General features: G+C 36.0%; 114 protein-coding genes and 2 tRNA genes (2 of these 116 cut by a window edge). 39 read left to right on the top strand and 77 right to left on the bottom strand.

Features of this window, described 5'->3' with window-relative positions; translation table 11 throughout:
- The 4 genes from V8G61_RS03605 to V8G61_RS03590 form a co-directional block, all read left to right on the top strand.
- Positions 1-497: the 3' portion of an alpha/beta fold hydrolase gene (locus V8G61_RS03605; RefSeq protein WP_394874064.1), read on the top strand. Its footprint begins 352 nt before the window's first position; only the last 497 of its 849 coding nucleotides appear in the window; its start codon lies off the left edge, out of view; its stop codon occupies positions 495-497.
- 168 nt (positions 498-665) lie between these two features.
- The gene (locus tag V8G61_RS03600; protein WP_394874063.1) at positions 666-2,060 is read left to right on the top strand and encodes a short-chain fatty acid transporter; all 1,395 of its coding nucleotides are present in this window, start codon (positions 666-668) and stop codon (positions 2,058-2,060) included.
- 171 nt (positions 2,061-2,231) lie between these two features.
- On the top strand, positions 2,232-4,244 hold the full coding sequence (locus V8G61_RS03595; RefSeq protein WP_394874062.1) for a M13 family metallopeptidase: 2,013 nt from the start codon (positions 2,232-2,234) through the stop codon (positions 4,242-4,244).
- Positions 4,245-4,333: 89 nt separating this feature from the next.
- Positions 4,334-5,050: a VIT family protein gene (locus V8G61_RS03590; RefSeq protein ID WP_394874061.1), complete on the top strand. Its 717-nt coding sequence runs from the start codon at positions 4,334-4,336 to the stop codon at positions 5,048-5,050.
- Between the two features lie 190 nt (positions 5,051-5,240).
- On the opposite strand, the gene V8G61_RS03585 is transcribed toward V8G61_RS03590, so the two are convergent.
- The 7 genes from V8G61_RS03585 to V8G61_RS03555 all read right to left on the bottom strand — a co-directional run bounded on the left by V8G61_RS03585 (position 5,241) and on the right by V8G61_RS03555 (position 11,450).
- A complete protein-coding gene (locus V8G61_RS03585; RefSeq protein WP_394874060.1) occupies positions 5,241-5,441 on the bottom strand; it encodes a DUF6327 family protein in 201 nt (66 codons plus the stop codon).
- A 3-nt stretch (positions 5,442-5,444) separates the two neighbouring features.
- Positions 5,445-5,795 carry a hypothetical protein gene (locus V8G61_RS03580; protein ID WP_394874059.1) on the bottom strand — a complete coding sequence of 117 codons (351 nt, stop codon included), beginning with the start codon at positions 5,793-5,795 and terminating at the stop codon, positions 5,445-5,447.
- Positions 5,796-5,797: 2 nt separating this feature from the next.
- Positions 5,798-6,130: a YtxH domain-containing protein gene (locus tag V8G61_RS03575; RefSeq protein ID WP_394874058.1), complete on the bottom strand. Its 333-nt coding sequence runs from the start codon at positions 6,128-6,130 to the stop codon at positions 5,798-5,800.
- Between the two features lie 414 nt (positions 6,131-6,544).
- Positions 6,545-8,776, bottom strand: a complete 2,232-nt coding sequence (locus tag V8G61_RS03570) for a TonB-dependent receptor (protein WP_394874057.1) — start codon at positions 8,774-8,776, stop codon at positions 6,545-6,547.
- A 27-nt stretch (positions 8,777-8,803) separates the two neighbouring features.
- A complete protein-coding gene (locus V8G61_RS03565) occupies positions 8,804-10,120 on the bottom strand; it encodes a tetratricopeptide repeat protein (protein WP_394874056.1) in 1,317 nt (438 codons plus the stop codon).
- A 79-nt stretch (positions 10,121-10,199) separates the two neighbouring features.
- Positions 10,200-10,766 (bottom strand): DUF4331 family protein, encoded by a 567-nt coding sequence (locus V8G61_RS03560; protein ID WP_394874055.1) that lies wholly within the window; start codon positions 10,764-10,766, stop codon positions 10,200-10,202.
- 33 nt (positions 10,767-10,799) lie between these two features.
- Positions 10,800-11,450: a DUF4331 family protein gene (locus V8G61_RS03555; protein WP_394874054.1), complete on the bottom strand. Its 651-nt coding sequence runs from the start codon at positions 11,448-11,450 to the stop codon at positions 10,800-10,802.
- A 155-nt stretch (positions 11,451-11,605) separates the two neighbouring features.
- On the opposite strand from V8G61_RS03555, the gene V8G61_RS03550 reads away from it, so the two are divergent.
- The gene (locus V8G61_RS03550) at positions 11,606-12,781 is read left to right on the top strand and encodes an LETM1-related biofilm-associated protein (protein WP_394874053.1); all 1,176 of its coding nucleotides are present in this window, start codon (positions 11,606-11,608) and stop codon (positions 12,779-12,781) included.
- 18 nt (positions 12,782-12,799) lie between these two features.
- Here the strand turns inward: V8G61_RS03550 and V8G61_RS03545 are convergent, their stop codons facing one another.
- From V8G61_RS03545 to V8G61_RS03520, 6 genes are all read right to left on the bottom strand, one after another.
- On the bottom strand, positions 12,800-13,555 hold the full coding sequence (locus V8G61_RS03545) for a LytR/AlgR family response regulator transcription factor (RefSeq protein WP_394874052.1): 756 nt from the start codon (positions 13,553-13,555) through the stop codon (positions 12,800-12,802).
- A 136-nt stretch (positions 13,556-13,691) separates the two neighbouring features.
- Entirely contained in the window at positions 13,692-14,018 is a 327-nt protein-coding gene (locus V8G61_RS03540; RefSeq protein ID WP_394874051.1) for a 2TM domain-containing protein, read from the bottom strand.
- 33 nt (positions 14,019-14,051) lie between these two features.
- Positions 14,052-15,392 (bottom strand): 2TM domain-containing protein, encoded by a 1,341-nt coding sequence (locus V8G61_RS03535; protein WP_394874050.1) that lies wholly within the window; start codon positions 15,390-15,392, stop codon positions 14,052-14,054.
- A gap of 14 nt (positions 15,393-15,406) precedes the next feature.
- Complete coding sequence (locus V8G61_RS03530) at positions 15,407-16,033, bottom strand: hypothetical protein (protein WP_394874049.1); 627 nt, start codon at positions 16,031-16,033, stop codon at positions 15,407-15,409.
- A gap of 213 nt (positions 16,034-16,246) precedes the next feature.
- The gene (locus V8G61_RS03525) at positions 16,247-16,975 is read right to left on the bottom strand and encodes an energy transducer TonB (protein WP_394874048.1); all 729 of its coding nucleotides are present in this window, start codon (positions 16,973-16,975) and stop codon (positions 16,247-16,249) included.
- A gap of 142 nt (positions 16,976-17,117) precedes the next feature.
- Positions 17,118-17,591 carry an Hsp20/alpha crystallin family protein gene (locus tag V8G61_RS03520; RefSeq protein WP_394874047.1) on the bottom strand — a complete coding sequence of 158 codons (474 nt, stop codon included), beginning with the start codon at positions 17,589-17,591 and terminating at the stop codon, positions 17,118-17,120.
- 308 nt (positions 17,592-17,899) lie between these two features.
- On the opposite strand from V8G61_RS03520, the gene V8G61_RS03515 reads away from it, so the two are divergent.
- Positions 17,900-18,397, top strand: coding sequence for an RNA polymerase sigma factor (locus V8G61_RS03515; protein WP_394874046.1), 498 nt, complete (start codon positions 17,900-17,902; stop codon positions 18,395-18,397).
- Between the two features lie 4 nt (positions 18,398-18,401).
- Positions 18,402-19,037 (top strand): hypothetical protein, encoded by a 636-nt coding sequence (locus V8G61_RS03510; RefSeq protein ID WP_394874045.1) that lies wholly within the window; start codon positions 18,402-18,404, stop codon positions 19,035-19,037.
- Here V8G61_RS03510 and V8G61_RS03505 read toward each other — a convergent pair.
- The 5 genes from V8G61_RS03505 to V8G61_RS03485 form a co-directional block, all read right to left on the bottom strand.
- Complete coding sequence (locus V8G61_RS03505; protein WP_394874044.1) at positions 19,026-19,619, bottom strand: pseudouridine synthase; 594 nt, start codon at positions 19,617-19,619, stop codon at positions 19,026-19,028. The genes V8G61_RS03510 and V8G61_RS03505 overlap by 12 nt on opposite strands.
- Before the next feature lie 25 nt (positions 19,620-19,644).
- Complete coding sequence (locus V8G61_RS03500; protein WP_394874043.1) at positions 19,645-21,951, bottom strand: DNA topoisomerase 3; 2,307 nt, start codon at positions 21,949-21,951, stop codon at positions 19,645-19,647.
- 98 nt (positions 21,952-22,049) lie between these two features.
- Positions 22,050-23,252, bottom strand: coding sequence for an ATP-binding protein (locus tag V8G61_RS03495; protein ID WP_394874042.1), 1,203 nt, complete (start codon positions 23,250-23,252; stop codon positions 22,050-22,052).
- 190 nt (positions 23,253-23,442) lie between these two features.
- The gene (locus V8G61_RS03490) at positions 23,443-24,240 is read right to left on the bottom strand and encodes a lysophospholipid acyltransferase family protein (protein WP_394874041.1); all 798 of its coding nucleotides are present in this window, start codon (positions 24,238-24,240) and stop codon (positions 23,443-23,445) included.
- Positions 24,241-24,291: 51 nt separating this feature from the next.
- A complete protein-coding gene (locus tag V8G61_RS03485; RefSeq protein ID WP_394874040.1) occupies positions 24,292-24,930 on the bottom strand; it encodes an NUDIX hydrolase in 639 nt (212 codons plus the stop codon).
- A 5-nt stretch (positions 24,931-24,935) separates the two neighbouring features.
- Here V8G61_RS03485 and V8G61_RS03480 point away from each other — a divergent pair, with 5 nt between their 5' ends.
- On the top strand, positions 24,936-25,646 hold the full coding sequence (locus tag V8G61_RS03480; RefSeq protein WP_394874039.1) for a peptidylprolyl isomerase: 711 nt from the start codon (positions 24,936-24,938) through the stop codon (positions 25,644-25,646).
- Here the strand turns inward: V8G61_RS03480 and V8G61_RS03475 are convergent.
- Entirely contained in the window at positions 25,643-26,251 is a 609-nt protein-coding gene (locus V8G61_RS03475) for a trimeric intracellular cation channel family protein (RefSeq protein ID WP_394874038.1), read from the bottom strand. The two genes, V8G61_RS03480 and V8G61_RS03475, sit on opposite strands and share 4 nt — an antisense overlap.
- A gap of 232 nt (positions 26,252-26,483) precedes the next feature.
- Between V8G61_RS03475 and V8G61_RS03470 the strand changes: the two genes are divergently transcribed.
- Complete coding sequence (locus tag V8G61_RS03470; RefSeq protein WP_394874037.1) at positions 26,484-27,434, top strand: hydrogen peroxide-inducible genes activator; 951 nt, start codon at positions 26,484-26,486, stop codon at positions 27,432-27,434.
- Positions 27,435-27,462: 28 nt separating this feature from the next.
- Here V8G61_RS03470 and V8G61_RS03465 read toward each other — a convergent pair whose 3' ends face one another.
- The 3 genes from V8G61_RS03465 to V8G61_RS03455 all read right to left on the bottom strand — a co-directional run bounded on the left by V8G61_RS03465 (position 27,463) and on the right by V8G61_RS03455 (position 29,119).
- On the bottom strand, positions 27,463-27,660 hold the full coding sequence (locus V8G61_RS03465) for a hypothetical protein (protein WP_394874036.1): 198 nt from the start codon (positions 27,658-27,660) through the stop codon (positions 27,463-27,465).
- 122 nt (positions 27,661-27,782) lie between these two features.
- Positions 27,783-28,583: a TIGR00266 family protein gene (locus V8G61_RS03460; protein WP_394874035.1), complete on the bottom strand. Its 801-nt coding sequence runs from the start codon at positions 28,581-28,583 to the stop codon at positions 27,783-27,785.
- An 80-nt stretch (positions 28,584-28,663) separates the two neighbouring features.
- Positions 28,664-29,119, bottom strand: a complete 456-nt coding sequence (locus V8G61_RS03455; protein ID WP_394874034.1) for a DUF4442 domain-containing protein — start codon at positions 29,117-29,119, stop codon at positions 28,664-28,666.
- A 145-nt stretch (positions 29,120-29,264) separates the two neighbouring features.
- Between V8G61_RS03455 and V8G61_RS03450 the strand changes: the two genes are divergently transcribed.
- From V8G61_RS03450 to V8G61_RS03435, 4 genes are all read left to right on the top strand, one after another.
- A complete protein-coding gene (locus V8G61_RS03450; protein WP_394874033.1) occupies positions 29,265-29,711 on the top strand; it encodes a DUF4870 domain-containing protein in 447 nt (148 codons plus the stop codon).
- Positions 29,712-29,888: 177 nt separating this feature from the next.
- On the top strand, positions 29,889-30,230 hold the full coding sequence (locus V8G61_RS03445) for a PadR family transcriptional regulator (protein ID WP_394874032.1): 342 nt from the start codon (positions 29,889-29,891) through the stop codon (positions 30,228-30,230).
- Entirely contained in the window at positions 30,227-32,011 is a 1,785-nt protein-coding gene (locus tag V8G61_RS03440) for a PspC domain-containing protein (RefSeq protein ID WP_394874031.1), read from the top strand. The genes V8G61_RS03445 and V8G61_RS03440 overlap by 4 nt, the downstream gene beginning before the upstream one ends.
- 49 nt (positions 32,012-32,060) lie before the next feature.
- Positions 32,061-32,789, top strand: coding sequence for a head GIN domain-containing protein (locus tag V8G61_RS03435; RefSeq protein ID WP_394874030.1), 729 nt, complete (start codon positions 32,061-32,063; stop codon positions 32,787-32,789).
- Positions 32,790-32,880: 91 nt separating this feature from the next.
- Here the strand turns inward: V8G61_RS03435 and V8G61_RS03430 are convergent, their stop codons facing one another.
- The 9 genes from V8G61_RS03430 to trxB all read right to left on the bottom strand — a co-directional run bounded on the left by V8G61_RS03430 (position 32,881) and on the right by trxB (position 45,081).
- Positions 32,881-34,371, bottom strand: a complete 1,491-nt coding sequence (locus V8G61_RS03430; RefSeq protein ID WP_394874029.1) for a glycoside hydrolase family 30 beta sandwich domain-containing protein — start codon at positions 34,369-34,371, stop codon at positions 32,881-32,883.
- Positions 34,372-34,387: 16 nt separating this feature from the next.
- The gene (locus V8G61_RS03425; protein ID WP_394874028.1) at positions 34,388-35,872 is read right to left on the bottom strand and encodes a glycoside hydrolase family 30 beta sandwich domain-containing protein; all 1,485 of its coding nucleotides are present in this window, start codon (positions 35,870-35,872) and stop codon (positions 34,388-34,390) included.
- A 101-nt stretch (positions 35,873-35,973) separates the two neighbouring features.
- On the bottom strand, positions 35,974-36,849 hold the full coding sequence (locus V8G61_RS03420; protein WP_394874027.1) for a hypothetical protein: 876 nt from the start codon (positions 36,847-36,849) through the stop codon (positions 35,974-35,976).
- Between the two features lie 20 nt (positions 36,850-36,869).
- The gene (locus V8G61_RS03415; RefSeq protein ID WP_394874026.1) at positions 36,870-38,384 is read right to left on the bottom strand and encodes a RagB/SusD family nutrient uptake outer membrane protein; all 1,515 of its coding nucleotides are present in this window, start codon (positions 38,382-38,384) and stop codon (positions 36,870-36,872) included.
- A gap of 16 nt (positions 38,385-38,400) precedes the next feature.
- Positions 38,401-41,517: a SusC/RagA family TonB-linked outer membrane protein gene (locus V8G61_RS03410; RefSeq protein ID WP_394874025.1), complete on the bottom strand. Its 3,117-nt coding sequence runs from the start codon at positions 41,515-41,517 to the stop codon at positions 38,401-38,403.
- Between the two features lie 262 nt (positions 41,518-41,779).
- Positions 41,780-43,420, bottom strand: coding sequence for a DUF6377 domain-containing protein (locus V8G61_RS03405; RefSeq protein WP_394874024.1), 1,641 nt, complete (start codon positions 43,418-43,420; stop codon positions 41,780-41,782).
- A gap of 211 nt (positions 43,421-43,631) precedes the next feature.
- Positions 43,632-43,706, bottom strand: a tRNA-Pro gene (locus tag V8G61_RS03400).
- A 2-nt stretch (positions 43,707-43,708) separates the two neighbouring features.
- Positions 43,709-43,942 (bottom strand): GIY-YIG nuclease family protein, encoded by a 234-nt coding sequence (locus V8G61_RS03395; protein WP_394874023.1) that lies wholly within the window; start codon positions 43,940-43,942, stop codon positions 43,709-43,711.
- 158 nt (positions 43,943-44,100) lie between these two features.
- A complete protein-coding gene (gene trxB / locus V8G61_RS03390) occupies positions 44,101-45,081 on the bottom strand; it encodes a thioredoxin-disulfide reductase (protein WP_394874022.1) in 981 nt (326 codons plus the stop codon).
- A 160-nt stretch (positions 45,082-45,241) separates the two neighbouring features.
- On the opposite strand from trxB, the gene V8G61_RS03385 reads away from it, so the two are divergent.
- Positions 45,242-45,703, top strand: coding sequence for a hypothetical protein (locus V8G61_RS03385; RefSeq protein ID WP_394874021.1), 462 nt, complete (start codon positions 45,242-45,244; stop codon positions 45,701-45,703).
- Positions 45,704-45,712: 9 nt separating this feature from the next.
- Here V8G61_RS03385 and manA read toward each other — a convergent pair whose 3' ends face one another.
- The 15 genes from manA to nirB all read right to left on the bottom strand — a co-directional run bounded on the left by manA (position 45,713) and on the right by nirB (position 65,954).
- Entirely contained in the window at positions 45,713-46,918 is a 1,206-nt protein-coding gene (gene manA / locus V8G61_RS03380; protein ID WP_394874020.1) for a mannose-6-phosphate isomerase, class I, read from the bottom strand.
- A gap of 335 nt (positions 46,919-47,253) precedes the next feature.
- The gene (locus V8G61_RS03375; protein ID WP_394874019.1) at positions 47,254-48,513 is read right to left on the bottom strand and encodes an alginate export family protein; all 1,260 of its coding nucleotides are present in this window, start codon (positions 48,511-48,513) and stop codon (positions 47,254-47,256) included.
- Positions 48,514-48,548: 35 nt separating this feature from the next.
- Positions 48,549-49,307, bottom strand: a complete 759-nt coding sequence (locus V8G61_RS03370) for an ABC transporter ATP-binding protein (RefSeq protein WP_394874481.1) — start codon at positions 49,305-49,307, stop codon at positions 48,549-48,551.
- Positions 49,308-49,398: 91 nt separating this feature from the next.
- Positions 49,399-50,235, bottom strand: coding sequence for an ABC transporter ATP-binding protein (locus tag V8G61_RS03365; protein ID WP_394874018.1), 837 nt, complete (start codon positions 50,233-50,235; stop codon positions 49,399-49,401).
- Between the two features lie 18 nt (positions 50,236-50,253).
- Complete coding sequence (locus V8G61_RS03360) at positions 50,254-51,360, bottom strand: ABC transporter permease (RefSeq protein ID WP_394874017.1); 1,107 nt, start codon at positions 51,358-51,360, stop codon at positions 50,254-50,256.
- Positions 51,361-51,388: 28 nt separating this feature from the next.
- The gene (locus tag V8G61_RS03355) at positions 51,389-52,768 is read right to left on the bottom strand and encodes a CmpA/NrtA family ABC transporter substrate-binding protein (protein ID WP_394874016.1); all 1,380 of its coding nucleotides are present in this window, start codon (positions 52,766-52,768) and stop codon (positions 51,389-51,391) included.
- 239 nt (positions 52,769-53,007) lie between these two features.
- Positions 53,008-53,673: a Crp/Fnr family transcriptional regulator gene (locus V8G61_RS03350; protein WP_394874015.1), complete on the bottom strand. Its 666-nt coding sequence runs from the start codon at positions 53,671-53,673 to the stop codon at positions 53,008-53,010.
- Positions 53,674-53,772: 99 nt separating this feature from the next.
- Positions 53,773-55,212, bottom strand: coding sequence for a rubredoxin (locus V8G61_RS03345; RefSeq protein WP_394874014.1), 1,440 nt, complete (start codon positions 55,210-55,212; stop codon positions 53,773-53,775).
- Positions 55,213-55,231: 19 nt separating this feature from the next.
- On the bottom strand, positions 55,232-55,999 hold the full coding sequence (cobA, locus tag V8G61_RS03340) for a uroporphyrinogen-III C-methyltransferase (RefSeq protein ID WP_394874013.1): 768 nt from the start codon (positions 55,997-55,999) through the stop codon (positions 55,232-55,234).
- 43 nt (positions 56,000-56,042) lie between these two features.
- Positions 56,043-59,567 (bottom strand): molybdopterin-dependent oxidoreductase, encoded by a 3,525-nt coding sequence (locus tag V8G61_RS03335; RefSeq protein WP_394874012.1) that lies wholly within the window; start codon positions 59,565-59,567, stop codon positions 56,043-56,045.
- A 347-nt stretch (positions 59,568-59,914) separates the two neighbouring features.
- Entirely contained in the window at positions 59,915-60,571 is a 657-nt protein-coding gene (locus tag V8G61_RS03330; protein ID WP_394874011.1) for a response regulator, read from the bottom strand.
- A gap of 54 nt (positions 60,572-60,625) precedes the next feature.
- Positions 60,626-62,437, bottom strand: coding sequence for an ATP-binding protein (locus tag V8G61_RS03325; protein ID WP_394874010.1), 1,812 nt, complete (start codon positions 62,435-62,437; stop codon positions 60,626-60,628).
- Between the two features lies 1 nt (position 62,438).
- Positions 62,439-63,035 (bottom strand): DUF4202 domain-containing protein, encoded by a 597-nt coding sequence (locus V8G61_RS03320; RefSeq protein ID WP_394874009.1) that lies wholly within the window; start codon positions 63,033-63,035, stop codon positions 62,439-62,441.
- A gap of 9 nt (positions 63,036-63,044) precedes the next feature.
- On the bottom strand, positions 63,045-63,422 hold the full coding sequence (gene nirD / locus V8G61_RS03315) for a nitrite reductase small subunit NirD (protein ID WP_394874008.1): 378 nt from the start codon (positions 63,420-63,422) through the stop codon (positions 63,045-63,047).
- 18 nt (positions 63,423-63,440) lie between these two features.
- Entirely contained in the window at positions 63,441-65,954 is a 2,514-nt protein-coding gene (gene nirB, locus V8G61_RS03310; protein WP_394874007.1) for a nitrite reductase large subunit NirB, read from the bottom strand.
- 369 nt (positions 65,955-66,323) lie between these two features.
- On the opposite strand from nirB, the gene V8G61_RS03305 reads away from it, so the two are divergent.
- On the top strand, positions 66,324-67,340 hold the full coding sequence (locus V8G61_RS03305; protein ID WP_394874006.1) for a 2-hydroxyacid dehydrogenase: 1,017 nt from the start codon (positions 66,324-66,326) through the stop codon (positions 67,338-67,340).
- Between the two features lies 1 nt (position 67,341).
- On the opposite strand, the gene V8G61_RS03300 is transcribed toward V8G61_RS03305, so the two are convergent.
- The 4 genes from V8G61_RS03300 to V8G61_RS03285 all read right to left on the bottom strand — a co-directional run bounded on the left by V8G61_RS03300 (position 67,342) and on the right by V8G61_RS03285 (position 69,318).
- Positions 67,342-68,286 (bottom strand): L,D-transpeptidase, encoded by a 945-nt coding sequence (locus V8G61_RS03300; RefSeq protein ID WP_394874005.1) that lies wholly within the window; start codon positions 68,284-68,286, stop codon positions 67,342-67,344.
- A 55-nt stretch (positions 68,287-68,341) separates the two neighbouring features.
- Positions 68,342-68,518: a hypothetical protein gene (locus V8G61_RS03295; RefSeq protein ID WP_394874004.1), complete on the bottom strand. Its 177-nt coding sequence runs from the start codon at positions 68,516-68,518 to the stop codon at positions 68,342-68,344.
- A 45-nt stretch (positions 68,519-68,563) separates the two neighbouring features.
- Positions 68,564-68,827: a heavy metal transporter gene (locus tag V8G61_RS03290; RefSeq protein ID WP_394874003.1), complete on the bottom strand. Its 264-nt coding sequence runs from the start codon at positions 68,825-68,827 to the stop codon at positions 68,564-68,566.
- Between the two features lie 83 nt (positions 68,828-68,910).
- Positions 68,911-69,318, bottom strand: a complete 408-nt coding sequence (locus V8G61_RS03285; protein WP_394874002.1) for an HPP family protein — start codon at positions 69,316-69,318, stop codon at positions 68,911-68,913.
- 212 nt (positions 69,319-69,530) lie between these two features.
- Here V8G61_RS03285 and V8G61_RS03280 point away from each other — a divergent pair, with 212 nt between their 5' ends.
- Together V8G61_RS03280 and V8G61_RS03275 are read left to right on the top strand one after the other, a co-directional pair.
- On the top strand, positions 69,531-69,899 hold the full coding sequence (locus V8G61_RS03280; RefSeq protein WP_394874001.1) for a hypothetical protein: 369 nt from the start codon (positions 69,531-69,533) through the stop codon (positions 69,897-69,899).
- 5 nt (positions 69,900-69,904) lie between these two features.
- On the top strand, positions 69,905-71,608 hold the full coding sequence (locus tag V8G61_RS03275) for an ABC1 kinase family protein (protein WP_394874000.1): 1,704 nt from the start codon (positions 69,905-69,907) through the stop codon (positions 71,606-71,608).
- Positions 71,609-71,688: 80 nt separating this feature from the next.
- Here the strand turns inward: V8G61_RS03275 and V8G61_RS03270 are convergent, their stop codons facing one another.
- Positions 71,689-72,291, bottom strand: a complete 603-nt coding sequence (locus V8G61_RS03270) for a hypothetical protein (RefSeq protein ID WP_394873999.1) — start codon at positions 72,289-72,291, stop codon at positions 71,689-71,691.
- Between the two features lie 219 nt (positions 72,292-72,510).
- On the opposite strand from V8G61_RS03270, the gene V8G61_RS03265 reads away from it, so the two are divergent.
- Genes V8G61_RS03265 through V8G61_RS03255 form a run of 3 tightly spaced genes read left to right on the top strand, consistent with a single transcriptional unit; the run spans position 72,511 to position 75,061 of the window.
- Positions 72,511-73,281, top strand: a complete 771-nt coding sequence (locus tag V8G61_RS03265; RefSeq protein ID WP_394873998.1) for an MlaE family ABC transporter permease — start codon at positions 72,511-72,513, stop codon at positions 73,279-73,281.
- Positions 73,282-73,283: 2 nt separating this feature from the next.
- Entirely contained in the window at positions 73,284-74,063 is a 780-nt protein-coding gene (locus V8G61_RS03260) for an ABC transporter ATP-binding protein (RefSeq protein ID WP_394873997.1), read from the top strand.
- A gap of 11 nt (positions 74,064-74,074) precedes the next feature.
- Positions 74,075-75,061, top strand: a complete 987-nt coding sequence (locus V8G61_RS03255; protein WP_394873996.1) for an MlaD family protein — start codon at positions 74,075-74,077, stop codon at positions 75,059-75,061.
- A gap of 61 nt (positions 75,062-75,122) precedes the next feature.
- Here V8G61_RS03255 and V8G61_RS03250 read toward each other — a convergent pair whose 3' ends face one another.
- From V8G61_RS03250 to V8G61_RS03150, 21 genes are all read right to left on the bottom strand, one after another.
- Positions 75,123-75,791 (bottom strand): BON domain-containing protein, encoded by a 669-nt coding sequence (locus tag V8G61_RS03250; RefSeq protein WP_394873995.1) that lies wholly within the window; start codon positions 75,789-75,791, stop codon positions 75,123-75,125.
- A gap of 106 nt (positions 75,792-75,897) precedes the next feature.
- A complete protein-coding gene (locus V8G61_RS03245) occupies positions 75,898-76,395 on the bottom strand; it encodes a nicotinate-nucleotide adenylyltransferase (RefSeq protein WP_394873994.1) in 498 nt (165 codons plus the stop codon).
- A gap of 115 nt (positions 76,396-76,510) precedes the next feature.
- Positions 76,511-77,008, bottom strand: coding sequence for a pyridoxamine 5'-phosphate oxidase family protein (locus V8G61_RS03240; protein ID WP_394873993.1), 498 nt, complete (start codon positions 77,006-77,008; stop codon positions 76,511-76,513).
- A gap of 30 nt (positions 77,009-77,038) precedes the next feature.
- Positions 77,039-77,494, bottom strand: coding sequence for a pyridoxamine 5'-phosphate oxidase family protein (locus tag V8G61_RS03235; RefSeq protein ID WP_394873992.1), 456 nt, complete (start codon positions 77,492-77,494; stop codon positions 77,039-77,041).
- A gap of 101 nt (positions 77,495-77,595) precedes the next feature.
- Positions 77,596-78,813 carry a metallophosphoesterase gene (locus V8G61_RS03230; RefSeq protein WP_394873991.1) on the bottom strand — a complete coding sequence of 406 codons (1,218 nt, stop codon included), beginning with the start codon at positions 78,811-78,813 and terminating at the stop codon, positions 77,596-77,598.
- A gap of 12 nt (positions 78,814-78,825) precedes the next feature.
- Entirely contained in the window at positions 78,826-79,455 is a 630-nt protein-coding gene (locus V8G61_RS03225) for a hypothetical protein (protein ID WP_394873990.1), read from the bottom strand.
- Entirely contained in the window at positions 79,455-80,045 is a 591-nt protein-coding gene (locus V8G61_RS03220; protein WP_394873989.1) for a CDP-alcohol phosphatidyltransferase family protein, read from the bottom strand. Before V8G61_RS03220 ends, V8G61_RS03225 begins: the two co-directional genes overlap by 1 nt.
- A 93-nt stretch (positions 80,046-80,138) precedes the next feature.
- Positions 80,139-80,327: a DUF2892 domain-containing protein gene (locus V8G61_RS03215; protein ID WP_394873988.1), complete on the bottom strand. Its 189-nt coding sequence runs from the start codon at positions 80,325-80,327 to the stop codon at positions 80,139-80,141.
- Between the two features lie 10 nt (positions 80,328-80,337).
- Positions 80,338-80,643: a hypothetical protein gene (locus tag V8G61_RS03210; RefSeq protein WP_394873987.1), complete on the bottom strand. Its 306-nt coding sequence runs from the start codon at positions 80,641-80,643 to the stop codon at positions 80,338-80,340.
- Between the two features lie 16 nt (positions 80,644-80,659).
- The gene (locus V8G61_RS03205) at positions 80,660-83,854 is read right to left on the bottom strand and encodes an efflux RND transporter permease subunit (protein WP_394873986.1); all 3,195 of its coding nucleotides are present in this window, start codon (positions 83,852-83,854) and stop codon (positions 80,660-80,662) included.
- 54 nt (positions 83,855-83,908) lie between these two features.
- Positions 83,909-84,979: an efflux RND transporter periplasmic adaptor subunit gene (locus V8G61_RS03200; protein ID WP_394873985.1), complete on the bottom strand. Its 1,071-nt coding sequence runs from the start codon at positions 84,977-84,979 to the stop codon at positions 83,909-83,911.
- A gap of 8 nt (positions 84,980-84,987) precedes the next feature.
- A complete protein-coding gene (locus V8G61_RS03195; protein ID WP_394873984.1) occupies positions 84,988-86,298 on the bottom strand; it encodes a TolC family protein in 1,311 nt (436 codons plus the stop codon).
- Between the two features lie 127 nt (positions 86,299-86,425).
- Positions 86,426-87,325, bottom strand: a complete 900-nt coding sequence (locus V8G61_RS03190; protein ID WP_394873983.1) for a mechanosensitive ion channel family protein — start codon at positions 87,323-87,325, stop codon at positions 86,426-86,428.
- Positions 87,326-87,336: 11 nt separating this feature from the next.
- Positions 87,337-87,633, bottom strand: coding sequence for a chaperone modulator CbpM (locus tag V8G61_RS03185; RefSeq protein ID WP_394873982.1), 297 nt, complete (start codon positions 87,631-87,633; stop codon positions 87,337-87,339).
- A complete protein-coding gene (locus V8G61_RS03180; protein ID WP_394873981.1) occupies positions 87,633-88,541 on the bottom strand; it encodes a DnaJ C-terminal domain-containing protein in 909 nt (302 codons plus the stop codon). The genes V8G61_RS03185 and V8G61_RS03180 overlap by 1 nt, the downstream gene beginning before the upstream one ends.
- Positions 88,541-88,753, bottom strand: coding sequence for a hypothetical protein (locus tag V8G61_RS03175; RefSeq protein ID WP_394873980.1), 213 nt, complete (start codon positions 88,751-88,753; stop codon positions 88,541-88,543). The genes V8G61_RS03180 and V8G61_RS03175 overlap by 1 nt, the downstream gene beginning before the upstream one ends.
- A gap of 7 nt (positions 88,754-88,760) precedes the next feature.
- Positions 88,761-89,192, bottom strand: coding sequence for a hypothetical protein (locus tag V8G61_RS03170; RefSeq protein WP_394873979.1), 432 nt, complete (start codon positions 89,190-89,192; stop codon positions 88,761-88,763).
- 108 nt (positions 89,193-89,300) lie between these two features.
- Positions 89,301-90,386 carry a site-2 protease family protein gene (locus V8G61_RS03165; protein WP_394873978.1) on the bottom strand — a complete coding sequence of 362 codons (1,086 nt, stop codon included), beginning with the start codon at positions 90,384-90,386 and terminating at the stop codon, positions 89,301-89,303.
- A gap of 5 nt (positions 90,387-90,391) precedes the next feature.
- Positions 90,392-91,009 carry a WG repeat-containing protein gene (locus tag V8G61_RS03160; RefSeq protein ID WP_394873977.1) on the bottom strand — a complete coding sequence of 206 codons (618 nt, stop codon included), beginning with the start codon at positions 91,007-91,009 and terminating at the stop codon, positions 90,392-90,394.
- 80 nt (positions 91,010-91,089) lie between these two features.
- Positions 91,090-91,386: a thioredoxin gene (trxA, locus tag V8G61_RS03155; protein WP_394873976.1), complete on the bottom strand. Its 297-nt coding sequence runs from the start codon at positions 91,384-91,386 to the stop codon at positions 91,090-91,092.
- A gap of 4 nt (positions 91,387-91,390) precedes the next feature.
- Positions 91,391-91,798 (bottom strand): hypothetical protein, encoded by a 408-nt coding sequence (locus tag V8G61_RS03150; protein WP_394873975.1) that lies wholly within the window; start codon positions 91,796-91,798, stop codon positions 91,391-91,393.
- A 122-nt stretch (positions 91,799-91,920) separates the two neighbouring features.
- Between V8G61_RS03150 and V8G61_RS03145 the strand changes: the two genes are divergently transcribed.
- The 17 genes from V8G61_RS03145 to V8G61_RS03065 all read left to right on the top strand — a co-directional run bounded on the left by V8G61_RS03145 (position 91,921) and on the right by V8G61_RS03065 (position 106,842).
- Positions 91,921-93,801: a PAS domain S-box protein gene (locus V8G61_RS03145; protein WP_394873974.1), complete on the top strand. Its 1,881-nt coding sequence runs from the start codon at positions 91,921-91,923 to the stop codon at positions 93,799-93,801.
- Positions 93,798-94,856, top strand: a complete 1,059-nt coding sequence (locus tag V8G61_RS03140; RefSeq protein ID WP_394873973.1) for a response regulator — start codon at positions 93,798-93,800, stop codon at positions 94,854-94,856. Before V8G61_RS03145 ends, V8G61_RS03140 begins: the two co-directional genes overlap by 4 nt.
- Positions 94,857-94,946: 90 nt before the next feature.
- On the top strand, positions 94,947-95,792 hold the full coding sequence (locus V8G61_RS03135) for a universal stress protein (protein ID WP_394873972.1): 846 nt from the start codon (positions 94,947-94,949) through the stop codon (positions 95,790-95,792).
- Between the two features lie 9 nt (positions 95,793-95,801).
- Positions 95,802-96,188, top strand: coding sequence for a hypothetical protein (locus tag V8G61_RS03130; RefSeq protein WP_394873971.1), 387 nt, complete (start codon positions 95,802-95,804; stop codon positions 96,186-96,188).
- A 636-nt stretch (positions 96,189-96,824) separates the two neighbouring features.
- Positions 96,825-97,673: a universal stress protein gene (locus tag V8G61_RS03125; RefSeq protein ID WP_394873970.1), complete on the top strand. Its 849-nt coding sequence runs from the start codon at positions 96,825-96,827 to the stop codon at positions 97,671-97,673.
- Between the two features lie 22 nt (positions 97,674-97,695).
- A complete protein-coding gene (locus V8G61_RS03120; protein ID WP_394873969.1) occupies positions 97,696-98,538 on the top strand; it encodes a universal stress protein in 843 nt (280 codons plus the stop codon).
- An 18-nt stretch (positions 98,539-98,556) separates the two neighbouring features.
- Positions 98,557-99,387 carry a universal stress protein gene (locus V8G61_RS03115; protein WP_394873968.1) on the top strand — a complete coding sequence of 277 codons (831 nt, stop codon included), beginning with the start codon at positions 98,557-98,559 and terminating at the stop codon, positions 99,385-99,387.
- 68 nt (positions 99,388-99,455) lie between these two features.
- Positions 99,456-100,310, top strand: coding sequence for a universal stress protein (locus tag V8G61_RS03110; RefSeq protein ID WP_394873967.1), 855 nt, complete (start codon positions 99,456-99,458; stop codon positions 100,308-100,310).
- A gap of 48 nt (positions 100,311-100,358) precedes the next feature.
- Positions 100,359-101,201, top strand: coding sequence for an ATP cone domain-containing protein (locus V8G61_RS03105; RefSeq protein ID WP_394873966.1), 843 nt, complete (start codon positions 100,359-100,361; stop codon positions 101,199-101,201).
- A gap of 5 nt (positions 101,202-101,206) precedes the next feature.
- The gene (locus V8G61_RS03100; protein ID WP_394873965.1) at positions 101,207-102,580 is read left to right on the top strand and encodes an MBL fold metallo-hydrolase RNA specificity domain-containing protein; all 1,374 of its coding nucleotides are present in this window, start codon (positions 101,207-101,209) and stop codon (positions 102,578-102,580) included.
- A gap of 18 nt (positions 102,581-102,598) precedes the next feature.
- Positions 102,599-103,015, top strand: coding sequence for a hypothetical protein (locus tag V8G61_RS03095; RefSeq protein ID WP_394873964.1), 417 nt, complete (start codon positions 102,599-102,601; stop codon positions 103,013-103,015).
- A gap of 121 nt (positions 103,016-103,136) precedes the next feature.
- Positions 103,137-103,655, top strand: a complete 519-nt coding sequence (locus tag V8G61_RS03090) for an Hsp20/alpha crystallin family protein (RefSeq protein ID WP_394873963.1) — start codon at positions 103,137-103,139, stop codon at positions 103,653-103,655.
- A gap of 72 nt (positions 103,656-103,727) precedes the next feature.
- Positions 103,728-104,171, top strand: a complete 444-nt coding sequence (locus V8G61_RS03085; protein ID WP_394873962.1) for a hypothetical protein — start codon at positions 103,728-103,730, stop codon at positions 104,169-104,171.
- A 14-nt stretch (positions 104,172-104,185) separates the two neighbouring features.
- On the top strand, positions 104,186-104,854 hold the full coding sequence (locus tag V8G61_RS03080; RefSeq protein WP_394873961.1) for a hypothetical protein: 669 nt from the start codon (positions 104,186-104,188) through the stop codon (positions 104,852-104,854).
- 70 nt (positions 104,855-104,924) lie between these two features.
- Positions 104,925-105,650 carry a sulfite exporter TauE/SafE family protein gene (locus tag V8G61_RS03075; RefSeq protein ID WP_394873960.1) on the top strand — a complete coding sequence of 242 codons (726 nt, stop codon included), beginning with the start codon at positions 104,925-104,927 and terminating at the stop codon, positions 105,648-105,650.
- 127 nt (positions 105,651-105,777) lie between these two features.
- The gene (locus tag V8G61_RS03070) at positions 105,778-106,419 is read left to right on the top strand and encodes a hypothetical protein (protein ID WP_394873959.1); all 642 of its coding nucleotides are present in this window, start codon (positions 105,778-105,780) and stop codon (positions 106,417-106,419) included.
- Between the two features lie 33 nt (positions 106,420-106,452).
- On the top strand, positions 106,453-106,842 hold the full coding sequence (locus V8G61_RS03065) for a hypothetical protein (RefSeq protein WP_394873958.1): 390 nt from the start codon (positions 106,453-106,455) through the stop codon (positions 106,840-106,842).
- A gap of 107 nt (positions 106,843-106,949) precedes the next feature.
- On the opposite strand, the gene V8G61_RS03060 is transcribed toward V8G61_RS03065, so the two are convergent.
- The 5 genes from V8G61_RS03060 to V8G61_RS03040 form a co-directional block, all read right to left on the bottom strand.
- Entirely contained in the window at positions 106,950-108,311 is a 1,362-nt protein-coding gene (locus V8G61_RS03060; RefSeq protein WP_394873957.1) for a T9SS type A sorting domain-containing protein, read from the bottom strand.
- Positions 108,312-108,482: 171 nt separating this feature from the next.
- Positions 108,483-109,361, bottom strand: coding sequence for a hypothetical protein (locus tag V8G61_RS03055; protein WP_394873956.1), 879 nt, complete (start codon positions 109,359-109,361; stop codon positions 108,483-108,485).
- Between the two features lie 54 nt (positions 109,362-109,415).
- Positions 109,416-110,111, bottom strand: coding sequence for a DUF6799 domain-containing protein (locus tag V8G61_RS03050; protein WP_394873955.1), 696 nt, complete (start codon positions 110,109-110,111; stop codon positions 109,416-109,418).
- Between the two features lie 90 nt (positions 110,112-110,201).
- Positions 110,202-111,851 (bottom strand): T9SS type A sorting domain-containing protein, encoded by a 1,650-nt coding sequence (locus V8G61_RS03045; protein ID WP_394873954.1) that lies wholly within the window; start codon positions 111,849-111,851, stop codon positions 110,202-110,204.
- 187 nt (positions 111,852-112,038) lie between these two features.
- Positions 112,039-112,113, bottom strand: a tRNA-Pro gene (locus V8G61_RS03040).
- Positions 112,114-112,431: 318 nt separating this feature from the next.
- Here V8G61_RS03040 and V8G61_RS03035 point away from each other — a divergent pair.
- Both V8G61_RS03035 and V8G61_RS03030 read left to right on the top strand, forming a co-directional pair.
- A complete protein-coding gene (locus V8G61_RS03035; RefSeq protein ID WP_394873953.1) occupies positions 112,432-113,328 on the top strand; it encodes a serine hydrolase in 897 nt (298 codons plus the stop codon).
- 31 nt (positions 113,329-113,359) lie between these two features.
- Positions 113,360-115,343, top strand: the 5' portion of a protein-coding gene (locus V8G61_RS03030; RefSeq protein ID WP_394873952.1) for an NTP/NDP exchange transporter. The gene runs 830 nt beyond the window's last position; the window shows 1,984 of its 2,814 coding nt (coding positions 1-1,984); the start codon lies at positions 113,360-113,362; its stop codon lies beyond the right edge, outside the window.

Below are 115,343 nucleotides of genomic sequence, written 5' to 3'. Positions count from 1 at the left end.
TTTTAAGTTGGACGGCACTCTCTGTACCTCATATGCAATCCTTCGGAAAGGCAATGACCACCGATCCTGAGCAAAAGAAAATGAGTCAGTATATTAAAGACTTTCAACTTCCATTCTTACCCGAAATGCGAATTATGAAAAATGACCTGAAACTTTTTAAGCGCCTATGGAAATACCATTCAAAGGAAGAAACAACGTATTATTTGAAGGTTTTCAGAAACCGAAACCAGCTTACCGCAGCCCTTAACTATTACCGAGCAAATTATAAACTTTTAAAAAGTGCTAAAAAGGGCCAAATACTTGGAGAAATTGATGTCCCAACCCTCTTCATTTGGGGTAATAAAGATATAGCACTTGGTAAGGCTGGTGTTGATGGCACCCCTCAATTTATGAAAAATGACTATCAGTTTGTGGAGTTAGAAGCCGGGCACTGGTTAATCCAGACGCAATACGAAAAAATCAAAACTTACATAATAGAATTTATTGATCAAAATTAGGAAATAGAAAAATAGGTTTTAAAAATTAATATTTTAAATGAAGCATAAACATACCCAGAATTTGGAGTCTTATAAAAGTTTTAATTTTTCATTAATTTAGTGGTATCCCCAACGCGATCAGTAGCAATTTAACCACCCAAATATTGGTATTAACTAAACTGACCAAAAATGACCATAACTGGTTTTGGGGAACATATAACCCAACTTTTTAAGAAATATATGCCTGATGCTTTTGTATTCGCATTGGCATTAACGGTAATCACCTTTACAAGCGCTCTTCTTTTTACCAACACTACTTTTATTGATACTATTGTAGCCTGGTATAAGGGTTTTTGGCTCTTATTGGAATTTGGTATGCAAATGGTCCTTATGCTAGTAACAGGATATTCAATTGCGCTATCATCTCATGTTAAAAAGTTGTTTTACAAACTAAGCCGATACATTTCAACACCACGACAAGTTTATATTTTTATACTTATTGTGGGTATGCTTTTAAGTATGGTAAGTTGGGGCTGGATGGTAATCACAGCTGTTCTGGCTCGTGAATTAGCGCCTCGCGTTAAAGGTGTTAATTATCCCTTTCTTATCGCTTGTGTGTATTTCTCGGGAGTTATCTGGGTTTGCGGTTTATCAAGCACTATTCCTTTATTATTGAATACTCAAAATAACTATCTCATTGAGGCTGGTATTTTATCAAATACTATTTCAACCGAGATCACCTTGGGTTCAATTTTAAATATTCTGGTATTTATTGTGATGATCGTAGGTTCCGTAATTATTTTCCCCCTATTTGCACCTAAAAAAGGCCCTGAACTTTCAGACCTGTTAATTGATAAGGATCATAAAAAAGAATACTCTATAGAAGATGAGGCAGAAAGCATGAATCTTAAGGAAAATGCTGTTTCCGACCGTTTAAATAATAGTTCCCTGCTCCAATACGGCATTGTCCTTATGGGGCTCATTTATATTGTATTTCACTTTTTAACCGGTGGTTTTGATCTGAATCTTAACATCATGATTTTTATTTTTATCATTCTGGGCCTAATACTTCATAAAACGCCCATGCGCTATGGTATCGCGATGAAACGATCCAGTTCTAATATTTCAGGAATTCTATTCCAATACCCGTTCTATGCCGGTATAATGGGTATAATGATCTACACAGGATTAGGGGAATCCATCGGTGCCTGGATAGCTTCTGTGGCCACTGTGCATACCTATCCACTATTCGCGTTTCTGAGCGGAGCGATTATAAATTTTGCCATTCCATCCGCAGGTGGTGAATTTGCCGTTATTGGTCCAAGTATCATCAATGCTGTAAAAGAAATAGGTGCCGGATTACCACCACAAGAGGTTATTGAAATGGTATCAAGAGCATCCCTTGCGGTGGCCTACGGAGAAACTTTAACCAATTTATTACAACCTTTTTTCCTCCTTATTGTGCTTCCGGTCATGGGTATTGGCATCAAACTTCAGGCACGTGACGTTATGGGCTATTTGCTTATTCCATTTGCTATTTTCTTTATTTTAATAGGCTTTATGGTCATGTTTCTACCATTATAGAATTAAATAAATTTTATTTGAATGGATTCAAAGAAGTAGTTCACTCCTCTATTATAAACAGTAGCTAAACATGTCACCCGAAATTTCGCTTTGTTGTTCAAATTCGTATCTTGTAATACAAATAAAAGAATTGTTTCTCTTTAATTGATACGTTTATTAATCTCCCTTTTTATGAATAAAATAGCACCTATTATTGTTCTGCTACTAGCATTGGTGGCCTGCAATAAGATCTCCGAAGAAGATCCAGAACTGATTACCGGAATAGACACCTCATTAAATCCCGGTGATAATTTTTTTAGATATGTAAATCACCAATGGTACGACACGGTACAAATTCCTAAAAACCAATCAGGTGTAGGGGCGTATCGTTTTATGAATTACCAGCAACGCCTGAAACTCCAGAGACTGCTTGATAGCATTTCAAAAATCAAATACCCGCTGGGAAGTATTGAACAAAAGGTGTCCGATTTTTATATTTCGGGTCTGGATACGGCTACCATAAATCAATTAGGCTATAAACCGGTAAAACCATTACTTACAAAAATTAGCTACATCAACAACACCCATTATCTATTGAAGTTTGTTACCGACAATTTAAAGGTGAATAGTACTTCCCTCATTAATTTCAATGTTGGCCCTGATAAGAAAAACAGTGAAATAAATATCGCTCATGTATCTCAATCAGGAATTGGTTTACCCGACAGAGCCTATTATTTTAATTCTGATCAAGCATCTTTTCGGATTCAGGAAGCCTACAAGGATTATCTTGCTAAACTTTTCGAATTAACCGAGCATGATCCTGATAGTTGTGAACATTTTGCTAATGTCGTTTTCAATTTAGAAAAGCAATTGGCTAGTTCCCATAAAACACGCGTAGAACGGCGAAATATTAAGGCTAATTATAATAAGGTCGCTATTTCAGATCTGGAGAAACGACAACCAAACCTGGAGTGGTCTGAGGTTTTGAGTGATTTAGGCGTAAAAAGTGATTCTATCGACATGAGGCAAATTGCATATTACGATAAATTAAACAGGCTTTTATCTGAAGTGGCCATGAAAGATTGGAAACTTTATTTAAAGGCCACATCTTTAAGACACTTTGGAAGTAAATTAAGTAAACCTTTTACAGATGCAGCTTTTGAATATTCAAAAGTTCTTACAGGTCAGAATGAACCAAAGTCCCGGAAAGAAATTATCACAAGTGCTGTTGATGATTATTTAGGCGAAGCCCTAAGTCAGATTTATGTAAAGGTCTATTTTCCTGAAGAGGCCAAAATTAGTATGCTGGAACTCGTTAATAATTTTCAAAAGGCATATGCTAAGCGCATTGATAACTTGGAATGGATGACTGATAGCACAAAATTGAAGGCAAAAGAAAAACTTTTTGCCATAACCAAAAAAATTGGATACCCGGATACTTGGAAAGACTATAGTTACGTGCATGCATTTAAGGACACTTATTTTGAAAATGTAATTTCTGCTGATGCCGCCAAGTTTTTACGCCAAATTGAAAAATTAGGAAAACCTGTTGATCATTCAGAATGGTTCGTAACGCCTTCTACGGTAACAGCATACAACAATCCATCGGCTAATGAAATTGTTTTTCCCGCAGGCATTTTGCAGCCACCTTATTTTAATTATAAAGCTGATGACGCCTTGAATTATGGGGGTATTGGCATGGTAATTGGCCATGAGATCACGCACACATTTGACGATCAGGGAGCACAATATGATAAGGATGGCAATTTAAATAACTGGTGGACAGAAACCGATTATTCTAATTTTAAAGCGCGTATTCAACAAGTTATCGATCTGTACAGCTCGTTTACGGTATTGGACAGTCTTCATGTTGATGGTGCCATGTGTGTTGGAGAAAACACCTCAGATATTGCCGGTATTGCAGTAGCTTATGATGCCTTCAAAATGACAAAACAAGGCCAGGACACTACCAAAATTGGCGGCTACACACCCGATCAACGTTTTTTCTTATCTATTGCAAATATATGGCGTGTAAAAATGACTGATGATTACCTGCGTTACTGGATCAATACCAACCCACACGCTCCTCCAAAATGGCGCGTCAATGGGCCACTTATGAATACGACACCTTTTTATGAGGCTTTCAATCTAAAACCTCAGGATAGCATGTTTCTGGAAAAAGAAGATCGAATAACTGTTTGGTAAGCAGCTAATTCCAGGAAGTTTAGTAAATTAGCTAGAGAAGTATTATTATCCTAATCTAAATTTTAGGAATAAACTTAAAAACACCTCATATGGCTGATAAAAATGACAGTTTTGATAATTATTTAGATAGCCATTACATCCACCGAAGTAACTGGTTACGTGCGGCTGTACTCGGAGCAAACGACGGTATTTTGTCAACTGCCAGTATTGCCATCGGTGTTGCTGCAGCGAGCAGTGCGCGAGAACCAGTGATTTTAGCTACCCTGGCCGGTCTGGTTGCTGGTGCTTTATCCATGGCCGCCGGCGAATATGTTTCGGTAAGTTCTCAAACAGATGTTGAAAAAGCCGATATTGAACGCGAAAAAGAAGAATTGGAAGAAATGCCGGAGCTCGAGTTGCAGCGTTTGGCCGAAATATACGAAGAGCGTGGATTGAAAAAAGAAACCGCTCTTATAGTGGCAAAAGAGTTAACCGCTCACGATGCTTTGGGCGCACATATTCGTGACGAATTAGGAATTAATGATATTAGTAAAGCCAAACCTTTACAAGCTTCATTGGCATCCGGAGCTGCTTTTACCGTTGGTGGTTTATTGCCATTTATGGCTACCCTTATCACACCTTTGGACACCATGGAATACTATCTTTATGCTTTTGCGCTTCTTTTTTTAATAATCCTAGGTGCTGTTTCAGCTAAAACAGGAGGGTCAAGTATTGGAAAAGCTATTATCCGGATCACTTTCTGGGGCACAGCAGCCATGGGGCTAACAGCTCTTGTAGGCTACTTATTCAATGTTAACGTTGCATAATCCAATATTTTAATAAAATTATATCGATTCAGATTATATAGAATAGAATGTTACAACAAGATCTTCGATCTGATTATGACAGAAACTGAACTTATAGATTTATGAATTAAATATTAGGGATTAAAAAAAGCTTTAAAATTTCTATCAAAAGAAAATTTAAAGCTTTTTCTGGTTTAGAAATTGTGCTTTGCTAGCGCAGTAAGCGCCTCATTATAAAGTAAACCCCATATTTCTGAGCCACTTTATAAACACTTATCATCCACTGCTTGGGTTCCAATTCATTACCAATCTTGTTCTTATGTAACTTCATTTTCTCCAATGCAATACGACGTTCTAAACTCAGTTGTTTTAAATCGCGTTGTACATCGCTATATGATTTATAGGTTTTCATAAGTTATTCGTCAAAAAAATTAGTTGACAATCGTCGCACAACAAGATCGTTGATGCGGTAACGATTACCATAAAATATTCCGGTTAAAATGACCACTACACCTGCAGTTATCACATAACCTAAGGAGGCGTTCTCCAAAAGATCACCAAGATAAAGGGCTAAGGCGAAAGCTAAAAACATAAGTGCTGAAAACAACAAGCCGCCAATAATCACAATTTTAGTGATCAAACTTATAGAATCAGTTACTTGTTGAAACACTTTAAGTTTATAATAGGCTTGTGATTTTTCAATATAGGTTTTTCCCGAATCGCCCAATTTTTCTGAGGCCTCAGTTATATTTTCAAAAAACTCCATTTTTAGGCCTTTTGAAATTTCTTATTTTTTGCTTTTAAATCTTTTAACTTTTTTTCAAGGGCACCAATCACATCATCACCTTTCAAATTAACATCGGAGACAACACGGTCTAGCTGCTCTTCTAAGGTATCTTTATTTTCCCCAGGCATGGAATTCATTACTTTTTCTTTTAAGTTTTCGGCCTCTTCCAAAGCTTTATCTTTGGCATCAATGGCTTCATCCACTATACGTTGTCTTGTATTAGATCCTTTATCCGGGGCAAATAACACACCCAAAGTGGCACCAATGGCCGTTCCTGCTAACATTCCTACTACTACATTACTTTCTTTACTCATAAAATCTTAAATATTATTTTTCTGTTATTAATTATTTTTTTGAAATGCTTCCTAACATGCTTTTCATGTTATTAATGCAAGAGTATTTCGTAAACTCTATCTATAACATACCATAAATTATTCGGAATATCAAGGGGTTTAAAGAAACTTTAACACTTGACAAATAAAGGGTTTACAAGCCTTTCCCTGTTTTCAGGTTGACATATAAATCTGTCATCCAATTAAAAATCTCTGATTTAAATTACTAGATCTGTTATTCTATTTTAATCAAGTGAAAAGAGACAATAAAACATTTTAGTTGTTGCCGAGAGTTCTAAAAATAGAAAGCGCCCAATCTTAAACAATTGGGCGACTTTCCGTCTAACAAACCTAACCAAAAAATAATATTTAGGTTAAACCAAAAAACTAACTAATTCAAAATTTTAAGGAAACACTTGCTCTCAAAGAGAATGGTGTTCCTGGTGTGAAATGTATTTCTTCAACGGGGTTATCCTCATTTTTAAGCTGAGACAAGGTTGCAAATTGCGTTTCATTCCATTCTGTATTAAAAATATTTTCAATAAAAACCCCAAACGTCAAGTTGCTTACCGTATAATTTAGATTTAAATCGGATACCAAATAACCCTTTGCTTCGATAGAGTTGGTCTCAGTTGCAGGTCTATCGTCAATATATCGGTAGTTAAAACTTCCGGAGAACCCATCCAAATTTTTAATTGTTATACCACCTGCCAAAGTTGCATTGGGAGCTAAGGGAATATAATTTTCATTGTTAGGAGCATCCAAACTTCTAGCTCGGGTCAAGGTCAGGTCGGAATTCAAATACAACCAATCCAAAACTTGATAACGCAATCCCAGATCAAGTCCAAAACGTTCTGATTTTCCACTAGGCTCTATAACCCCAGCATCGCCGACATAGACAAATTCTTGTTCTGAAAACAGGTACCATAAGGCTGAGTTGACAATTAATTTTGATGTAGGTTTCCAAATATTTCCAAAATCAAGACCGTAAGCCTGAGGCAAACTGTTTTGTTGAAGATTGGTAACCACAACGCGCGTATCATTTGAATGAAACCCTATCCCCGATTTCAAATACCATTGCAAATTATCTTTAGGGTTATAATAGAGGTTCAATTTTGGATTTATCACAAAACTCGTTTTCGATGATCTTTCAACCGAGTTTATTAACTTATCACTGTACAGGAAATTAAAATAATCCAGCCGAATTCCGGATGTTAACTTAAAGTCTCCCAGATCTAAGCTAGCTTCAAAAAAACTATTCCCATTGGACTGGTTTATATCTCCTAGTTTTACACGCTGATTTACCGTTGTTCTATTAATCGTTTTAGACAGCTCAGAATTGGTAGTACTGTCATAACGTAAACCCAATCCATATTTAAGTGTTAAAGGATTATCCTTTATATAGGTATTGGTCTTAAAGGTCGCATTAAACCCATAGATATCACGAGCCTCATTTTGTTTTATTTGATCCCCATTTACCGGATCTTCTAGAAAAAATGTGAAATTTGAATAGAGCTTAAAATTATAATTCGTGTAAAAGACATTTGCATTTAAAGTTGTATTATCTGCAACCTGTTTCGTAAATTCTAAATTTAGATTCCTTCGTGATGTTTCACCACCTTCTGTATCATCGATGGCTCCAAAACGTGAGATCTGGCCACTATCAACAGCACGCTGTGGTATTTGCCCCGAGGCATCCCACCGGCTCGTAAACTGAGAAACAGAAAGAGTAAGCTTATCATTATTAGGTGCATAATAACTGTACTTACCAAATATATTAAGACGGTTAAAATTCTGAGGAGAATCAAATGGACCGTCCGATTCTAAATATTCCAATGCTACATAGGCATTTTTATTTTTATTTTGATCAAGTAAATTGAACATTCCTAGAGTTCTAAGGGTATTAAACCGTCCTAAACCAAAGGAAATGATATTTTCATCGATTACATTTTTAGTAGAAAAATTAACATATCCGGCTGTGTTAAAATCGCCTTCCTCGGTATAATATGGCCCTTTACCAAAATCTATTTTATTGATCGTTTCAGGAATTACAAAATGTAAATCGCTATATCCCTGACCATGAGCATGAGACACCATGTTTACAGGCATACCATCAACTTTAATAGAGATATCTGTTCCGTGATCCAGATCAAAACCGCGCAAAAAAAGCTGTTCTGCTTTTCCGCCACCAGCATGTTGCCCAACCATTAATCCGGGAACCTTTCTTAAAATATCCTGGGATGAGTTTACGGGTGTTATATTCAAATCTATTTTAGTAATCGTGTTCAAAGCATTGACTTGTTGCGAAATAACCAATTCATCTAATTGATAAGTTTTTTCGACTAAAACAATATTTGCAGGATCCTTAGACGGTTTTACCGAAATAACGATAGGTTCATATCCTAATAATCCAACCTTTAACGAGTCGTTCTCCTTGGTTTCTTTTATAATAAATTGACCATTTTCAGTGGAGTGCGCGTGGGTTTTCGAATTTAAATTATAAATGTAAGCCGACTCCAAAGGCTGATTTTTCGCATTAACAACAAATCCTTTTAATTGTTGACCAAAGCCAAAGACGCCACTAAAGAATACCAGTAAAATCAAGAATCGATTCAAAATCAAGTTCATAACACTACGATTTGGGTGAGGGTACAATTAAATATTTTGAATTTTTTTAGCCATAAGTGGTCCTAGCTCAAATACGCTGGCCTCTAATTCAGTTTTTAATGCTTTGGCTTTATCTTCTTTGCCATTAGCCTTATAGATTTCTGCTAAATGAAATAAGATTTGAGGTTCAAAAGTTTTTCCAACAACATACTTTTCCATAATATCAAGTGCTGATTTAACATCACCATGATTAAACTCGGTCCAAGCTAATAAATCGTACGATTCAGGTGTTGGCCGATTGTTAATTTCGGTATAAGCTAAGTCAAGAGCCTTCGCCGTTTTCTGTTCTTCTTCGGTATACAACATCACATTGTATTTGTTATACATATGTCCGTAACTGGTTTTTTGAACCGCCTTTTTGTAGTTTTCCAAATACTGTTTTTTCAATTCAGGATTTGAGTTATACTCCGCTATTTCAGCCTTCAGCAAATAATAGCTAGGTGATTCATTATATTCAGCGATATGATCAAGGATTCTTAAAGCTTCATCGGGGTTTTTCTCATAAGAATACACGATCCAGGCAATACCCTTTTTAGCATAAGCATCATTAGGATCGATTTTTAAAGCCCTTAGATAAAACTCATAAGATTGTTGGATTTTACCGGCATGCCCGTAATAATCAGCAAGATTGGTGTAGATCCATTGGTTGCGTGAAGGTATGTTAGAGGCTTCACCAATTTCTTTAGCCTTTTCCATATATTTAATGGCTGAATCCAGATCACCGCGATGATCAGACCACTTTGCCAAACGAATTAAATAATCAAAATCGTTTGGATCAGTAACCTTGTCTAAATAACGTTTTGCCTGGGTATAATCTCCCAATTCCATATACACATCAAAAAGCATTTTTTGAGTAGACTCCAGTCCTTCTCCTATTGCTTCAGCCTTTTTTAGAAGTTTTAAAGACTCATTAAATCGATGTTGAGAAATATAATTATGGGCCAGGGATTTCAAATAGCCTGGGTTTTTGTAGTCTGTGGCTTCATTGGCCCGAATCAAATTATTTTCAGCTTCGATCAAGTATTCTATTCGACCTGTTTTGTCGAACATTTTAGATTGAGATGCTGCAACTTTAACTAAATAAGGAAATTGTTCTGGTTCTTTTTCAAGCTTTTTTTCCCAAAAAGTAAAATCTTCCTTAGTGCGCTGCAACACCTCATCTCTAGTAATGGATAAATAATCCTTATAATCCTCATTATTGGTAATTTGTTCTCTTTCTTCATGACCCTTACAGTTCACTAAAAGCAGAACGAGTCCACATAGAATGACGAATGGGGCAATAGATTTTGTATTTAAAGTTTTCATTATTTTTTGTTTGTTAGAAGGTAGGTTAGCGTATTAATATAATACCAGGGCACATACGTGCCCCGATATTAAGGGAGAATTACCATGGTGAGGCTAAGTATGGGAATGAGGTTAAAAAGGCCTTGTCGTTCATGTCAACATGGTCATCCGATAATCCTGGATTTTCGGAAAAGTCTTCACCTCCGAAGATTAGTAATAGCTCAACAGTAATCACATCATCAGCCAAGGCACGACCTGTAAGCACATTAGTTCCATCAAAAAAGGTGGTTGTTCCATCTAAGGATACATTCAGTACGTCAGTGGCTAATATGCCGGTAAAAGCAGCCGCATCAAGACCTAATGCATTTTGATCTCCTGGTTGCGCATAAGCCGGGCTTAAAGCTTCTAAATTTGCTTGAAACATGCTCTGAAAAGATGCATTTTGTTCCGAAGGAATAGTAACATTAAACATATCTTTATTCTCTCCTGAGGTAAATACAGTGTTTACTGCTGGTCGTCCCATTTGATCTTCCTGAGCATAGGTTCCGGAAAAATCTATCGGGGTTGGGTTATTCGGTATATCATCACCCAGATCCGTGCAGCTAAAGCCAGAAAGCACTACTACTGCCATTAGGGTAAGTATTTTTATATTTTGAATTGATTTCATAAGTCGTATTTTAAAATTATGTGTTATTATTTTTTATTTTCTTTTTGATTCTACCCAGGTGTTAATCGTACCTGAACCACCAATCATTGATTTTGGCACTTCTACTACAATTGACATAACGTTGGTACCTGCGAAGGTATCCGATCCGGGATCATTGAAACTCGCGGCCATACCACCAATAATTTCTGAATAGCGTGCAAAATCCATAAAGAATGGGTCGTCTCTAGGCCCGGCAAAAAATTTCATGCCACCCACTTCGCTTACTATCGCGATTGAACCATAAGCGGTAATATCAACTACCCCGCCATTCATAGTACTAGTTTCTACCACACTATTTAATCCGGTTTGGCTCGGTGCTACAGGTCCGAAGAAATACATTTTTCCATCTCTTGGAATAGCCTGGATAACCAGATCTTCTACGTTGTCACCGGTATTATCGATATTGAATTCTACCATGACATTTTCGTCAAAAGAAGCCTGACTTGTATTCGAGGGACTTAACAGACCCTGAACATTAGCAACAAATACCAAATTATTGGTATCCTCACCCTGAAAGGCGTAATAATCGGTAATATCACTATTACCACCTTGAACGGCGGGAGCATCAATATGATCGGCAGCGACCATAAAGAATCCGGCAACAGCCATAACTCCTAATCCAGTTAAAATTTTAATTTTTTTCATTTGTTTTAAATTTTTCATTATTAATATGTGTTTCACTCTTCAGCCATACCTACGCAAAAAAGAAAATAGCGGTTTTGTTAAAATTTTGTTAAAATGAAAAACAAGGCATTTTCGATAATAAGATTTATCTTTACGGCCTATTAGAAAATGAGCTTATGAATCCTTCAGCATCAGGTTGGATAAAAAAACTAAGGAGTGATATCTCGGATAAAGACAAATTGTTTGCCTGTAGTCCGGAAGCTTTCTATGATGCTTTACGAGAGTGTGGTTTTATTTATGGCAGTAATTTGCATATCATTGATCATCGGATTCCTAAAAATGATCTGACAGAAGAAGAGTGTTGCAAGGTTAATTTGTGTTTATCCTTTTTACACATTTATCATCATTACAAAAATGACCAATCGTTTGTAGAGAGTGTTATCGGGTTCTACAACGACATTAATGCCCTTAAAACCTCTATTTTCGATAGCCTTTTATCTGAAAAGAAAACCAGTGAACAGCTTGAAAAAATAATAAATAAGCGTATTCAGATCGATGCTAATGTGCTTACTAAAAACTTTAATTATTTTATTGTTAATGCACTTCTATATATTGATGTTTTAGCATACAGGCATTATTTGAAAAACGGCGAGGTTTCCACGGATTATTTAAAAAACTTGGAAGCTGCTATTGCTGCGATTTCCTTGGATGTTCTTTTATCAAAGAAGGAGAAAAACACGTATGACGAAAGTTTAATCAAGCTTTTTGAATCCTCATTACGGTATCAGGATCAGAGTCCTATGAGTTTTGAGGACGCTGTAAAATTTATTGATAGCCCGTTGAAAAAATTCTATATTCTCGATCTGGCCTGTATGGCAAGTTGGAGTGATCAGGTCATTGACGAAAAAGAACATCACTTTTTAAAGTTACTCGGTAGTAGTTTGCGTTTACATGAAAACCGTGTAACTACTTCTATCGCCATGATCAATACCTTTTATACGAAACACAAGGACAATATTGCCTTATTAAGTTCGAAAAACATTGTACAGAGCTTTTACGATAATTCGAGCAAAATGGTAATTAAGCTAATAACTAGAAATAGCAAACGCCTGTATCGCGAATTAAAGGATAGCAAAGAACTTATGATATTATTAACGCAGTCGACCGTTCGCGATCTGAACGCTGAAGAACAAAAAAAAGTGCATGATCAGCTATTCGATATCTTTAAATCAATTCCAAGTTTAGCAATTTTTATGTTACCCGGTGGTGCCTTACTTCTTCCTTTAGTTATTAAGTTTATTCCTAAATTATTACCCTCGGCCTTTGATGAGAATCGCATCAATGAGGAATGATCTAAACTTAATAGTATTTTATTCCAACCAGTTTCTAAAATCTTTAACGCGTTCCCGAGCAACAATAATATGTTGCTCATTATAAGTGTTTAATTTTACTTGTAATCTGGAATTGGTATAACTTATAATATCTGAAATGGCATTGACATTCAAAAAGAACTTCCGGTTTACTCTAAAAAATGTTTGCGGTTCCAGATCGTCCTCCAACTGATCCAGAGTAACATCCAGCAAATAATTTCTTCCGGATACGGTATATAAATAGGTGCCTTTATTTTCACTATAAAAACATTCGACCTCCTCTGTAGAAATGAGTTTTAGATGTTGACCTACTTTAACGGAAAACCGCTTTTTATAAGCTCTATCGATAGGATTTATAAGTAACTTTTTAATTTCACTGAAGTCTACAGTCACCGGTGCAGCTCGATGAGTACGCTCTTTGTATTTTTTGACCGCGCGAACCAATTCGTCTTCATCTATGGGTTTCAACAGGTAGTCGATACTATTCAGTTTAAAGCCTTGTAAGGCGTACTCGTCATATGCTGTTGTGAAAATGACCGCACTTTTAATATCGATAGTTTCAAAAATTTCGAAAGACAACCCATCACTTAACTGAATATCTAGAAAAATAAGATCAGGATGGGTATTGGTTTTAAACCATTCCCGCGCCTCTTCTACGGAATGTAACATGGTGTGCACATGCATCCTTTGTTTTTCCAACATGCGCTGTAAGCGCCTGGCTGATGGCTTTTCGTCCTCGATGATGATTACTTTCATTGTTTGGATTTTAGAATTGCGTTAGGGATTGAAGCGGTATCCTTTTTATGTTTAAATAAATTTGGTGGTTTTTGCTTAGGTTAAACATAAAAAGATTAAGCTGAAAGCCCGCCCGAAGGGAACGCCCAAATTAATATTATTCCCAAGTTTTACGTTCCTTTTCCATGAATTCTTTCATTTTCCGTTGTTCCCAGGATTTGCTGAAAAATACGTTTTTCCCAAAAACACGAAGGGCATGAAAGCTGATCCCGATACCCCAGAAAATAGCAGTACTAAAGGTTGAAAAACTCCAGAATAGTTCGCCGCTTTCTCGCGTGAATACGTAAATAAGAAAGATATTGATAACCAGATACCAAAAGAGGTGCCAATAAAAACCTTTGATCTCTTTAACGCGTTTTTGCGCTCTGTAATAGGCCTCTTCGTTCTTGTATTGGGAACTGAAATTTGAATCTTGCGTTTCCATAATGTGTTTTATTGTTTATTGTTGATCAATAGTTTATTCCCAGCGGGTATCTTCTTCCTCCTGCATGAATTGTTTGATTTTTCGCTCTTCCCATGATTTTCCAAACATAGAACGATCAAGAAACACGCGATAAGCCTTAATGGAGAGGCCTAAACCCCAGCCAAATAAGGGGAACCAAAACCATTGGAAATTCCAGGAGGTCCTGTAGTTTATCCAGATTAAAAACGGGATTACAATACAGTAAGCTCCCAGGCTGTAATAAAACCCTTTAAGTTCTTCAACATGCTCGCGAGCCCGAGCGTAATTGGCTTCTTTTTGAAATTGTGAATAGTTTTCCATAATTGTTATTTGTTTTGTTAGCATTGGTATGGCTACAGCAAACCGCTGCGGTTCTTTAAAAATTTTTACTTTTTTGTTCGTTAGTAGATCGTAGCGTTGCTTGATATTACTTAAGCCCACGCCACTACTCTTTTTTATGATTTGTTTAGGCTGTAAATTATTTTCCACGATCAAGGATCCTTGATCTTCATATATTTTGATGTGAAGCGGTTTACTGGCCTTGACCATATTGTGCTTTACTGCGTTCTCCAGAAGTAGCTGCAATGCTAAGGGTACTACTTTACTCTCAGGGTTTTTAGCTTTATCAGGAACTTCGAAAATGATACTATCTTCGAAGCGCATTTTTACCAAAGACATGTATGTTCTGGCAAAATCCAACTCCTCGTCTACCGTCACAAGTTCTTTATTTTTTTGTTCCAGCACGTACCGGTATACCTTTGATAAAGCGGTGGTAAACTTTTGAGCGCTTTCGGGATTTTCTTCAATTAAACTGCTTAGCACATTTAAACTGTTGAATAAAAAATGGGGATCCAGTTGGTTTTTTAAAGCGTCAAATTTAGCACTGGCGGTTCCGGCGATCACTTTTTGTTCCTTGATCTTGTTTTGCTGGTACCTGTTATAGAAATAAATAAGGTGAAATATGGTAACAATGGTAAGCGTCACAATAAGTCCGAATTTGTAATGCGACAATTTCACCTGATCCAGAAATTCCTCCAGAGTAATTCCGTTGTAAAATACATTTAAAGAGGCATTCAAAATAAAAAGGCATGCTAATGTTATAATGGTACTTCCGGCGATTCCGGCAACAAGTCGGGTAAAAACCCTATTATTTTTCCAGCTTAAGCGTGCTAAAAAATTGTAAAAAAACAAGTTTGAATACCCTATTACAAAAGAGTACAATTGGTAAAACAGAAAAGACACATAGGCTTCCTTGAAATTTGAATACGTAAAACCACCCTTATAAATATTTGCAGCAACAAATATGAGACACCCAATGATGAATGCGATACCTATATTTTTAATGGTCTTTACCATGATATTTCTTTGTGTTATCCTTTACAGGTATTGAATAATTGTTTCGCTCTGGCCTCACCCCAATTAGGATGTAAAGGCGATTCTGGTTTAAATTTAGCAAAAAGTTCTAAGGCACGCTCCAAATCCGCACAATGGGTTTTGGAATTACTTCCTGAATATTGGGCTGCATGCATATCCCATTCTGCTTTGCAATACAGCACCCGAGGATTTTCGGGGGCGAAAAGTGTTGCTATGCGGTAAAGAGCCTCCACCTCGGCAGACAATAATGAGGCATACCTACGCCCGTCGTGAGCTATATATGAGGTGTTTAATAAGGCCTGTAAAACCTTAATCTCAGGGTTGTTATTTGAAAGAGATTCGGCATGATCTAAATCGGTTTGAGCCGCAGTAAGGAGTATAGACCAATTTTTTTCGTCTCGTTCCTCAAAACTGCTAATGATCTTTATTTGTGCCGCATAATAAAATGGTAACCACTTTTCTTTTTCACTATTTGCGATGGTTTCAAAAGCTGATATCGCTTCCGTTCTTTGGTTATTTTTCCAGAGGTCTATTGCTTTATGCATGTCCTGTTCGTAATTTGACTGTGCGCCTGTAATCGCATAAACGAATACAATACTGATGAAAATAGCTGCGTCTCTCATGACTAATAATTTAATTTGATTTGTTTGATTGGGTCAAAGATGCTGCAGTTATCAGACTTTTAGAAAAGGAAGCTTCCGAATTGTAATTTTTTGGGGATGAATTGTGATTTTTTGATGTAACATTTGTTTTTCCCGTTTTCAGCATAAAAAAAGACCCAAAATATATTGCTATATTTTAGGTCTTCTTCACAAGTTACTAACTCTACTCAAAAATTATTCAGATAAAATTCTAAACATTACGGGTAACGCATAAGAAACATTTACAGGTCTTCCACGTTGCATTCCAGGCTTCATTTGAGGCAAGGCTCTGATGATTCGGACAGCCTCGGTTTCCAAAACTTTATCAGGTCCACGTGATTTTATATTGGTGGCATACCCTTTGGAATCTATAGTAAACATTACAGAAACGCGACCTTGGATTTGCATTTCCAGTGCTGTTTCAGGGTATCTGAAATTTTTAGACACATGGGCCATCATTTTTTCCTGGAAACAAGCTTTTGCCTGTGCATTGGTCAATCCCTCACAGCCCGGGAATATAGGTACACGCTCGATTACAGCAAAAGGCACATCGACTTCTTCTTCAATTTTCTCAACTTTAACATCCTCGACGGCCGGAACATAATCTGCGATGGCGTCTTCTTGTCCCACTTCGGTACTTTCAATAATTGTCTCTTCGATATCCTGAGTATCTTCAACAATTTTTACAGACTCCTGGATCACTACAGGAGGCGGTGGCGGTGGCGGGGTATTCACATTTACAATGGGAATATCTTCCTCGATTTCATTTTGTATATCTAAAACATCTACTACAACATCGTCTTTTTCGTAACTTTTAAATTCTAGTAAACGCCAAGATAGAAATAACATAATGTTTAATCCAATAGCAAAGTAGATACCGCTATTTCGGGCAATATCTAATTCTGGATTTTTTTTAGCTCTCATGATTCTGAAATTTTCTTTTAGCATTATAAATTTATTAGAATTAGAGCCCAATAACTATGATAAAAATCATGTTTCCAGATCAGTAGGGGTCAAAAAAAAGCTACCAAACGGTAGCTTTAGATTGTTTTAAACAGGTTTTACATTAGGATATCTTAATGGTTCTTGAAGGTTTGCGTTTCGCTTCTTCCCGTTTTGGAAGATGGATGTTTAAAATTCCTTCATTATAATTTGCGTTAATTTTACTGTCATCTACAGAATCCGGTAATGTAAAACTTCTTTTAAAGGAAGAATAGCCAAACTCTCTTCGGGAGTAACCTTCATCATCATCCTTATGTTCTTCTTTAACTTCAGCCGAAATCGATAATATTTGGTTATCCAAATTAATATCAAAGTCGGTTTTCTTCATACCCGGCACGGCCATTTCTACAATAAAGGTATCAGCCACTTCCTTAATGTTTACCTTCGGAAGCGATATGCCTGTATTAAAGTTAGACGAAAATAACGATGGAAAATCGTTAAGGGTAAAATCGTCGAACCACGATAATGATGGGAAGTTTGAACCCGTATTTTTATTTGCTAAACCTCCATTTTTCTTAATTGTTGCTAAACTAGTCATTGTAACAAGATTTTTGGGTTAAACATCATTTTAAAATTACGATTACTACGTTAGTAATCAGGATATTAGTATCAAAAAAAATACCAAACCCTTTTATGCCAAAATTTCATTTAATCTTGACATTTTTTTAACAAAAACCTGACATTTTTTCTTCCTTTTTAATAAAATCTCAGAAAATTTTTTTTGTTAATTTGTCAGAATTAGTGATCCACAATTAAGGTCCTGTACATATTATTTTTAGGAAATAATATAATACTGTGTAACATTTTTAAAACAAGAGCTACCTATCACATAACTAACTATCATCATTGGAAAAAGGACAAGAACAGCAATTCGTAGCATTATTGGAAGAACACCAAAACATCGTACATAAGGTGTGCCGGTTGTATACCAATAACTATGATGCTCATAATGATTTGTTTCAGGAGATTACCATTCAGCTTTGGAAGGCCTACCCAAAGTTCCGAGGAGATTCGAAGTTTAGTACCTGGATGTACAGGGTGGGTTTAAATACCGCAATTACATTATATCGAAAATCAAAACGACGTATTTCAACTCAGGATTTTGACGGCGTAGCCTTTAAAATGAAAGCAGAAGATTATGACGATACCGAAGAAAAGCAACTTAAAGTACTTTATGCTGCGGTTAGGAATAATTTGAATGATATTGAAAAAGCACTTGTATTCATGTACTTAGAGGACAAAGATTATAAGGAAATCAGTGAGACCTTAGGTATTAGTGAAGTCAATGCTCGGGTTAAAATGAATCGAATTAAAACAAAGCTTAGGACGCTTTTAAATCCGTAATGCTATGGATGAATTAGAATTATTAAAAAAAGACTGGAATAAGTCTGATGACCACCACAAAAAACTTTCGGGTAAAGAAATCTATCCGATGTTGCATAAAAAATCGTCATCCACGGTAAAAATGCTATTCTATATTAGTATTGCCGAATTAGTTTTATGGATTGGTATTAATACCATCCCATATCTCGTCTCAACAGAATATCGTGAAAAATTAAATGAGGTTTACGGCGATGGTGTTTTGATGATCTGGCTCACCATAATAAGTTATGCTATTATACTGCTCTTTATTTATTTACTTTTCAAATCCTATAAATCCATATCGGTAACGGATAATGCCAAAAAATTAATGGAGAGTATCTTGCGTACACGACAAATTGTAAAATATTATGTTTTATACAATTTGGTAGTTGCTGGTATTTCACTTGCTGTAGGGTTTTATCAATCGCTGCATAATGACCCTGTTATCTCAGAAGAAATCAAAGATTTTTCAGATAAGCAAATGTTAGTCGCTTATGCCGTGATGATTATTTTTAGTGCTTTGTTCATTTTAGTGATCTGGCTATTCTACAAATTAATCTATGGCCTTCTTTTAAAACGCCTGAATCGCAACTATAAAGAATTAGGGCGGCTAGAAGGTTAATTTTTCCAAAGGCCTTACGGCTCCGCTATCCATAGCCTTATCTAAGATGTAATTTCCAATACGAACGCGAACTAAACGGAGTGTTGGGTAGCCTACGGCAGAAGTCATTTTACGAACCTGGCGAAATTTCCCTTCCTTCAGTGTGATAGAAATCCACGAGGTTGGTCCGTGGCGGTCATCTCTAATTTTTTGTTCTGCTTCGGGTAATTCTAGCGAATCTTTTATTCTAAAGACCTTACATGGTTTAGTTTTATATTTTTTACCCTCAAACCCAATGGTAACACCAGTTCGCAATTTATTCACAGCAGAATCTGAAATGGCACCATCAACCAAGGCAAAGTACTCCTTTTCGATGTTTTGACTATTTACAAAATGACTCATTTTTCCTGAAGTCGTCAACAATAATAATCCCTCGGACTTTTCATCCAGCCGACCAATAGGCATCACGCCATCAGGGAAATCATATAACTCTCCTAAAAAACGCTTTTTACACTGTTGCTTTGAATTACTATAAAATTGACTCAACATCCCAAAGGGTTTGTAAATTAAAAAATGCTGATCATCATTAGTTTGTAAGTCCATTTAAATGGGTTATTTTGGTGTTGCTTTAGGGCTGAATAAGGATTTGGTACACCAGCTCTCTGGTTGGTTTTTGCCCGTTCATTTTTTGACGTACAACCTCGAAACTCATTTTAAAATCACACCCTGATTTATAACCACTGCATCCATACGCCGTTTTTCCTTTTAAAATGGTTCCTTTTTTACATTTTGGACAAATAAGATCGCCTTTTGGAGCATCTTTAGGCTCAGAAACAGATTTTTGTTTCGGTTCCAGCTTCAGTTTAAAATGATCATCAAATCGAAGCAAGCCTTCCAACGGTCCATTCTTTGTTTTAAAGCCTTTTAGATTAACAGTACTTCCTTTCTTCAATAAACGTATGTATTGTTTTTCCGAGATATTTTTACCTGAGAATTTAAACGGTAGCATAAAGTTGCAGCCCGACTTGAAATCACTACAACCAAATGCTTTTTTACCTTTTAGTATCGTTCCTTTTCTACACTTGGGGCAGTGCTCTGTGATAATGCCTTTTTCTTTTACAAATGCCGTTTTTTGTTTACGTGATTTTACCACTTGTGCCTGTGACAGATTTGCTCGTTTGGTCTCACTTCGAACTTCATACACCAAAGCATCCACCATATGCTTCATGTTTTTAATAAAAGCTCCGGCACTATAAGTTCCTTTTTCTATATCCTTTAATTGCTTTTCCCATGAACCCGTGAGTTCTGCGGATTTTAGTAAATCGTTTTGAATGATCTCAATAAGTTGAATACCCGTTACCGTTGGCAAAACCTGTTTTTTATTACGCTTAATATATTGCCGCTTGAAAAGTGTTTCTATAATATTGGCTCGTGTAGAAGGCCGACCAATGCCATTTTCTTTCATCAAATCGCGTAAGGATTCGTCGTCTACCTGTTTTCCGGCAGTTTCCATGGCACGCAGCAAGGAAGCCTCAGTAAATTGATTGGGCGGTTTTGTTTCTTTTTCTAAAAAAGAAGGTTCATGCGGCCCCTTTTCACCTTGAACAAAAACCGGTAAAATATTTTCATTTCCAGAATTACCATCCGCATCGACAGCTTCGAAAACAACACGCCAGCCCTTCTCTAAAATTTGCTTTCCTGTTGTTTTGAAGGTTACCTCGGCAGCTTCTCCAGTAACGGTTGTATTGGCTACCTTACAATCCGGGTAGAACACCGCAATAAAGCGTTTAGTAATTATATCATATACCTGTTGCTGGTTATACTGTAATTTGATTTCAACACCTGTTGGAATTATTGCATGGTGATCGGTTACTTTCTTGTCATTGAATACCTTGGAGGATTTCTTTATTTTTTTCGTTAAAAGTTGTTCCGTTAATCGAGAATATTGGGTGAGCTTTTTTAATATCCCAGGGACTTTAGGATAGATATCACTTGGTAAAAAGGTGGTATCTACTCTAGGATACGTCACCACTTTTTGTTCGTATAATTTTTGAACAATTTTAAGCGTATCATCAGCGGTAAAACCAAATTTTTTGTTGCAATATACCTGCAGTCCTGTAAGGTCAAATAGTTTTGGAGCATACTCTTTGCCATCTTTTTTGGTAATGGATTTAATTTCAAAATCCTCAGCCTTAACTTTTTCCGCTAATATTTGACCGTCTTCTTTTTTCAGAAAGCGTCCTTCCTCATAACTGAACAAGGTATCGCGATACATGGTTTGTAGTTCCCAGTATGGTTGTGGTTTAAAATTTTCAATATCCTTAAAGCGATTAACGACCATCGCCAGGGTTGGGGTTTGCACCCGTCCTACGGATAACACTTGTTTATAACCACCATGTTTTACAGTGTATAACCGGGTGGCATTTATGCCCAAAAGCCAGTCGCCGATAGCCCGTGAAAAGCCTGCATAAAATAAATTATCGTAGTTTTCCGATGGTTTTAAATTCTCAAACCCTTCTTTAATGGCTTCGGTTGTTAAAGATGAGATCCATAAACGTTTTACCGGACCCCGATATCCTGCAGCGGTCATTACCCAACGCTGGATAAGTTCTCCTTCCTGACCAGCATCACCACAGTTAATCACCTCATCGGCTTTATCAAACAGTGATTTGATGATTTTGAATTGCTTTTCGATCCCGGAATTCGAAACGACTTTGGTCTCGAATTTATCCGGAAGCATGGGTAAGTTATTAAGGTCCCAACTTTTCCAATACGGTTTGTAATCGGCAGGTTCTTTCAGTGTACACAAATGCCCGAAGGTGTAGGTTACCGCGTATCCATTACCTTCATAATAGCCATCATGTTTGGTTTTGGCCCCTAAAACGGCGGCTATTTCTCTAGCTACACTTGGTTTTTCTGCAATACAAACTTTCATTTCTTAATCCTAAAATCGTAGCAAAATAGCCAATAAAACACTATTTTAAAAAGGGATTTATCAGGACTTATCAACGATAAAACATTTTATAAAAAGTTTTACTTCTTTAACGAAAAAATAAATGTAGATCCTTTACCAATTTCAGACTCCAAATTTAAAGTTCCTTCACATTTCTGAATTATTTTTTTGACAGTGGCAAGCCCTATACCGTTACCTCTTTCTCCATATCTATCCTCCTGATTTATCACCTCAAAAATCCTAAATATTTTTTCGCGATACTCTTCAGGTATTCCAGGGCCATTGTCTTTTACATAAAAATAGTAATGGCTTGCATCGGAATCAATGTCTAATTCAATAAAAATCTTTTCTTTATCGTTATATTTAATCGCATTGGCAATCAGGTTAATTAAAACTTGCTTTAGTGCCGTCTGATTAATAGTTATATTTTTGAGATGAGATTTTACATTAAAATTTAGGTTGTTTTCCGAACAGAATAGTTCAAAAATATCTTTCTCCAAATCTTCTACACTAATTGTGGTTTGTTTTTCTTGAAAAATATTATCATTCCGGGTATAGGACAAAAGACCATCTATTAATTTTTGTAATTGCCCCGCTGAGTTTTCAATTAAACTAAGCATTTCCAGTCCCTCCTTGTCTATCACCGATCCATACTGTTCTGAGATGAGTGTCATCATTCCTTGTATGCTAGCCAAAGGTGATTTAATATCGTGAGCCGCTACTGAAGCAAAACTTTCGAGTTCCTGATTCTTTTCATTAACTTCTAACAAGGCCTTTTCCAAATCTATTTTACTTTTCCGCAGATTTAAAATATTCATTGTTTGTTTCGCCAAGACTTTTAAACTTTCAATCTGCCCTTCATTAAGTTTTGAGGGTTTTGTATTAACAACACATAATGTTCCTAAAGGAAAACCATTATCTGTGACCAGTTTGACCCCTGCATAAAACTGAATAAAAGGAGGCCCGGTAACCATAGGGTTATCATAAAAGCGCTCATCCTTTGTGGCATCTTCTACGATAAAAATCCCTAATGACTCATTAATTGCATGACCACAAAATGAAATACTGCGGGGAGTTTCTTTTAAATCTGTACCATGGGTTGCCTTAAACCACTGACAATCATTCTCTAGCAGAGATACCATAGAAATTGGAGTGTTACAAATTTGAGCTGCAAGAGAAGTCAAATCATTATAATCTGATTCTGGTAATGTCCGTAGAATAGAAAAGGAGTCTAATTCCTTTAATCTTTCACTTTCAGACGCGTAGGGTTTTGGTGCTATCATTTATTCGAAATATTAATATGATATAATTAGCCGAACCCTATAAAACCTTCAATGTGATATATTTATTATTGAACAGGATTTACCTGAAAAAGTAGTGAATTATTCTTGAATGAAGGTCTTTTTTCTACTAATTTTAAGCTAATATATGCTAAAAGCCTAACACTCTGAATTTAACAAAAGTATATACTTTTTACCACTCGCGAAGTTTGTTCAACGCCTCCTGCTCTTCAAGGGCTTTTTGCGAGAGCACTTTTAAGAATGAAGGGTGTTGCTCGATAGCAAACTCGATCTTTTTTAAGATATCTTCAGTGGTTTCCTTATCGTAATCAATTTCCAGAGGTGCTTTAATTTCCATGGTTTGAAGGATGTTTTTCTTCTTTACACGAAGTCCCTTTTTATCAAATGAGCGCCGGAAGCCATCAATAACGATAGGTACGACCACCGGTTTATAGCGCTTTATAATGTGCGCAGTTCCTTTACGAATGGGCTTGAAAGGAGTTGTAGTACCTTGTGGAAAGGTAATTACCCATCCGTCGTCGAGGGCTTTCCCTATATTGGAAATGTCACTCATACGCACCTGACGATTTACTGACTTTCCTTCGGCACGCCACGTACGTTCGATACTCACCGAACCTACATATGCCAAAATCTTAGGTAACAGACCCGAACGCATGGTTTCTTTAGCCGCAACATAATAAATATTGAGTTTGGGGTTCCACAGATAACCCACATTTTTTATAGAATCGACACGACCACTTAAACTGGCATTAAAGACATGGAACATAGCCACGACATCAGCAAAATAGGTTTGATGGTTTGAGATGAACAAAACGTTCTTGTCGGGAAGGTCTTTAATGATCTCGGATCCTTCGATCTGCAACTCGTTGAAACCTCTAAAACGGCGATGCGTCATGACGCCCAGAATTCGAATGAGCCATTTCTTTATAAGTAATATGTGTCCAAATGGATTTTTTTTAAACAATCCCATAAGTCAAACGTCAAAAAATTGGTTAGTTTACAAAGGTATGAAATCTTATAATTAGCGAAGGTTTTTTAAATGGTCTTTTATCTCGCTAAGGATCATAGCTGTGGCGCCCCAAACCACGTGGCCATTTAAAAGAAAAGCGGGGGTTTCAACGGCTAAATCATAGGAGGTCTGTACCTTCCTGGTTGTAAAGTATTTATCATTCAAAAAATCATTTAAACGCACTTCAATGATATCTTCAACCTCAGATTCTTGTTTTATGAATTGTGGCTTGCACTCGGTAAAACCCCAAAATGGATGCACGTAAAAATTACTTGGAGGAATATAAACCTCCGATAAAGATTTTATAAGTTGAATGTTCTTTACCGGCACGCCTACTTCCTCTTCTGTTTCTCGTAAGGCGGCTTGCGCTTCAGTTTCATTAGGTTCTAATTTTCCTCCAGGAAAGGCAATTTGTGCCGAATGGGTGCCGGGATAAGATTTTCGCAAAATTAAAACAAAGGTTGTTTCGGCGTTCGTATTTGGGTAAAATAAGGCTAGAACACCAGCCTTTTTAGCTTCCTTAATTTTATATTTGGTCCGCTCTAAAAGTTGCTGCCTGAAGGGCGGCATCATTTTAATATGAGATGCTTCGGCTGTAAGCGGTATATTTTTTATTTTTGAAACCGATTTTAAAAATTCATCAAAATTCATTGACAATGCGCATTATATGCCTTCTATGGCTTTCTTTTCTATTTTTAAATTGTGAAGATAAAGAATCTAAACAGAAAAAAATAAAAGAAACTAACATAGAACAAACCGAAAAGAAACCAAAGAAAAAAGAAATTGATAAATCCGATTGGATCAATGATACACTGCAAAGTTTTGACAACTTAAGTGCTCTGGCCTTTTTTAAGGATTACGATCAATTACATAAAGAAAACAAGGTTCGCATTGAAACGCGTTTTGGGAATATTGATATTTTACTTTTTGATGAAACCCGTTATCACCGCTCCAATTTTATTTTTTTAACCAAGGAACAGTATTTTGATGGGACACAGTTTTACCGCGTGATTGATAACTTTATAATTCAAGGGGGTAATAGCGATGATAAGGAAACCGTTAGGAAGCGTGACAAAATTGGAAAATATCTTCTTCCAAAGGATGTTAAATATGGTTTTAAACATGACCGCGGTGCAATATCGATGCCCAGTAGTGAAATAGACAATCCACATAAACTGGCCTCTCCATACGAATTTTTTATTGTGAGCCAAAAAGGAGGCGCCCACTTTTTAGATGGAGATTATACTGTTTTTGGCAAAGTTATTAATGGCATGGATGTGGTTGATAAAATTGCTGCCGTAGAGACTGATGAAGCGGATTGGCCCTTGACGAACGTATATATAAAAAAGGCGAAAATTCTAAACTAATTTCCTTTTGAATAAATACTCGGAAGAGTGATCTTGAACTTAACTGCTAAAAGACGCACTAGGATGACTACTAGTCCGGCGAACATAAAAATATAATCATTTTCAACACCGGCCAAGATTAATAAGAAATAGGTAACGCCACCCAAAATACAGGCTGTCGCATAAATTTCCTTTCTGAAAATAACAGGAATTTCGTTACACAAAATATCACGGAGAACCCCTCCAAAACTAGCTGTTATGGTTCCTAATGCGATACAGAGAATGGGATGTAAGTCTGCATGAATACCTTTTTCGATACCTACAACTGTATATAAACCGATACCAATAGTATCAAATAAAAATAATGAGGTTCGAAGGTAATTAATATAATTTTTAATCAGGATAGCTAAAAAAGCAGATCCCATAATCACATAGGTAAATGTAATATCGCGCATCCAACTTACAGGTGTATCTCCTATAAGCAGATCTCTTAGAGTTCCGCCACCTACGGCAGTAACAAATGCGATAATCAAGATTCCGAATAAATCCATCCGCTTCTCCATGGCGATCAAAACACCTGAAATGGCAAAGGCCATGGTTCCTAAAATGTCTATCGTGTAAAACATGGCGCTAAGGTCGTTTTTTTATTCGATTTGAAAAAACAAGGCTTTTAAAGCCATGAAGAGCACCAGGGAGACCGGTGCTCTTCGCTATTAACCAACTTAACTTTTTTCAAATAGTTATAACCAAAACTATGAGAATTCATGTATGAATGTTACAAATATATTTCGTAAAATCTTCTCTTTTAGATAAGTTTAATTGATAGTTTTTATATTTTTATAATCTAAATTGATAGAGATGACTATAACTCAGTTATATTATGTTTTGGCCGTTGCCGAAAATCAAAATTTTACCAAGGCCGCTGAAAAATGTTTCGTAACGCAACCCACTTTGAGTATGCAGATTCAAAAGTTAGAAGAGCAACTTGATGTTCAGATTTTTGACCGAAGTAAAAAACCTATTGAACTTACTGAGGTTGGAAAGAAAATTGTAAAACAAGCTCGGAACATTGTAAACGAATCCTATCGTATTCAGGATATTGTCGATCAGCAAAAAGGTTTTATTGGTGGTGAGTTCAAATTAGGTATTATCCCTACCATAATGCCTACCTTATTACCTATGTTTTTAAAAACTTTTATAAAACGACATCCAAAAGTAAAACTCAAAATAGAAGAATTAAACACGGAGGAAATAATAACCCGTATTAAAGAAGGACATTTAGATGCTGCCATAGCTTCAACGCCTTTAGACGACGACAGGATAAAAGAGCGCGTTTTATATTTTGAACCTTTTGTAGGTTACATTCCAAAAAATCATAGATTACAAAATAAGAAGACCATAGAACCTTCTGATCTGGATATTAATGATATGCTTTTACTCGAGGATGGGCATTGCTTTCGAGATGGGGTGATTAATTTATGTAAAGCTTTTAAAAATCATTTGGATGATGCCTTTCAATTAGAGAGTGGGAGTATAGAAACCCTTGTAAAATTATCGAACGAAGGTTTAGGGATGACACTTTTACCCTATTTACATACGTTGGATCTGGGTGAGAAAGAAAAGGAACATTTACGCTTTTTTAATGAACCTTCACCGGCACGGGAAGTCAGCATTATTTACCACAAAAGTGAATTAAAAATGCAAATTATTGAAGCCCTCCAGGATGTTATTTCTGGAATTATACGAGGCGCCATTACCTTCCAAAACGTGAAGATAATTAGTCCGATTAAAAATAAAATCCAAAATTAAAAGAGCGGCAAATAGCCGCTCTCTTTTTTTATGGTTTTAAATAAATTAGACATTGATTTAGTTCGGGGTTTTGCAAACACATGGTTTGTATAAAAACCTTGAGTTCTTCAATTTCGTAAGGCAACAATCGTTGTAATGCCTTTTGAACTTCTCTGCAAAACAAATTAGCATCAAAACTTACTTTTTTAAGTATGGTTTTGGTGTACTCTAACATTGCTCTCGCCATATTAAATCTTGTTTAGTTTGTACTGAAAAGTAAATTTGTTTAATACGCTTTCAAATATTTATTACGTATCTAAAATACTAAATTTTTGAAAATTTAGGCACTTTTATTTAAAAATTTAACACTTAAAATCGATTATCCCCATCGATCAGATCTCCGAGTCCACCAAGAATGCTTCCTTCTCCCCGATCCTTTCCTCCGGTGCGGGGTGCAGATGCTATAATACGGTCTGCAAGTCGGCTAAATGGCAGGGATTGAATATACACTGTGCCGGGACCCTGTAGTTTAGCGAAAAATAAACCTTCACCACCAAAAATGGTATTTTTTATGCCGCCCACAAATTCTATATCATAATCTACCGTATGATCAAATCCTACGATACAACCCGTATCGACTTTGAGGATTTCGCCCGGCTTCAACTCTTTCTTAGCCATCGTTCCTCCGGCATGAACGAACGCCATGCCATCGCCTTCTAGTTTCTGCATAATGAATCCTTCACCGCCAAATAAGCCACGGCCCAACCGCTTAGAGAATTCAATACCAATACTCACCCCTTTAGCCGCGCAAAGGAAGGCATCCTTCTGGCAAATAAATTTTCCGCCAAACCGAGTTAAATCGATTGGAATGATCTTTCCAGGGTAAGGCGAGGCAAAGGATACCTTTTTCTTTCCCATTTGAGCATTATAAAACGCCGTCATAAATAAACTCTCACCTGTAAGAATACGTTTTCCGGCACCAAGGATTTTACCAAGGAATCCATCGTTTTTTGTGGAGCCATCGCCAAAAATAGTTTCCATTTGAACGCCATTATCCATCATCATAAAACTACCGGCTTCGGCAATAACGGCTTCCTGAGGATCAAGTTCAATTTCCACATATTGCATTTCTTCCCCGTGAATATTATAATCTATTTCGTGTGCTAACATAATTTTTAAATTTTTTTGGTTTACGCTTTATTGGTTGAATGAATTCGGATTTTGTTACACCAATATATAGTACTTATTATTTAAGTTTTTAATTTCACACTCCATTCAAAACTGAATGAAGATACCTGTACCCCATCTTCATTGATACCTATGGAAGTCATCCAGATGCTTTGGCCTTCACCGGTCTCTATAGTTTTTTGCAAAGCGTCCTTTATGACCTGCCCATCGTTGCAGGTAAAGGTGATTTTTCCCGTAGCTTTTTTAGTAAACGTCGCCTTATTGGTGGTTACTAACATGGAAATCTTCTTTCCGGTTTCCTGAATTTTACCAATAACTAAAGCCCCGGTTGTAAACTCGGCTGCCATACCCTGCACCGCCCAAAACATGGAATTGAATGGGTTCTGATTGATCCAACGATGGGTTACAGTGGCGATACATTTTTCGTCGTCGATGTAACGACATCGCACGCCACACAGGTATGCAGAGGGTAGTTTAATAATGTTGAATGTATTTAATTTCCTGGGCGTGAGCTTCATATTTGTCTTTTTATTTTTCCCTAAGATAGTGAAATATGAACTTCTATAAAATGTTAAAATTATGTTAATTTTAGTACTATGCGTAACATACTACTATCTTTTAGATATATATTTGCATAGGATATTATTATATACTTTTAAAATCATGATCGACAATCATCAAAAAAACATCGCAACGTTTATACATTTATCAACCTTTAGTAGGTTTATTATTCCGTTTGGAAATTTTATTGGTCCCATCGTATTATGGGTAACTAATAAGGATAAATCGGAATTTGTAGATGCCCACGGGAAACAGGCTATTAATTTTCAAATAAGCATTTTGTTGTATGCCATTATTTTAGGAACCTTGAGTATTCCATTTTTTGTATTTAAAATTTTTAATGGTATTGACTTTATTGATTTTAATAGTTTTAGTGATTTCCATATTAATATCGGTAAACCTTCTCCATTACTCTATATCGGTGGTGTGTTGGGAGCCGTAGCCATTGTTGGATTTATTTTGGAATTGGTATTTATTGTGATCGCTAGTTTAAAGGCTCGTGATGGTCAATTATATCATTATCCATTAACTATAGATTTTTTAAAATAAATGAATTTAAATTGGAGCAAGCCCTGCGTTAGGGATTGAGCGGCCTGTTGGAGCGCCTTGAAAAGCGCGACTAGCGAAAGCCCGACCCACAGGGGAACGCCCAAAAAAATATACTAATCATCATCAATCAATCAATCAAAAAATGAACAGTTTCACAACATTAAAATGCTTTAGAACATGAAGATAGAAAACACCAAAGCACAAATGCGTAAAGGCGTACTGGAATTCTGCATCTTGTCGGTATTAAAAGATAACGACGCTTATGTAGCAGAGATCCTGGACACGCTGAAAGACGCCAAGTTGTTGGTGGTAGAGGGTACGATTTACCCATTACTAACGCGACTTAAAAACGCGGGATTATTAAATTATCGCTGGGAGGAATCGACCTCCGGACCACCGCGAAAATACTACGGTTTAACCGAAACGGGAAAATTATTTTTAAAAGAATTAGACACGACCTGGAATGAATTACAACATGCCGTGACTTTAGTAACAAGCCAAAAAACACAGAAAAAATGAATAAGACAGTCAACATAAATTTAGCAGGTATATTTTTTCATATCGATGAAGATGCATACTTAAAATTACAGCGCTATCTTGAGGCTATAAAACGTTCATTTACAGACTCTCAAGGACGAAATGAAATAGTTTCGGATATTGAAGCGCGTATCGCAGAGCTTTTTAGTGAACGCATTAAAAATGAAAAACAGGTTATTGGCCTAAAAGAGGTAGACGAGGTGATCGCCATTATGGGTCAGCCCGAGGATTATCTTGTAGATGAGGAAATTTTTGAAGATGAGCCTAAAAGCGCACCAAAAAGTACGGTTTCCAGAAAATTGTATCGCGATACTGACAACTCCTATATTGGTGGTGTTTCGTCCGGTTTAGCTCACTATTTTGGTATTGATGCTATATGGATTCGACTAGCCTGGATTTTATTGGTTATTGGCGGAGGTACAGGTATTTTACTCTATATATTATTATGGGTACTGGTTCCTGAGGCTAAAACCACGGCTGAGAAGATCATGATGACGGGCGAGCCTGTTAACATTAGTAATATTGAAAAAAAAATCAAGGACGGCTTTGATAATGTATCAGAGGCTGTAAGTGGTGCGGCCAAAAATGTAAAAGATGCGGCCAAAAATGTAGATATTAAAGGAAAGAGCAGCAAAATAAAATCGTCGTCGCAGACTTTTTTTGACGCGGTTGGCGACGTGATCCTGTTTTTCTTTAAAATATTCGCAAAATTTATTGGGGTACTACTCATTTTGATCGGGGCCTCGACACTTATTGGCCTTATAATAGGTACTTTTTCAGTAGGTATTGTAGATATTGTTCATATCCCGGGAATGGATCTGGTACGTATTGCCAATGCAGGAAACACCCCTATTTGGTTAGCTTCAGTTTTGGTACTTTTCGCTGTAGGAATTCCGTTTTTCTTCCTTTTTTATCTGGGATTGAAAATACTGATAACCAATTTAAAATCTATAGGAAACATTGCTAAATTCACACTTCTGGGTGTTTGGTTAATTTCCGTGATCAGTCTGGTAGTTATTGGTATTCGCGAAGCTAGCGAGCATGCCTTTAATGAAACTTATGTAGAACGGACAGAATTACCGGTTAAAGCTAACGACACCTTGAATATTAAAATGGTGAATTATGAGAATTTTAAATCCGAATTTAATAGAAGTTTCAATGGCTTTAAAGTAATTCATGATGACGCCGGAAATAAACTCATGTATTCTAGAGATGTTGATATTAGAGTAAAATCGACCACCGACTCATTAGCTTCGATTGCTATTGAAAAAAGTGCGGATGGTCGTAATTACGAAACCGCTATAGACCGCGCCAAAGCCATAAATTATAATTTCGAATTACAGGGTAATACCTTATTACTGAATAATTATTTAACTACAGCTACCGGAAATAAATTCAGTGATCAGGAAGTAGATCTGATCTTGTATTTACCCGAGCAGTTGGTAGTAAAGTTCAATAATAATACCAGTTCGTATTTGTATTATAAGCGCTACGATGGTAATCTGGTTTCAAGAAATGACACGAATCACTATTTACGTATTTTAGAAGATGCTATTGAATGTGATGATTGTCCTGAAGAGGAGGATACTGAAATACGCATCAATATAAAATCACCAAATATTGATATTGACGATGAAGGGGTTGAATTCAGAACGGACGAGGGCACGCTGCGTATTGATAAATCTGGTGTAAAAGCTGAGGGTGAGAATACGAAAGTAAAAATTGATGCTAAAGGTGTCGATATTCAATCCGATGACAATTAAAAATTAATCAAATAAACCAAACAATCATTAATCAAAAAATCAATTAATCATGACAACACTAGCAAGAATTACAATCACTACAATCCTCAGTTTCATTATGTTTTCCTGCAATTTTGACGTTCATTTTAACAGCGGCGTTAAAGGAAACGGAAACGTAACGGTAGAGGAGCGTGAAGTTAATGAGCCTTTTTCAAGTATTAGAGCTTCTGAAGGTTTAGATGTTTATTTAACACAGGGGAACGATACTCAAATTACAGTTGAGGCCGATGAGAATTTACAAGAGCTGATCCTTGTTGAAGTAGATAACGATGTTTTGAAATTACACACTAAAAAGAATATTGGCCGAAGTAAAGCTAAAAAAGTAATGGTTCACTTTAAGGAAGTTTCCAGTATTTCAGGAAGCAGCGGAAGCCGTGTAAAAAGCACCAATACCATCGTTGCAAAACATTTGGATGTTCGCGGTTCTAGTGGTAGTAGTTTGAAATTAGAAGTTGCAACTGATGTCCTTGATTGTGGCTCTTCCAGCGGTAGTTCTGTGAAATTAACTGGAGAAACACAACGCCTTATTGCCGATGCCAGTAGTGGCAGCCAAATTAAGGCACAGGATCTTACAGCACAAAAATCAAGTGTTAATGCATCAAGTGGTGCCAATGTTTCGGTGAACACACAAGAATCATTGGTAGCTAAAGCTTCCAGTGGTGGAAACATTACGTATTATGGAAACCCTGAAACGGTTGAAAAAAGTGATGGTGTTTCCGGAAACATCAGCAAACGTTAATGCACCAAACAACAACCTAAGAACCAACCAAAATAAAACCCATTCTGAAATTTCAGAATGGGTTTTTTGTTTTAAATTTATTTTTGACTAGTTAATAAACCATTGTTTGAATGGCATGACCTGGTATTTCAAGCGAGACTTCACTATCTCTTACAATAAGTTTATATTTAATAGCTTCGTCTGTCTTATTCATGACAACTGTAACCATTTGGCCGTTATTATTTCTGAATGTGGTACTCTCTATGTTACTTCTACTCGTAGTGGTGCTAACCCTAAAGGCTCCTTTTTGTATAAACCTTGAAAAATGGCCAATGTAGTAAAACGATGGCGTAAATATCAGGGTGTTAGTTCTGGTATCTGCGTGAACTGGAGCAAAACATAGGTTACTAACGTGATTGGGACCTCCTGTTTCATCTAATAGAATATTCCAGTCTGTCCAGCCTACAGTTCCATTATTAAAATCATTAATCATAGAACTGCCATAGCGTTCTGCATTAGACCAACGAAAATAATGTTCGCTATCAAATTTTTCCTGACACCCTTCGGTAAAAAGAATATTTTTTGTCGGAAACGAATCATTTATATTTCCCAGGTTATCATACTTAGGCTCTCCACCTGTCCATGTTTCATACCAATGAAAGCCAATACCCCAAGCATATTTAGCAGCTTCGGGATCTTCAAATATGGTATTTGCACGATGTGAAATCAGGTCTCTGTTATGATCCCAAACTACAATGTTTTTATCACTAAATCCGGCTTTTTCAAAAGTTGGACCTAAATAGTTTTTAAGAAAGTCTCGTTCTTCATCTGCTGTATATATACAAGATTCCCATCGTTGTTTTGCCATAGGTTCATTTTGAATAGTCACGCCCCAAACAGGAATATTTTCTTTTTCATAAGCTTGAATAAATTTCACATAATAATCTGCCCAAGTTTGGTAATATTCTGGTAATAATTTGCCCCCCTGAAGCATATTGTTATTGCTCTTCATAAATGCTGGCGGACTCCAGGGACTTGCATAAAAAACCAAGTCGTTGTTGCCAATTAAACCCATAGCTCTTTTAATCATCGGAATCCTGAATTCTTTATCATGATTTATAGAAAAGCTTTTTAACTCCTTATCGCCTTCTTCAATATAAGTAAAACTATATGGGCTAAAATCACAACTATGAATACTGGTTCTGATAATATTATAGTTGTTTCCATCTTCACTGAAATAAGCATTCAACAATGTTTCTTGTTTATCTTTACTAAGCTTAGCAAATACTTCTGCTGAAGCATCCGTTATAGCTCCCCCAATTCCCAAAAACTCTTGAAATGTCTTATCAGGATTAACAAAAACAGCTAATTCTGTTTCTAATACCTGTTCAGCACTTTTAAAAGTGTACGACCCACTTTCAGTAAGTTTAAGGTCTGAACCCTCTGCCGTTGTGTAGACTTTTAGTTTCTGGTTTAAAAATACATTTTGCTTACTTTCCAATTTTAGGTGGTCCTTAATAATCTGCAATTCTCCTTTTCTGGTCTTTGCGCAAGAAATAATAACTATGGATAGAGCCAATAATACGAACTGCTTTTTTATCATTTTTAAGCTTTTTAAATTAATTCCAAACGTAGGTTCCTACAGAACCGGCTTTAAGCGAGGTGGTAATGGATTCATCTGGAGCATGAATATTAAAAGACCTATCGATTGAAGTATTGTTTAGAACAACAACTACAATTTGTCCTGAAGGTGTTTTAAAGGCTACATTGGGTAAATCTACTGAATTATTTGAACTTACTCTAATAGACCCGGGTCTTACAAATTTGGATGCATGTGCAATAATGTAGTATGCTACGTTTCTATTTACCCTATCCCCATCTATAGTTAAAGCTCCCAAACATTCCGTACAACCGCCCTCCGTATGTGGCTCTAAGTTAGAATTTGAAGCCAAGTTCCATTCTAAAACAGTTTTACACCAGTTTCTAGTTGCACCTATAATAAGTTCTCGAGTATGCCATTTTAAATTATCTTCAAATTCTGAATTTACCCCTACCCATTGTTCTGTAAAATACAGATTCTTATCAGGATGTTTCTGATAAATATTACTTAATGCACTGATATTTCCTCCATATAAATGAAAGGCAGAGCCATCGATATATTTATTGGCTTCAGGATCATCCAAGATTGACATTGGATAATCTATTCGATCCGCATTATGATCGTAGATAATTATTTTAGTGCTTATTCCAGCTTTCTCAAATGCAGGTCCTAAATGATTTTTAACAAATACGGCTTGATCTGAAGCTTCCATCAATAAGCTTGGGTTATTCCCTGGATGTAAAGGCTCATTTTGAACGGTAATTGCATCTATAATAATTCCTTCAGAAGCCATCGCCTGAATATATTTAACAAAGTAATTGGCATAGGCATTATAATATTCTGGTTTTAAACTCCCCCCTTTAAAGTTTTGATTTGTCTTCATCCATGTCGGCGGAGACCATGGTGAACCTAATATTTTGATATTTGGATTTATGGTTAAAATTTCCTTCAAAACAGGAATTAAATTATCCCGGTCTTTTTCAATTGAAAATTTGGTCATTTCTTCATCCGTTTCTCCGGGAGGTAAATCATTATATGAGAAAGGAGCTTCATCTAAATCTGAAGCACCAATGCTTATTCTTAAATAACTAACGCCAATATTTTCATTATCCGCCCTAAAAAGCTCATCTAACAAACTACTTCTGTTAGAGGACGTCATCTTATTAATGTGTAACGCGCTGCCCCCGGTTAATGTATAGCCAAAACCATCTATTTCCTGATATTCTGTTTCTGGGTTGATGGTAATAGAGAAGTTCGTATTCTCTCTGTAACTTGGAACTTTAGTTGGTTGCAACCGAAATAGCTCAGATTTATCAGCCTTGGTTACATAGAGATCTACCTTACTATAGTTTATTTGTGGAATTGAATTTTCAGGATCTATTTCATTGGAAGTTGTACTTTTTGGAGAACAATTTCCCATAAATATGAGTGCAGAAAATAAAATAATAAATTTAGTCATTAGAAATACATTCTTTTGGATTACGGAAGCCTTATAATTCGTCATATCAGTCATCTTGTAATAGATAAACCCATACTCCCCACTTCAAGAGTATGGGCTTAAAAAACTAAAACAAACTCAATAAAATATGTGTTATATACTAAATATTATTGTACAACTCTCATTTCAACATTATCAATTGAAACACCGTCTTTCAAATTTTCACCGCCACACTTAATGACTAAGTAAATGGTTTCAGTGGCTTGCGCGACGAACTTTCCTTGCTCACCTTGAAAATCGCATCCTCCAACCGTTAAAAACCAACTAAATGGTTCTGTACCACAGCCACCCCATGTACTAAACTTAGCTATGGCGCCTCCTGCAGAATAATCCGACCCATCCACAGGTACCGTTGTTGAAGCAAAAACTTCAAACCATGTATTCTGAACACCAGAGGTAGAACTCACCAACATATCGACTTTATAGGTTAATCCTTCTATAACATCTACAGTTTGATAAATTCCTTTTTGATTCCAACCTCCTCCTTGCACGGTTGCCTTCCCCTCTGCAAAAGTCCATTCTGTTCCTGATTCACTAATATTTAAGACAGTCCATTCAGCAATATCCGCATTGCTCTCAAATTTCCCCCCTCTAATGATATTACCTGCTATAGGATCGGAAGTTTCTACCTCCAAAGTTTTAGTAACTATGTCTGACTCTCCGCCAACACCTGTCACCTTGTGCTGAATGGTATAAGTTCCCGCATCCGGAATAAAAACTTGTTTCGTGTTTTTTCCTAAATTAAATCCTGCACCGTCGGCCACATCCCAATGCGACGTTAGATAATTATTGTCTGCAGTAAATAAAAAGGTGTTATTGTTTTCATCTGTAACTTGAGTAATTGTGAAATTGGCATCCAAAGCTCTTGTTTCAACAAGCCCATTACCAACACCTAAGTTATCGGGTTGACAAGAAATGACTGCTATCACCGACAACACAAACAAAACCTTGTCAATATTTTTAAAATTTATAATTGATTTCATAATAATTTATTTTTTAACAATTAATAATTAGGATTCTGAACAAGCATGGTATTTTCTAATTCAGATAACGGGATTGGTAAAATTTCATTTTTACCAGGTGTAAAACCTTTACTTGCCAAAGCTGTTGCTGCTCTACCAGTTCTAACCAAATCGTACCATCTGTGACCTTCACCGGCCAATTCTAAACGACGTTCCTGCCAAATGGCTTCTAATGATACCGGAACAGATGGTAATCCTGATCTCGATCGTACTGCATCTAATAATGCTTGTGCTCTCGTTCCACTTCCTCCCAAAGCTTCTGCTTCCATTAAATAGGTGTCTGCCAAACGCATCATGTATGTGTGCTGTTTAAAATTCAACTCAACCGCGCCGCCACCTGTTGATGCATCTGAGTTTAAAGGCATAAACTTTTTAAGATAATATCCTGTATACTGATAGCTTTTTTCAAGCTCTACTTCACCTGAATCAACAAAGGCCTGTAAATCTTCAATGGTAGCATCATATCTTGGGTCGCCTAGCATGGCGTCGTGTAAACTTTCAGTGATAATGTTAAAACCCCATCCGGATTTATAGTCTGGAGCAGTAGACCCACTAGTTCTTACATAGCCTCTTGGCCCGCACATGATATTTAAAGTATTTCCTTCATCAGCACCTGAACCCCAAAACCACCAATCGGCATTACTTTGATCCGTATGAGCTACTTCAATTATAGATTCGCTATTGTAAGTGTTACTTACGACCCATAAGTCTGCAAAATTATCTAACAGTTTATATCCAAAAGGACTGGTTGACCCCGGCGTCCCGTTTACTTCAGCAAATTGAGCTGCAGCTTCTGAGTTTTTGTTCTGATATAAGTAAACTTTACCAAGTAGAGCCTTACCGGCACCTCTACTTAATCGACCTGCTTCACTTGTTAAATCCAGTGTCATTGGCAAATCTGGAATAGCTTCCAACAAATCCGTTTCAATTTGAGCATAAACATCATTGGGATCTGCTTGTGTTACGCTATAAATTTCATCTGCCTTTAAGGGTGCTGTAATGAGCGGAATATTTCCAAATAATCTTACTAACTCAAAATAATAAATAGCCCTTAAAGTTTTCGTTTCAGCCGCAAACCTTTTTTTAGTAGCCTCATCCATATCTACATCAGGTAATTTAGTAAGCAGGGTATTCGCTCTAAAAATGCCTTGATAAAAATCGTTCCAGTAACTACTTGGCATCGTTGATTCACTGATGGTGTAATTTGAAAACACCTGCAATTGTGAACCATCAGACGAGCTACCTCCGCCAGTAAAATGATCATCTGAACCTGAATTTAGCAAAGAAATCATATTCTCGAAGCCTTTAGATTGCTTTCCAATTACATCATAAACTGCGACCAATCCAGCAAAGGCTTCAGCTTCATTTTTATAATAGTTGTCTTCTAAAGCAGTTCCTTTTGGCTCTACCTCTAAAAATTCTTTACTACATGATGTCGTAAATACCAGTATGAGAATTAACATACTACTTAAATTCTTAATTCTTGTAATTTTCATATCTTCTTATTTTTTGTTAAAACTGTAAATTAATTCCAATTTGATTAGTTATTGCCTGAGGATAAAACCCTCGATCAATACCTAATACACCACCACCAACTTCAGGATCAAAACCGCTATATTTTGTGAAAGTGAGCAGGTTTTCTGCTGTATAATAAATTCTCAATTTATCAACTCCAATTTTTCCTAAAACCTGTGAAGGCAGTGAATAACCAACCTGAAAAGTTTTTAATCTTAAATAATCTCCATCCTCCAAATAAAAATCTGAGGGGTTCGAAAAGTTATTGTTGGTGTCACTAGTGGTTAATCTAGGATAGCTGTTTGAAGTACCTTCTCCTACCCATCTTCCAAGTGCAGCCGTTTGATAGTTTGCGTTCTCTATATCAAGTCTTCGTAAGCCTTGAAAGATTTTATTACCGCTAGCTCCTTGCATAAATACGAGGAAGTCAAAGTTTTTATAATCAACATTAAGCGTAAAACCGAAGGTTAATTTTGGTATTGAACTTCCAAGAAAATCTCTATCATCTGAATCTATATCACCATCACCATCTATATCTTGCCATTTGAAATCACCAGGTTGAGCATTTGGCTGAATAACTGCCCCTTCAGCATTTACATAATTATCTATCTCTTCCTGATTTTGAAAAACACCATTGGTTTTGAAACCGAAAAATGAATTTACGGGTTGCCCTACCTGGGTTCTTGTTATCGGAAAGGTACTTGATTGAAAACCTTGACCTCCAGATAAAAAGTTTACACCATTACCTAAAAAAGTAACTTCGTTCTCTAAATAAGACACATTACCATTTAACGACACATTGACTTCATTAAATTTCTTATTATATCCAATTTCTAAATCGATACCGGTGTTTTTCATGTCGGCAACGTTACCTGTCGGGCTATCTATGGCACCAACATAACCAGGTAACGTAATGGGTTGTAAAATGCCAGTAGTTTCTTTTTTGTACCAATCGAATACAACCGAAAAATGGTTAAATAATCGCGCATCAAAACCAACGTTTAGCTGACTCGTTTCTTCCCATTTCAAATCTGGGTTTGAAGGTGCATTGGGGCTATTACCTATAGTTACTGAACCTGAGGTTCCTATAGTATAGTTTCTTCCGTCTCCAATAGTGGATAAATATTGAAAATCTCCAATATTATCATTACCTGTGATACCATAACCACCTCTAATCTTTAATTGATTTAAAACATCATTATCTTTCCAAAAACTTTCCTTTGAAGGCACCCAACCTGCTGAGAACGATGGGAAAAAACCATATTTATTATTGCTTCCAAATCGTGAAGATCCATCTCTCCTGATAATGGCGGTCAATAAATATTTTTCATCATAATCGTAGGTTAATCTGGAAAACAACGAGGTTACTTTATGTTCGATACCCGTATAGGCCGACGCCACGATCTGGTCTGAAGGTACGCTGAAATTGAAAGAGGCATTTCTATAATTATCTACCGGAATTCCAAAATAACTTACGGTTTCACCAGAAGATATATTATCAACATAAACACCCTGACCAAGAAGCAGATTAAAATTATGACTTTTAATTTCTTTGGAATATGAAACGATATTTTCCACATTCCAACCAAATCCCTTATTTGTACTTCTTGAAATATTATTTTGAGTGACATTTGTAGCCGCATTTAAATAAGAAACAGGAGTAAAGCTTTCGTTCCCCCAATAGGCTAACTTGGCGCCAAATGTACTTCTAAATTTCAGTCCTTCAATAGGTTCTAATTCAACATAGGCATTACCTACAAAATTATCCGCCCATCCATAATCACCTAAACGCGTTTGTTGATAAGCTAATGGATTCGACATTTCTTGAGCGACTAAACTAGAAATACCATAAGGGTTACCGTTCGCATCTCTCAATGCCCCATTGTTGGTGTAGGGAGCTTGATTTGCTCTTGTGGGATCTGTTTCTACAACAGGTGTTAGTGGATCTAAGTTTATAGCCGAGGACAGAGGTCCGCCAAATTCACTATTGGTATTTCCTATACCAACGATTTTCTCATTTGAGTAACCAACAGTTTGACCAAAACGAAGCTTTTCCGAAATGTTATGTGTAGAATTTAAACGGATATTCTTTCTTGTATAGTTCGAAATATCACTCAAAACGATACCTTCCTGATCGTTATATCCAAATGACGCGTAAAATTTAGACACATCATTACCACCACTTACACTCAATTCATGTAACGTTCTTCTGGCATTATTGTTAAAAATAGTAGATTGCCAATCCGTACCAGCCCCAAAAGATTCAGGGTTAGAAAATAAAGGACTACCTCCACCATTTACAGATTTCTCATTAAGTAATGTTGCATACTGCGTAGCATTTAATAAATCTAATGTTCTGGCCGTTGAAGACACTCCAGTATACCCATTATAGTTTACACTTAATTTACCAGACTTTCCTTTTTTAGTCGTGATAAGTATAACCCCTGTTGCCGCTCTGGCTCCATAAATAGCTTGTGAAGCTGCATCTTTTAAAACTTCTACAGAAGCGATATCCGATTGATTTAAAAAACCAATCCCTCCGGCATCTACAACAACACCATCAACAACCCATAAAGGTTCATTACTACCTAGTGTGGTAATACCTCTAACTCTTACCGTAGAAGAAGCCCCAGGTTGTCCTGAATTAGCTGCAATTGTAATACCTGATACTCTTCCCTGCAAGGTTTGTTCCACACGAGTTATTGGCAAGTCTTCAAGTTCGCTTTCTTTAACACCCGAAATGGCCCCTGTTACCACGCTCTTTTTCTGGGTACCATAACCTACAACTACAACTTCATCAAGCTTTGCTAAATCTTCATTTAAAGTTACGGTTATACTTGAATCATCGCTTATCGCAACTTCTTTAGTAACATAGCCAACGTAGCTAAACGAGAGAATGGAGCCCACATTAAGATTTTTCATTGTAAAGCTTCCATCAAAATCTGTAACAGTTCCATTACTGGTACCTTTTTCAAGTACATTAACACCTGGGATTGGTATACCCGATTGATCTTGTACTATTCCATTTATTGAAAAATCTTGTGCAAATGAAGTCCAAGAGATTGAAATAAATAAAATAATGAACAATTTAAAGTTCAAATAGTCTTTTTTCATGTTTAGTTAATTTAGTTAGGTTCAATTTATTCAGCGCAGAGGTAGAATAAATTAAATGTATTGCAACAAAGGAAACCTAGAAGAGCCCCGAGGACAACATAAAGTAGTTAATTAGTAGATATATCGAAGTAAATAAAATATCAAATCACTGAATTACAGATATTTGAATATTTATTAGTTTTTTAAATAAGTAGATATTTTACAAATAAAGAGTAGTGAAACACCTTGAAAATAACAAGGGTTTTGAATTTAATAAGAGTGCTTAAGTAATTTTCTTAACCAATTCCTCGAATTGTTCTCTGTCAAGAGCTGAATTCCTGATTTTTACCCGATAGTTGTAGATGGTATTTACAGAATAACGCAATATTTTAGAAATTACAGAACTGTTTGTGATTCCCAATCGGATTAATGCCAAAATTCTAAGTTCTGTGTTTAATAACTCTCCCTTGCCCACAACTATTTGCTCACCAGGCTTTAGTAAAGCATTAACATCCGTTACAAAATTTGGGTATATATGAAGAAAAGAATTGTCGAAGTTTGTATAAAAGAGGTTTAACTCCGCTTCTATTACTTGTTTTGAGTTTGTTAGTTCAAGTAAATCTTTAGTTTTATTGGTTATAATATATTTCTTCACCATTTTCCTATACCCATCCAATTTATCAATGTATTCAGAATACAAATTTAGAAAGGTTCCTATATATTGCTCCTTAACCGTATCAACTTTAGCTAGTGTGTCATACAATCGCTTGAGATCTTGATTTACCTCTGTCAAATTTTTGTTCAAGCCCTTTAATTTAGAGTTTGCCGTCTTTAATTCTTTTCTAGCCTTGGTGATTTTTTTATACTGCCTATCAATAAAAAATAAAGCTAGCAGTAAAATAACAGTCAATAAACTAATAAATAGTAACTGTCTTTCTAGTTTATTACTTTGCTCTTGGATTCTCGCCTCAAATGCATTGGATATTTTGGGTGAGATATTAGAAATGTTTAAAAATCTTAATTGAGAGTTATAAAATCTTGCATCCTCTAATGAAAAATTGATATACCTATGCGCCCTTTCAACTTGTCCTTCCTCAAAAAGGTTTTCAGCAAGAATTGTTAAGGAAGCATTATCTTTCACTGACCCTTGTATATCGGATATCGCGGATAAAATCAAATACTTTTTTTGACCGGCTTTATCCTTATATACATCCCGTATCATATACGAACGATTGAAGGCAGCTAAAGAATAATCACGCGTACCCATGTTAACGGAGGACAAGATTTTTTCATTTACCTTTAAAGCTTTTTCCGGTTCATGAATATCCCTATAATGCTGTTCAATAGCTATTAAATATTCAATCGAGTTCTTTTTTAACTTCGAGATCTCGATATTTAGAGAATCACCAAAAGCCAAGTACAAATTCTCATATTTCTTGCGAATATCTTCTACTTTTGAAATTCGCCTCAGTTCGGAATAACACTTCTTGTAATTAAAAAAATACTCCTTAAATAATCTAGTAGGAATGGAAGCTCTATCAATTCCATTTAAAACATCAATACTTTCAATATACCTGCCTGACGTGGCTAAAATTCTGGACAGCCTTAAATTCGATTCAACGAGCATGGTGTCATTTCGAATTTTATTGGCTAATTCAATATTTTGATTAATTAACTGCAGAGACTCATTAAAACTATAATATTCATACTCTGTTATTAATTTATTAATTAGGAAAAATCTATTTTGGGCAGTCATGTCCTCAGCTGAAAGTAACTTTTTAATATTACTTATTCTAGTTTCTTTAGCCTGATCATAGCGATCTCGCTTTGCCATAGTTTCTTCCAACACAACCAACAAAGAATCTAAGTTTTGCGAGTGGATTATATTAGTAAAAAGAAATAAAACTATTAAAAATCTTTTCATGAAAACAAATGTAATAGTTTATAGGAAATTTTCATGAATATCTTATTTTTTTACAGAAACAAAATGACAACAAAAATAAGAGAAAATGACGTTGAAGAAGAAAAAGAACCATCGTAATATTCTGAAATCCTAATTATCGCTTATTGCAAATAAAAAAACCGACTCCCTAAAGAAAGCACACTTTCTATGCGAGTCAGTTTTTTTTATTTCGTCGGGATGACAGGATTTGAACCTGCGACCACACGGCCCCCAGCCGTGTACGCTAACCGGACTGCGCCACATCCCGATTTATAAACCTTCAAGGTATCTTTTTATACCCCGCTTTTTAATTTTTTGTTCTAATTCTATTGCAGCACTTTTGGAACTGCAGTTAAAACTTCTCACCAATTCCCAAGGAATTCCTTTAGTCGTGTATTTTTTCCCTGAAGCATTATGCGTAACCAAACGTTTATCTAAATTATTAGTATAACCTACGTAATACCTTTCTATTTTTTTGCTGTAAAGTATATAAACTTTATACATTTTATCCAGTTTTGAGGCGACCATTACGCCTTAGCGTAATACGCTAACCGGACTGCGCCACATCCCGATTTTAAAATGTGTTCAAAGAAAACAATTTTTGACATAAACTACAAACCAAAAACCACGTTGATTGATCTTTGGTATATGTCGAAGCTATTTTAGTTATATGTGGACGTAGAGACTTCAAATGAAGCATCCTTCGAAGCCAGATAACGCTCTGCATCTAGTGCTGCCATACAGCCTGTTCCAGCAGCCGTAATGGCCTGTCTGTAAACATGGTCTGCTGCATCACCTGAAACAAACACTCCTTCGACATTGGTTTTAGCAGTTCCGGGAACATTAATAATGTAGCCTGTTTCATCTAGGTTCAAATAATCTTTAAAAATATCTGTATTTGGTTTATGGCCTATAGCTACAAAAAATCCGGTTGCAGGAATTTCATGCTTCTCATTCGTTTGATTATTAAAAACTTTCACCCCAGTTACTACCTGGCCATCACCTAACACTTCTTCCGTTTCAGTATTAAAAAGAATTTCAATATTTGGTGTATTTTTAACCCGATTGGCCATAATTTTCGACGCTCTGAATTCATCACGACGCACTAACATGGTCACTTTTTTACAAAGATTTGATAAATAATGCGCTTCTTCGCAGGCTGAATCACCCGCACCAACAATCACAACTTCTTGATTTCTATAGAAAAATCCGTCGCAAACGGCACAAGCTGAAACTCCTCCACCTAGTTTTAAATATTTTTGCTCAGATTCTAAGCCTAAGTACTTCGCCGAAGCACCTGTTGAAATTATAACAGTATCGCAGTGAATTTCTTTTTCGTCGTTTACCCACACTTTATGAACATCACCAGAAAAATCAACTTTTGTAATCCATCCGTGCCGCACATCAGCTTCAAAACGTTCTGCCTGCTTCTGAAGTTCAATCATCATTTCAGGCCCTGTGATCCCATCAGGATAACCAGGGAAATTTTCAACTTCATTGGTTGTTGTTAGTTGCCCGCCGGGCTGAGTTCCCTGATATAAAACCGGTTTCATATTAGCTCTCGCTGCATATATTGCAGCCGTATATCCGGCTGGTCCCGATCCTATTATCAAGCATTTTACTTTTTCAATATCTGTTGCCATAATCTTATTTCCATTTGATAGGACAAAAGTAGAATTTTTAGCAGAAAACTTACACTTAAGTTATTAACACTTTACTATGCCCGTATACCGAAAATCTATATTCCCAAAGTTTATATTATAATTTTTTGTAAATTTAAGTATACCAATTAAACCGAACATTATGAAAAATTATTACGTACTCTTTGTTCTTTTGGCTTTATTTATGAGCTGTAAGGATATGGACAAAAACACTGAAGACGAAAGCCAAATGAAGGATGAACCCGCCTTGGAGGGTGCCTGGGAGCTAGTGAGTTTCCTGAATTACGATGCTGATGGTGTTGCAGACACCATTAATTCTTCAAATGATTATAAACAAATGAAAATGTACTCCCAAAGTAAAATTATGTGGAGTCGTTTACGCACCGGAGACTCTCTGGATTGGTTCGGTGTTGGCGATTATACTTTTGAAGATGGCATTCTAACCGAAGTCTTGGATTACGGTTCTAAAGCCATGAATAACCGTATTAAGGACAACAGCCATTTTCAATTTGAAATTGAAATTACAGACACCACCTTTACCCAGATCGAAGTAGACAGCCTCGGCCATCGTATTTATGCTGAAACCTACAGACGTATTGAATAGAGTGTGGTTTTAAGGTGCAGAAGCTTTATATAAAATACTTTCCGGTGCTGATGACGTTATTGTATAAGGGCTGTTTGCTAATACAATAACTGTGTCCCCCTTTTTACAATCTACTTGTGATTCACCCTGTGTAAACACAACTGACCCGTTTATTACGATTAATATCTCTGCGGTTTTGGAGATTGACTTATAGGTGTTAGCTTCCGATAATTTAATTTGACTGAGCTCAAAATCGGGAGCAGGACTTTTATAAATACGTTCAAGCCCATCACTTTGCAACTCCCCTTTCATGATATTAGGCTTTGTGGCTTCAAAAGCAACATGCTTTAATAACTCTGGTACATCAACATGTTTTGGGGTTAGCCCACCTCGCAAAACATTATCAGAATTTGCCATAAGCTCCATATTTTGACCTTCCAAATATGCATGAGGAATCCCGGCATCCTGGAATATAGCTTCACCCTTTTCAGCTTTTACAATGTTGAAAAAATAAATAGAATAGATACCTTTATCCAAATTTGAAGGATCCTCTGAAGCGTCCACAGCTTTCGCGGCCCAATAATCCGGGGAAGCTTTTGCTAATTTTCCTTCTTTGTAAAGTGGTAAGATCCGATCGACCAATGGCTTTAAAGTCGCATTCGTTTTCTCCTGAGATTCTTCCATAACGGTTTTATACAAGCCATAGTAACCACCTTTTTCAAATACCGGAATGAGATCTTTGAACTCTGGATTTTGGTTTAAAATTTTCTTCAATTCTGTTTCGGGTAAAAAACCATGCAACAACCAGAACTCACTTAAAGCCACCATGATTTCCGGCTTATGATTGTCGTCCTTGTAATTTCTGTGTGACGCCGTTAATGGAATACCTAAATCATTTTCTTTTTTAAAACCTTTTTCGGCTTCAGACTTAGTCGGATGAACCTGAATAGACAACATATCATGTACATCCAAAACCTTAAACAAATAAGGTAATCTACCGAATTTCTCATAAACCTTATGACCTATTGAAGTTTCCAAATTATTATTCAAAAATGAATTTAGAGGAACCTCACCATTTAAGGTTATTATACTTGACGGGGCTTTATCATGTGCACCCAGCCAATATTCAGCACATTTTGTATTTGTTACTGCTTTGCCTAATAATTCCGGTATAAATTGGTATCCACCCCAGGCATAATTTTGTATTTGTCCTTTTAAAGGAAATAACTTGGTCATAATTAAAAACTTTAATAAACGGTTTTTTACAGTATAGGAATATCTATTTTGAAATTCAAAAATATGGGAATTTTTATTGGATAAACAGGGATTTCTCAATTTTAAATGAACCCTGAATTAAATTTGAACAACTTTGGTTAAATAATCATCCAAAGTAATGATTCGTGACCATTTAAGGTTTCATAAACTCGAAATTCTGAAATTGGTAAAATCAAAAAACCCTGCAAAAAAAGATTTGCAAGGTTTTTTCATCATAGACTAATATAACACTTATTAAATATGATGGCTATGAACTAATCAGTCCTATTATTGATAACTAACAAAAATTAAAAAATCTAATTAGTTCCGTTTAAAAATTTTGGTTTTATAACAAGCATGGTCCATGCCCAATTTTGAGTTCCTGAAGCAGCGTCCTCCGTAATCCCTTTCAATTCATACATACCATCGGATGGGAATAAATGCGAGTAACCAGCAACTAAGGCATAGCCTTTAAATTGTTTTTTGAAGACCAAATCAATTTCAGTTCCTAAAGATTTTTCTCCGCTTGGAAGGTCTTGTTCCCCACTAAAATTCAATGCCTTTACCATAAGACTTGAGGTCTCATTCAATTTGAAATTAGCACTTACGTGAACATCAAATAAGCCCACTGAATTTGCATGGTTCCCCACATAAAAATAATCCATTAATCCATTAAACTTATGGTTGGTTCCATAAAGCGGGAAGAATGCACCGGTTTCTCCAGCCCCTGCATCATTACCGCTTATAATCTCAAGACCAGCACCTAAATCGACTTTTGATGACACTTTATAACTCAGATCCAGACCTAATAAATAGGCGCCTTTAACATCCACTTCCCCTTGTCTCTGACCAGTTTGAAGGAAGGCATTACCGGACAGACCAAAACTTCCATTTTTATATGTTAAATGTGTTCCTAATGTTTGAAGGTTGCTTACCCCATCAGTTTCTTGAAAGCCATTATTCAACAATAATAAGCTTCCTGTGAAGTTTTCCCAGGCTTGTTTCAAATAAGCATATTGCATCGTTTTATACGAAAAGAAACCTGTTGTGTTATAAGTTGTTCCTGCTGATTGAAAACCTGTAGGATTTGAATAATCCTGATTGAATGCCAATCCTATGTCGAGCATAAATTTATCTTTGGAATACTTTATTAAGGCCGCATCATGGTTTCGTCCTTGCTGTGCCCAATCCAGGCCGCCGAAGATACGTTGATCATCATAAGAAATTACCTGACGCCCTAATTTTGTAGACCAACCTGTACCAAGTTGTACCTCAGCCCAGGCCTGAAATACAGCAAAAGAGTTGTTTTGATCATAAGGCAATATTTGTCTGTTCTCGCCCCAAACCAGGACATCCTGTAAGCTCAAATAAAAGTTATAAGTTTCAGTTTTAAAACCAGCATTTAATCTTGCTCTGGTTGAAATTCCAAAACCGGCATCAGCATCTTCTGCGATGAGATTTCCGAATCCATTTCGATACTCAGCACGAGGTCTGAACTCACTATCTATAGTCAATTGTGCGCTTGCCACCTTTCCCATTAGGGCAAGCAATCCTATTAAAACATATTGTTTCTTCATTTTTCTTGTTTTTAAGTATTTGTATTTGGTTTATTTTAGTGTTCCAGAAAGTCTATCAGATGCTTTCTGTACGTGTAGTAATCGTTATGTTCCAAAACAGCTTTACGTGTTCGGGGACGTTTAAAATCAATATTTAATATATCGCCAATTTTGGCTTTCGGACCGCTGGTCATCATCACAACACGATCAGCCAAAAAGATGGCTTCATCTACGTCGTGTGTTATCATAACCGCAGTAATTTTTTCCTTATTCCAGATTTCTATCAGGATATCCTGAAGTTCTCCCCGCGTTAAGGAATCGAGCATACCGAAAGGTTCATCTAGAAGTAATACCTGTGGTTTTATCGCAAAGGCACGGGCAATACCAACTCGTTGTTGCATACCCTGTGATAATTCTGAAGCTTTCTTATGAAAGGCATCTTCAAGCCCCACTTTTTGCAAATAATATTTCGCAATGTTATGTCTCTCTTTTTTTGAGGCGTGAGGAAATACCTGATTCACTCCCAGTAATACATTTTGTAATGCTGTCATCCAAGGCATTAAACTTGGTGATTGAAATATAACACCACGATCTGGTCCAGGACCTTTTATGGGTTTACCTAAAACCGCAATACTTCCTCCGGTAATTTCGTTGAGTCCGGCAATCATGGAAAGCATGGTGGTTTTACCGCAACCTGAATGCCCAATAATAGTAACAAACTCCTCCTTTTTGATCTGAAGATTCAAGTTCTCCAAAACAGTGTAATCCCCTTTAGGTGTTGGATACACTTTCTTTAAGTTCACCAAATCCAACATCACATTTGACGGATTTTCTTCTGTTGTTTTTATACTGTCTTGTTTTTTAACTGCTAATGTTTCCGTACTCATAGATCTGATTTTTTAAATTTTAAACAAAACTTTTTGGTGCAACATCAGGCAATTCATAAATGTCGTGACCTTCAGTTTTACGCTCATCACCAATGTCCATTAAATATTCAATAATCGCATTTCTGGTCTTTTTAAAATTAATATTGTCGTTTAATTCTGTTTTATCACGTGGACGATCAATATCAATTTTAAATTCGGGCCCTAGAGTTGCCCTTGGTCCCGGACGAAGTGGAATAATGCGGTCTGCCATATAAATTCCCTCGTCAACATCATTAGTTATAAGGAGTGCTGTACGCTTTTCCTTTCCCCAGATATTTAAAATTTCATCCTGAAGATTCCCACGTGTTAATGCATCGAGAGCCCCCAAAGGTTCATCCATTAATATCATTTCCGGTTTCATGGATAAGGCTCTGGCTACCGCTACCCTTTGGCGCATTCCTCCAGACAATTCTTTAGGGCGCTTATGTATAGCCGGTGTTAGATTAACCATATCGACATATTCTTTAACCATTTCTTGTAAAACGGATCTCTTTTCTTTTGGAAAGGCTTCTTTAACGGCCATGAAAACATTCTGACCGACGGTTAACCAAGGAAGTAACGAGTAGTTTTGAAAAATCACCCCACGTTCATGACTGGTTCCCAAAACAGGTTTCCCTTTAAACAGAACCTCGCCTTTCGTTGGCGTTAACAAACCATTGATCAGATTTATCAACGTTGTTTTTCCGCTACCGGTGAATCCAACAATCGCAACAAATTCACCTTCTTCAATAGATAGATTAATGTTGGATAAAACCTCTGTTGCAAATTCTCCCTGCCCGTAAGTTTTGTAAACATTTTTTAATTCCAAGTACGCCATAGCTAAAGGTTTTTAGTGTTAAATTGCTTCAGATTTATTAAAAGAAACCGCATTCTGAACTGCAAGCATCAAGCGATCTAACAGAAATCCAATGATACCGATCACAAACATGGCTACTATTATTTTTGCATTAGAGTCGTTGGCTCCATTTTGGAATTCCTCCCAAACGAATGATCCCAGACCCGGACTTTGAGCCAATAATTCAATAGCAATCAACACCATCCAGGCAACGGACAAGGTGATTTTTAATCCAGTAAAAATCAATGGTAAGGACGAAGGCAAGACCACTTTGAATATTTTTTGAAAAGGACCAAGCTTTAAAACCTTTGCTACATTGATATAATCTTTATCTACCGAAGAGACTCCCATCGCAGTGTTTACCAGAGTAGCCCACATAGCACATAATCCAACGCTTATAAAGGAGATGGTAAAGGAACTATCTTCACTTGAGTCAATAAGCACTGTTTTTACGATCATGAATACCAACAAGTACCATACTACGGGCGACACAGGTTTAAATATTTGAATGAACCAATTAAATGCACTTTTAAGTAAAGGGCTCAGACCAATAAAGATACCCATAGGCACCGCTATGAACAAGGCAAGTAAAAAGCCTGCAAAAACAGTTTGTAAACTTCTGATTATTTGGTCAACAAATGAAGGTCTTCCTGTATACGTAATAGGGGCTTTCCCAGCTGCAATTCTTTTTTCATTCAAAGCAGCTGTTTTTTCGGCAAACGCAGTTTTATCGGCGCTAATTAAAAAGTGATCATTCAATAAAGATTTAAAGGAATCCCAAACTTGCGCAGGAGAAGGTAATGTGTTTGGTTGGCAAGCTATATCGCCCGAGGCTATACAAGCAGCTGTTTGATCTGCTGCTCCTTGACCTTGCTCTCTCAAAGCCTTTTCAATTTTATGATTCGCTTCTACATTGTAAAGCATTTTTGCTCCCAAATGCCACAGTCCGATAAATAAAATAATGGAGGCCAAAGGCACTAATACTTTACGGAAAATAACTTTAAAATCATCTTTATCAAGTTTGCCTGTAAATAAATCCTTCAGGGTTACTAAAAAACCTAAACCTACAAACTTGGTAACGCGCTGTACTGTTATACTCTCTCTCATTTCCTTAGATTTTTATTATTTAATTGGTTTATAAATTTTGATCTTTATTACCAATAGCGAAACTATCAAGGTATCCTATAGGATCTTTAGCATCGTATTTCTTACCATCAATAAAGTCGGTAGTAGCTGGTTTATAACCATCAGTATAAGGAATATCGGCTGGTGGAATGTGGCCTTCTTCAACGAGCTGTGAAGCTGCTTTTTTCCATATATCAGGACGGTAAATCTCTTTAATAGTATTTTCGTACCATGCTTTTGGTTTGGCCTCAGGAATTTGACCCCAACGTCTCATTTGTGTTAGGAACCAAATACCATCAGAATAAAACGGATAGGTTGCATTATACTTATAGAACACATTAAAATCAGGTAATTCTCTTTTATCTCCTTTTTCGAACTCAAAGGTTCCTGTCATAGAATTTGCCAAAACCACCTCATCAGCACCAACATATTGAGGCATTGATAATATTTTTACCGCTTCAGGTCTATTTGAAGGATTATCTAACCATTTACCTGCCCGGATCAAGGCTTTAGTCACAGCAACAGCTGTATTCGGATAGTCTTCAACAAATTTCTTGGTCATTACAAACACTTTTTCCGGATTATTTTTCCAGATATCATAATTAGTAACTACAGGAACCCCGATACCTTTAAAAACAGCTTGTTGATTCCAAGGCTCACCAACACAGTATCCGTAAATAGTTCCAGATTCAAGCGTAGCTGGCATTTGAGGCGGTGGTGTTACGGACAATAATACCTCAGCATCAATTTGACCCTGAACATTTTCGGCCGTATACATACCAGGATTTATTCCGGAAGCCGCCAACCAGTAGCGTATTTCATAATTATGTGTTGAAACCGGAAAAACCATTCCCATTTTAAAAGGTTTTCCCATTTTATTATACTCACTAATAACAGGTTTTAAGGCATCAGCCGAAATAGGATGAACCGGAGATCCATCTTCATTAATAGGAATATTAGGTTTCATTTTAGACCAAACGTCGTTGGACACTGTAATAGCATTTCCATTTAGGTCCATTGAAAAAGGGGTTACCAATTCTGCCTGACGACCAAATCCGGCACCCGCAGCAATTGGCTGCCCTGCCAGCATATGAGATCCATCTAATTGACCATCAATAACACGATCTAAAACATTTTTCCAATTAGATTGTGCTTCAACAGAAACAAATAAGCCTTCGTCCTCAAAAAATCCTTTTTCTTTAGCTATGGCCAATGGCGCCATATCTGTAAGTTTTATAAAACCAAAAGTTAATTGTGGTTTTTCTATTTCCATTGAAATCTTTGAAACTTCGGCAATCTCCTTAGTTTCCTTTTTTTTACCATTTCCGCAGGAAAAAAGTACCACAGCAGAAAAAAGAAATACTGTGATTTTTGTAAGTTGCGTTTTCATATGTATTCGTTTTAAAATTATTTATAAGTATTATTACTTATTTTAAAGCAAATATATACGTAGTTATTAAACTAAATCATGAAAACTTACAGTTAAAAACATCTTTTTACACCATATAAAAACCTGATATAAAACATGTTTTTAATTTAATTACCTGTTTTATAAGTTTTTAACTTATTTTAAAAATACTTAAAATTGAATGATAATTACGTAGTTTACGTACGTAGAAATAAAAATGATTAACTATCTAGAAAGAAGTTATGATTGTTAATTTCATTTTTAAGAAGTTCCACATCTGTAATAGCTATTTTTTTACCTTTTACAGAAATCAAATTTTCTTTTTTTAAAGCTGAAAAAATACGTATTACCTGTTCTTCACTGGTTCCGGTATAATCGGCATATTCTTTTCTGCTTAGGGGTAAATCTAAAAACCCTCTTAATTCACCAAACTTTCTATGAATGTAAAGAAGTGAATCAATAACACGTTCTCGAACGGTCATTTGTGAAATAGATTTTACTTTAGACTCACTTCTATTCAGCTCGTTTGCATAAAACAACATCAGGTCGTAAGTGAATTTCGGATGGTCCAAAAGTGTTTTTTTTAATATGTCTTTTGAGAAGTAACACAAAACTGTATCCTCTAAGGCAATCGCTCCTATTGAATACGACTCTTCTGTTCCAAAACCGCGATGACCAATAATCTCACCGTCTTTGGCGAACCTTACAATTTGCTCTCGGCCATTTATTCCGGTTCTAAACACTTTTACCTTTCCTCTAAAAACAAAAAACAAACCATTCACAGGAGCACCTTCCATTATAAATTGCTGTCCTTTTTTACACCTCAAGGTCGTTTTTTGTTCTACCGCATCAGAAAACTCTAAATCTTCCAAATGACCTTTGATCAAGCATTTAGAATTAGTGCAGTTTCTACATTTAGCGGAGAGTATGTGTTTATTTTTAACCATATTTTAACTGGCTGTTTTCGATCAAAAATCAGCTTAGATTTAAAGCTTTTTTACAAGTACTTTTTTTTCAAATTTACTTTTTGGCGCTTCACATAACGAACAATTATAATTTTCCGGCAGATTTTCAAATGGGGTATTCGGCTTTATGTTTTGTGTCAGATCCCCATAAGTTTTATCGTATATAGTCAAACAATCAGCACATTGATAAACTTCTTGTTCTAGTGTTTCAACAGGCCCTTCATCCAAAAGATCATCTTCTTTTTCTGTTCCTAATTGTTCAAAGTAAAGTTTACTTAATTCCATAAGCAATCCAGGTAATTCGACTTTATCTACATCCTGAACATGAACAATGTATTCAAGCGTGTTTGGATCAAAATTTTTTGCATATAATAGATTATATGTATCTCTGACCTTTACATTTTTCTGACTTTCAATGGGTTTGTTTTTTTCAATTACTATGGATGTGAAATTATAAGTATCACTATCATAGTTTTTAATTCCGAAGGTTAAACCATAAGTACTAATATCATTTTGATCAAAATTTGTTACCAAATATTTTTTTAAACTTAGAGCCTCATCATCATTTACCGGCAAATGCCAATTCATTTCCAACATCGAATGGCGCACATTGATACCAAATTTCCCCAACAACTTTTCCCATTTTAATTTCGATTCAACCGGAATACTTTTAACAATGAAGGATTTCCAAGGCGTTATGGATATTTTACCAATTTTATTTTCAGAACACAGATCGCACAAGGCTTTTAAAAATGTTGTATCGTAGCGATTATTTCTCCAATACAACCCTAACCAATAACGATCTGTTCCTGTTCTATTCATCCCCTCGTAGTACGGAAAAGGATAAAAGGGAATATCAAGAGGTTTGTCGACAGTTCTATTATTCGTATCAGCAGCATCGCTCACCAGATCGAATACCGTTTCAATGGTTTCCGGTTCTTCAATTAAGATATTCTCAATAACAAGTTCAATTTTACCCATGTCCCAACTATAAATTAAAGCAGGATACATTTGTGTTTTAGACCAACCCGGAAGTCTTAAATACAAATACCAATAATCTTCATGAGGTGATGCAATAAAATTCACATTACCCGTAAATAATGGCACTAAACGTTGCTTAGGATCAGTCACATTAATTCGCAATTTCGGCTTATGCTTAAACTGTTCCAAGACGTATAAATAACGGTCGCTCGTAAGCCAAGGCATACTAGGTAAAATCTCTGCAGAGACATAAGAAGATGCTATGTTTTCCACACCATCCTGCTTTGGTCTTACAAACTGGATTTTTTCAAATCGATTAAGTTTATTTTCATCAATATCTTCGGGAAAAATAATGTCCTGTCGGGATCCAAATGATATCGCATTTAAACCTAAATATTCAGCCGCTACACAAATATATTTCAACTCTGCAGGTGAAAGCACGCCGCCATTTATCATTAATCTATAAGGCTCTTTTTTCATAAGGTTTGATTCTGACTCATTAGCCTTGAGCATTCATAACTTCATTATTAATCAAGGTTAATTTAGAAGGATGGTTTACAACATCGCCAATTACAATTATCGCAGGAGAGGACAATCGCTTTTCTGCTACGACACTTTCAATATTATGAATGTATCCCAAGCCTATATTTTCATCATCCCTTGTTCCATTTTGAATAATAGCCACCGCTTTATCCTGTTTTCCTTCATTAGTAAATACCTTTACAATAGTATTTAATTTGTGCATTCCCATCAATATGACCACCGTAGCGGTAGACTTTGCAGCCAAATATACATCCTGTGAAAATTGATGTTCTTTTGTTGTTGCTGTAACCACCCAAAAACTCTCCGAAACACCGCGTTTGGTTAATGGTATTCCTTGATAAGCAGGGACTGCCAAAGCTGAAGATATTCCAGGCACTAGAAAGGTTTCCAATCCGAATGGCTTAACATAATCTATTTCCTCTGCTCCGCGTCCAAAAATAAATGGATCACCACCTTTTAGTCGAACAACATGTCCTTTTTCATTGGCTTTAGCCACAATGAGCTCATTTATTTGTTCCTGCTGAAAAGCATAACACCCTCTGCGCTTACCAACAAAAATACATTCCGTACCCGGCAAAGCATAGTCTAGTAAGGCTTCATTAATTAAGGCATCGTACAATATTACATTTGCCGATTTAATAGCTTTTATGGCTTTTATAGTTATCAAATCAATATCACCCGGACCTGCACCTACCACCGTTAATTTTGGGATATTAAAACTCATATCGTAATTTTTTAAAAATTTTATTCTTTATAACTCTTCTCCCTTAGGATACCCCAACCTTTGCATGGGTAAGAAGCTCTCTCACTTCAGACTTACAACTACCACAACCCAAACCAGCTCCTGTTTTATTACATAACTCTGTAAAATCGGTACAACCTTCTCGTATAACTTCTTCTATATTCCCTACACCAACCTGACTGCACGAGCACACCAACTCACCCAAAACAGGAACATCATTTGAAGTGCCCCGAAGCAAAGTATTTCGTTTATCAGACATTTCTATTTTACTCTCGATCATGGTCTTAAACTCTGCAAATTCCTTTTTATCACCCATGAGAATAGCCCCAATAAGCAGGTCATCTTTCACGATACATTTTTTGTAATACCGCTTTTTAATATCCAAAAATATGATCTCCTCATAGCTATTATCATTTTCAGGAACAGTAATATCCCCTATACTACAAAGGTTCAGATCGTTAAATTTTAAAATATTCATTAACACAGATCCCTTATAAGAATCACTAATATCACCAGCAATAAAATTGGCCAATATAGCGGCCTGCTCTTCTGCCGCAGAGGTAATACCAAATAACCTGTTATCGAATTCTGCAATCTCTCCAATGGCAAAAATATTAGGGTCTGAGGTTTGCAAATGCTGGTTCACCTTAACGCCCCGACTGCAATCAATGCCATTAGCTCTGGCAATTTCAACATTTGGTATCGTACCAATAGCATAAACTATAGCATTAGCGGTAAGCAACTTTCCACTTTTAAGTGTTAAATTTAGTTCGTTAGTCTCTTCATCATTAAAAACAGTGCTTACCTCGTTATCAAAATAAATCTGAATGCCACGTTCCTGTACATCCAGGGCTAATAGCTTACTGGAAACCCCATCTAATTGACGTTCCATTAACCTAGAGGCACGTTGAATAATGGTAATCTTAACATTCTTTTGCTTCATTGCTGCTGCAAGCTCTAAACCAAGTAAACCCCCGCCTACAATAACCACATGCTGATCTTCAGGCGGTAATCCGGTATTGTCTAAATACAATTTAAAACGGTCGGCATCAAGCTTGTTCCGCATGGTAAATCTGCCCGGTAAATCTATCTGGACATCACTAGGCAAAAACGCTCTACTTCCCGTCGCTAAAATTAATTTGTCATAGCTATGGGATTCTTTATTATTATCTGTAACAGTTTTATTCTTTTTGTCAACTTTAGAAATATAGGTCTCCGGATGCAGGTGAATATTTAGTTTATTCAATTCCTGTTTTTTTATTTTTAGAAGTTGTTCCCAAGACAATTCTTCGGTAACATATTCAGGCAGTAATACCCTGTTATAAAAAAGATTTGGTTCTTTAGAAAACACATGAATTTCATCCAGTTCATTTAGATCCCTGTAATTTTGAACAAATCTAAAAGCAGCAGCACCGGCACCAACAATAATGATCTTTTCAAAGGATTTTTTATATCTGGAGACCGAAACCCTTGTAAATTTAAAATCGGGTTCTTTAGAAACAGGATCGACTCGTGTATTCGTTAAATTATTGGCTCTGTTAAGATTACTTTGCAATTGTTTCCCCCAATGCATAGGTAAAAACACAACACCTTTTTTTATAGTATCTGTAACCTTTGCTCTAACGCGCACTACACCATTTTCATTTTTAATTTCAGTAATATCCCCATCTTTTATTTTATATAAATAAGCATCTACAGGATTAATTTCCAAAACAGGTTTTGGATAGTGGGTTTTTAAGCGTGACACTTTTCCTGTTTTGGTCATGGTGTGCCACTGATCGCGAACACGACCTGTAGTTAAGATCAAGGGGAAGTTATTGTTTGGTTCCACCGAAGCATCATAAACGCTTTCAGGCAGATTGAATTGCGCTTTTTGGGAAGGTGTATAAAACTTTTTATCTAAAAAGAGCCTCGAGGTACCCTGATGTCTATATTCCGGCACAGGCCACTGAAACGTTCCTTCGGTTTTTAAACGGTCGTAATTTAAAAAGGAAACATCCATATTAGTGCCTTTGGTCATGGATGCATACTCGTCATAGATTTCACTGGAATTGTTATAATGAAATCCCCTAAAACCCATACGGCGTGCAAAATCACAGAATATCTCCACATCTGGTCGTGCTTCTCCAGGAGGATCTAATTCTTTAGGTAAATATGAAATTCGACGGTCAGAGTTCGTCATCGTACCCTCTTTCTCCAACCATGCGGCAGCGGGTAAAACGACATCAGCAAAATCAACCGTATCAGATTTATGTGAAATTTCCTGAACCACAACAAATTTGGCATTCTTCATAGCCTTCTCTATACGATTCAAGTTAGGCAAGCTTACCAACGGATTTGTACAGGCAATCCACACAGCTTTTAGCTTTCCGCTTTCAAGAGCATCAAACATTTCAGTAGCTGTTAATCCAGGTTTGGGATTTATTTTATCTACACCCCAAAATTGAGCCACCTCTCTACGATGTTCTTCATTCGACAAGTCTTTATGGACGGCAAGTAAATTTGCCATTCCTCCCACTTCACGACCGCCCATGGCATTGGGTTGACCAGTTAATGAAAAAGGACCAGATCCCGGCTTACCAACCTTTCCGGTAATAAGCGATAAATTTAATAGTGAAATATTTTTATCAGTTCCAACGACACTTTGATTCAAACCCATGGCCCACATACTAATGAAGCCCTTAGAAAGACCAATAAGATCTGCCGCTTTTTGTATATCCTTTTCAGAAACTCCGCATATTTGGGATGCTTTTTTTAAGGACGTTTTTAAAATAAGATTTTTATAATCCTGAAACCCTTCAGTATGATTATTAATAAATTCAGCATCAATCAAGCCTCGTTTATATAAACAACGGCCGATTGCATTGTATAAAACAACATCGGTACCCGGTAATAATTGCAAATGCAAATCGGCAAATTTAGCCGTATCCGTTTTTCTGGGGTCCACTACTATAATTTTTACTTCAGGATGATCTTCCTTACGTTTTTCTATCCGTCTGAATAAAATTGGATGACACCAAGCCGGGTTGGCTCCGGTAATTAAAAAACAATCCGCCAATTCTATATCATCATAAGAAATAGGCACACTGTCTTCACCAAAAGTTTTTTTATATCCCACTACTGCAGAACTCATGCATAAGCGAGAGTTGGTATCAATATTATTTGTACCTAAAAACCCTTTAGTTAGTTTATTAGCAATGTAATATTCCTCTGTTAAACTTTGACCTGAAACATAAAAGCCCACACTATCAGGGCCGTACTTTCTAATGATCGTTTTAAAAACTTGAGCTGCTCTATCTAGAGCATCATCCCAAGTTACACGCTCTCTAGGATGTGAACGGCTCCAACGCATTTCAGGATAAAGGATCCGATCCGAAATATCATTCGCAACATAATGCAAATTCATGCCTTTAGAACACAGTATGCCTTTGTTAACCGGATGATCTTTATCCCCTTCAACAATGATCCTTTTGTTTTGGTCTTTCTTTACAATAATACCACATCCAACGCCACAATAAGAACATGTTGTTTTTATCTCGTTATTAACCATAAAATACGCTTATAAACACTAAATAAAATAATACATACCTATATAACAAATGGTGATTTCATTATTCCGAATACCTTAAAAATTGAATATCAAAATATTGAAATTCACAGTTTAAGAAGTATAAAATTTGAAATTCGCAACCCATTACACAAGTAAATAATTTAATCAAAATTAAGTATTATTACTTATTTTTGTGTATAAAAATTAAGTATTTTAGAATTTATATGGGACTATTAATTTTTGGCACTCTTTTTTGAGAATACATAAATATGAGGACGTAAATACCTAATGTTCTTAGCGGGTATTCAATTTTAAAAGAAAAAGAAAGAAAATGAGTTTTTGTAGATTTAAGCTAAATTATATTCTTTGGCTTTATGACTCAGCTCCATGAGGTTTTTTACTTCTAACTTTTTCATCAAATTAAAGCGATGCACCTCTACGGTTCGCTTACTAATTTCAAGTTCCTCAGCAATATCTTTATTATTTTTTAACTGCAAGGCTAATTTTAAGATTTGTTTTTCCCGCTTGGTTAATTTGAAAGGATTCTGAGAGGGTTCTGATGGAGCAGGTTTAGCGTTACCATTCACAAAATTGTTCATTATTATCGCTGAAATATCGCCGGTAAAATACTTCTTACCAGAAGCCACTACCGAAACCGCTTTCAAAAATTCTTCCTTACTCGTTCCCTTTAGTAAATAGCCATCAGCTCCGGCCTGAATCGCCTGAACAACATATTCTTCAGAATCATGCATGGAAAGGACGAGCGTTCGAATATCCTTATTAGATTTTGAAATTTCGCGAACCACTTCAATGCCATTCATTTCCGGCATTCTGATATCAACAATCAAAACATCCGGTTGATTGATTTTAATGACCTCTAAAGCTTCTTTACCATTTGAAGCCTCGTCAATAACCACGATATCCGTTTGGTCTTCTAATAATGATTTTATACCATCTCTGACTAAAACGTGATCATCTGCTAAAACAACTTTTATTGCACCCATATTTGTCGCTAAATAAATACAAAAGTAAGCATTTTAAGTACTATTACGTAATTTTTAAATTGGAACATTAAGGGTTATTCGTGTTCCCTTACCTTCTACCGAATTTAAAAATAACCTCCCCTCAATATACTTAATACGTTCTTGCATAAAGGTCATACCCATACCCCCTTCGCTATTTCTAATATTTTTAATTTTATCAGGGTTAAAGCCTTTTCCATTATCGTCTACCACAATACTTAATAAATTCTCACTATGGGATAATGAGACCACAATATGAGTAGAGTCAGCATATTTAATAGCATTATTAATGGCCTCCTGAATAATCCTGTAAATATTAATTTCTGCCAGTGAATCCAGGCGCTCATTAAAATCAGTTTTGTTGAAAAGAATAATATTCTTCCCTGTAAGTTTAGCCAGCTCTTCGGTAAGTTTCGTAATGGCAGGCACAATCCCATGATCTGATAATTCCGGTGGCGTGAGGTTAAAAGTTGCTGTGCGAACACCTTTTATAATGTTAGCAGAAAGCTCTTTTAGGTATTCAATTTTAGCAGCAGTTTTATCCAAATCTTTCAGATCAATGCTTTCCAAATTAAACTTTAAACCCGTTAACATTTGACCTATCCCATCATGAACATCCTTAGCAATACGACTTTGTTCTTTCTCCTGATTTTCAATAATCTTACTAGAAATGATTTTTTGTTGACTCATCCGTTCCTCAAAATTCTTTTTCGTCAATCGTTCGATTTCCAGCTGCGCTTCCTTACGTTCTGTAATTTCAGAGGCTATAATGAGTAATTCGCGTCTCTCATCAGAAAGGTTAAAAGGAATAACCGACATTTCTAACCAAACATTTTCATTATCTCTGGTTGTTACTTTTACTTCTCCTTGCCAGCCTGTTTTTTTATACTTGGTCAATATATTTTCGATATCTGCTTTTTCATTAGGATCCGTACTAAGGACTTCCGATAAGGTCGCAGCAGCATTAAGATTTGATACTTTAAACCGTTTCGAAAATTTATGCCCCATATGAATTACGGTACCATCAAGACCTATTCTTGCAAAAAGCAGGGTTTCGTCCATTGCATGACTCAAAGCGCTTAATTCTTTAATTGATTTCTCCTTTATCGCACTCAATTCATCAGCATCAAAAGCCATTTTTTTAGCTCTTTTTTCCGCATTTATCAATTCTGATAAGATAGATCGAACATTTTTAGCCGTGGGCCAAAAAATAAATAAAAATTCGGCCATTAATATCAATATGGTAAGCCCCATTAACCAAAATTCCAAATGACGCAACCAGGTTACTTTAGCATCTGCTTCCCGATCGTATTGATTTACAATTTGATCCATTCGGGTTAGAAATTCTTCTTCATTGTCCTTCACTTTTTGTATTTCTTCTTTAAAACTACTAACAGGAAGTGGAGGGACATTTTCAATTTTATCAATGATCGAATTAGTGGCCTTATGAATAGTGTCAAAAACCGGGTTTAAGGCTTTAAACTCCTTTATAATTTCAGCACTGTTCTTCTTAGGTAATCCTAAACTATCACTTCCTTTTTGAAGTGCATAATGTGAAAATTCCCAGGTGCGAAGTGTATTTTTAATTTTATTTTTTAAAAGAATTCGATCCTCTAGTTTAGGCTCTGTAGATAAAGCCAGGATCTCTTTGGTCAATTTCTGACTAAGCATTCGTTGTCGTCCCGCAACATTAATTACGGTAGAGTCACTTTGCTGATCATTAAGGTGATTCCGTATTAAGATCTGACTCATAATTACGGAAAGCGCAATGGTACTCAATGCTATAATGTATAAACGGCTAAGTTTATCAAATGTGCGTTGATCTAGAGAACTACCATTTTTAATCATTCTACGGTTTTATTTCAGAAATAGCACTCTTAACAAGTGTCAAGCTATTCTCTGATAATTTAAGTTCCAAAGCTGCTTTATGCCCTTCTTCAGACATCTTCACCCATGTTTTTTTTAGAATATCAATAACTTTTTCATCTTCATGCTTTGCTGCAAATTCTTCAAAATAATAATTAAGAAAAACCAAACAGATGACATCCTCTAAAAGTTGCGCTTCCTCATTTTTTTTGATCAATTTTTTATTGATTAAATGAGAAACTCTTGTAATGTATTGGGCGTCGTAACCAACTTGTTTTAAAATATCAGATGTTATTTCCGCATGCATTTTTTTAAGCGTCTCTCTCCATTTTAAATACCCAACACGATCCATTGGATATTCATCTCGTGGAATTTTCCAACGGCAAATATGTTGTGCTCTTGCGGCAATTTGAACTGCTCTAGATGCATTAGGCTTAAATTGTAAAAGTGTTCTGGTCATTCGTTGCGAATAAAGCAATTCCTTAGGATATGACATGCCGCAAACATAATAAGTATTGATATCCTCAGCGTTTTTCTTATCAATTAATGCAATGGCAGTTTCAAATCGTGTTGGCTTCATAATAACGTATTAGTCTGTAAAGCCAATATACACATTTCCATTTTCAATTTTAACAGGATATGTGGCAATTTTAAAATCGTCGCCGGACAAACAAGTTCCATCTTCAAGAGAGAAATTCTTTTTGTGCATTGGGCAAGCCACTTTTGGAATTCCCAACTTATCGCCTATCATTCCTAAAGAAAGTACCATTTCCATTTTATGAGGACACAAGTTTTGTGTCGCGTACCATTTGTTCGTTCTTGTAAAATTAAAAACCGCTATTTGCTTCGTTTTATATTTTATACAGGCACCGCTATTTTGAGGAAAATCTGAAACAACACCCACCCGAAACCAGGTTTTTACCGTAGCTTCTGACACCGTTTCATAGTTTTTTAAAATATCTTGCATGTTTATATATTTAATGGTTTATGACCAGGCTTTTGGCTTTTTTTGGGTTCGCATAGGAACAAAAACCAGATTATCATCCGTATCATCAGAGTTTACAAAATGTTTGAAACGCTTCATAAATTCAGGATTCTCAATAGCCTGTTTCCATTCACATTCATATTTATTAACCAAATCGTTCATTTGCAATTCCAATTCCTCAGCAATTCCTAAAGTATCTTCAATAATTACTTGACGCAAATAATCAATACCGCCTTCTAATTTTTCTAACCAAGGAGCCGTTCTCACCAAAGGACCTGCCGTTCTTATGTAATACATTAAAAAGCGATCCAGATATTTTATAGCCGTTTCATCGTCTAATTTTTCAGCAAAAAGAATAGCATGTTTGGGGGTAGCACCTCCATTACCACATATATAAAGGTTCCAACCGCCCTCAACAGCTATTAAGCCAAAATCCTTACCGCGAGCTTCCGCACATTCTCGAATACATCCCGAAACGCCTCCTTTAAGTTTATGCGGAGACCTTAAACCCTTATACCTGTTTTCAATTTCAATAGCAAAGGATACACTTTCGTGCATACCATAACGACACCAAGAAGACCCTACACAGCTTTTTACAGTTCGTAATGATTTTCCGTAAGCGTGACCGCTCTCGAAGCCGGCATCTACAAGCTCTTTCCAAATTAATGGCAGCTCATGAATTTGGGCACCAAATAAATCGATTCGCTGACCTCCTGTAATCTTGGTATACAGATCATATTTTTTAGCTACCGCTCCAATGGTTATTAACTGATCCGGAGTTATTTCTCCACCCGCAACGCGAGGTACAACGGAATACGTTCCATTGCGTTGAATATTCGCTAAAAACCTGTCGTTGGTATCCTGAATAGTCACTTGCTTATTAGCCGTTTCCATCGTGATCGTGGCAAAAATAGAAGCTAAGGCCGGTTTACAGATTTCACAACCTTGACCCTCTCCAAATAAATTCAAGGCTTCTTCAAAATCAGCGACCTGATTTACTCTTACCAGATCGTAAAGTTCCTGCCTATTAAAACTAAAATGCTCACATAATGTTTCTTTAACCTCCTTTCCAAGCGATCTAAGTGTTTCATTTACCAAATCTACCACCATGGGCTTACAACCGCCACAGCCTGTGGTTGCTTTGGTTTCCGCAATTACCCCATTCAAATTTGTACTACCATTTTCTGTAATGGAGCAACAAATTGCACCTTTGCTAACACTTTCGCAGGAACAAACCTGAGCGGTATCCGGCAGATCTAGAACACTACCAAAAGACTTACCTCCCTCGGTAGCCGGGAGTATTAATTCAGCTGGATTTTCAGGTATGACCATGCCATTTAAATAGACCTGGTGTAACATATTATAATCGGATGTATCACCTACTAAAATACCGCCGAGTAGCGATTTACCATCATGGCTAACATTAATCCGTTTATATAAATGTTTGGTTTTATCTTCAAAAATTATGGAGTGCCCTTTGGATGCCGGCATGAATGGCTCCCCAAAACTCGCAACCTCAACACCAATAAGTTTTAACTTGGTGGACATATCTATTTCATCAACCATAGAGGCGTCCGATTTACCTAGAATTTGATTCACAGCTACTCCTGCCATATCATATCCTGGAGCTACTAAACCATATATCATTTGTTGGTAAAGCGCTACCTCACCAATAGCAAATATGGATTCATCTGAAGTTTGCATTTTATTGTTTACAACAATGCCACCACGTGTTCCCATTTCCAAACCGCATATTTTCCCTAATTCATCCCGAGGTCGAATTCCAGCTGAAATAATAAGCATATCGACATCCAAAATATCATCTTCACCAAATTCCATAGCGGTTATACGCCCATTTCCTAAGATCTGATTTGTGGCTTTACTTAAATGAATGTTTAAGCCCATCGTCTCTAATTTTAACTGTAAAACCTGGCTACTTCTTAAATCCAACTGTCTCGGCATCAATTTAGGAGCAAACTCAACAATATGTGGTTCCAGACCCATGTCCATTACAGCTTTTCCTGCTTCCAAACCCAATAGACCGCCACCCAGAACTGCCGCTTTAGCATTCGGCTTTTCTATTTTCAGTTTTTCAGCATAAGACAGCATCCCTTCTAAATCTTCAATAGTTCGATACACGAAAACACCTTCCTTTTCAACACCTTTTATGGGTGGAACAAATGCTGAGGAACCTGTAGCCAACACCAAATAATCATACGTTAATTTCCTTCCTTTTGCCGTTTTAATCTCCTTCGAAGATCTGTTAATCTCTGAAACCCGTTCTCCCACAATTAGCTCAATGCCATTATCGCCATACCATTCTATTGGTGCTAGCTCTAAGGCCTTCGCATCTTGACTCTCAAAAAATTCACTCAAGTGTACCCGATCATAAGCAGGCCTTGGCTCTTCGCCAAGAACGGTTATTTCGAAATTCTTACTTTCTTTATGCGCCACAAATTTTTCACAAAATTTGTAACCAACCATACCATTGCCGATAACAATAACTTTTTGCATACATACGTGTTTAGGTTTCAAAATTAAGTATTATTACTTATATTTTTAGAAAAAAAATACGTATTTTACGTAGATTGTGTCATTATTACCATTTTCGCAAATTCAATACTGGGATATTATCTTTTTAGCAATAATGAACAAGATCATACTATTAAAAATAAAATTTTGATAAGGGCTAGATAGGGTATTTAATGAAAATATCGCTGTAGAATCTTTTGAATTATTTTAATCCATCCAACTATAAGTTAATTTCTATGTTACGGGAACTTCCATTTTTATTCTAAAAAATTCTCTCTACAAACAAATTCTGATAAATATCATTGTCGGATTTCACTCGGCAAAATACCTTTAAACAAATACGCCAATCTTATGAAAGTTCTTGTTTACAGCACAAAATCTTTTGAAATTCCTTATTTGAAAGCTGCAAATGATGGAAAACATAATCTCACATTAATTGAAGAACCCTTGACTTCCGAAACAGCCATGAAAGCTATTGGATTCAGAGCCGTATCATTATTTACCTCGGATAATGCTTCCAATATTGTAATTGAAAAGCTGAAGGACTTTGGTGTTAAGTATATCACGTTGCGTTCTGTTGGTCATGACAACGTTAATTTATTTTCCGCTAAAAAAAATAATATCCAGGTGGCCCATGTGCCATCCTATTCACCTCATGCCGTAGCTGAACATGCCGCCACCATTTTATTAGCTTTAAACCGTAAACTTATTTTAGCCAATCATCGCGTTAAGACATTTAATTTTGATTTAAATCATTTAATTGGCACAGATCTGAACGACAAAACCTGTGGGATTATTGGCACTGGTAAAATCGGTTCGGTGATGACTAAAATCATGCATGGTTTCGGCTGCAAACTGCTGGCTTACGACACCCAACCCAACAAACGTCTTTCAGTACAATATAACATGACATACGTGCCACTGGAAACCTTATGTAAAAGCGCCGATATTATTTCTATTCACGTTCCGCTAAATACAGAAACACATCATTTAATTGATAAAAATGTATTAGCCCTTATGAAACCAAACTGCCTGCTTGTTAACACGGCTCGAGGAGCAGTTATTAATACTAAGGATGTCATTGAGGCCCTAACAAAAAAACAGATTAGTGGTTTAGCAATGGATGTTTATGAATTTGAACGTGATATTTTCTTTAAAGACTGTTCCAAAGCGATTCCGGACGATGACTTACTATTAAAATTAAATGCGATGCCAAACGTCCTCATAACAGGACATCAGGCCTTTTTAACAGAAGAAGCTTTGAATGAGATCGCGAAAGCGACCATTGACAACCTCGATAATTGGGAAAAAGGAAAGAAACCTAAAAATGAATTAATTTTCAAATTACCTGAGGTTCATAAGGCATGAGCTACTTTCCGATTCCCGATTTCCCATATCCATAAATATCTTCCAGGTGATGTTGTTTGCCTTGGTCATCTATAACTTCTAAATCATAACGAATGTTTATTTTAGTTTGAATTGGGGCATAGTAATAAATAGTCCAGGCATCAGCTTCCCGAGTCCCAATACATCCATTTGAATAAGCTTTACCCAGAGTACTGGGGTTGGTTGTAGGGTGGATGAGTTGCCCATAGCGACGGCCATTGATTTCTGTTTCTAAAAATGGAATTTTTGGAAGTTTTGTGGTTTTCCCATCATCTCGCTTCGTAACAAAATATTGCTTATTATCAACTGGATTAAAATATCCTGGATCTTTAAAAAAATGAACAATCCTACCCTCACCTGTTTTTGTTCTTAAATCCTCTATGCGCCCGGACATTGCTAAAAATTTCTTCTCATCACGGCCTACCCTAATATCGAATTCGTAAAGTTTCGTAGCATCCTGAAATATGCGAAGTTTATACTCCGGTATATTGATATCAATTCTAAATTTTTTAAGTTCGGTTACAAGGGTGTTTGCATGCCCGGAATCCGGAATTATTATGGTTGACCCTTTGGGTAAAACAATCATTTTTCGCTGATCGTAAACAAAAGAATCCCGAGCTTTCATGAGGTAATAATCCGTGTTTTGAAGCGTGTCAAGAATCCAAGAATTGGCATGAGCAATAAGGTGTTCCGATAACTTATACGGAGTTAAATCATCATATTTTTCAACCACCGAATCCATAAATTGAAAGTAATTTTCAACTAAAATATTACGGGGTGTTATCATGTGAAATGCCGCGCCAAACACATGTGTACTATAGGAACGATCTAAAGGTTGCTTAAAGGCCAGCTCATTGCAGTTATTATGCTTACCAGAGGAAAGCAATAAAAGTACAGCAAAGCTGATGTAATATGATAGTATTCTCATTAGATTCATCATCAATTTATGGATAAAAATTCATACAAGAAGTATCCTGGTTTCTTTATTTTCTTGAAAAATGATGAATAAATGCCGTCAATATAAGTCCTATTCCCAATCCTAAAATTATAGAACCCACAAACATTAGAGCCGAATCTTTCAAAAAGAAAAAGCCAAGTCCTAAACCTCCCAAAAGACCACCTCCAATAGCCCAATCACTTTTATCTCTGTCGTTTTTCATGATGACATTTTTTAAATAAATATTTTTAGCCTTTAACGGCTTTAACTATCTAACATGATTTAATTTTTTCAAATGAGATATTTTTTTCCGACGTAAAAGATTTTTTTCGCCATAAGGCGGAAATCCTATCTCAGACAAAACGTGTTTTACACGATCAATATCCTCTTTAGAAGTGTAATCAAAAGTCATAGTTCCAAATTGCTGCTTGAAACTTATACTTTTGATATGCTTTAATCCTGAGAGTCTTTTTAAAATGGCTTTTTCTGAATCTAAACCCTTCAGATTTTGTATGTAAAGTGTGGTTTTCATGATTAAATAGAATTCTATGTAAAGGTACACATAGCGTCAAGGCTCTAAAATGATTTTAATCAGTAAGCCCTTTCGAAAATCCATTAATCTGTTTTATTGAGAAAGTAATTAATAATATCGGCTGTTGAAACGATACCTGCCAATTTATCATTTTCCAAAATGGGAACAGCATGATAATATTGTGTAGCCAAAACTTTGGCCACATCTTCAACAGTGGCTTTGGTGGTAAGATAAAATGGCTTTGCAGTCATGATATCTTTTACTTTCAACTTTTGGTACACCTCATGATCATCACTAATTCCGGCACCCATAATGTGATACATAAAATCTACCAAACTCACCATGCCTATTAATTTATCATGATCTACAACCGGAATATGATGATGCCATTTTTTATTCTCATAGATGTGTTTCACATCCAAAATATTTTGTTCCGGGGTTACAGAAATAACATCTGATGTCATCACTTGTACTATCGAATTTGACTTCATCGGATTCCACTTTAGGTTATACCTTATTTTACTCCTTAAAATTAAGCTTTTAGGCACGTTTGCAACATGATTTAAATCATGTTAAATACGGCTAATTGTTAATACATTTATTAGTCAAGTAGCAGTAATAAACAGCTATGCCTTGTTCATTTACTATTCATCGAAAGAATGAATAGGTTTTTGAGATCGATCTAATAGTAAAACTGAAATCAATGAAAACCAAAACTCTTCTCGAATACCTTACTTTAAGCTCAAGTATTTATGTTTTAGCTAGGGACACGAAGCTTTTAGAAAAACTTCAGGAATATTCTGAAAAAAGTAAGGATAATATCAATAAGATCATGTCCGACAACCCATTGGATGAGAATGGTAATGAACTTGAGTTTTTAGACAAAGTGGCTTTAAAAACACGCGAGCTCAAAGATGAACTTGATGAAAAAATTGAAGAATTAGTCATCAAATTTTATAAAAAAATAAAAGTCACGCATTTAGACGAAATCAAGGCTTTAAATGAAAGAATTGAAAAGCTTGAGCGCACCACAGCCTTATTAGAAGCCCGGCTTAATAGATTACAAGTATAATTCCTATGGGACTCATATTGGACATCAAAAAACGGTTTAAATCGATTTCCAGATATAACCAAATTCTGAGAGTCCTGATGAAGTATGGTTTTGAAGATCTGGTGCGATATCTCGAAGAAAGTAAACGTTATAGATATTTCCAAAAAGTGATTCCTAAATCGTATAAATTACGTGTTTCCCAATATACCAAATGGGCTAAAATGCGTCTGGTTTGTGAAGAGCTAGGCCCCACTTTTGTGAAATTCGGTCAGATATTGAGCAATCGCCCCGATTTGGTACCGCTAGAGTTAACACTCGAACTGGAAAAACTTCAGGACAATGTTCCACCCATGACCGAAAATGAGGCTAAGGATGTTGTAGAAAGTGAATTGAAAGATAAAGTAGAGGCCCTATTTGCGTGGTTTGAACCCACCCCGTTTGCCTCTGCCTCAATGGCTCAGGTACATAAAGTTACCTTACACTCCGGAGATCGCATCGCTCTTAAAGTACAACGGGCTGGAATTTACGATGTCATTATTGAGGACATTAAGGTCATGTACCGTATTGCACATATTTTAGAACACAGAATTCCATCATTAAAAAGTTTTGACCCTGTGGGGTTAGTTAAAAACTTTGAAGCTTCCATTTTAAAGGAGTTAGATTTTATTCATGAATCTATAAACGTACAGCGTTTTTATAACAATCTGAAAAAGGATCATTCTCAAGAACAATTCGCAGAAGCCCCTAAAGTGTATCGTAAATTTACAACCCAAAAAGTATTGGCTCTCGAATTTGTATCCGGCACCAAAATAGATCGCTTGGAAAAACTTAAAGAAGATCATGTTAACACCAAAGTTATCGCACGGCGTCTGGCCATAAGCTTTTTTAAACAAATCTTTGAATATGGTTTTTTTCATGCCGATCCCCATCCGGGAAATTTACTTGTACTTCCCAATAACCATATTTGTTACCTTGATTTTGGAATGATGGGCAGTATGTTGCCGCGCGACATCAATATTTTTAGTAATCTATTTATCGCCATTAAAACTAAAAACGTTAAAAAGATTATTCGGGTATTACAGCAACTTTCGAACAATGCACCCATAGTCGACCGACGCGCATTAGAATTTGATATTTACGAATTCGTGGAAAAATATTATGTTAGGGAAATCCATGAAAATGAAATGAGTACTGTTTTGCTTGAACTCAAAGACATAATTATTGCTCATGGTCTTAAAGTTCCCACCTACTTCTTTCTTTTTGCCCGCTCCCTGGTAACCATTGAAGGCGTTATTGAAAAATTGGATCCCGATCTTGAGCAATTCGAAATCGTAAAACCTTATTTGAACAAAAGTGCCACTAAAAAATATAATCCAATAAAAATAGGCGCAAAAGTGATTAATTCAATAGTTGAACTCGCAGATTATATGGATGAGTTTCCTTTTGATTTTAAAAATGCCATCCGAAAAATAAATTCCGGACAAATACAGGTTGACCTCACTCACAAAGGCATCGATCCTATGGTCCATACGCTACAGCGGATTACCAAACAATTAATAAAAGCTTTTGTTATGATTGCCTTTATAATTGGTGCTTCTTTATTTATAATTTTTGAAATCACACCACTTTGGAAAGGGGTTTCGGTGTTGGGAATGTCTAGTTTTATTTTAGCCATAATTCTTGGTCTTTCTATGGTTTCCAACTTAAGAAAAGGTGATTACGACTACTGAGTTCTATTTTTGAGTCACAAATCAAAAAAGTGAAAAGCACCACAGAACATGGTGCTTTTCGTGTTAAAAGAAAAACTAACTCAGGACTTAGAGAAGGCCTTTTTAAAATGATCAAAAGCCTCAGAAATTTCACTTTGGAAATGCTCAAACCGGCTTTCTTCTTTTTCTTCAATATATTTCCCTCTTAATTTATTTATGAAGGAATTGAAGTCCTTTTTTCCTTTTTCAAAAGTATTTTTTGCCTCTGTTTTGTCCTTTTTATTAAACTTTTGTTCTAACATTTCCAACTGAATTTTGAATTGCTCCATTTCAATAAGGGTAATGGCATACATACGCTGCAAGGTATCGTTGGTTTTAATTTTAACCTCAATATCGTGCAAGGTGGAGAGCAACTGCTTTTTTTGTTTTTTGAATACATCTTTGGTCTCTGCTTTCCCAAGGGCCAACTGAACACGTAATTCATCAAACTTGGTATGCAATTCATCAATGTTTTCTCTTAGCCCTTTTACTTTAAACTCACTATCGTGAATAAATTGATTAAATTTCTTTTTAACCTCCTCATAGTTTTCTTTCGCCTCAGCTTTACCCAAAGCCGCCTGAATCTGGAATTCCTCCAATTCAGTAGCCGATTTTTTTAACGCCTTGATCACGTTATCTACAAAATGAATTTCCTTATTTTTCATGACTCTTTGTTTTTATGGTATGTTTAAAGGTCTTAACAAATACTAATTATAACAATGATGACCATCAGTTTTGGATAACATATTTCCATTAAAATTGAATCCTATAAAATACTGATCTTAACGAGTATTTCTGAATGGAAACTGCACTTCTCACATGATTTTTATCATTTAATATCTAAAGTCCTTATCCTAACTTTAAGTACTATAAATACTTTTATTTTGTTGAAAATCCTTCACATAGAAACCTTTTTCATAGAAATTGGAGAACTTACCTTTTTCAGTCGCCGATTTTTTAAAGAATTGTTTAAAAAACCTTTCGAATTTAATGAGTTTTTAAAGCAATGCTTTTATATAGGAAATCGTTCCTTACTGCTCGTTGGCGTCACAGCCTTTATTATTGGTTTAGTAATTACACTTCAAACCCGACCGACGTTAGAGGAGTTTGGCGCAGAATCATGGATGCCTTCCATGGTAAGTATTTCAATTATCAGGGAAATAGGACCGGTAATTATTGCGCTTACCTTTGCCGGCAGAATTGCATCCGGTATTGGTGCAGAATTAGGCTCTATGCGGGTTACAGAGCAAATTGACGCCATGGAAGTATCAGGAACCAATCCCTTTAAATTTTTGGTGGTTACCCGCATTTTAGCTACCACCTTAATGCTTCCGTTATTAGTTATTTTGGGCGATACCATTGCCCTTTATGGCTCTTACCTTATTGAACATTTAAAGGGCGATGTATCCTTTCAACTCTATTTTAATAAGGTTTTTAATGCATTGGAATTTGGCGATATTATTCCTGCCACTATCAAAACCTTCTTTTTTGGTTTTGCCATTGGTCTAGTAGGCACTTTCAAGGGATATTATTGTAGTAAAGGCACCGTTGGCGTGGGTTCTGCAGCTAATTCTGCTGTGGTATTCTCGTCGATGTTGTTGTTTATAATCGATTTTATTGCTGTATTCGTGACCGATTTGTTTTTTGAAATTTAATTATGGAAACCGCACCTAACATATCAAATTTAAAACCAGAGAAAACGTCAAAAAAAGTAGTTCTTGAAATTACCGATCTAAAAAAATCCTTTGGGAATAATGAGGTTCTTAAAGGTTTCAATTTAAAACTCTATGAAGGCGAAAACCTTGTTATCATGGGAAAATCGGGTTCGGGTAAAACGGTTATGATCAAGTGTTTGGTAGGACTCATGCAACCGGATTCCGGGAGTATAAAGGTTATGGGGAAAGACATCTCGACTCTGAACCGCATGGATATGGATGAGCTCCGCACAGAGATCGGGTTTTTATTTCAGGGTAGCGCCTTGTATGATTCCATGACCGTAAGAGAGAATCTGGAATTTCCATTGCGCCGTCATCAACATAAGTTTGGAAACATCACAGACCCAACGCCACTGGTTGTTGAAGCTCTTGATAGTGTTGGGTTGGTAAAGGCCATTGATTTAATGCCCTCCGAACTTTCGGGCGGAATGCAACGTCGTGTAGCTTTAGCGCGAGCATTAATTCTTAAACCGAAAATAATTCTTTACGACGAACCTACAAGCGGATTGGATCCGATTACAGCTAAAGAAATTATAGAGCTCATGCGACGCGTACAAAAGCAATATAAAACCTCATCACTTATTATAACCCATGATGTGGATTGTGCCCGCGTGGTTTCAGAGCGCATGATTTTATTGGTGGATAACATTAATTATGCTGAAGGCACTTTTGAAGTCTTAAAGGCTTCTAAGGATGAAAAAATAAGAGCATTCTTTAAATAAAAATAATAGTCATGAGAAAAACCCATCAACAAAAACTCGGATTAGGCCTCCTGGTAATCATTAGTTTAATACTATTTATAGTGGCTGTATACTTTATTGGGAATCGCCAAAATATGTTTGTGAAAACCTTCGATATCAGCGCAAATTTCAATAACGTAAACGGACTGATGCGTGGAAATAACGTAAGGTATTCCGGTATTAATATTGGCACCGTAAAGGACATTGTCATGATCAATGATTCCACCATCAATGTGGTTATGGTTATTGAAGAAAAAATGGTCTCACACATTAAAAAGGATGCCATTGCTACCATTGGCACCGATGGTTTGGTGGGAAATATGATCGTAAATATTGTTCCTGGAAAAGGCGATGCCGGACCCATTTCTTCAGGTGACACCATAAAATCCTATACAAAGATTGGCACTGGTGAAATGCTTAGCACCCTGAACGTTACAAACGAAAACGCCGCTTTATTAACAGCCAAATTACTGAACATTGCTGATGCCATGGCCGACAGCAAAGGTACCTTTGGCATGCTGATAAACGATACTGTTGTAGCCGCGAATTTGAAACAAACGGTGAACCAGTTAAGGATTATGAGTATTGAAGCCAATAAATCGATGAGATCGCTCAATGAGATCATTAATGAGATTAATTTTAACGAAAGTGTTGCCGGAGTATTATTAAACGACTCTATTGAAGGTCAGAAAGTACGTGTGGTTCTTGATAATTTAGAATTGGCTTCGCAAGACATCAAATTAGTGATCACCAATCTGGACGAAACCATCACGCAATTTAAAAATGGTAAAGGTGCTGTAGATTATCTTTTCAACAACGAAGAATTTGTAAAGAATTTAGAACAATCCATACAGAACATTAATGAAGGCACCGATAAGTTCAATCAGAACATGGAAGCCTTAAAGCATAATTTTTTAACACGACGGTATTTCAAAAAAATGGAGCGAGAAGAAAAACGAATAAACAAAAAAAACGACTAAAATCACGGGAGAATAAAACCAACCAACAACCGAGATTTTAGCCGTTTTTCCACAAAAACACTTATGCATATTCAGGATAATAATCAACTTTTAAATTGTTAACCACTTTAGTAACACCAGGTGCAAAGAATGCAGCTCTTTGAGCTTCATCTTTTTCACTTATAGAGTATACTTTTCCGGTTAAGGTAACTACAGTTCCATTAACATCTACATGAATATTTTTAGCTTCAAGTTCGGCAGATCTTTCAAAAGCCTTTGTAATTCTATCTTTAACCTCAATGGGTTTTACTTTTTGTTTCAAAGAAATGTTATTAATAACTCCTTTTACACCATATAGGCTCTCAACGGCTTTTTTAGCGGCGTTTCTCTGATACGCCCATTCTAATTCACCGGTTAAATAAACAAATGAATTATCAACTTTAACCTGTACTTTATCTTCAGGAACAGATGTGTTCCATTTTAAAGCATTCACAGCAGATTGAGCAATTTCGGTATCCGATTTACCTCTACCCATTTTAAAATTAACTTCAATATCATCCGCAACCGCTTTCACCCCGTATACGCCTTTCACAGCCCGTTCTGCAGCCATTTTCTTCGCATAGGAATCCACAACACCTGTAAGGGTAACAATGCCATCTTTTACAATGACACCAATTTCAGTCTCGTCAATGCTTGGTTGCCATTCTAATTCATCAAGCACATCTTCTTTAATTTGAACATCAGTTTTCATTTTCTTTAATTTTGAATAGATTAAACAATTAGTCTAAAAATACTCCACTGTTTACCTTCATGAAATGATATCAATCAGTTACACTGAAATTTTTAGACTAATTTTTTTAAATAAAATTTCCATTTTCATCCAGCTTCACGCGAATGCGTTGGTTCTCATTGTCAAGGGTAATTTTATACACTTTTCGAATATCACTGGGTTCATAGTAGTGAACCAGGTAAATATTTTTTGAAATCGCCCATTGAGGAAATCGCTTAGCAATAGCCTGTCTAACTTTTACAGGCAACTTGATATCTTTATAACGTTCAGCAGTTTTTAACAGATTACTTTTGTTGTCGTAAGTTGCTAAAACTTTTCCTTCAGGAATAATAAAATAAACCTCATAATAATCATTCTCCTCAGTATAAATATCCAAAGTCTTAACATTGAAATCGCTCACTTTGAATTGCATATTTTGAACTGGAATAGCTAATTCTGAATTATTAGAAGCGTCCAAATATTTATAATTGTGTACGATTACAACTTCAGGAAGTTGGGTTGGATCCTGAGCGAACAAAGGGGTGGTAAATCCCAAAATCAATAAACCAAGAATTAATTTTTTCATCACTTGAATCTTTACGGATTAATACGTCTAAAGCTATCTATATCCGCTCACCTGTAAAATGATTATCATCAGTTATTACAAGATAAAAACAACCAGATTACTAATTTTGAGACAATTAGTTCGTTTCGTTTTCCACGTGACTAGACAGGTACTCGCTCAGCGGGAGTTTTTCCATACCTGTGATTTCCTGGATCTTAATATGATATACAATGGGTTGGGCCTCAGGATGGGTTTTTCCTGAAAATTCGGGGATAAAATTAACTTTTTTATGGTCATTTTCTGAAATTAAATCTTTAACGCCCAAAGTAAATTTATGAAGTTGGTATTTAGCATCTAGACCCTCAAGTTCTTCAAAAGTTCCATGAACTAATACGGTTCTGTAATGATCTATTGATTCGATCTCTGCAACCTCTAAAGCTACTGATCCATTGGCTCTAAGGGCTGTAGTTTTATGACCTTCACCGGTGTAACAAATGACCCTGATATAGGCTTTATCATAAAAATAAGTGATTGGGATTACGTAAGGTGTATTATTATAAACATAGGCTAAATGCCCGATATAATTGTTTGAAAGAATTTCAAAACAGGCGTCTTTTTTTAAATCGGTTATCATGGCTATTTCATTTAAGGCTTTTAATTACCATTAGTAATGGCGTTCTTTTCCGGTAAGTTCTTCAACTTCTATTTGAAAGACTACCGGCAACCCCTCTTTAAATATTTTACTGGAAAATTCACTTATATGATCCACATGTCTGTTTTCTCGAATGGCGATGACCTTTTTAACCCCTTCTGAAAATTTGTGCAGATTTATCTTAGCGGCACTGCCATCAAACTCTTTGTACGTTCCATGAGCCAAAACAGATTCCCAATCGCTCACAGAATCAATCTCAGCTACCTCCATGGATACGGCGGTATTATTCCGCAAGGCTTTCGTTTTATGGCCATTCCCTGAATAGCCTAGAATGATATTTTCCAGAGGATCATAATAATAGGTAATAGGTACTACATAAGGCCTATTATTGTAAATATAGGCCAGGAATCCTATGTAGTTATTTCTTAGGATGCGCTTGCAATCGGTAGTCTCAAGTGTTTTGATCATGACCATGAATTTTTAAATTATATATGTATTTAGTGTATCGCATAACCTCGGAAATATGAAAACAAGATATTTCATAACCATTAGTTTTTCAATGATATAAATCAGTTCACATATAACTTTAGAACGGTAATCTCAGGTCGCATTCCTAATCTACCCGGAAACCCTATCCAACCCAGGCCTCGATTCACGTACAGATATTGTTGTTCATTATGATATAATCCGGCCCAATGTTGGTACTTATATTTAATCGGACTCCAGGTCTTATCCTTGTAATTAAAGCCAACCTGCATGCCATGCGTATGCCCTGAAAGTGTTAAAGCGATATCTGTTTTGGTGATGACCTCATCACTCCAATGTGAAGGATCATGAGTTAGTAAGATCTTAAATGGAATATTGCTTACATCTTGCATCCCAGCCTGTAAATCCCCATATTGTTTAAAAGGTGGTTTGCCCCAATTCTCCACGCCGATAATGGCTATTTTTTCATGTTGCCGTTGAATGATATCTGAGGTGTTCAGTAATAATTCAAATCCCACAGTATTATAAAATGCTACGATCTCATTAAGATTATCGCGTTTTTGTTCCGCTGAATCCCAATCTGAATAATCACCATAATCATGATTTCCAAGAACAGCATACTTTCCTATTTTAGCTTCCAGTTTTTTAAAAACAGACTCCCAGCCTACGAGTTCCCAGGCGTAGTTATTCACCAGATCACCTGTAAAAAAAATAATGTCCGGATGCTGGTGGTTTATGAGGTTAACCGCCTTTTCTAAAACCTTGTAACGCTTATTAAATCCCCCTAAATGAATATCGGAAATGTGAACGATCTTCAAGCCATGAAAGGCTTTAGGTAAATGCTTAAAATAAATTTTATGGGTATGGATCTTAAAATTATAAACAGCACGAAAAATGCTATATGTAATAACACCAAAAGGCAAAACTCCTGAAAATAAACCTACTAAAGGAATGATAACCAGAGACTGCTTTTCTGAAAAGATGACATTACCAAAATATAGAATGGAAATGGTAATAACGAATATGATCTTTGGAATGAATGATGAAATAGTGAGTCCGTACAGAGAGGATACCAAAAGATGTTTACGTTGTGGATTTATATCATCTAAAGTTATTTTAAGAACCATTATAGCCGTAATAAGGCCGATTGTGAAACACCAAAATAGAATATTAATAGCACGTTTAAGCCAAATGGACTCAATTAATTGGGTGATATCTTGTAACCAATAAAAGGATAAAATATCAACCCCTAGTATTGCTATACATAATAAAACGACAGTAAAAAATGAATAGCTTCTCATGATGGTTCTCGTTTATCGAATTCGTTCCTTGGCGATCAGGCTGTCAATGAAGACTTGATTGGGCTTCCAACTCCTAGTATCCAAATGATGTTTCATAATGATGAGGTAAGGCACGGAATCACTCCCAGATTTAAATACTCCCTGATTTTGAACAAAACCACTCCAGTTTTCAGGCCCCAGTATTCTTAAATCCTTACGATCACCCATGGTTGCATCCAAATGAAGCACATTGGATTTATGGATAAGTTCCTTTCCAAAAACACCTTTATCACTAAAGCGCGACAGGGAATTTTCCTGAGCATCAAAAATAACAACAACATAATCCTCATTGGTTTCGAAACGCACATCAATAGTCTTGTTCTGAAAAACAAAAAGAAACAAAACACCCACAATTATGAGGCCTTCACCGACCATGATTTTAACATAGGCAACTCTTTTAATCAGCCATCTGTCGAAGACATAAAGACAAATAAAAAATACCATTATAGGAATGGTAATGGCAGGGTAAATAGCGCTTTCTCCTCCATGGGTTATCCAGATATACAAAGCATTCCCCGCGATATAAACACTAGCAACCGTTATGATAGTCAGCAAGGTTATCGGGAAAAATATTCGTTTCAATATAACTTTTAATTTACCCATTAGTTTACTTTTTTTAAGCGTCGTTTATCCCGTAATGCCCAGTAAATACCCTTCACATCCGAGGCCCAGTTCTTATACATAAAAATCAGAGTAATTTCTTCAGCGGTTTCAATAATACCAATCACTATCATGGTGTAGAACAACACGTATTCAGGACTAAAAAACAAGGACCATAGAATGAAAATACTCTGAAGAATGGCTGAAAGCTTGGCCATATAGGTGTGAAACGCTGTAGCTTTACCGTATCTCAAGTAGGCCAATACCATTTGAATAATGTAAGGAACGAAGGCAATAAGAATTAAAACCCAGTTGATCTTAATAAATTTCGTCTCGAAATAAAAAAGCCCCAGAAGCCCGATAATTAAAGTAACCTGATCACCAAACGAATCAAGTTGGGAACCTCTAGGACTTGTTATTTTTAATTTTCTAGCTAAATATCCATCTACAGCATCGGTTAAATAGCTAATTAACAAAAGCCAAGTAAAAAGTGACCGGTTATCAAGTCCCATTAAAATCAATAACAAAGGTGCAGCGGCTATTCTGTAAAATGAAAACCAGTCTGCAATATTATAGTTCCTGAATGTGAGCATGTTGTATTTTCATATTTACATAAAAATACAATGTCCGCCTCGTATTAAAAATGAGAAAAGTCAGTTAACCCCACTGATTATCAATAAAAAACTCTAAGATTTTACATTAAATACTTTTTCTAAAATGGTATCCATTAAACACCATTTTGTTAATGATGATTGTAGCAAATTAACACCCACAAAGGCTGTAAACCATAGCCAATTTATGTTGACGTAAATAGCTAATAATAAACTCACTAAAATAAAAGTCCCTGCAATACCTCTTACAATTCTGTTTTTCATAAGTGTTTCTTTAAATGTATTTTTCAATCGGAACCACTATGGCTCTGATTGGATTAAGTGTTACTATGTTCTTATTGAATTCTTTAATTAGTGTGAATGCTTCCTCAATCTTATCGTCTTCCGTAAACGAAAAGAACATTCTGGAATCTGTTGCGCCTTTGCGCATTGGAAACCAGCTTTCGGTTACCAGAAGTTCCGGAGAATTCTTATAACCATCGATATCTGACTCGCTAAAATTATTGATCTTGGCCGCTTTAAATAGTTGTAAAATATCCTTATGATATTCCTCCACAACTGTTACGATTATTAGTTTCATGGATCTTGTTGTTAAATTATTTAAAATTCTTTTTCTCTATCATGTAATACACCAAGGGCACCACCAGCAATGTTAACACCGTAGAAACAATAGTTCCTCCCATAAGGGATATGGCCAATCCTTGGAATATCGGATCAAACAAAATCACAAATGCCCCAATAACTACCGTTCCCGCTGTCAATAAAATGGGGGTAGTTCGCACTGCTCCCGCCTCGATTACCGCTTGTTTTAGAGGCAAACCTTCCGCAGTTCTTAGGTTTATAAAGTCGATAAGCAATACCGAATTCCGAACCATAATCCCCGCCAAAGCGATCATTCCTATAAAGGAGGTCGCCGTAAAGAATGCTCCCATAATCCAGTGTCCCAGAATAATCCCTATAAGTGATAAAGGGATGGCCACCATCATTACAATGGGGGCCTTAAAATTCTGAAACCAACCTACAATAAGGATGTAAATTAAGATGATAGCACCCAAGAAGGCGATTCCAAGATCGCGGAATACTTCCAATGTTATTTGCCATTCGCCATCCCATTTTACGGTATAGTTATCCTCGTAATCAGGTTGCCCTAAATACATTTCGTTCATTTTATACCCTTTCGGCAAGCTGATCTCTTTTAATTTATCACCCATACCCAAAATGGCATACGCAGGGCTTTCCAATTCACCAGCCATATCGGCAAGCACATAAACCACGCGCTTTTGATTTTTGTGATAAATACTCTTTGGAGCCGTCGTTTTTTTGATGTCTACCAGATCGGCTATGGGTATCAGATGACCTTGTGTCGATTTCACTTTTAATTGCGAAATGTCGTTAATTGTAGATTTCTCTTTTTCATCCAAAGCTAAAACAATACCCACTTGGTTAATAGCATGTTCATCATACAGATTTGTGATCGCTCCATTCGATAAAGCCATATGCATCGTGGCAGAAATTTGTTGTGGTGCCACACCGTAAATCATGGCTTTCTCTTTATTAATCTCGAACTTGTATTCCGTTTGATTTGCCTCAACCATCCAATCAACATCAACCACATCTTCAGTGTGTCTTAGAATACTTTGAATACTATCGGCAATTTTAATTTGTTCTAGGTAATCGGGACCATAAACTTCACCAACAATGGTGGATAACACCGGGGGTCCCGGTGGCACCTCAACCAATTTAACATTCGCATTATATTTCTTGGCGATCTTTTGAATTTCAGGTCGCAAACGTTTTGCGATATCATGACTTTGATCACTTCGTTCTTCCTTATCCAATAAATTCACCTGAATATCGGCCATGTTACTACCTCCGCGAAAATCGTAGTGTCGTACCAAACCATTGAAGGTAATAGGTGCCGAAGTTCCAACATAATTCTGGTAATTAACGACCTCTGGTCTCGTGGCTAAATACTGAGAGATTTCTTTGGCTACAACACCTGTTCTTTCCAACGTTGTACCCTCCGGCATGTCTATGACCACTTGAAATTCATTTTTATTATCAAAGGGCAACATTTTCACAGCCACCGATTTGGTAAAAAACATGAGCATTGTTAACAATAATATCAAGAAAGTGCCTCCTAAAAACAACCATCGCTTTGGTTTACTTTCCAATAATGGATTCTCAAATTTGTTATATATTCTATAAATTAGAGTTTCTTCAAGGTTCTTTTTGGGTTGTTCCTCCTTCTGTTTTTTATCTTTTTCTCTAAGGAATATAAATCCTAAATAAGGTGTGATGGTCAAGGCTACGAATAAGGACAAGATCATCGCAATAGAGGCTCCTATAGGCATCGGTGCCATATAGGGCCCCATTAAACCTGACACAAAGGCCATAGGTAAAACAGAAGCAATAACAGTAAAAGTTGCTAGAATGGTAGGGTTACCCACCTCATTGATAGCATACAAAGCCGCCTGTTTGAACGGCAAATGTTTCATCTTAAAATGCCTGTGCATGTTCTCAGCTATAATGATGGAGTCATCAACCACAATACCGGTTACGAATACTAAAGCGAATAACGTAATGCGATTCAGCGTGTAATCGAGCATGTAATAACTAAGAAGTGTTAAGGCAAAAGTTATCGGAACGGATAAAAATACCACTAAGCCTCCTCGCCATCCCATAGCTAGCATGACCACAATAGTTACAGCGAAAATAGAACCAATAAGATGCCACAATAGTTCGGACACTTTATGAGACGCTGTTTCTCCATAATTACGGGTAATCTCTACATGAACATCGTTTGGAATCAAGGTTTGCCGTAAATGTGCAACCTTTTCAATCACCATATCCGCGATCTGCATGGCATCCGAGCCTTTGCGTTTTGCTAGCGAAATGGTTACCGCAGGGTATTCCGATCTGTATTCTGTAGATTTTTCACTGCCTTTTCCGAATCCAAAACTAACATATTGCAGTGGGACCTCCGGACCGTCAATGATATTAGCCACTTGTTTTAAGTAAATAGGCTGATTTTGCTGCACGCCAACTACCAGATTTTCAACATCGGTAGCTGAGGTTAAAAATTTACCTGTATTCACTAAAAATTCGGTATCGTTATTATCAAAACTACCGGAATTCAACTGGCTGTTATTGGCTTTTATCATTTGAGAAACGGTTAGGAAATCCAAACCACTCGCCGCTAAATTATCTTTATCCAAAACCACTCGGATCTGACGATCTCTTCCTCCTATTTTATGGGTTACCGCAACATCTTTGACCTTTTTAACCTCAGCCTCTAATTCGTCGGCTAATTTTCCTAATTCGTAATCGTTGTAATGCTTGCTCCACAAGGTCAAGCCTAGCATGGGCACGTCGTCAATGGCGCGTGTTTTAACTAAAGGAGCAGTGACTCCATTAGGCATCTCATCCATATGTTTATTGATCTCATTATAAAGCTTTACTAACGAACGTTCAATATCTTCTCCAACATAAAATTGCACGATCACCATACCCTGTTGGTCTGACGATGTTGAATATACATATTCAACACCCTTAATATTCGAAATAAGTTGCTCGAGAGGTTTTACTACTCGCGACTCAACTTCCGTAGGATTGGCACCGGGATACCCTACTAAAATATCAGCGATAGGGACATCAATTTGTGGTTCTTCTTCACGCGGAATTAAAAACGAACTGTACACGCCAATCACCATGAATACGATCATTAATAATACCGTAAGCTTGGACTGTATAAAGACCTTGGCAACTTTTCCTGCTATTCCTTCTTTCATATCTCTAGACCCTTCATATCCTTTTGAGAATACACTTTTTAGGTTGATTTTTAGTTAATATTTAATTTTCGCACCATTATAGATCTTCCCATCTGCCGAAACAATATAGATTTCATCTGCTTTAAGCCCAGACAGAACTTCCACCTGATCACCAAAGATTCTGCCCAATCGCAACCAGCGTAAAATAGCTGTATTCGACTGGCTTACGGTATAGATCCCTGATAATTGACCATCGTGAATAATGGCATCAACAGGTACTAAAACCATTTGAGTATCTGATTTTTGAGTTATCGGGAATTGTACCGTTGTGAACATTCCCGATAAAATTGGGGCATCCGTTTTTTCTAAGGCAATTTTTACCAAGAATTGTCCACCCGTATTTTTTGCTGAAGTACTAACTTCCTGCACTTTACCTTTTACAGTTCTATTGATTGATTTTACCAATACATCCACGGGCGTTCCTTTTTCAACTTGTGAGATCTCTGATTCGGGAACCATAGCCATAACTTCATAATCGTCCTGAACCTCTATACTGATTAATGGCATACCAGGATTGGCCATATCTCCAACTTCTATATATTTAGTGGTAATAGTTCCTGAAAATGGAGCGGTAATATTCGTATAGGCCAGTTGGGCGTTAACTTCATTTTTCTTTTGTTTGGCTGCCTCTAACTGAGCTTTTGCAATTTCATAGTTCGCCGAGATATCATCCATTTCTTTTTGTGATGCGCTATTATCAGCGAACAAATTTTTGAAACGCTTATAATCCTTTTCCGCATTATTAAACGCAACGGTAGCCTGAACTATAGCAGCATCAACCTGAGCCTTTTGTGCCATCAGATCAACACTATTCACAGATACCAGCATCTGACCTTTTTTCACTTGATCACCCACATTAACATAGACCTTATTGATATAGCCCATCATTCGTGTGCTGAGATCCGCACTGTTTGAGGATTGTATTTTACCACTAACACTTAACAAAGCATTGGTTTGGTTTTCCGTAGTCTGATTTACTTCTACAGCAATTGCAGCTTCATCATTTGAAGTTTCGTTGTTTTTGTTACCACAACTCCCTAATAAAAGAGCTACTGACAAAGCTAGAGTTACATATATTTTTTTCATCTTAATAATTATTCTTTGGTTAAAAATTGTAAATATGATTGCGCGTAATTATATTCAAAAATGGTTTGATAATATGCTAATTGCTTCTGCGCATATTGTGTTTCAGCTTGCAGTAAATCCGATGTTTTTTCCAAACCTTCTTCAAATCGATTTCTTCTGATACGAAGTGATTCCTCAGATTGCTGCATGGCCAAAGCCGTTAATCTCAACTTATTCTCTGCATCTGAAAAACTTCGTTTCGCTTTATTCAATTCTAAATTACTTTTTGAAAGATATTGTTGGTATTCCAACCTGGATTTCTCATATTCAGCCTTACTTTTTTGGACTTTTCCAAAGCGTTTAGACCCATTAAAAATATCCCAACTTAAAGTAGCTCCGAAGAGATACCCATTGGCATCACCCTGAAATATTTGATCGTCATACAATTGGTAATTCCCGAAGGCATTCAAGGTTGGTAAAAAACCCATCTTATCCGCTTTATTCATCGCTTCATAAGCCTCTGAGGCCATGGCCATGGCTCTAATATCAGCCCGGCTCTCCGGAACAGCATTAAAATATGTTGTACTTCCTGCCAGAACTAAATCATCTGAAGGTTTATATATCACAAAACTGTCGTCGTCCATTAAAAAAGACATATAATTTGAAGCGTTTTGAGCCTGACTTTTAGCAGCCTGGAGCTGGTTTTCAACTTCGGTTAAACGAACCTCCATGTTAAGGACGTCAGCGCGTTGCAAATAACCCTGTTTAAACCTGTTTTCAACCATTTTTTTGTTTTCCCGAGCCGTTTTCAATGCTTGCTGCCAAACATCAACCGCTCTATACGCTAACTGCAATTGCATATAAGCCTTATTAACTTCAAAGGCCAAATGATCCTGAGTACGCTCTGTTTTCAAGGCCATGGCCTCCATTTTAGATCTGGCAGCTTTACGTTGATAAACGCCATCCAAATTGAGTAATGGCTGCTGAATTTCTAGCATCGTGGTAAAATTCTCGATCTGAGAAGGATCGTTCAACATAGCCGGATTAAAATCACTTTGTATCAGAATTTCCTGATTTAATTTTGATCCAAATGCCATTAATGGATTTGTAGTAGCGATCGCCGTGTGACTTACCGTAATATTTGGTAAGAATACTGCATTGGTTTGTCGGTAATCAGCACGAGCTTGTTTGAATTCTTCTTCTGAAATCTTAATGCTCGTATTGTTTTCAGATACTTTTGACAATACCTCAGCTTTTGAAATAGCAACCACCTCCTGCGCCGGCATAGTGAGGTTTAGTAATAAAAAACTGACTAACGTTATATAGATATTATTATTCATAGATTTAATTTATTATGGCGCAAAAGTAAATAGACTAATTCTTCTGCTTTGTAACTATTATTACTTTAGGATTTAGCCACCTGATCATCGTTTTGGACCTTGGCGCGTAAAAAAATGTAACTGTGGTTTACGAATTTATTTTTACCTCTATTTCAGGCAGTTTCATGAGCTCCAATGTTGTAGAGGCGAGTTTAACTTTCCCTTTGGTTTTTAGAACCTCCTTATAAACTTCACTTTGCAAGATGTTTTTTGTCGATCGTCTTTTTTTATAATCCACGATATACCGCAGATTGAACTGAATCCAATTATCTGTTAAAGTAACAGCAATGGTAGGGTCGAGCATGGCATCCTCGATGTAATACTTATTGACTACATCGCGCCATTGCATTTTTGAGTTAGAAGTAAATTGTGAAAGTGTTTGTGAAGAAATTTTGATTAGGATCTCTTTCGCTAAAGCGATATCTGACCCATATTTGATGGGTAAATTAAATTCATCCCATATGAAAGGAAAATCTTGTGAGTAATTATAAATAGGACCTTTAAAAACAAAGGCATTACTTAGTTTAACTATGCGCCCCGTGTAATTATCACTACTTACCCATTGCCCTATTTCCATCATCGTAGTGTAAATACTGTCTACATCGATCACATCGCCTTTAATATTATTAATTTCAATCCGATCGCCCGGCTTATATACCTTAACAATAAAAATGTACAATGATCCTGCAATACTTAATATGAGCTCCTGTAGAGTAAAGGCGATTCCGGCAGTGAAGAGGCCTATCGCCAGGGTTAAGTCTTTTATAGTTCCGGTAAAATATGAAAACGACAGTAAAATGAGAATTATATAACCCACAATTTCAATGCCTTTTTGAGACTTATAACGCGCCGTGGAATCGCTGACCTGTTTGCGTAAAAACCTCCGGATAAGCTGAATGATGATGAGTACAAAAACAATAAGCAATATGAATTTCACCACACCAGAAAGCGTGGGGTTTTCTTTTATCCATTCGCTAATGTATTCCATGAGCCAAAAGTTTATAAATCTTCATATAGCCGAAGTCTGTTGTGGAGACTCATAATCTCCTTTTTCAAAGCATCTACTTGGTCCAATAAATTATAAATGGCGTCAATTCCTTCGATATTGATATCGAGATCGTAATGCATCCGTGCCATTTTCTCCACACGCTTTAATTGTGTTTTATGAATAAAAAAAGCATCTTTTTCACTAGTAAGTTCAATAAGTTCAAACGCTTCTAAGCTATAAATAAAGGCAACAGGAATCTTATAGTGTTTACAAACAATTTGAACGGGTATTAAATCTGTTACTTCCATTATGAACGAAGTTTTTGTAATTGTTTCAATAAATCCTTCTCTTCTTTGGATAAGTGCGTTGGTAGTTTAATTTGATAGGTAACATACAAATCACCAAACTGACCTTCTTTTTTATACTTTGGAAAGCCTTTGCCTTTAAGTTTTACCTGAGTACCGTTTTGGGTTTCCGGTTTAATGGTAAGTTTCACCTGACCTTCAAAAGTATCCACAACGAAATTACCACCTAACAAGGCCGTATATAAATCCAGATCTACAGTAGTATAAAGATTATCTTTATCTCTTTTGAATTTGGAATGGTTTACTATGGAAAACTCAATGTAAAGGTCACCATTCGGGCCACCATTGACACCTTGGCCGCCATACCCCTTAATTTTAATGATCTGACCATTCTCGACACCAGCCGGAATAGTTATCCGAATATTTTTACCATTTACAGTTAAGGTGCGTTTGTGTTTCGTATACACATCCTTCAGGTCGAGTTGTAATCTGGCATTATAATCCTGACCACGAAACCGAACATGGCTGCGGCCACCTTGATTGCCCGAAAAGTCACCACCTCCAAACATATCCCTGAAAAAATCTGAAAAATCTTCTTCTGAATAACCCCCCGAAGCACTTTGATATTGACGTTGATTCTGTTGCCGGCTCCGTTGCTCCTGTTTCGCCTTTTCGTATTCTTCGGCATGTTGCCAATGTTCGCCGTAAGTATCGTACTTTTTTCGGTTTTCGGGATGACTCAATACCTCGTTTGCTTCGTTAATTTCCTTAAATTTTTTTTCAGCAACGGGGTCGTTTGGATTAAGGTCGGGATGATATTTTCGAGCTAGCTTTCGGTAGGCTTTTTTAATGTCATTTTCCGAAGCATCTTTTGTTAACCCAAGAATTTTATAGTAATCAATAAAGGCCATTACTTATTATTGTGCGTTTCCATATGATGTTTTAATAATTCCTTTAACGTTTTTAAATAATCCTCTAAAACTTCTGCACTAATTCTAGGGTGTTTAAGCGATGGTGTCGTTATGGGGGTTTCATCTAAATAAGTATACAGCTCCGGGTAATCCTTTCCTATGGTATTTGTTAAATTTAAAATATCATCTTCTATACGTTGTATTGTTTTCATGACAATATCAGTTTAAAATAACTGTGTCTGCGGTGTCATTTCCAAGAACTTCCTGGATCATACTGAATATGACTTTTTCTAATTCATTTTCTTCATTAATAAATTTTTGAATTTCATCTTCAAGGGTTTTATTCTCATCATTTAATACCGGTAGATTTTCCAATATTTCTTTTCTTTTTTCATAAGACCGCAATCGGTTCTTCAAATAATAGCATTGGTTTTTTAATTCCAGAACCCCTTGTTGTAACTCTCGCAATTCATCCAAATTCTCTTTGGCTACGAGTTTTGAAAAATAGTAATCGATAAGACTTTCTAATGAATTCAAGTCCAGATAATAAAATTCCAGATTGCTTTTTAGGTGTTCCATAAGTTTGTGTACATGCTCCCAATCAGGTTTTTTTGGCTGATTTAACAGCTCTTTTTCGGCGTAGTTTTCCATACCCTAATATTTTGATGTTTATAAACTAAAAATAAACCTTACTGATGGAACGGTAAATGACCTATGTCATGAAACAGAAAAAAGGAAGAGGCGCACAAAAGTGGTAAACTAGTAGGCCAAGCGAGATTGTAATAAAAGGAATTCATTAAGATTAGTTGCATCAATAACTCCCGCAATTTTATCGTCTTTTAGCACAGGTATAAAAGCGTCCTTTTTGTTAATGATTAGGTTATAGGCTTCCGCCAAATTATCTGTATGCTTCAATAATTTGAAATTCCTTTTCATGACATCTTTTACCATAATATTTTTATTGGATTGATTGATGATATCCTTGTGGTATAAAACACCTTTTACCTCATGATTGTCGACCACAATAAAGTTTTTCTCCGTGCCGGATAAAATAAGATTAACCGCCAGATCCAACGAATCATCTGGTTTAAAGCATGTCATGTTTATCATCATAGCTTCCTCGACCGTATGACCTTTTAGCAAGGCTTTTTGTTTTACCATTTGATTTTCCGCGAAAGCGCTAAAAAAAATAAAAATACCTATGATAACGAGTAATGGGTTATAAAACAATCCAGAAATCAAAAATATAACGGCCATAAATTGTGCTACACTTGTACTTATTTGAGTCGCTTTAACCCGACTCATTGTCATGGCGAGTAATGCTCTCAAGATACGGCCACCATCCATAGGAAATGCCGGTATTAGATTGAATACAAAAAGACCAACATTTACAATGAATAGGTAAAAGAGAAAACTTTCAAGAGTGAAACTCATTAAAAGTTCGAATGTCTCATTAAAATCTAATTGTAAATAACGTCTTGCCGGTATGCTCAAAAATAGGATTACTGCAATAAAAAGGTTCACTAAAGGCCCGGCGATACTGACTAAAAATTCCTTTTTTGGTGATTTTGGTAAATTTTTAAAAGTGGCCATACCTCCAATAGGCAATAAGGTTATTTTTTCTGTCTTAATATGGAAACGTTTAGCTACCAGGGCATGCCCTAATTCATGAAGAACGATACAAAAAAAAACCGCAACCAATAAAACAAGGTTGAATAGGATACTATTTAAATTACCGCCACGATATAACTCTGTCAATACGATCCAAATAATTAAAAAAATGAAAGTCCAGTGCACAAGGATGTGTATACCGCCAATTTGCCCTATTTGCAGATTTGCTCTCATTTCATTTAAAAGGCGGTTTCTTCATTAATAAAAACCAACTTCCACTTCTTGGTTTCTGTTGGGAAAGCGTAAATATTATCCGAAATTTTCTTGGAAGTAATTTCAGGAGGCGTTTTAAGATATTCTTTATCTAAAACAATATTTATCCCCTTAGGATTTAAATAAGAACCCACGCTACCATTGAGATCAATAACAACCTCAAAATAGCGGTAGTATACCACCTTCTTTCCTAGAATCGTATTATCTCCAATGTTTTCTTTAAGAATGTGTAGGACTACTGCTTTACCATTATTAAAGTTTGTAGCATTTAAAAATTGGGGAGCAATGACGGTTTTTCCCTTACTATCGATATAACCAAAATAAGTTATACCGTTTTTTGTTTCGGAAATCAAACACCGATTGTTTTTAAAAATAGGGTATTTACTTTTATTAGACTTCGTGAGGACGAGATCCTTTCGAAAGGGAATAACCAAGGTGCCGGATTCGTTAATAAAGCCCCAGGAATCACCTTTTTGCACAGCCGCTAAACCATCATTAAAAGGAGCGACAAAATCGAGTTCTTCTGTAATTTGCGCAAATGACAATAGGGGAATAATCAACCAAAATACGAGTAGTTTTTTCATGACAAAACATTTTATTATAGGACTCAAATGTAGTATGAATCGAGCTATAATAAAATGATATTTGTCATGATAAAAATGATTTAGGCGTACTGCCTGATGACCTGTATTATATCATTCTTTTGAAGAACTCCCGATTGCCGCCAAAGTAATTTTCCGTTTTTAAATAGGGCCATGGTGGGTACACCACGAACCTGATATTTTGCTGCTATTGCCGGGTTCTTATCCACATCGATCTTAATGATCTTTACAGCTTCATTTAGCTCATGTTTTACCTCCTTCAATATGGGCGCCTGGACTTTACAAGGACCGCACCATAACGCATGAAAGTCAATTAAAACCGGGGTATCCGAGTTGATAATATTATTGAAATTACCCATTGACCTACTTTTTTAATTCAATATCTAATTTAGCCAATAAAATTAATTCGGATTTATTTATACCGGAAAAGGAAGCTGCAATGGCATTAGCCGTTTTTAAAATGAGTTTTTTGATTTCATTTGTGAACAAATGCTTTTGTTCATTTTTATAATCTACAAAGTCTTTATAAAAAGAATTTATATTGGTGTGTTCCTCACTGTTTAAGTAATCAAAAACAATTTCAATTTCGTAAGCAGCATCGGTATCAAACTCATCCGTAATAGGGTCTACATCTAACCACTGATCCTTCACTATGGTTTTAAGGCGATCAAACTCCACTTCGCGCACCTCCTTATCTACTGCAGCTATAGCATAAAACAGTTTTCCAAGATTCTGGTAAAACTTATGTGTAAGCTTCTTTTTGGTTTCCATAATAATACATTTTAACAAGATTAAATATACTGGAAATCAAGAGGTAAAATTATGATAAAAGTCAGTTTTATAACTTAGGATTTACCGTAATTTTATAGTATTCCACCAAAGTGTAATTCATTATGTACCAGCAGGATCAAGAAATCTTTAAAATCCTCTTAGAAACTATTTCCGAAGGGGTCATTATTGTTGATTCTGAACACAAGATTGTAGACCAAAATTCGGCTTCTCAAGACATTTTCGGTTATACAAGAAAAGAGCTTGTTGGTAAAGACTTGAACACTTTGATTCCCTCTAACTTCCATAAGGTATATAAGAATCAATTCAAAACCATAATCAAAAATGGGAAACGGATTAAAATGAGCGAAACTAAGGATATTTATGGTTTGAAAAAAGATGGGATTATTATTAATATTGATGCGGAGCTAATACCTTTTAAGGTTTATAACAAAACATTTGTTATGGGGGTTTTCAAAGATATTTCAGAAAAAAAGGAGATCGAGAGAAACCTTATGTTACGTACCAAAGCATTGCAATCTGCCCAAAATGGTATTGTAATAACCGATGCTTTAGAACATGATAATCCTATCATTTTTTTTAATAAAGCCTTCCAAGATCTTACCGGCTATTCCGAAAAGGAAATAATTAATCGCAATTGTCGGTTTTTACAGCGTAACGACAGGGACCAGGAACCTTTAAAAAAACTTAAAGAAGCGATTGAAAAGGGCGAAAGTTGTCAGGCTACTTTGCGTAATTACAAAAAGAATGGAACAATGTTCTGGAACGACCTGTATGTTTTTCCAATAACCGATTCTGATGGTGTATTAACTAATTTTATAGGCATTCAGAATGACGTAACAGATAAAATTGAACAGGAAGAAGAGCGGCATCATCTCGGTTCTATTTTTGACGAATCTTTAAATGAGATATACGTTTTTGACGCCAAAACCTTAAAGTTTCTGAATGTGAATTTCGGAGCACAACAAAATTTAGGTTATAATATCGAGGAGCTAAAGGACATGACCATTCTAGACATTAAACCTCCCGATAATTCGGATAAATTCAAAGAAACTTTACCGGTTCTTTTGAAACAAAACGTTGAGAAGATCAAGTATGAAAATGTGCATCGGCGTAAAGACGGATCGACCTACCCTGTTGAAGTTCATTTACAACGCTCAAAACTTCACGATAAAGACGTTTTTATTGCCATTGTTTTAGACATCACCGAGCGAAAAAACTACACTGAAAAATTAGAAAATCAGGTGGAAGAACGCACCCAACAACTCAAAAAAGCACTAAGTAAGGAGAAAGAACTCAACGAGATAAAAACAAATTTTTTATCCATGGTTTCCCATGAATTTAAAACACCTTTAAGCGCCATTCTAACCTCTGGGGAGCTTCTTAGAAAATATGCTGTAAAGGAACATAAGGAAAAACGTGAGAAACACATTAAGACTATTATAGATAAGGTATACTACCTAAACAATATAATAAACGACTTTTTATCTCTGGAAAAACTAGAAACCGGAAAGGTAAATTATAGGTTTACACACTTTAAGCTTAGTAAAGTTATCGATCAAACTGTTTATGATGCCAATATGCTCCTTAAAAAAGGGCAGCAAATTAAATACCCCCAAAATATTGATGATTTTTCGGTTTATCAGGATGAAAAAATTATCCATTTAATTCTGTCAAACTTGTTACATAATGCGATTAAATATTCTAAGGAGGGTTCTTCAATCAATCTTAAGATCAAACAGGATAAACAAAAAACGATCATTACGGTTTCCGATCAAGGTATAGGTATTCCTGAAAAAGATCAAAAACATATATTCGAACGTTATTTCAGAGCACAAAATGTTATTAATACCCAGGGCAATGGTATAGGCTTAAACATTGTAAAAACCCATTTAGAAAATCTGGGTGGTAGCATTTATTTTGAAAGTGAAGAAGGCAAAGGCACCACATTTGAAATTTCAATTCCTAATACTCATAACGCATGAAAACTGTTTTATTAATTGAGGATGACACCGTTTTAAGAGAAAACACAGCAGAGCTTTTAGAACTCTCCAGATATAAGGTATTAACCGCCGCCAACGGAAAAATCGGTGTTGAAATGGCCAAGAAACATGTCCCAAACATTATTGTTTGCGATATTATGATGCCGGAATTAGACGGATATGACACCCTCCAAATTCTGTCTAAAGATAAAAAGACCAAGCATATTCCTTTTGTTTTTCTATCAGCTAAAACCGAGCGACAAGATGTTAGAAAAGGAATGAATTTAGGTGCCGACGATTACATAACCAAACCGTTTACTGAAGACGATATTATAAGTGCCATTGAAAGCCGATTGGCAAAAGCTGCTATTTTAGAGGAGTTATCCGATACTAATAAAAATCATCCGGTTATTGAACAACCGCAAGACCAGATCAAAACCTTGAATGATCTAAAAAATTTTTTTGACGATTACGGAACAGAGTTCAATTATAAAAAAGACGATATCATTTACTACGAGAGAGATCATTGTAATTACATCTACCTCATCAGTAAAGGGGCTGTAAAATGTCATCGTATGGATGAACAAGGTAAAGAGCTCGTTACAGCCCTTTATAAAGAAGACGACCTATTTGACTATGCTTCATTTACAAGTAATATTCCGCATCAGGAAACTGCAACGGCCATTGCAGAAACAACATTACTAGGGGTCTCCATACTGGAATTTACAGAGTTATTGAATAAAAATCACAAGGTCGTATTGGAACTAATTGAGCTTCTAGCCGATAATTTATCGGATGTTAAAGAGCAACTTTTACAGATTGCCTACGGCACTGTTAATAAAAAAACAGCAGCCACTATTTTAAAGTTTGCCGAAAAAATAAACCGAAGACCGGATGACCCTATAAAAATATCGAGAAACGATTTGGCCAGTGTCGCCGGGATAGCCACAGAGACCCTAATTAGGGCCTTAACAGAATTTAAAAAGCTGGGCATTATAAAGGCCGAAGGCCGAAATATTAAAGTGGTTGATCTGGAACGGTTGAAAACCATTACTTAAAGATATTAAGAAGATGGTATACACCTGATTAATATCATTTTATCTGTAGCCACTTCCCAGTACCTTAGACTAATTAAAAGCCAATTTGACATGAAAAATATTTTATTACCCACAGATTTTTCAGAGAATTCCTGGAATGCCATTAAATATGCTATTCAATTATTCGAGAACGAACCCTGTAACTTTTACGTGTTACACGTGAATAAAGTAACAGATAACTTTATGGACGGCGCACCCTTTTTAGCTGATGAGGACCTTCTTTTAGAGGTTTACACGAAACCAACAAAGAAGAAATTACGCCAAATTATGAAACGAATTTCCGCACACTTCCCACCCAATAAGGATCATAAATTTTATACCCTTTCAGACTATAATTTTTTTATTGATACGATCAGAAAACAAGTCGATGAAAAGCGTATTGACCTGATAATCATGGGAACCAAAGGAACCTCCGGATTAAAAGAAATTATTGTAGGCAGTAATACCGGTGATGTTATAACAAAGGTTAAATGTAATACACTTGTGGTGCCTGAACAAGCAGAATTTAAACCCTTAAAGGAAATAGCGTTTCCAACAGATTTCTCACTAAATTATAATTTGGAGTTATTAGAGCCCATTTCAGATATTATAGATCAGCAAAAAGCAGCACTCCGGATCATTCATGTCCATAAAAAGAAAATGGACTTAAACAATGAGCAAAAACTTAATCGCGAATTATTGGACGATTATTTCAATGGAACAGAGCATAGTTTTCATTATTTAACCAATAGTAGAATTGAAGATGCTATTGAGTGCTTTGTTCAAAGTCGCCATGTAGATTTAATAAGCATGGTAGCAAAAAATCTAAACTATTTTCAGCAAATTTTATTTCATTCTCGAGTGGAAGAAATAAGTTATCATACCGAAACACCATTTTTGGTGTTACATGAAAAATAAAAACGCCATATGGATCCTTCTGTCTTTTTAGCGCAATTTTGGGGTTGGTATCTCATTATAATCTTTTTAATCCTAAGTTTCAATCCCGTCCGGATAAAACAGATTTTTAACGATTTAAAAGATGAAAAGTTTCTGATATTGGCATCGTCTATAGCTATTGTAATTGGTTTACTTAATATCCTTTTTCATAATATCTGGGAAGCCAATTGGAAGATTATCATTACCCTTATAGGCTGGATATCTCTTTATGTTGGACTATCATTATTTGTTTTTCCAAAACAAACTGTGGCGTTTTTAAAATTTATCAATATCAAATTGGTTCAGGTCATCTATACCCTATTATTTTTAATAGGGTTTTATTTATTGAATGTGGTTTATGAAATAATTCCTGTATAATTTTCCAAAAACTGATAATTATCATGTTTTAGGCCGAATTTGTATCGTAAATTAGCTTCATAATTAAAAGTTCTTATCCATATTAACTTCAAACTGGTCTTCATCATGAAAATTGATAAGACCGTTAAACAAAGTATTTAAAGCTATTTTTTAACAGGAAAACCCAATGATGTAGAACTTTAGAAATAAAGAACACATTGAAGCAAAACCGAATGTTGAATGATACCCTTAAAGACTTTGGAAAAAACAGGAGATTGCGATCTCCTGTTTTTTAAAATATTCAGGGTTAGTGCATTAAAGGTAATGACTGGCCCGTGGTTTTGAAATGTTTGAAATTATTAGTTTTCTGAAGTTTAATATTACTTTTGAGAGATGTTAATGAAGAAAAGTTTACCTAATAAACTCAAATAATTTCAATGAAAGAAACAGGAAGCTTACGCTTCCTGTTTCTTATTAAAACTTTAGCTATTAATCAATTCACAGGTGTAAGTATGTGATTGAAAAAGGGGGTGTTTTACAAAAAAACATTCCCTTTTTTTGATCCTAAAAACACATCCAGCGGCACCAATTTCAATCTGATAAATATCATTGTATCAAGCACGTGTAGGCGTTAATTTTAAGAAAACTCCTAAAGTGATGCGAAAAATTTTAATACCTACGGATTTTTCTGAAAATGCATTTAATGCTATGAAATTCGCTGTGGATTTATTCAAGTATGAAACCAGTGAATTTTATATCATGCATGCGTTTCAAGATGACATTTATGCTGATGAAGATCTGATTATTAAAAACACCTTAAAAACCGTTACTGAAGCAGTAAGTAAAAATTCTGAGAATGAATTGCAAAACACGGTTATTAAGCTTAAAAACTTCTCGCCAAATCCGCGACATAACTTTCACATTATTTCTGCAAACAGCGTATTGGTGGATGAAGCCGAAACCATTGTAGAGAGAGAAAATATAGATTTGATCATTATGGGAACCAAAGGTCGCACCAACGATAAAAATATCACCTTTGGAAGTCATACACTACAAGTTATTAAATATGTTCCCTGCCCGGTTTTGGCCATTCCGCAGGATTATAAATATACACAACCCAAGCATATTCTGTTTCCAACAAATTATATGATACCCTACAAACGCAGGGAATTGAAATTGGTTTGCGAAATGGCTTCGCCATACAGAGCTATAATTGATGTCTTGTATATATCAACGTCAGATAAACTGTCGATGCGACAACAGGATAATCAAACTTTTATTAAAGAAACATTGTGTAAAAATCAACTTCGCTTTAAAGTAGCCAACAGCAAACACATTATAAACAGTATTTATAAATATCTAAAAGAAAATGAGATTGATATACTCGTGATGGTAAATACACGCCATTCCTTTTTAGAGGATATCATACAGCAATCTACGGTAGATGAATTGACTTTGAACATAGATATACCCTTCTTAGCATTACAAAACATGAAACGCGATTAAATGAACCTTAAAACTTGAAGCCATGAAAAATATAATCCTCCCCGTAGATTTTTCAGAAAATTCCTGGAACGCCGTTAAGTACGCCGTGCAACTTTTCCAGAATGAAACTTGTACCTTTTATTTACTGCACACCTATACTCCGGCTATTTACCATGTAGAATATGTGTTGCAAACACCAGCTCAGTTTGGTATTCAAGATACGGTTAGAGAAAATGCGCTAAATAACCTTGAAGACTACAAAACAAAAATTGAAGAAGAATTTAAAAATCCGAAACATACCATTGAGACCATTGCAGCCTTTAATACTCTGATCTTGGAAATTGAATATCAGGTTGAAGAAAAGAATATCGATTATGTTATTATGGGTACTCAAGGTGCTACAGGTGCCAAGGAGATTCTCTTCGGGTCGAATACCGTACATGTGCTTAAAAACGTAAAGAGCCCGGTCCTTGCCGTACCTGGAAAATTCACCTTCGAAACACCGCATGAAATTTTATTTCCAAATGATTTTGAAGTAGCCTTTAAACACCGGGATTTAAAACCCATATTAGAGATCTGCTCCCTGTTTAATACCCGAGTAAATATTCTGCATATTTCGAGTGGGTATGACCTAACAGACTTCCAAAAAGAAAACAAAAATTTTCTGGAAGAGACCTTTAAGAAGATCGCTCATATATTCCACGATGTAAGCTTTCAAACGGTTGAAGAAGGTATCGCCAATTTTCAATTAAAGGCACGTGTCAATTTATTGATTATGATGAATAACAAGCATTCATTTTTTGAAAATTTATTTTTCAAATCGACTATTAAACAAATCGGATTTCATGTAAATGTACCTTTTTTAGTTCTTCCTTTAAAAACCTAAAATAAAATTCCAAAAGCCATGAAACGACATATTTTATTACCCACCGATTTTTCAGATAATTCATGGAATGCCATCGTTTATGCTTTAAAGCTATTCAAGGAGGATTATTGTACTTTTTATTTTTTACACAGTGTTACCATAAAGGTCTCTATGCTTTCAAACCTTTCCAATCGCTTATTAAAGACCATGGAACAGGACGCAATCAAGGAGTTGATGGCCTTAAAAGATCTGGCAGAAACCTCGGATGCCAATGCGAATCATGACTTTCAAATCATCCTAAGTACAGAAGATCTTAATAAAGCCATAAAAAAAGCGGTTTTGGAATGGAAAATCGATATGGTTGTGATGGGAACCAAAGGGGCTTCGGGAGCTAAAAAATTATTCTTTGGAAGCAACACTATACACATTTGTAAAAACTTGAAGGACTGCCCCTTATTAATCATACCTGAAAACTCCGATTTTATTGAACCCCAGCAAATAGCGTTTCCAACCGATTACAACCGGTTTTACGATCCGAAAGAATTAAACCCGGTAAAAACCATTGCTGATCTTTTCAACGCTAAGATAAGAATCATCCATATCAATGAAGAAGACGACCTGGATAACATTCAAAAGTACAATTTAGCCTCACTTCAAAATTATTTATCTTCTTACGAATACAGTATTCATTGGATGCCCAAATATTCCAAAAAAGCCAAAGAGATTCATGATTTTGTCGAGGAATTAGGCATCGACATTTTAAGTATGGTACGTTACAAACACAGTTTTATTGAAAAATTATTGCACGAACCCGTTATTGAAAATATCGGCTTTAAACCCAAAATACCCTTTTTAGTGATCCCGGAATGAGCTGATATTTATCATTGTCATCATGAGGTTTTAAGGCTAAATTTATGTGAAAACCTAAACTTAAAGCCATGAAGCGCAAGATCTTACTTCCCACAGATTTTTCAAAAAATGCCTGGCATGCCATCAGTTATGCCATGGAATTGTACAAACAAGACCAGGTTGATTTCTATATTTTGAATGTGTTTTCCGGGAACAGTGATGTTATTGGAAGCCTGCTAAATATGGAGCCCGGTTCTCAGCTTTACGAAACTTCCAAATTAGATGCTGAGAATGGCTTGGCTAAAGTTATGGATATGCTGGTACTTAAGGATTATCACAATTCAAAACACCATTTTGAAACCATTGCACGATACAATAGTATCGTTGAGGCTATTAAAAATATGGTGGAGGAAAAGGATATTAGCATGATTGTTATGGGGACCAAAGGTGAAACCGATTCACTTACAAATACTTTTGGAAGTGTTGCCACAGAAGTTATGGAAAAAGTTCGTAATTGCCCGGTAATTGTTGTCCCTGAACGCGCTAAGCGCAACTTACCCAAAGAGATCGTATTCCCTACAAGTTATAAAACTCATTTTAAACAACGCGAGCTTCAGTATTTAATCGATCTGGCACAAAAATGTAATGCCGCCATACGCGTGTTGCATATTAACACCGAGAAAAAATTAAGCGAGAAACAAGAGAACAACAAATCGCTATTAGAAGAATATTTGTCACCGGTGGATCATACCTATCATACCTTAAGTCATATAGAGATTCCTTTAGGTATCAATTGTTTTATTGAGAGTCGCGAAAGCGATATGGTCGCTTTTATCAATAAAAAACACAGCTTTTTTACTAGTATTTTAACCCATCCTCTGGTAAAACAAATTGGGTACGTATCCAGAGTTCCTATTCTTGTGATGCATGATTTAAGGAATTAAAATCACGGTTATTATAGGTCTATTGCATAACTATTTACAAGATGCCGTATGAAAAAAGAAAGCTTCGATATTATCAAATCATCAGGTGAAAAGGTGAAATTTTCTTTTGATAAACTGAAGTTATCATTGAAACGTGTTGGTGCCGATGAGGAAACCATCAACCAGATCATCAATAAAGTACGAAACGAGTTATATCAAGGCATTTCAACTAAAGAAATTTATAACCGTGCTTTCGCAATGCTCAAAAAAAAAGAACGGCATTTGGCATCGAAATATAAACTTAAAAAAGCTATTTATGAGCTAGGACCAACCGGTTTCCCTTTTGAACGGTTTATTGGAGCTATTCTAAAATATTCAGGTTACCAAACAAAAATTGATACGATGGTACAGGGTCGTTGCGTTTCTCATGAAATAGATGTTCTTGCTCGTAAAAATGGTGAATCAACGATTATCGAGTGTAAATTTCACCGTGAAAAAGGTATCAATTGTAATGTAAAAATCCCGTTGTATATCCACGCCAGATACAACGATATTAAGGCCTACTGGAATTCTGACACCAAAAACACATCGACCCTTACACAAGGCTGGGTGGTAACCAATACACGCTTTACTTCAGATGCTATCACCTACGGAGAATGTGTCAACCTGTACTTATTAAGTTGGGATCATCCCAAAAACGATGGGCTTAAAGACCGTATAGACCGCTTGGGCTTGTATCCTATTACCGTTTCCACTTTACTTACCAATCGAGAAAAACAATTTTTATTGAGTCGCGATATCGTATTATGCCGTGAGCTGATTGGAGATGATTTTTATTTGGACCATTTGGGTGTTTCTGAGACCAGGAAGAAGAAAATTTTGAATGAAATAAATATGCTTTGTAAACATTAAAAATCATGAGTGTTTTAGCCAGAATACATTTTTTAGGAGCTGCTGGTGTTGTTACAGGATCAAAATTTCTTGTGGAGACTTTAGAAAAAAATATCCTTGTAGACTGTGGTATGTTTCAAGGTTTAAAACCATTACGAGAATTAAACTGGAGCCCGCTACCCTTTGATGTTTCAACGATTGATGTTGTGCTACTTACCCATGGGCATCTAGATCATGTTGGCTACCTCCCTAGATTAATAAAACAAGGATTCACAGGGAAAATTATAGGAACAGCTCCAACATTGGCTATTGCTGAGATCATCCTTAAAGATAGCGCCAAAATTCAGGAAGAAGAAGCAGAAAAAGCCAACAAAGAAAACTATTCGAAGCACCATCCTGCACTACCTTATTACACAGTAAAAGAAGCAGAAAAAACGATTAAAAACTTTCAAGTTAAGGAACCCGATAAATGGATATCTCTGTCTGAACATTGTACTTACCGCTTTCAATACAACGGACATATTATTGGAGCAACATTCATAGAATTAGATTTATTCGGTAAACGCCTGGTATTTTCCGGAGATGTTGGCAGACCCATCGATAATTTATTGGACAATCCGAAAAAACCCGAATGGGCCGATTATCTTTTTATGGAGAGTACCTACGGCGATAAATTGCATCCTCGGGAAGATCTTGGAACTATCATGGCGAAGCTTATTAAGGATACTATTCAAAATAAAGGTAATTTAATTATTCCAAGTTTTGCCGTTGAGCGTTTACAATCGCTGATGTATTTACTATGGAAATTGTATCAAACCAATAAAATCCCAAACATTCCCATTTTTGTTGACAGTCCGATGGGGAATAATGTTCTGGAGGTATTCCAGCGGTTCCCAAAATGGCACAAACTATCCCAAGCCGCTTATAACAATATGTGTCAACATGTAAATATTTTAGAATCCTATCAGGAAACTTGGGAAACAATCAATGATCCGCGTTCAAAAATAATAATTGCGGGAAGTGGCATGGTAACCGGAGGACGTGTTCTTACCTATTTACAACAATTTATAGATGAACCCTCTACAACAATTTTGCTTGTTGGTTATCAGGCCGATGGAACTAGGGGTAGACAATTGCAAGATGGTACACACGAAATACGTCTATTTGGGAAATACTACCCGGTAAAAGCGAAAATTGAAAGTATTCAAAGTCTTTCGGCTCATGCCGATCAAAAGGAACTTCTCGATTGGATGGCAAATATCAAAAACGTACCTGAAAATATATTTCTAGTTCATGGTGAACCTTCTGCTTTAGATGCCTTTCGGGTAAAAATTGAGGATACCTTTAAATGGCCGGTAACGGTTCCCAAGCTGGCCGATGTTCAAAAATTAATACTCTAAATCTTAAAAGATAAAAAAATGGAAACGTTAGAATTTTACAGAAGCTTTAATGCCGACAAATCAATTGAGGAACTACAATATAATATCTCCAAAGCCATTTCTAAATTAGAAAATTTAGAGCTGGAACTGGACTTCTATTCAGACTTACTGGAAAAACCCATTTATAAAAGTCAGATGCTTAATCTTTTTGAACGGCTATCGGCTTTTCAAAAGGAGGTTACAACATTAGAGGAAAACCGAAGTCAACTGCTTAAGGATTTAAAAAGTCATTCAATTCTCTTAAAAAATAAAATAAAGTGTCAGGATCTGGCCTGTGATCATTTTTTCATTAAGGCACATGATACTATGGAGTTGCGGGTAGTGAATTATCAAAACAGTCTCTCCGACTTCAAGTTCAAACTGCTTACCTATTTAAAGAGTGTTTTGAAAAACTAAAACAGGTTATTAACGACGTTGATTAAACGGTGCATCAGACTGATATATATCATTGTGAAAAATGATGCCCATAGATATATTTAGGAGACAAAATACATGTTGAATTTAAAATATTAATATTATGACAACACTAATGAAACGCAGAAAGCGTAACAGAATGTCACCAGTTGAAAACCGTTTGGTGACACCTTGGAGCAACACTTTTTTACGGCCATGGGGACCTAGTTTATTCACTTCAAATTTTGATAATTTAATGCGCTTTGACGATATTTTTAAAGATGATTTCTTTGAAGATGATAGTTTAATGCCTGCCTTGAATATCAAAGAACACGATAAAGATTTTGAATTTGAATTAGCCGCTCCCGGATTCAATAAAAAAGATTTTAACGTGACCATTGAAGATGATGTACTTCATATTTCAGGCGAAAAAGAAGAGGAAAGAGAAGAAAAAGAAAAAGAATATGCTCGTAATGAGTTTAACTATAGATCTTTTCAACGCTCTATGATGTTACCTCCTTCAATTGATTTAGATCAAGACGTTAAAGCCACTTACAAAAATGGCATCTTGAAACTTAAATTGATCAAAAAAGAAGAAGCAATAACAAAAGAACCTCCCAAAAAGGTAATTGAGGTTGATTAAATTTCTTAAGCAGAAAGTAATATCACCAATATATTACTTTCTGCTTTTTTTAAATTTTTAAAATTTGATGCGATGAAAACTAAAGAAATAAATGCCAAATACGATGTGTGGTTAAATGCTGAAAATATGCACAGAGATTCTAGAAATTGGTTATCTGAGTTAAGATTTGCTCAAGATGAAGAACTCTTTTTAGACGATCTGGTAAAATCTTACACACTCCAGCTTATAGACACCAAACATTTCGCAGAAAGCAAAAAGGTTATTGAAAAATTAAGCAAAATTCAAAAAGAAACCGATACCTTAATTGAAATAGTAAAAAACCATGAAAAAGGCTTAAGCATTATGGTAGATGGTATTAATGAGTTCGACAAAGAAAAAGCCTTTAAAAACAAACATGTAAAACTGATTATTAACGTAAAAAACTTTTTAGAAAAATACCGAACCTTAAAAACAGAATTATTTGCTGTGGTAAAAAGTGTATTAAAAGAAGGTAAGCAAAAACGCCTACTAGAATAGAAAAACTCAAAACCATGAAAGTTTTAAAATATATAGGATTGGTATTATGCGCCTATAGTTGTTCGTCGTTGGAATTCAATGATTTCTGGAAAAATCCCGATATTGATACTTATAGCCCAAATAAAGTACTTGTTGTTGGTATGACTTCCAATCAGGTGGCCAGAGAGCAATTTGAAAATCAACTAAAGGAAGCCTATGAGTTTAGAGGTATTGAAGCCGTAACCAGTTTGGAATTGTTAGGTACTTCATATACCTCTGAGATGAAAACTGAAGCCGATTTAAAAGCTTTGGAAGACTCACTTATAGCAGATGGTTTTGACACTATTTTGTTAACTAAGGTGATTGGTGTAGAAGACAAAATAGCGTACAAGACCAACTATGAAGGTTTTGAACCCGGTTACACCAAATTCAAAGAGGATTATTTGAAATATCAGGATGCTTATTACAACCCTGATTATTATGAAGAATACGCTATTTTTCACACAGAGACATCTTTGTACTGCATATGCCCTAAAAATCCACGAGAACTTATTTGGAAGGGTTCTATTGACGTTACCGATCCCGAATCGATAGAAGAAACGGTGAGCGAATATGTGCAATTGGTTATCATTATTTTGGATGAAGAACAACTTACTAACCCAGGCTTTATTAATACGGGCACTGGCAATCCGGTGATTCAATAGAGCTGGAAAACCCGCAAGTTTTAAAACTTGAAACGACTCAATTTTATAAATTATAAAACTGTGGACCATTGTGCTTACACGCTACCTTCCTGTCTTTATCATTCTATCATTTATTGCAGAAATAATTGGTACCATAGGTGGTTTTGGCTCTTCAGTGTTTTTTGTTCCCATCGCCAACTTTTTCTTCGATTTCCAGTCCGTTTTAGGCATTACAGCCTTGTATCATCTATTCAGTAATCTTTCAAAAATTGTATTATTCAAAAAAGGCATTGATAAAAAGATCATTCTGTCCCTTGGTATTCCTGCAGTTGTATTTGTGGCTTCGGGTGCATTTTTAAGTAAGTATTTTAATCCCATAATACTCACTTATATCCTTGGTTTTTTCCTGATCGTAATGAGTTCTATCTTTCTTATTTTTCAAAAACTTAAAGTTTCACCTAAAACAAAAAATGCCATTATTGGTGGATCTCTTTCAGGTCTGAGCGCCGGCCTTTTAGGTACCGGTGGTGCCATTAGGGGCGTTACCTTATCCGCATTTAGAATGAATAAAGACAAATTTATAGCGACCTCAGCGGTGATTGATATGGCAGTGGATTCCAGTAGAACCGTCGTTTATTATTTTAACGGCTACATTCACAAACATGATATGTATCTGATTCCTATCTTAATAGTTATTAGCATTATTGGAACCTACATAGGGAAACGCATTCTTTCCAAAGTATCTCAGGATCAATTCAGAAACTTTGTGCTCATCCTCATTTTACTTATTGGGATTATAAGTTTGCTTTCACCCTAGATGTTGCAAATTATTTTTATCGGTTCGCTCATGTATTCACAAAGAATTTAAACTTTCCAAAGTGATGGATATCATTTCAAAAATCCCTTTTTAATTGTTCATTTATTACATATTAAAATTAAATATCATGAAAAATATTGTTTATGTTCTAGGAATTATGATCGTGAGTTTTAGCTGTTCCTCCTCTCGCATGATTGATAGCTGGAAAAGTCCGAGTTACACAAATTTCAGTCCTAAAAAAGTTTTGATCATTGGAGTCACTGATAACTTAACAGCGCGTCAAAAATTTGAATCACAATTACAAGCCGCTTTGCGCGACAGAGGCATTGAAGCCAGAGAAAGTTTTGATGTATTTGCGCCTAGTTTTACGAATACAAAACAAACCGAAGAAACCATTGAGAAAGAAATTGAAAAATTATCTAATAATGGTTTTGACGCAGTTCTAATTTCGGCTGTAAAAGGTGTTAATGAAAAAACAACCTATACCGGAGATTGGCATTTCCAAAATTATTACTGGCCCCGTTTTGGCAGATATTATTATTTCTATCAGGATGTATACTTTGATCGTGGGTATTATGACAAGTACAAAGTTTACAATATCGAGTGTACTCTCTACAATTTAAAGGATTCCAATAAAAAATCTTTGGTTTGGGTAGCCTCCTACAACCTCATCGACCCGTCCTCTATAACGTCCTCTGTAAATACCTATGTAAAAGCTATTATTAAGGCTATGGAAAACGAGGGCCTCATAAATAAACTTTATTATTAACTGAATCTGCTTTCAATTTCAATAAAAAATATTATGAAAACTTATAATTTATGGAACTTGATTATTGCCGCCTTCACTTTTTTAATTATTGAAAGTTGTGGCCCAGTTATCATTTCCTCACATCCGAGTCATCCTATGCCAGGATGGTTTTACCCAAACAGGGTAATCAATGTGCGCTATGTATATTTCCCAGAATACACGATTTATTACGATTTAACACTTCGAAATTACCTGTACCTCAACAATGGCGTTTGGGTTCGGGTAAGTACACTGCCACCCCGTTATAACCACATTAACTTTAGACATGCCAAACAAATACGTGTGGATAATTATTTTGATGATAACATCAGAGCATATCACAACGATAGACGTGGTAGTGTATCCGACAGACGCTCAAATGACAGGGGAAGAAGAAATAATTAAATTTACCGCGACATAAATTCGTTATGAAAGAGAAAAGTCAAAGAAAAGCCCTGATGATTTAAAAATCATCAGGGCTTTTCTAGTTGCTAAATCTACACTACAGAGCCTTACCGTATGATAAGTTTTTTAATGGAAACCCTATCACCGTCACTGAGTTTCAGAAGATAAAGACCGGATTGCAACCCGCTTAAATTGAGTTTTTTAACTTCATTAGAAGGTTCGAAAGTCGCGGAAATAACTTGCTGGCCGATGATATTGTAAACATCTACCAAATGCCCTGAAGAACTTCTTATATAAACAACACCGTTAGTAACCGGATTTGGATATAAATTAAAAGTTTCGATTTCATTTTTAGCAGTGCTCAAAACTGGTCCGGCGGTTCCCACAAGCACATCCATATAGGTAATGTTATTGGCTAAATCAAGAATAGCGACACCACCCTCTCCAGGGCCTTCCTCTGCCACTGCAATGGCCTCTTCTTCAATAGGGACAATAATTTGCGTAAATTCATCAAATTGCGCCGTACCTGATATGCCATCTCCAGGATCAAAACTAAAAGTAAGTCTGTAATGGCCCTCACCCTCATTCATTTGATTGATATCCCAGGTATACCCATATATAATTTTACCCTTCACATTGATCTCTGCACTGAAGTAACCAGGACCTGTACCCGCCTCAGAAGCTGCCAGATTAAAAATAGGTTCATTTATGATATCAACATCCTCAGGATCGGTTTCCGTCCAACCAATTTCAGCTTGCCACATGAGTCTGCCGGGGTTAAAACTGCCACTCTTGTAATTCATCTTTTGAATAGTTAATCGGCCATTTGGTGTGTACACAGTTGCCTGATTACCGGGACCATAAACCACGTCGCCATCAAGGGTTGTCTGTGCACCATGAACTTCATCTGTACCCCAACTATTTACATGACGCATAGCAAATTGAGTTACAAGATCTATATCCTCAAGAAGTACTAATTCTGTTCTTACTTTAGAATTCAGTTCCCATGCAACAGATTCGAGGTTGTCGCCCCAATCGATCCAGTCAACGCCGAGAACTTCGCCATCAGGTACCGAGGTATTGTAAGCTTGCCAAATATTTTGAGCATCTTTTTGGATGTATGCCTTATACAGGGTGGAGTTTCCATCACCCGGTATTGAACCATCCATACAAAAACTTTCATCGGTATCTAAAGGTTTACAACTATAAAGTTGCGCTTGTGGGTCTATGGGATCCTCGCCCCAAACATACCACCACTCACCCTGGAGCGAATATTCGCCCATAGTTCCCGGTAACACTTTGGATCCGCCATCAGCAAAAATAACCGGAAAAGATAAGTTATTACCTGCTGTATCGGGTTCTCCACCACCGCCACCAGGACCTCCCTGTGCTAAAACAGAGTGATTTGAATAAAAGAATATAAATGGTATAAAAAGCAATATTCTTAAAAAAGTAATTATTGTTTTCATGATTTTATGAATTAATTAAACAATTAAAATAGTTGACAAATAAACCTATAACAGCAATAATAATGATGGCTTACAGCCTTTTCTAAATTTAATTATACTCTGAAATAGAATAAATGAGACTAGTCAGTTTGGGGGAAAATCACTGGTAAGAGTGATAAATAATTATGGTTTTTAAAACTTATAATTCACACCTAGAACGATATAAAAAGTATTCTCTAAATCTTCTTCATAAATCGTAGAATCTATAGTTAGGGTTGCCGGATTTTGAGGGATCACTAAAACAGGCATACCGTAAACGGTTATAGGATCTGAGACATACCAGATAGGAAGACTAAATTCTATAGCCATCAAATCAAAATTCTCTCGCTCATTAAGAACTACTGAGGATGTTGTTTGAGTTGTACCCGAACCTTTACCACGGCCACTACCAAAGCGATTATAGATGTAGTATTGTTCGTAAAAATTTTGCGAACTAAAGTACACCCCTACAGCTGGTGATATTTGAAAATCACCTTGCGCACTAACAAAATCATGTCCTATTTCTGGGTTCAGAATAAGGTCTGAACTTCCACCATTGTTAAAAAAGGTTATCAATGTTATGGAGGTTTTTAATATCTCAAAATCGTAACTGGCCATAGCTGTAATATCAGCTTCAACTTCCGAAATAACATTGTAACTATCATCATTGAAAAAATATTTAGTGAAAGAAATATCGCCACTAAATTTATCAGAATTGAAGTCAAAACCTAGGGTTCCAAGAAACAGATCCACTCGGCTTTCATTCGATCTGGTGAGGTATGATAAGGATCCTGTAACATAAAACCCACTTTTATTGTGGTATGTTAGCGTTGGATATATATATGGTGCTGTGATCGAATCTTTTCTACCCATATAAACAGCATCATTAATATAATTCAAACCTATCGAAAGATGGGAATCACCGTTAGCCGTAACTCGATTTTCAGTATTTGTTGTGTTTTGGCCAAATAGGAAAAAACCGCTCAAGACGAATAATGAGATCAGGCTTAATTTAATTTTAAACGTTTTCATAATTAAAAAAATTAAAAAAGGGATTTTATTACTAAAATCCCTTTTGTTTTTACGCTAAGCTCCAGCCCGTTTGGCTTGCTGTTTAATCTGGGGTTTGATTTGCATCTTATTTTTCATGGTGGACTTAGTGTTTATCATTTTGCGGTGTTGCATCATATTTTTAAACATTTCACCGTTCATATTTAAACATTCTCCATCTTTCAACTGCATTTGTTTTCGATCTCTTGTTTGGTAGGAACCATCAGGATTAACCGTAGTACCATTATTAAGACGCATCTGCTCGGTCACTCTATATTGGGATTGATTTTGGATTTGATAGGCTTCACCATTAATCATCGCAATTTGGTATCTGTTTAGATTACGCTCCTGAATTTGGTTTGCTGATAATCCCTTGTTTTCTTGTTGAACTTTATAACGGTATTGATATTCATTGCGATATTTTACACCGTCATTATCAAGACACTCACCATCTTTTAGTTGTAATCGTTGACGGTCTTTTGTCATGTACGAACCATCTGGGTATACGATAGTACCATCATTTAGAACAATTTGGTCCTTTAATCTAATTTGATCACGATCGCGAATTTGCAATAAATCGCCATCCACTAACATTACCCGGTCTTGATCTCGGTCACGATCCTGATCTTGTAATTTATCCTGAGCAATTAGGCTTGAAGTCCCCATAATAAATAGGGCTCCTAATAATAATATAGTTTTCATTGTGGGTTTATTTAAAATTATTAATGGCATAAAAGTAGTCCTAGAGCAATTTGCAGGAAATGATATCCATCAGTTATACAAGAGGGTAAAATTTATCTCAGCTTATTCGACCGAATTAATTCAGGTTTTTATCATTTTTTTAACAATCGCGCCCTGAACGGAACTAATCTTAAGCAGGTAAATTCCAGGCGCTATGCTTCTTAAAGAGATCACATCGAAATCGGAGTTAATTATCTGAATCTTATAACCTAGCAATGAATAAATTTCAACCTTGATTAACTCAATTTTTGAAGTAATCGTTAAAACATTTCGACTTGGGTTAGGATACATTACGATCTGCTTTTCCAGAAATGGATTATGAATTCCCAATACTGAATTTTCAGCGCCAGGAGACGCATAAATGGCCGAGCCATTGTACATTCCGAAGTAGGTACTAGAATTCTGCCAGTTTTCAGGTTTGGTATTATCAGCAGAAGGATCGATCAATTCCATAGAGTAACCACCTCCAGAAGCTCCAGACGGCCAAGGTGCCCCAATACCGTAAGTGAGCGAATCTATTTTTACGCCCGAGTGATGTTCGGTGTTTGTTAAAAAAATGGCTTCAGGCTCATCATTACTCAGGTTAGCGCCGTGCCATTGATATGCCGAAATACCAAAGAAACTTGAAAATGCTGCGGCATCTTTTACAATAATCCAATATGATTTAGGCGGCACTGTTGATTCAGGTAATTTGCCACTAGCTATGCCTCCTTTAATCATAAGGCCACCCAGTTCAATAGGATCATCGGTATAATTATATAACTCAATCAATTCTAAATAATCATTTTGTCCTGCCGGTGGTTCATCATATAAAATCTCCGTAATAACAAGGCCTTCTTTAAGTGGGTTATAAACTATAGTGAATGTATTCGCTATCATACTATTTCCGGCCACATCTTCAACATTCGACACGAGTAAATTATAATACTTCCCAATGTCTACAGGCACCGATAAATGCAAAGACACAAGATCAGGAGTTATAAAGTTAACGCTCTCTACTGCGGGTGATGCATTTAAGAATGCGTAATTTTCAGGGTTTAGAGCCGAATCGCCAAGTGGTTCACTAAATTGAATATTAATTTGATTCACATTAATTACTGAGGGCTCAGCCACAATGGGTGGAAATACATCCTCCGGTGCCGCGTAAATCAAAACATCGTCTAAAAGTATTTTTGCTGCGTATCCCGACTTGGCACCGGCTTTCGCCAAAAATCGTAAAACAACTAAGGGGTTGTTAAAAGAATTCGGATGCAATGCGAAAATAAATTCTTTGTAGGGTGTATTCGTGTTTGTGAACCCACGATGATCCGAGCCTATCAAAAATTTAGGGCCAAATGTGATTCCGCCGTCTTGTGAAATCATCATGTATAACTTCACATGTTTCATGGCATCTGTGGCTTCAGTAGCTATCCAAAAATCAGAAACAACATTTTCTAATCCGGTAAGATCAAGATCAACCTGCGCAATAATTTCAATTTCTTCTTCATCTTCACCCTCCTCAACAACCGGCCATAAACCTAAAGCTTGTGTGCCATTTTTAGTATTGGTATTTTCAATAAATATTCGGGTTCCGTCTACGAAATTTCCAAACCAATGGTCCATAAAATAAACATTAATTCCATGGAGAAGTGTGATATTTTCAAATCCCTCAAGATATGGAAATTGACTAATTTGACAAGATGACTTGATATAGAAAAAGCACAGAAAAACAGGAATTATAATTTTTTTCATGAGTGCAAATTTTAAATATTTTTAACCAAATAAGGTTGATTTAAAGTTTAGAACACACAATGATTTTGGTCAATTTTGGAAGAAGAAGTTAACCCAAATAATGTATTAAAACTAATACTCAATAAGCAGTGTTAATAGCTATAAACACAAAACCCTGTCACACATTTGTAACAGGGTTTTTATTTTGTCGGGGTGGCAGGATTCGAACCTGCGACCTCCTGCTCCCAAAGCAGGCGCGATAACCGGGCTACGCTACACCCCGAGTGGCTTATCTATAACGGGGTGCAAATATACTTTTTTTATTTTTCCTTCCATACTTATAAATAAAAATATTTTGTCTTTTGGAAACAAAATTTCGATAAGTACTTCAACGAACAATTACTAAAAAAGGGAAAATATAAGGTCTAAGTCTTTAAATTTTTTTGAGATTTTTCATTGAAATTTTAACACTTTGAAAACATCCAAATACTAACAAAGAGCGTAATTCCTGAACAAAATTAATTATCATACTCAAAGAAACTTTAACACTATAATAATGAAATATTTAGATACATTTACTGAAAAAAAATTTTTGTAAAACATGAATACAAAAGCCCTGTTTTTTTTGTTTTTATTTAGCTTGAATTTTCCGAATGAAAACCAAACTGGATTACCCATTAAGATTGAAAATTCAGAAATAAAACCGCTTTTGGAGCTCGCTGATAAAACCTTGCAAGAAAGCCTTGAAAAAGAATTGAATGCCAACATGCATTGGCAGAAATTGATCACAGAGAAGAAGATGTCAATTGGGCTTGTCGATCTCAGTGACCCAAAGAACGTAAAATATGCAAGTCTTAACGGGGGCACAATGATGTACGCAGCAAGTTTGCCAAAAATTGCCATATTATTGGCCGCAGAAGATGCCTTAGATAAAAAGGAACTCAAGGAAACACCTGAAATAAAATCCGATTTAAGATTGATGATTGCAAAATCAGATAATCAGGCCGCTACACGTATGATAAACCGTTTAGGTTATACAAAAATTGAAAGCGTAATGACTGACCCAAAATACATGTTGTATGATCGAAATCATGGTGGAGGTTTATGGGTTGGTAAACGTTACGGTGGTGGTGGCGACACTAACAGAGAACCCATCAAAAATTTAAGTCATGCTGCAACGGCAAATCAGGTTTGCCGGTATTATTACCTCTTAGCGAATGGTAAACTCGTTAATTATGAACGGTCAAAGCAAATGTTGGAAATTATGGGAAATCCCGATTTACACCATAAATTCGTCAGCATTATTGAAAAAATAGCTCCTAAGGCTCAATTATACCGAAAATCAGGTACCTGGAAAACCTATCATTCTGACTCTATTTTGGTTTGGGGCGATAATACAAATAGAAGATACATTTTAGTTGCCTTAGTGAACGACCCAAATGGAGAACAAATTATTAGAAATTTGGTCAAGCCTGTAGAAAGAGTTTTAAAAATTTAGACTTACATTTAGCGAAGCATCTTTTAATTACATGTTTCTAAATACAATTAAAAATATCTTCGACATCAGGGATGGAGAAATTAAAATCTCCTTTTTGATGCAGGCTTACATATTTTTAATAATCACCACCTTGCTGATTGTTAAACCAACGGTAAACGCGTTATTCCTTTCTGATTTGGGTGTTGAAAGTTTACCATTTGCCTATTTAATAGTGGCCTTCGTTGCCGTTTTAAGTTCCTATTTTTATTATAGAGCTTTAGTTTCCTTTCAACTCAAAAAAATTATTCGGATTACCCTGGCCATTTCCGTTATTCTTTTACTTGGCTTAGGTATTGTTTTAAGTTTCAAGCTAATTAATATTTGGCTCCTGTACTTCTTTTATGTTTGGGTAGCTATTTTTGCCGTTCTCTCAGCATCTCAATTTTGGGTTTTAGCCAATATGGTTTTTAATGTTCGAGAAGCAAAACGAATTTTTGGTTTTATTGGTTCCGGTGCTATTTTAGGAGGAATTTTTGGAGGTTATTTAACTTCTATTCTTGTCCCTTGGATAGGTATTGAAAATTTAATTTTTATTGCGGCCTTTTTATTGATCATCTGTTTCCCCGTCATAAACCAGATTTGGAAGCTACGAGTTAAAGGCTTGAATCAATTTAAAAAGAAAAAACGAGCAATCGTAACGACGGAGAAACCATTCCAACTCATAAAAAACTCTAAACATCTGAGCTATATTGCAGGCATTGTTGGTGTTAGCGTTGTTGTTGCAAAACTGGTTGATTATTTATTCAGTGATTTTGCCTCGTCCAGGATTCCGGATCCTGATTCGCTTGCAACTTTCTTTGCTTTTTGGTTCTCTACATTCAACCTGATTTCATTGGGAATTCAGCTTTTCTTTACAAGACGTATTGTTGGTGTTTGGGGTGTAGGGTTCTCATTAGGATTGCTTCCTTTTGGGATCTTTATTGGATGTTTGATATTCTTGGTTTTTCCGGAATTGATTATCGTGATACTTATCAAGGCCATTGATGCTACTATGAAACAATCTATTCATAAAAGCGCCATTGAATTACTATCTCTTCCCCTGCCCTTTGATCTAAAAAATAAAACAAAATCTTACATTGATGTCGTCGTCGACAGTATTGCCACAGGAATAGCAGGTTTTATCCTCATATTTATAGTGAAAGGACTCGATTTGGGTACTTTTTATATTTCCGTCATCATTCTCCTATTGGTAATCATTTGGATTTATTTTGTTTATAAAGTGCGTTTGGAGTATTTCAACACGTTCCGGGAGAATTTAGCCCTCATAACGGAAAAAAATATTGGTTCTAAAAACTCATTGAAACCAAAGGGATCTGTCTTAAATGGGATGAAGACGGTATTCACTAAAGGTACTGAAAATCAAATTTTATTCATGTTGAATAAACTCCTTGAGATCAACGACAAGCGCTTTGCCGGAGAATTAAAACAACTATTAAAACATCCTTCAAACAAAATAAAAATTGCTGCCATTGAAAACCTGTATTACTTAAACAATGTAAATGTGTTGTCTGAGGTTCCTGAATTGTTGAAATCTAATGACGAAAATCTTGTTTTAGCTACTTTAGAATACGTCTTGTTACGTCAACCTAAAAATAATCATGGCTTTTATAAAACCTATCTTGACCATGAGAACAAAACCATTTCCAACGCCGCCTTGTTATGCCTAGCACGGGAAGCAAAAAATAATTATTCTCTTAAACAAAATTATAATTTAGATCAGCGTTTAGCCCAGCAAATTTCTTACATCGCCAACAATAAAGCTGATATTTCAACCTTAAAATTTACATTGAGAACTATAGGAAATGCTAACCTCCAAAAGTATTATCCCTTCTTACAAACCTACTTAAAACATAAAGATCAAGACGTACTTGCAACGTCTATTTATGCTTCCGGTCTTACTTTAGACCCTTTATTCATAAAGCCCCTAATGGGTTTCCTAACTCACAAGATCCTTCGGGAACCTGCTCAGGAAGCAT

Origin of the sequence: Gaetbulibacter sp. M240 (assembly GCF_043876815.1) — a bacterium.
Classification (GTDB): Bacteria; Bacteroidota; Bacteroidia; order Flavobacteriales; family Flavobacteriaceae; genus Gaetbulibacter_A.
The sequence above is the reverse complement of the archived record's forward strand: the minus strand, read 5'-3'. Positions and strand labels throughout refer to the sequence as shown.

What these genes read in the sequence shown, in the direction of transcription:
- V8G61_RS03255 (WP_394873996.1), top strand. Translation starts at nt 74,075, where the DNA reads ATGAGAAAAACCCATCAACAAAAACTCGGATTAGGCCTCCTGGTAATC.
- V8G61_RS03145 (WP_394873974.1), top strand. Translation starts at nt 91,921, where the DNA reads ATGTACCAGCAGGATCAAGAAATCTTTAAAATCCTCTTAGAAACTATT.
- nirB (WP_394874007.1), bottom strand. Translation starts at nt 65,954, where the DNA reads ATGCAAAAAGTTATTGTTATCGGCAATGGTATGGTTGGTTACAAATTT.
- V8G61_RS03150 (WP_394873975.1), bottom strand. Translation starts at nt 91,798, where the DNA reads ATGGAAACCAAAAAGAAGCTTACACATAAGTTTTACCAGAATCTTGGA.
- V8G61_RS03560 (WP_394874055.1), bottom strand. Translation starts at nt 10,766, where the DNA reads ATGAAATCAATTCAAAATATAAAAATACTTACCCTAATGGCAGTAGTA.
- V8G61_RS03505 (WP_394874044.1), bottom strand. Translation starts at nt 19,619, where the DNA reads ATGGACTTACAAACTAATGATGATCAGCATTTTTTAATTTACAAACCC.
- V8G61_RS03385 (WP_394874021.1), top strand. Translation starts at nt 45,242, where the DNA reads ATGAAAAATTATTACGTACTCTTTGTTCTTTTGGCTTTATTTATGAGC.
- V8G61_RS03325 (WP_394874010.1), bottom strand. Translation starts at nt 62,437, where the DNA reads ATGATTAAAAATGGTAGTTCTCTAGATCAACGCACATTTGATAAACTT.
- V8G61_RS03245 (WP_394873994.1), bottom strand. Translation starts at nt 76,395, where the DNA reads ATGAAAAAATTAATTCTTGGTTTATTGATTTTGGGATTTACCACCCCT.
- V8G61_RS03110 (WP_394873967.1), top strand. Translation starts at nt 99,456, where the DNA reads ATGAAGCGCAAGATCTTACTTCCCACAGATTTTTCAAAAAATGCCTGG.
- V8G61_RS03410 (WP_394874025.1), bottom strand. Translation starts at nt 41,517, where the DNA reads ATGAAAAAAGACTATTTGAACTTTAAATTGTTCATTATTTTATTTATT.
- V8G61_RS03525 (WP_394874048.1), bottom strand. Translation starts at nt 16,975, where the DNA reads ATGAGAGCTAAAAAAAATCCAGAATTAGATATTGCCCGAAATAGCGGT.
- V8G61_RS03355 (WP_394874016.1), bottom strand. Translation starts at nt 52,768, where the DNA reads ATGAAAACGCAACTTACAAAAATCACAGTATTTCTTTTTTCTGCTGTG.
- V8G61_RS03170 (WP_394873979.1), bottom strand. Translation starts at nt 89,192, where the DNA reads ATGGAAAACTACGCCGAAAAAGAGCTGTTAAATCAGCCAAAAAAACCT.
- V8G61_RS03115 (WP_394873968.1), top strand. Translation starts at nt 98,557, where the DNA reads ATGAAACGACATATTTTATTACCCACCGATTTTTCAGATAATTCATGG.
- V8G61_RS03125 (WP_394873970.1), top strand. Translation starts at nt 96,825, where the DNA reads ATGCGAAAAATTTTAATACCTACGGATTTTTCTGAAAATGCATTTAAT.
- V8G61_RS03250 (WP_394873995.1), bottom strand. Translation starts at nt 75,791, where the DNA reads ATGAAAACTGATGTTCAAATTAAAGAAGATGTGCTTGATGAATTAGAA.
- V8G61_RS03345 (WP_394874014.1), bottom strand. Translation starts at nt 55,212, where the DNA reads ATGAAAAAAGAGCCTTATAGATTAATGATAAATGGCGGCGTGCTTTCA.
- V8G61_RS03210 (WP_394873987.1), bottom strand. Translation starts at nt 80,643, where the DNA reads ATGAAACTAATAATCGTAACAGTTGTGGAGGAATATCATAAGGATATT.
- V8G61_RS03430 (WP_394874029.1), bottom strand. Translation starts at nt 34,371, where the DNA reads ATGATAAAAAAGCAGTTCGTATTATTGGCTCTATCCATAGTTATTATT.
- V8G61_RS03550 (WP_394874053.1), top strand. Translation starts at nt 11,606, where the DNA reads ATGAATCCTTCAGCATCAGGTTGGATAAAAAAACTAAGGAGTGATATC.
- V8G61_RS03185 (WP_394873982.1), bottom strand. Translation starts at nt 87,633, where the DNA reads ATGGAAGTAACAGATTTAATACCCGTTCAAATTGTTTGTAAACACTAT.
- V8G61_RS03200 (WP_394873985.1), bottom strand. Translation starts at nt 84,979, where the DNA reads ATGAAAAAAATATATGTAACTCTAGCTTTGTCAGTAGCTCTTTTATTA.
- V8G61_RS03275 (WP_394874000.1), top strand. Translation starts at nt 69,905, where the DNA reads ATGGGACTCATATTGGACATCAAAAAACGGTTTAAATCGATTTCCAGA.
- V8G61_RS03360 (WP_394874017.1), bottom strand. Translation starts at nt 51,360, where the DNA reads ATGAGAGAGAGTATAACAGTACAGCGCGTTACCAAGTTTGTAGGTTTA.
- V8G61_RS03535 (WP_394874050.1), bottom strand. Translation starts at nt 15,392, where the DNA reads ATGGTAAAGACCATTAAAAATATAGGTATCGCATTCATCATTGGGTGT.
- V8G61_RS03555 (WP_394874054.1), bottom strand. Translation starts at nt 11,450, where the DNA reads ATGAAAAAAATTAAAATTTTAACTGGATTAGGAGTTATGGCTGTTGCC.
- V8G61_RS03105 (WP_394873966.1), top strand. Translation starts at nt 100,359, where the DNA reads ATGAAAAAAGAAAGCTTCGATATTATCAAATCATCAGGTGAAAAGGTG.
- V8G61_RS03055 (WP_394873956.1), bottom strand. Translation starts at nt 109,361, where the DNA reads ATGAAAACGTTTAAAATTAAATTAAGCCTGATCTCATTATTCGTCTTG.
- V8G61_RS03415 (WP_394874026.1), bottom strand. Translation starts at nt 38,384, where the DNA reads ATGAAAATTACAAGAATTAAGAATTTAAGTAGTATGTTAATTCTCATA.
- V8G61_RS03590 (WP_394874061.1), top strand. Translation starts at nt 4,334, where the DNA reads ATGGCTGATAAAAATGACAGTTTTGATAATTATTTAGATAGCCATTAC.
- V8G61_RS03035 (WP_394873953.1), top strand. Translation starts at nt 112,432, where the DNA reads ATGAATACAAAAGCCCTGTTTTTTTTGTTTTTATTTAGCTTGAATTTT.
- V8G61_RS03120 (WP_394873969.1), top strand. Translation starts at nt 97,696, where the DNA reads ATGAAAAATATAATCCTCCCCGTAGATTTTTCAGAAAATTCCTGGAAC.
- V8G61_RS03195 (WP_394873984.1), bottom strand. Translation starts at nt 86,298, where the DNA reads ATGAATAATAATATCTATATAACGTTAGTCAGTTTTTTATTACTAAAC.
- manA (WP_394874020.1), bottom strand. Translation starts at nt 46,918, where the DNA reads ATGACCAAGTTATTTCCTTTAAAAGGACAAATACAAAATTATGCCTGG.
- V8G61_RS03305 (WP_394874006.1), top strand. Translation starts at nt 66,324, where the DNA reads ATGAAAGTTCTTGTTTACAGCACAAAATCTTTTGAAATTCCTTATTTG.
- V8G61_RS03295 (WP_394874004.1), bottom strand. Translation starts at nt 68,518, where the DNA reads ATGAAAAACGACAGAGATAAAAGTGATTGGGCTATTGGAGGTGGTCTT.
- V8G61_RS03540 (WP_394874051.1), bottom strand. Translation starts at nt 14,018, where the DNA reads ATGGAAACGCAAGATTCAAATTTCAGTTCCCAATACAAGAACGAAGAG.
- V8G61_RS03290 (WP_394874003.1), bottom strand. Translation starts at nt 68,827, where the DNA reads ATGAAAACCACACTTTACATACAAAATCTGAAGGGTTTAGATTCAGAA.
- V8G61_RS03595 (WP_394874062.1), top strand. Translation starts at nt 2,232, where the DNA reads ATGAATAAAATAGCACCTATTATTGTTCTGCTACTAGCATTGGTGGCC.
- V8G61_RS03320 (WP_394874009.1), bottom strand. Translation starts at nt 63,035, where the DNA reads ATGAAGCCAACACGATTTGAAACTGCCATTGCATTAATTGATAAGAAA.
- V8G61_RS03445 (WP_394874032.1), top strand. Translation starts at nt 29,889, where the DNA reads ATGAAGATAGAAAACACCAAAGCACAAATGCGTAAAGGCGTACTGGAA.
- V8G61_RS03085 (WP_394873962.1), top strand. Translation starts at nt 103,728, where the DNA reads ATGAAAACTAAAGAAATAAATGCCAAATACGATGTGTGGTTAAATGCT.
- V8G61_RS03475 (WP_394874038.1), bottom strand. Translation starts at nt 26,251, where the DNA reads ATGTTTTACACGATAGACATTTTAGGAACCATGGCCTTTGCCATTTCA.
- V8G61_RS03080 (WP_394873961.1), top strand. Translation starts at nt 104,186, where the DNA reads ATGAAAGTTTTAAAATATATAGGATTGGTATTATGCGCCTATAGTTGT.
- V8G61_RS03180 (WP_394873981.1), bottom strand. Translation starts at nt 88,541, where the DNA reads ATGGCCTTTATTGATTACTATAAAATTCTTGGGTTAACAAAAGATGCT.
- V8G61_RS03215 (WP_394873988.1), bottom strand. Translation starts at nt 80,327, where the DNA reads ATGAAAAACAGAATTGTAAGAGGTATTGCAGGGACTTTTATTTTAGTG.
- V8G61_RS03375 (WP_394874019.1), bottom strand. Translation starts at nt 48,513, where the DNA reads ATGAAGAAACAATATGTTTTAATAGGATTGCTTGCCCTAATGGGAAAG.
- V8G61_RS03570 (WP_394874057.1), bottom strand. Translation starts at nt 8,776, where the DNA reads ATGAACTTGATTTTGAATCGATTCTTGATTTTACTGGTATTCTTTAGT.
- trxA (WP_394873976.1), bottom strand. Translation starts at nt 91,386, where the DNA reads ATGGGTAATTTCAATAATATTATCAACTCGGATACCCCGGTTTTAATT.
- V8G61_RS03565 (WP_394874056.1), bottom strand. Translation starts at nt 10,120, where the DNA reads ATGAAAACTTTAAATACAAAATCTATTGCCCCATTCGTCATTCTATGT.
- trxB (WP_394874022.1), bottom strand. Translation starts at nt 45,081, where the DNA reads ATGGCAACAGATATTGAAAAAGTAAAATGCTTGATAATAGGATCGGGA.
- V8G61_RS03495 (WP_394874042.1), bottom strand. Translation starts at nt 23,252, where the DNA reads ATGATAGCACCAAAACCCTACGCGTCTGAAAGTGAAAGATTAAAGGAA.
- V8G61_RS03260 (WP_394873997.1), top strand. Translation starts at nt 73,284, where the DNA reads ATGGAAACCGCACCTAACATATCAAATTTAAAACCAGAGAAAACGTCA.
- V8G61_RS03465 (WP_394874036.1), bottom strand. Translation starts at nt 27,660, where the DNA reads ATGGCGAGAGCAATGTTAGAGTACACCAAAACCATACTTAAAAAAGTA.
- V8G61_RS03480 (WP_394874039.1), top strand. Translation starts at nt 24,936, where the DNA reads ATGCGCATTATATGCCTTCTATGGCTTTCTTTTCTATTTTTAAATTGT.
- V8G61_RS03405 (WP_394874024.1), bottom strand. Translation starts at nt 43,420, where the DNA reads ATGAAAAGATTTTTAATAGTTTTATTTCTTTTTACTAATATAATCCAC.
- V8G61_RS03600 (WP_394874063.1), top strand. Translation starts at nt 666, where the DNA reads ATGACCATAACTGGTTTTGGGGAACATATAACCCAACTTTTTAAGAAA.
- V8G61_RS03530 (WP_394874049.1), bottom strand. Translation starts at nt 16,033, where the DNA reads ATGAGAGACGCAGCTATTTTCATCAGTATTGTATTCGTTTATGCGATT.
- V8G61_RS03095 (WP_394873964.1), top strand. Translation starts at nt 102,599, where the DNA reads ATGGAAACGTTAGAATTTTACAGAAGCTTTAATGCCGACAAATCAATT.
- V8G61_RS03280 (WP_394874001.1), top strand. Translation starts at nt 69,531, where the DNA reads ATGAAAACCAAAACTCTTCTCGAATACCTTACTTTAAGCTCAAGTATT.
- nirD (WP_394874008.1), bottom strand. Translation starts at nt 63,422, where the DNA reads ATGCAAGATATTTTAAAAAACTATGAAACGGTGTCAGAAGCTACGGTA.
- V8G61_RS03230 (WP_394873991.1), bottom strand. Translation starts at nt 78,813, where the DNA reads ATGAGAAGCTATTCATTTTTTACTGTCGTTTTATTATGTATAGCAATA.
- V8G61_RS03575 (WP_394874058.1), bottom strand. Translation starts at nt 6,130, where the DNA reads ATGAGTAAAGAAAGTAATGTAGTAGTAGGAATGTTAGCAGGAACGGCC.
- V8G61_RS03440 (WP_394874031.1), top strand. Translation starts at nt 30,227, where the DNA reads ATGAATAAGACAGTCAACATAAATTTAGCAGGTATATTTTTTCATATC.
- V8G61_RS03285 (WP_394874002.1), bottom strand. Translation starts at nt 69,318, where the DNA reads ATGAAGTCAAATTCGATAGTACAAGTGATGACATCAGATGTTATTTCT.
- V8G61_RS03330 (WP_394874011.1), bottom strand. Translation starts at nt 60,571, where the DNA reads ATGGGTGCAATAAAAGTTGTTTTAGCAGATGATCACGTTTTAGTCAGA.
- V8G61_RS03460 (WP_394874035.1), bottom strand. Translation starts at nt 28,583, where the DNA reads ATGTTAGCACACGAAATAGATTATAATATTCACGGGGAAGAAATGCAA.
- V8G61_RS03045 (WP_394873954.1), bottom strand. Translation starts at nt 111,851, where the DNA reads ATGAAAAAAATTATAATTCCTGTTTTTCTGTGCTTTTTCTATATCAAG.
- V8G61_RS03335 (WP_394874012.1), bottom strand. Translation starts at nt 59,567, where the DNA reads ATGGTTAATAACGAGATAAAAACAACATGTTCTTATTGTGGCGTTGGA.
- V8G61_RS03470 (WP_394874037.1), top strand. Translation starts at nt 26,484, where the DNA reads ATGACTATAACTCAGTTATATTATGTTTTGGCCGTTGCCGAAAATCAA.
- V8G61_RS03270 (WP_394873999.1), bottom strand. Translation starts at nt 72,291, where the DNA reads ATGAAAAATAAGGAAATTCATTTTGTAGATAACGTGATCAAGGCGTTA.
- V8G61_RS03420 (WP_394874027.1), bottom strand. Translation starts at nt 36,849, where the DNA reads ATGAAATCAATTATAAATTTTAAAAATATTGACAAGGTTTTGTTTGTG.
- V8G61_RS03435 (WP_394874030.1), top strand. Translation starts at nt 32,061, where the DNA reads ATGACAACACTAGCAAGAATTACAATCACTACAATCCTCAGTTTCATT.
- V8G61_RS03175 (WP_394873980.1), bottom strand. Translation starts at nt 88,753, where the DNA reads ATGAAAACAATACAACGTATAGAAGATGATATTTTAAATTTAACAAAT.
- V8G61_RS03160 (WP_394873977.1), bottom strand. Translation starts at nt 91,009, where the DNA reads ATGAAAAAACTACTCGTATTTTGGTTGATTATTCCCCTATTGTCATTT.
- V8G61_RS03520 (WP_394874047.1), bottom strand. Translation starts at nt 17,591, where the DNA reads ATGACTAGTTTAGCAACAATTAAGAAAAATGGAGGTTTAGCAAATAAA.
- V8G61_RS03455 (WP_394874034.1), bottom strand. Translation starts at nt 29,119, where the DNA reads ATGAAGCTCACGCCCAGGAAATTAAATACATTCAACATTATTAAACTA.
- V8G61_RS03220 (WP_394873989.1), bottom strand. Translation starts at nt 80,045, where the DNA reads ATGCTCACATTCAGGAACTATAATATTGCAGACTGGTTTTCATTTTAC.
- V8G61_RS03500 (WP_394874043.1), bottom strand. Translation starts at nt 21,951, where the DNA reads ATGAAAGTTTGTATTGCAGAAAAACCAAGTGTAGCTAGAGAAATAGCC.
- V8G61_RS03140 (WP_394873973.1), top strand. Translation starts at nt 93,798, where the DNA reads ATGAAAACTGTTTTATTAATTGAGGATGACACCGTTTTAAGAGAAAAC.
- V8G61_RS03070 (WP_394873959.1), top strand. Translation starts at nt 105,778, where the DNA reads ATGAAAAATATTGTTTATGTTCTAGGAATTATGATCGTGAGTTTTAGC.
- V8G61_RS03165 (WP_394873978.1), bottom strand. Translation starts at nt 90,386, where the DNA reads ATGAGAGCAAATCTGCAAATAGGGCAAATTGGCGGTATACACATCCTT.
- V8G61_RS03225 (WP_394873990.1), bottom strand. Translation starts at nt 79,455, where the DNA reads ATGGGTAAATTAAAAGTTATATTGAAACGAATATTTTTCCCGATAACC.
- V8G61_RS03205 (WP_394873986.1), bottom strand. Translation starts at nt 83,854, where the DNA reads ATGAAAGAAGGAATAGCAGGAAAAGTTGCCAAGGTCTTTATACAGTCC.
- V8G61_RS03240 (WP_394873993.1), bottom strand. Translation starts at nt 77,008, where the DNA reads ATGATAACCGATTTAAAAAAAGACGCCTGTTTTGAAATTCTTTCAAAC.
- cobA (WP_394874013.1), bottom strand. Translation starts at nt 55,999, where the DNA reads ATGAGTTTTAATATCCCAAAATTAACGGTGGTAGGTGCAGGTCCGGGT.
- V8G61_RS03490 (WP_394874041.1), bottom strand. Translation starts at nt 24,240, where the DNA reads ATGGGATTGTTTAAAAAAAATCCATTTGGACACATATTACTTATAAAG.
- V8G61_RS03060 (WP_394873957.1), bottom strand. Translation starts at nt 108,311, where the DNA reads ATGAAAACAATAATTACTTTTTTAAGAATATTGCTTTTTATACCATTT.
- V8G61_RS03135 (WP_394873972.1), top strand. Translation starts at nt 94,947, where the DNA reads ATGAAAAATATTTTATTACCCACAGATTTTTCAGAGAATTCCTGGAAT.
- V8G61_RS03425 (WP_394874028.1), bottom strand. Translation starts at nt 35,872, where the DNA reads ATGACGAATTATAAGGCTTCCGTAATCCAAAAGAATGTATTTCTAATG.
- V8G61_RS03450 (WP_394874033.1), top strand. Translation starts at nt 29,265, where the DNA reads ATGATCGACAATCATCAAAAAAACATCGCAACGTTTATACATTTATCA.
- V8G61_RS03065 (WP_394873958.1), top strand. Translation starts at nt 106,453, where the DNA reads ATGAAAACTTATAATTTATGGAACTTGATTATTGCCGCCTTCACTTTT.
- V8G61_RS03130 (WP_394873971.1), top strand. Translation starts at nt 95,802, where the DNA reads ATGGATCCTTCTGTCTTTTTAGCGCAATTTTGGGGTTGGTATCTCATT.
- V8G61_RS03485 (WP_394874040.1), bottom strand. Translation starts at nt 24,930, where the DNA reads ATGAATTTTGATGAATTTTTAAAATCGGTTTCAAAAATAAAAAATATA.
- V8G61_RS03300 (WP_394874005.1), bottom strand. Translation starts at nt 68,286, where the DNA reads ATGAGAATACTATCATATTACATCAGCTTTGCTGTACTTTTATTGCTT.
- V8G61_RS03370 (WP_394874481.1), bottom strand. Translation starts at nt 49,307, where the DNA reads ATGTTGGATTTGGTGAACTTAAAGAAAGTGTATCCAACACCTAAAGGG.
- V8G61_RS03545 (WP_394874052.1), bottom strand. Translation starts at nt 13,555, where the DNA reads ATGAAAGTAATCATCATCGAGGACGAAAAGCCATCAGCCAGGCGCTTA.
- V8G61_RS03100 (WP_394873965.1), top strand. Translation starts at nt 101,207, where the DNA reads ATGAGTGTTTTAGCCAGAATACATTTTTTAGGAGCTGCTGGTGTTGTT.
- V8G61_RS03190 (WP_394873983.1), bottom strand. Translation starts at nt 87,325, where the DNA reads ATGGAATACATTAGCGAATGGATAAAAGAAAACCCCACGCTTTCTGGT.
- V8G61_RS03585 (WP_394874060.1), bottom strand. Translation starts at nt 5,441, where the DNA reads ATGAAAACCTATAAATCATATAGCGATGTACAACGCGATTTAAAACAA.
- V8G61_RS03235 (WP_394873992.1), bottom strand. Translation starts at nt 77,494, where the DNA reads ATGATCAAAACACTTGAGACTACCGATTGCAAGCGCATCCTAAGAAAT.
- V8G61_RS03050 (WP_394873955.1), bottom strand. Translation starts at nt 110,111, where the DNA reads ATGCCATTAATAATTTTAAATAAACCCACAATGAAAACTATATTATTA.
- V8G61_RS03090 (WP_394873963.1), top strand. Translation starts at nt 103,137, where the DNA reads ATGACAACACTAATGAAACGCAGAAAGCGTAACAGAATGTCACCAGTT.
- V8G61_RS03365 (WP_394874018.1), bottom strand. Translation starts at nt 50,235, where the DNA reads ATGGCGTACTTGGAATTAAAAAATGTTTACAAAACTTACGGGCAGGGA.
- V8G61_RS03580 (WP_394874059.1), bottom strand. Translation starts at nt 5,795, where the DNA reads ATGGAGTTTTTTGAAAATATAACTGAGGCCTCAGAAAAATTGGGCGAT.
- V8G61_RS03395 (WP_394874023.1), bottom strand. Translation starts at nt 43,942, where the DNA reads ATGTATAAAGTTTATATACTTTACAGCAAAAAAATAGAAAGGTATTAC.
- V8G61_RS03510 (WP_394874045.1), top strand. Translation starts at nt 18,402, where the DNA reads ATGGATGAATTAGAATTATTAAAAAAAGACTGGAATAAGTCTGATGAC.